General features: G+C 52.1%; 107 protein-coding genes and 1 tRNA gene (2 of these 108 only partly in view). 22 read left to right on the forward strand and 86 right to left on the reverse strand.

The features are described from left to right. The 13 genes from CBW46_RS01590 to CBW46_RS01650 all read right to left on the reverse strand — a co-directional run. Positions 1-61 carry the start of a hypothetical protein gene (locus CBW46_RS01590; protein ID WP_089198275.1) on the reverse strand. The gene continues 242 nt to the left of window position 1, outside the view, so the window shows 61 of its 303 coding nt (coding positions 1-61); the start codon lies at positions 59-61; the stop codon falls past the left edge of the window. 25 nt (positions 62-86) lie between these two features. Continuing rightward, positions 87-551: a hypothetical protein gene (locus CBW46_RS01595; RefSeq protein WP_089198276.1), complete on the reverse strand. Its 465-nt coding sequence runs from the start codon at positions 549-551 to the stop codon at positions 87-89. 265 nt (positions 552-816) lie between these two features. After that, on the reverse strand, positions 817-1425 hold the full coding sequence (locus CBW46_RS01600; RefSeq protein WP_089198277.1) for an ABC transporter ATP-binding protein: 609 nt from the start codon (positions 1423-1425) through the stop codon (positions 817-819). Further along, a complete protein-coding gene (locus CBW46_RS01605; protein ID WP_089198278.1) occupies positions 1415-2332 on the reverse strand; it encodes an ABC transporter ATP-binding protein in 918 nt (305 codons plus the stop codon). The genes CBW46_RS01600 and CBW46_RS01605 overlap by 11 nt, the downstream gene beginning before the upstream one ends. Before the next feature lie 39 nt (positions 2333-2371). Next, positions 2372-3229: an ABC transporter permease gene (locus tag CBW46_RS01610; RefSeq protein WP_243633129.1), complete on the reverse strand. Its 858-nt coding sequence runs from the start codon at positions 3227-3229 to the stop codon at positions 2372-2374. Next, positions 3226-4212 (reverse strand): ABC transporter permease, encoded by a 987-nt coding sequence (locus CBW46_RS01615; RefSeq protein WP_089198279.1) that lies wholly within the window; start codon positions 4210-4212, stop codon positions 3226-3228. Before CBW46_RS01615 ends, CBW46_RS01610 begins: the two co-directional genes overlap by 4 nt. 63 nt (positions 4213-4275) lie before the next feature. Beyond that, a complete protein-coding gene (locus CBW46_RS01620) occupies positions 4276-5874 on the reverse strand; it encodes an ABC transporter substrate-binding protein (protein WP_089198280.1) in 1599 nt (532 codons plus the stop codon). Between the two features lie 188 nt (positions 5875-6062). Further along, positions 6063-7385: a right-handed parallel beta-helix repeat-containing protein gene (locus CBW46_RS01625; protein ID WP_089198281.1), complete on the reverse strand. Its 1323-nt coding sequence runs from the start codon at positions 7383-7385 to the stop codon at positions 6063-6065. A gap of 245 nt (positions 7386-7630) precedes the next feature. Continuing rightward, positions 7631-7918, reverse strand: coding sequence for a stage VI sporulation protein F (locus CBW46_RS01630; protein WP_089198282.1), 288 nt, complete (start codon positions 7916-7918; stop codon positions 7631-7633). Between the two features lie 109 nt (positions 7919-8027). After that, positions 8028-10082 carry an ATP-dependent DNA helicase RecG gene (gene recG, locus CBW46_RS01635; protein ID WP_089198283.1) on the reverse strand — a complete coding sequence of 685 codons (2055 nt, stop codon included), beginning with the start codon at positions 10080-10082 and terminating at the stop codon, positions 8028-8030. Continuing rightward, positions 10072-10935 carry a DegV family protein gene (locus CBW46_RS01640; RefSeq protein WP_089198284.1) on the reverse strand — a complete coding sequence of 288 codons (864 nt, stop codon included), beginning with the start codon at positions 10933-10935 and terminating at the stop codon, positions 10072-10074. The genes recG and CBW46_RS01640 overlap by 11 nt, the downstream gene beginning before the upstream one ends. A gap of 38 nt (positions 10936-10973) precedes the next feature. Continuing rightward, a complete protein-coding gene (locus tag CBW46_RS01645; protein WP_243633130.1) occupies positions 10974-12776 on the reverse strand; it encodes a DAK2 domain-containing protein in 1803 nt (600 codons plus the stop codon). A gap of 84 nt (positions 12777-12860) precedes the next feature. Beyond that, positions 12861-13223 carry an Asp23/Gls24 family envelope stress response protein gene (locus CBW46_RS01650; protein WP_089198285.1) on the reverse strand — a complete coding sequence of 121 codons (363 nt, stop codon included), beginning with the start codon at positions 13221-13223 and terminating at the stop codon, positions 12861-12863. Between the two features lie 245 nt (positions 13224-13468). Between CBW46_RS01650 and rpmB the strand changes: the two genes are divergently transcribed. Further along, positions 13469-13657, forward strand: coding sequence for a 50S ribosomal protein L28 (gene rpmB, locus CBW46_RS01655; RefSeq protein ID WP_089198286.1), 189 nt, complete (start codon positions 13469-13471; stop codon positions 13655-13657). A gap of 113 nt (positions 13658-13770) precedes the next feature. Here the strand turns inward: rpmB and spoVM are convergent, their stop codons facing one another. The 18 genes from spoVM to CBW46_RS01750 form a co-directional block, all read right to left on the reverse strand. Beyond that, positions 13771-13854, reverse strand: a complete 84-nt coding sequence (gene spoVM, locus CBW46_RS01660) for a stage V sporulation protein SpoVM (RefSeq protein ID WP_089198287.1) — start codon at positions 13852-13854, stop codon at positions 13771-13773. A gap of 512 nt (positions 13855-14366) precedes the next feature. Next, complete coding sequence (gene rpe, locus CBW46_RS01670) at positions 14367-15023, reverse strand: ribulose-phosphate 3-epimerase (RefSeq protein WP_089198289.1); 657 nt, start codon at positions 15021-15023, stop codon at positions 14367-14369. A gap of 1 nt (position 15024) precedes the next feature. Then, a complete protein-coding gene (rsgA, locus tag CBW46_RS01675) occupies positions 15025-16005 on the reverse strand; it encodes a ribosome small subunit-dependent GTPase A (RefSeq protein WP_089198290.1) in 981 nt (326 codons plus the stop codon). Beyond that, positions 16005-18221, reverse strand: a complete 2217-nt coding sequence (gene pknB, locus CBW46_RS01680; protein WP_089198291.1) for a Stk1 family PASTA domain-containing Ser/Thr kinase — start codon at positions 18219-18221, stop codon at positions 16005-16007. Before pknB ends, rsgA begins: the two co-directional genes overlap by 1 nt. 6 nt (positions 18222-18227) lie before the next feature. Beyond that, on the reverse strand, positions 18228-19004 hold the full coding sequence (locus CBW46_RS01685) for a Stp1/IreP family PP2C-type Ser/Thr phosphatase (RefSeq protein ID WP_089198643.1): 777 nt from the start codon (positions 19002-19004) through the stop codon (positions 18228-18230). Positions 19005-19012: 8 nt separating this feature from the next. After that, positions 19013-20092 (reverse strand): dual-specificity RNA methyltransferase RlmN, encoded by a 1080-nt coding sequence (gene rlmN / locus CBW46_RS01690; RefSeq protein WP_089198292.1) that lies wholly within the window; start codon positions 20090-20092, stop codon positions 19013-19015. Positions 20093-20186: 94 nt separating this feature from the next. After that, positions 20187-21623, reverse strand: coding sequence for a 16S rRNA (cytosine(967)-C(5))-methyltransferase RsmB (rsmB, locus tag CBW46_RS01695; RefSeq protein ID WP_089198293.1), 1437 nt, complete (start codon positions 21621-21623; stop codon positions 20187-20189). Positions 21624-21656: 33 nt separating this feature from the next. Continuing rightward, complete coding sequence (fmt, locus tag CBW46_RS01700; RefSeq protein WP_165842169.1) at positions 21657-22610, reverse strand: methionyl-tRNA formyltransferase; 954 nt, start codon at positions 22608-22610, stop codon at positions 21657-21659. Beyond that, complete coding sequence (def, locus tag CBW46_RS01705; RefSeq protein WP_089198294.1) at positions 22607-23086, reverse strand: peptide deformylase; 480 nt, start codon at positions 23084-23086, stop codon at positions 22607-22609. The genes fmt and def overlap by 4 nt, the downstream gene beginning before the upstream one ends. 163 nt (positions 23087-23249) lie before the next feature. Next, positions 23250-25835, reverse strand: a complete 2586-nt coding sequence (gene priA, locus CBW46_RS01710) for a primosomal protein N' (protein ID WP_089198295.1) — start codon at positions 25833-25835, stop codon at positions 23250-23252. Beyond that, a complete protein-coding gene (gene coaBC, locus CBW46_RS01715; RefSeq protein ID WP_089198296.1) occupies positions 25835-27046 on the reverse strand; it encodes a bifunctional phosphopantothenoylcysteine decarboxylase/phosphopantothenate--cysteine ligase CoaBC in 1212 nt (403 codons plus the stop codon). The genes priA and coaBC overlap by 1 nt, the downstream gene beginning before the upstream one ends. A 65-nt stretch (positions 27047-27111) precedes the next feature. After that, entirely contained in the window at positions 27112-27357 is a 246-nt protein-coding gene (gene rpoZ, locus CBW46_RS01720) for a DNA-directed RNA polymerase subunit omega (protein ID WP_089198297.1), read from the reverse strand. Between the two features lies 1 nt (position 27358). Next, a complete protein-coding gene (gene gmk / locus CBW46_RS01725) occupies positions 27359-27979 on the reverse strand; it encodes a guanylate kinase (RefSeq protein WP_089198298.1) in 621 nt (206 codons plus the stop codon). Further along, entirely contained in the window at positions 27969-28229 is a 261-nt protein-coding gene (remA, locus tag CBW46_RS01730) for an extracellular matrix/biofilm regulator RemA (RefSeq protein ID WP_009672664.1), read from the reverse strand. The genes gmk and remA overlap by 11 nt, the downstream gene beginning before the upstream one ends. A 97-nt stretch (positions 28230-28326) precedes the next feature. Further along, entirely contained in the window at positions 28327-29208 is an 882-nt protein-coding gene (locus CBW46_RS01735) for a YicC/YloC family endoribonuclease (protein ID WP_089198299.1), read from the reverse strand. Between the two features lie 39 nt (positions 29209-29247). Next, on the reverse strand, positions 29248-31203 hold the full coding sequence (locus CBW46_RS01740; RefSeq protein ID WP_089198645.1) for a bifunctional homocysteine S-methyltransferase/methylenetetrahydrofolate reductase: 1956 nt from the start codon (positions 31201-31203) through the stop codon (positions 29248-29250). Positions 31204-31231: 28 nt separating this feature from the next. Beyond that, on the reverse strand, positions 31232-32074 hold the full coding sequence (gene dapF, locus CBW46_RS01745; protein ID WP_089198300.1) for a diaminopimelate epimerase: 843 nt from the start codon (positions 32072-32074) through the stop codon (positions 31232-31234). A gap of 270 nt (positions 32075-32344) precedes the next feature. Further along, positions 32345-35125, reverse strand: a complete 2781-nt coding sequence (locus tag CBW46_RS01750) for a calcium-translocating P-type ATPase, SERCA-type (RefSeq protein ID WP_089198301.1) — start codon at positions 35123-35125, stop codon at positions 32345-32347. 170 nt (positions 35126-35295) lie between these two features. Between CBW46_RS01750 and CBW46_RS01755 the strand changes: the two genes are divergently transcribed. Then, positions 35296-37107 carry an Rqc2 family fibronectin-binding protein gene (locus tag CBW46_RS01755; protein WP_089198302.1) on the forward strand — a complete coding sequence of 604 codons (1812 nt, stop codon included), beginning with the start codon at positions 35296-35298 and terminating at the stop codon, positions 37105-37107. A gap of 56 nt (positions 37108-37163) precedes the next feature. Next, the gene (locus CBW46_RS01760) at positions 37164-37370 is read left to right on the forward strand and encodes a hypothetical protein (RefSeq protein WP_089198303.1); all 207 of its coding nucleotides are present in this window, start codon (positions 37164-37166) and stop codon (positions 37368-37370) included. Positions 37371-37562: 192 nt separating this feature from the next. Here CBW46_RS01760 and galU read toward each other — a convergent pair whose 3' ends face one another. The 8 genes from galU to CBW46_RS01800 form a co-directional block, all read right to left on the reverse strand. After that, entirely contained in the window at positions 37563-38447 is an 885-nt protein-coding gene (gene galU / locus CBW46_RS01765; RefSeq protein ID WP_089198304.1) for a UTP--glucose-1-phosphate uridylyltransferase GalU, read from the reverse strand. Then, on the reverse strand, positions 38434-39330 hold the full coding sequence (locus CBW46_RS01770) for a PHP domain-containing protein (protein WP_089198305.1): 897 nt from the start codon (positions 39328-39330) through the stop codon (positions 38434-38436). The genes galU and CBW46_RS01770 overlap by 14 nt, the downstream gene beginning before the upstream one ends. 83 nt (positions 39331-39413) lie before the next feature. Further along, positions 39414-40325 carry a selenium metabolism-associated LysR family transcriptional regulator gene (locus tag CBW46_RS01775; protein ID WP_089198306.1) on the reverse strand — a complete coding sequence of 304 codons (912 nt, stop codon included), beginning with the start codon at positions 40323-40325 and terminating at the stop codon, positions 39414-39416. A gap of 99 nt (positions 40326-40424) precedes the next feature. Continuing rightward, a complete protein-coding gene (locus CBW46_RS01780) occupies positions 40425-40847 on the reverse strand; it encodes a hypothetical protein (protein WP_089198646.1) in 423 nt (140 codons plus the stop codon). 267 nt (positions 40848-41114) lie between these two features. Then, the gene (locus tag CBW46_RS01785) at positions 41115-41381 is read right to left on the reverse strand and encodes a YlbG family protein (protein ID WP_089198647.1); all 267 of its coding nucleotides are present in this window, start codon (positions 41379-41381) and stop codon (positions 41115-41117) included. Positions 41382-41448: 67 nt separating this feature from the next. Then, positions 41449-41910, reverse strand: a complete 462-nt coding sequence (locus tag CBW46_RS01790; RefSeq protein WP_089198307.1) for a YlbF/YmcA family competence regulator — start codon at positions 41908-41910, stop codon at positions 41449-41451. A gap of 75 nt (positions 41911-41985) precedes the next feature. Further along, on the reverse strand, positions 41986-44064 hold the full coding sequence (locus CBW46_RS01795; RefSeq protein ID WP_089198308.1) for a helicase-associated domain-containing protein: 2079 nt from the start codon (positions 44062-44064) through the stop codon (positions 41986-41988). After that, positions 44064-45818, reverse strand: a complete 1755-nt coding sequence (locus CBW46_RS01800; RefSeq protein WP_089198309.1) for a DNA repair helicase XPB — start codon at positions 45816-45818, stop codon at positions 44064-44066. The genes CBW46_RS01795 and CBW46_RS01800 overlap by 1 nt, the downstream gene beginning before the upstream one ends. 157 nt (positions 45819-45975) lie before the next feature. Here CBW46_RS01800 and CBW46_RS01805 point away from each other — a divergent pair, with 157 nt between their 5' ends. Beyond that, positions 45976-46497 carry a thermonuclease family protein gene (locus CBW46_RS01805; RefSeq protein WP_089198310.1) on the forward strand — a complete coding sequence of 174 codons (522 nt, stop codon included), beginning with the start codon at positions 45976-45978 and terminating at the stop codon, positions 46495-46497. 35 nt (positions 46498-46532) lie between these two features. On the opposite strand, the gene CBW46_RS01810 is transcribed toward CBW46_RS01805, so the two are convergent. Further along, the gene (locus CBW46_RS01810) at positions 46533-46952 is read right to left on the reverse strand and encodes a CBS domain-containing protein (RefSeq protein ID WP_089198648.1); all 420 of its coding nucleotides are present in this window, start codon (positions 46950-46952) and stop codon (positions 46533-46535) included. 169 nt (positions 46953-47121) lie between these two features. After that, complete coding sequence (locus CBW46_RS01815) at positions 47122-48291, reverse strand: amidohydrolase (RefSeq protein WP_089198311.1); 1170 nt, start codon at positions 48289-48291, stop codon at positions 47122-47124. Positions 48292-48491: 200 nt separating this feature from the next. Between CBW46_RS01815 and CBW46_RS01820 the strand changes: the two genes are divergently transcribed. Continuing rightward, positions 48492-48839, forward strand: a complete 348-nt coding sequence (locus CBW46_RS01820; RefSeq protein WP_089198312.1) for a YugN family protein — start codon at positions 48492-48494, stop codon at positions 48837-48839. Between the two features lie 13 nt (positions 48840-48852). After that, entirely contained in the window at positions 48853-50013 is a 1161-nt protein-coding gene (ftsW, locus tag CBW46_RS01825; RefSeq protein ID WP_089198313.1) for a putative lipid II flippase FtsW, read from the forward strand. Positions 50014-50047: 34 nt separating this feature from the next. On the opposite strand, the gene CBW46_RS01830 is transcribed toward ftsW, so the two are convergent. Both CBW46_RS01830 and CBW46_RS01835 read right to left on the reverse strand, forming a co-directional pair. Then, on the reverse strand, positions 50048-50431 hold the full coding sequence (locus CBW46_RS01830) for an Asp23/Gls24 family envelope stress response protein (protein ID WP_089198314.1): 384 nt from the start codon (positions 50429-50431) through the stop codon (positions 50048-50050). Positions 50432-50532: 101 nt separating this feature from the next. Next, positions 50533-51318, reverse strand: a complete 786-nt coding sequence (locus CBW46_RS01835) for an SDR family oxidoreductase (protein ID WP_089198315.1) — start codon at positions 51316-51318, stop codon at positions 50533-50535. 111 nt (positions 51319-51429) lie between these two features. Between CBW46_RS01835 and cax the strand changes: the two genes are divergently transcribed. Then, positions 51430-52476: a calcium/proton exchanger gene (cax, locus tag CBW46_RS01840; protein ID WP_207802219.1), complete on the forward strand. Its 1047-nt coding sequence runs from the start codon at positions 51430-51432 to the stop codon at positions 52474-52476. A gap of 142 nt (positions 52477-52618) precedes the next feature. Here cax and CBW46_RS01845 read toward each other — a convergent pair whose 3' ends face one another. The 4 genes from CBW46_RS01845 to CBW46_RS01860 form a co-directional block, all read right to left on the reverse strand. Then, positions 52619-52903: an Fpa/YlaN family protein gene (locus CBW46_RS01845; protein ID WP_089198317.1), complete on the reverse strand. Its 285-nt coding sequence runs from the start codon at positions 52901-52903 to the stop codon at positions 52619-52621. A 165-nt stretch (positions 52904-53068) separates the two neighbouring features. After that, positions 53069-53317 (reverse strand): HPr family phosphocarrier protein, encoded by a 249-nt coding sequence (locus tag CBW46_RS01850; RefSeq protein ID WP_089198318.1) that lies wholly within the window; start codon positions 53315-53317, stop codon positions 53069-53071. Between the two features lie 120 nt (positions 53318-53437). Next, on the reverse strand, positions 53438-54553 hold the full coding sequence (locus CBW46_RS01855) for an aminopeptidase (RefSeq protein ID WP_089198319.1): 1116 nt from the start codon (positions 54551-54553) through the stop codon (positions 53438-53440). Between the two features lie 38 nt (positions 54554-54591). Further along, on the reverse strand, positions 54592-55170 hold the full coding sequence (locus tag CBW46_RS01860; RefSeq protein WP_089198320.1) for a TVP38/TMEM64 family protein: 579 nt from the start codon (positions 55168-55170) through the stop codon (positions 54592-54594). A gap of 436 nt (positions 55171-55606) precedes the next feature. Between CBW46_RS01860 and rpsD the strand changes: the two genes are divergently transcribed. Then, complete coding sequence (gene rpsD, locus CBW46_RS01865; RefSeq protein ID WP_089198321.1) at positions 55607-56206, forward strand: 30S ribosomal protein S4; 600 nt, start codon at positions 55607-55609, stop codon at positions 56204-56206. An 89-nt stretch (positions 56207-56295) separates the two neighbouring features. Here the strand turns inward: rpsD and tyrS are convergent, their stop codons facing one another. Then, positions 56296-57555 (reverse strand): tyrosine--tRNA ligase, encoded by a 1260-nt coding sequence (gene tyrS / locus CBW46_RS01870; protein WP_089198322.1) that lies wholly within the window; start codon positions 57553-57555, stop codon positions 56296-56298. A gap of 523 nt (positions 57556-58078) precedes the next feature. Here tyrS and CBW46_RS01875 point away from each other — a divergent pair. Then, positions 58079-61282 carry a transglycosylase domain-containing protein gene (locus tag CBW46_RS01875; RefSeq protein WP_089198323.1) on the forward strand — a complete coding sequence of 1068 codons (3204 nt, stop codon included), beginning with the start codon at positions 58079-58081 and terminating at the stop codon, positions 61280-61282. Positions 61283-61670: 388 nt separating this feature from the next. Here the strand turns inward: CBW46_RS01875 and acsA are convergent, their stop codons facing one another. Next, positions 61671-63398: an acetate--CoA ligase gene (gene acsA / locus CBW46_RS01880; RefSeq protein ID WP_089198324.1), complete on the reverse strand. Its 1728-nt coding sequence runs from the start codon at positions 63396-63398 to the stop codon at positions 61671-61673. Between the two features lie 269 nt (positions 63399-63667). Here acsA and CBW46_RS01885 point away from each other — a divergent pair, with 269 nt between their 5' ends. Together CBW46_RS01885 and CBW46_RS01890 are read left to right on the forward strand one after the other, a co-directional pair. Next, a complete protein-coding gene (locus CBW46_RS01885; protein WP_089198325.1) occupies positions 63668-64303 on the forward strand; it encodes a GNAT family N-acetyltransferase in 636 nt (211 codons plus the stop codon). 40 nt (positions 64304-64343) lie between these two features. Continuing rightward, entirely contained in the window at positions 64344-65522 is a 1179-nt protein-coding gene (locus CBW46_RS01890; protein ID WP_089198326.1) for an acetoin utilization protein AcuC, read from the forward strand. Positions 65523-65560: 38 nt separating this feature from the next. Here the strand turns inward: CBW46_RS01890 and CBW46_RS20960 are convergent, their stop codons facing one another. The 13 genes from CBW46_RS20960 to aroA all read right to left on the reverse strand — a co-directional run bounded on the left by CBW46_RS20960 (position 65561) and on the right by aroA (position 78074). Next, entirely contained in the window at positions 65561-65875 is a 315-nt protein-coding gene (locus tag CBW46_RS20960) for a hypothetical protein (protein WP_133253919.1), read from the reverse strand. 118 nt (positions 65876-65993) lie between these two features. Further along, positions 65994-67376, reverse strand: coding sequence for a glycine--tRNA ligase (locus CBW46_RS01895; protein ID WP_089198327.1), 1383 nt, complete (start codon positions 67374-67376; stop codon positions 65994-65996). A 23-nt stretch (positions 67377-67399) separates the two neighbouring features. Then, a complete protein-coding gene (locus tag CBW46_RS01900; RefSeq protein ID WP_089198328.1) occupies positions 67400-68101 on the reverse strand; it encodes a 5'-methylthioadenosine/adenosylhomocysteine nucleosidase in 702 nt (233 codons plus the stop codon). Between the two features lie 82 nt (positions 68102-68183). Next, positions 68184-69203, reverse strand: coding sequence for a catabolite control protein A (gene ccpA, locus CBW46_RS01905; protein WP_089198329.1), 1020 nt, complete (start codon positions 69201-69203; stop codon positions 68184-68186). Positions 69204-69395: 192 nt separating this feature from the next. Beyond that, positions 69396-69815 (reverse strand): hypothetical protein, encoded by a 420-nt coding sequence (locus tag CBW46_RS01910; protein ID WP_207802232.1) that lies wholly within the window; start codon positions 69813-69815, stop codon positions 69396-69398. Positions 69816-69937: 122 nt separating this feature from the next. Continuing rightward, complete coding sequence (locus tag CBW46_RS01915; protein WP_089198330.1) at positions 69938-70351, reverse strand: VanZ family protein; 414 nt, start codon at positions 70349-70351, stop codon at positions 69938-69940. Positions 70352-70391: 40 nt separating this feature from the next. Next, positions 70392-70925, reverse strand: a complete 534-nt coding sequence (locus CBW46_RS01920; RefSeq protein ID WP_089198331.1) for a type 1 glutamine amidotransferase domain-containing protein — start codon at positions 70923-70925, stop codon at positions 70392-70394. A 29-nt stretch (positions 70926-70954) separates the two neighbouring features. Next, entirely contained in the window at positions 70955-72688 is a 1734-nt protein-coding gene (gene ptsP / locus CBW46_RS01925) for a phosphoenolpyruvate--protein phosphotransferase (protein ID WP_089198332.1), read from the reverse strand. Further along, positions 72681-74573 carry a glucose PTS transporter subunit IIA gene (locus CBW46_RS01930; protein ID WP_089198333.1) on the reverse strand — a complete coding sequence of 631 codons (1893 nt, stop codon included), beginning with the start codon at positions 74571-74573 and terminating at the stop codon, positions 72681-72683. The genes ptsP and CBW46_RS01930 overlap by 8 nt, the downstream gene beginning before the upstream one ends. Positions 74574-74769: 196 nt before the next feature. Next, the gene (gene thiE, locus CBW46_RS01935) at positions 74770-75435 is read right to left on the reverse strand and encodes a thiamine phosphate synthase (protein ID WP_243633131.1); all 666 of its coding nucleotides are present in this window, start codon (positions 75433-75435) and stop codon (positions 74770-74772) included. A gap of 2 nt (positions 75436-75437) precedes the next feature. Further along, the gene (locus tag CBW46_RS01940) at positions 75438-75863 is read right to left on the reverse strand and encodes a CoA-binding protein (protein ID WP_089198334.1); all 426 of its coding nucleotides are present in this window, start codon (positions 75861-75863) and stop codon (positions 75438-75440) included. A 50-nt stretch (positions 75864-75913) separates the two neighbouring features. Beyond that, on the reverse strand, positions 75914-76717 hold the full coding sequence (locus CBW46_RS01945; protein ID WP_089198335.1) for a C39 family peptidase: 804 nt from the start codon (positions 76715-76717) through the stop codon (positions 75914-75916). A gap of 61 nt (positions 76718-76778) precedes the next feature. Further along, positions 76779-78074 (reverse strand): 3-phosphoshikimate 1-carboxyvinyltransferase, encoded by a 1296-nt coding sequence (gene aroA / locus CBW46_RS01950; RefSeq protein ID WP_089198336.1) that lies wholly within the window; start codon positions 78072-78074, stop codon positions 76779-76781. 173 nt (positions 78075-78247) lie between these two features. On the opposite strand from aroA, the gene CBW46_RS01955 reads away from it, so the two are divergent. Continuing rightward, the gene (locus tag CBW46_RS01955) at positions 78248-78541 is read left to right on the forward strand and encodes a rhodanese-like domain-containing protein (protein WP_089198337.1); all 294 of its coding nucleotides are present in this window, start codon (positions 78248-78250) and stop codon (positions 78539-78541) included. Here the strand turns inward: CBW46_RS01955 and CBW46_RS01960 are convergent. Continuing rightward, positions 78538-79032: a shikimate kinase gene (locus CBW46_RS01960; protein WP_207802233.1), complete on the reverse strand. Its 495-nt coding sequence runs from the start codon at positions 79030-79032 to the stop codon at positions 78538-78540. The two genes, CBW46_RS01955 and CBW46_RS01960, sit on opposite strands and share 4 nt — an antisense overlap. A 206-nt stretch (positions 79033-79238) precedes the next feature. On the opposite strand from CBW46_RS01960, the gene CBW46_RS01965 reads away from it, so the two are divergent. Next, a complete protein-coding gene (locus CBW46_RS01965) occupies positions 79239-79589 on the forward strand; it encodes a hypothetical protein (RefSeq protein WP_089198651.1) in 351 nt (116 codons plus the stop codon). On the opposite strand, the gene gndA is transcribed toward CBW46_RS01965, so the two are convergent. The 15 genes from gndA to CBW46_RS02040 all read right to left on the reverse strand — a co-directional run bounded on the left by gndA (position 79570) and on the right by CBW46_RS02040 (position 100337). Beyond that, entirely contained in the window at positions 79570-80982 is a 1413-nt protein-coding gene (gene gndA, locus CBW46_RS01970; protein WP_089198339.1) for an NADP-dependent phosphogluconate dehydrogenase, read from the reverse strand. The genes CBW46_RS01965 and gndA overlap by 20 nt on opposite strands. 91 nt (positions 80983-81073) lie before the next feature. Further along, positions 81074-81841 (reverse strand): SDR family oxidoreductase, encoded by a 768-nt coding sequence (locus CBW46_RS01975; RefSeq protein WP_089198340.1) that lies wholly within the window; start codon positions 81839-81841, stop codon positions 81074-81076. 163 nt (positions 81842-82004) lie between these two features. Continuing rightward, positions 82005-83558, reverse strand: coding sequence for a gluconokinase (gene gntK, locus CBW46_RS01980; protein ID WP_207802220.1), 1554 nt, complete (start codon positions 83556-83558; stop codon positions 82005-82007). After that, complete coding sequence (locus CBW46_RS01985; protein ID WP_089198341.1) at positions 83555-84826, reverse strand: nickel pincer cofactor-dependent isomerase, group 22; 1272 nt, start codon at positions 84824-84826, stop codon at positions 83555-83557. Before CBW46_RS01985 ends, gntK begins: the two co-directional genes overlap by 4 nt. A 44-nt stretch (positions 84827-84870) precedes the next feature. Then, on the reverse strand, positions 84871-85875 hold the full coding sequence (locus CBW46_RS01990) for a LacI family DNA-binding transcriptional regulator (RefSeq protein WP_089198342.1): 1005 nt from the start codon (positions 85873-85875) through the stop codon (positions 84871-84873). A gap of 144 nt (positions 85876-86019) precedes the next feature. Next, on the reverse strand, positions 86020-86616 hold the full coding sequence (locus tag CBW46_RS01995; RefSeq protein WP_089198343.1) for a hypothetical protein: 597 nt from the start codon (positions 86614-86616) through the stop codon (positions 86020-86022). 194 nt (positions 86617-86810) lie between these two features. Beyond that, on the reverse strand, positions 86811-87746 hold the full coding sequence (locus tag CBW46_RS02000; RefSeq protein WP_089198344.1) for a hypothetical protein: 936 nt from the start codon (positions 87744-87746) through the stop codon (positions 86811-86813). A gap of 259 nt (positions 87747-88005) precedes the next feature. Next, complete coding sequence (locus CBW46_RS02005; protein ID WP_089198345.1) at positions 88006-90507, reverse strand: DUF4962 domain-containing protein; 2502 nt, start codon at positions 90505-90507, stop codon at positions 88006-88008. After that, a complete protein-coding gene (locus CBW46_RS02010; protein ID WP_243633132.1) occupies positions 90504-92645 on the reverse strand; it encodes a heparinase II/III domain-containing protein in 2142 nt (713 codons plus the stop codon). The genes CBW46_RS02005 and CBW46_RS02010 overlap by 4 nt, the downstream gene beginning before the upstream one ends. Beyond that, positions 92642-93409, reverse strand: a complete 768-nt coding sequence (locus CBW46_RS02015; protein ID WP_089198346.1) for an SDR family NAD(P)-dependent oxidoreductase — start codon at positions 93407-93409, stop codon at positions 92642-92644. The genes CBW46_RS02010 and CBW46_RS02015 overlap by 4 nt, the downstream gene beginning before the upstream one ends. 311 nt (positions 93410-93720) lie before the next feature. Further along, positions 93721-95280, reverse strand: a complete 1560-nt coding sequence (locus CBW46_RS02020) for an extracellular solute-binding protein (protein ID WP_089198347.1) — start codon at positions 95278-95280, stop codon at positions 93721-93723. A gap of 155 nt (positions 95281-95435) precedes the next feature. Then, entirely contained in the window at positions 95436-96317 is an 882-nt protein-coding gene (locus CBW46_RS02025; RefSeq protein WP_089198348.1) for a carbohydrate ABC transporter permease, read from the reverse strand. 13 nt (positions 96318-96330) lie between these two features. Next, positions 96331-97287, reverse strand: coding sequence for an ABC transporter permease (locus CBW46_RS02030; protein WP_089198349.1), 957 nt, complete (start codon positions 97285-97287; stop codon positions 96331-96333). Between the two features lie 162 nt (positions 97288-97449). Beyond that, complete coding sequence (locus tag CBW46_RS02035) at positions 97450-99300, reverse strand: sensor histidine kinase (RefSeq protein ID WP_089198350.1); 1851 nt, start codon at positions 99298-99300, stop codon at positions 97450-97452. Then, positions 99297-100337, reverse strand: coding sequence for a response regulator (locus tag CBW46_RS02040; RefSeq protein ID WP_089198351.1), 1041 nt, complete (start codon positions 100335-100337; stop codon positions 99297-99299). Before CBW46_RS02040 ends, CBW46_RS02035 begins: the two co-directional genes overlap by 4 nt. A 248-nt stretch (positions 100338-100585) precedes the next feature. Here CBW46_RS02040 and CBW46_RS02045 point away from each other — a divergent pair, with 248 nt between their 5' ends. Next, the gene (locus tag CBW46_RS02045; RefSeq protein WP_089198352.1) at positions 100586-101221 is read left to right on the forward strand and encodes a YktB family protein; all 636 of its coding nucleotides are present in this window, start codon (positions 100586-100588) and stop codon (positions 101219-101221) included. Positions 101222-101308: 87 nt separating this feature from the next. Here the strand turns inward: CBW46_RS02045 and CBW46_RS02050 are convergent, their stop codons facing one another. Next, a complete protein-coding gene (locus CBW46_RS02050; RefSeq protein ID WP_089198353.1) occupies positions 101309-102484 on the reverse strand; it encodes an MFS transporter in 1176 nt (391 codons plus the stop codon). Between the two features lie 257 nt (positions 102485-102741). Between CBW46_RS02050 and CBW46_RS02055 the strand changes: the two genes are divergently transcribed. Continuing rightward, positions 102742-104211 (forward strand): aminotransferase class I/II-fold pyridoxal phosphate-dependent enzyme, encoded by a 1470-nt coding sequence (locus CBW46_RS02055; protein WP_481353853.1) that lies wholly within the window; start codon positions 102742-102744, stop codon positions 104209-104211. A 400-nt stretch (positions 104212-104611) separates the two neighbouring features. Then, positions 104612-105031 (forward strand): DUF1885 family protein, encoded by a 420-nt coding sequence (locus CBW46_RS02060; RefSeq protein WP_089198654.1) that lies wholly within the window; start codon positions 104612-104614, stop codon positions 105029-105031. Positions 105032-105273: 242 nt separating this feature from the next. On the opposite strand, the gene CBW46_RS02065 is transcribed toward CBW46_RS02060, so the two are convergent. Both CBW46_RS02065 and CBW46_RS02070 read right to left on the reverse strand, forming a co-directional pair. Next, entirely contained in the window at positions 105274-105567 is a 294-nt protein-coding gene (locus CBW46_RS02065) for a DUF1292 domain-containing protein (RefSeq protein WP_089198355.1), read from the reverse strand. Positions 105568-105667: 100 nt separating this feature from the next. Beyond that, positions 105668-106282, reverse strand: coding sequence for a stalk domain-containing protein (locus CBW46_RS02070; RefSeq protein ID WP_089198356.1), 615 nt, complete (start codon positions 106280-106282; stop codon positions 105668-105670). A 418-nt stretch (positions 106283-106700) separates the two neighbouring features. On the opposite strand from CBW46_RS02070, the gene CBW46_RS02075 reads away from it, so the two are divergent. Both CBW46_RS02075 and CBW46_RS02080 read left to right on the forward strand, forming a co-directional pair. Then, on the forward strand, positions 106701-107453 hold the full coding sequence (locus tag CBW46_RS02075) for an MBL fold metallo-hydrolase (RefSeq protein ID WP_089198357.1): 753 nt from the start codon (positions 106701-106703) through the stop codon (positions 107451-107453). A 164-nt stretch (positions 107454-107617) separates the two neighbouring features. Then, positions 107618-109246 (forward strand): ATP-binding protein, encoded by a 1629-nt coding sequence (locus CBW46_RS02080; RefSeq protein ID WP_089198358.1) that lies wholly within the window; start codon positions 107618-107620, stop codon positions 109244-109246. 80 nt (positions 109247-109326) lie between these two features. Here CBW46_RS02080 and CBW46_RS02085 read toward each other — a convergent pair whose 3' ends face one another. The 3 genes from CBW46_RS02085 to CBW46_RS02095 form a co-directional block, all read right to left on the reverse strand. Beyond that, positions 109327-109821, reverse strand: coding sequence for a divergent PAP2 family protein (locus CBW46_RS02085; protein WP_089198655.1), 495 nt, complete (start codon positions 109819-109821; stop codon positions 109327-109329). Between the two features lie 60 nt (positions 109822-109881). Further along, the gene (locus CBW46_RS02090) at positions 109882-111405 is read right to left on the reverse strand and encodes a hypothetical protein (protein ID WP_089198359.1); all 1524 of its coding nucleotides are present in this window, start codon (positions 111403-111405) and stop codon (positions 109882-109884) included. 231 nt (positions 111406-111636) lie between these two features. After that, positions 111637-111945 (reverse strand): DUF1811 family protein, encoded by a 309-nt coding sequence (locus tag CBW46_RS02095; protein ID WP_089198360.1) that lies wholly within the window; start codon positions 111943-111945, stop codon positions 111637-111639. Between the two features lie 66 nt (positions 111946-112011). On the opposite strand from CBW46_RS02095, the gene CBW46_RS02100 reads away from it, so the two are divergent. After that, positions 112012-112245, forward strand: coding sequence for a hypothetical protein (locus tag CBW46_RS02100; protein WP_089198361.1), 234 nt, complete (start codon positions 112012-112014; stop codon positions 112243-112245). Between the two features lie 212 nt (positions 112246-112457). On the opposite strand, the gene CBW46_RS02105 is transcribed toward CBW46_RS02100, so the two are convergent. Next, positions 112458-113378, reverse strand: a complete 921-nt coding sequence (locus CBW46_RS02105) for a hypothetical protein (protein WP_243633133.1) — start codon at positions 113376-113378, stop codon at positions 112458-112460. A 167-nt stretch (positions 113379-113545) separates the two neighbouring features. On the opposite strand from CBW46_RS02105, the gene CBW46_RS02110 reads away from it, so the two are divergent. From CBW46_RS02110 to CBW46_RS02115, 3 genes are all read left to right on the forward strand, one after another. Continuing rightward, positions 113546-113618 (forward strand) — tRNA-Val (locus tag CBW46_RS02110). A 499-nt stretch (positions 113619-114117) separates the two neighbouring features. Next, positions 114118-114288 (forward strand): hypothetical protein, encoded by a 171-nt coding sequence (locus CBW46_RS21145; RefSeq protein WP_165842172.1) that lies wholly within the window; start codon positions 114118-114120, stop codon positions 114286-114288. Positions 114289-114554: 266 nt separating this feature from the next. Then, positions 114555-114893 carry a hypothetical protein gene (locus CBW46_RS02115; RefSeq protein WP_089198362.1) on the forward strand — a complete coding sequence of 113 codons (339 nt, stop codon included), beginning with the start codon at positions 114555-114557 and terminating at the stop codon, positions 114891-114893. 105 nt (positions 114894-114998) lie between these two features. Here CBW46_RS02115 and CBW46_RS02120 read toward each other — a convergent pair whose 3' ends face one another. Then, positions 114999-115343: the 3' portion of a YhjD family protein gene (locus CBW46_RS02120; protein WP_089198363.1), read on the reverse strand. 138 nt of this gene lie beyond the right edge of the window; 345 of the gene's 483 nt are visible here — the last part of the coding sequence; its start codon lies off the right edge, out of view; it ends in the stop codon at positions 114999-115001.

Here is a 115343-nt window from a genome sequence, read left to right on the forward strand (position 1 = left end):
GTGCAGTGGCCACGAACAGGGACACCACTTTATTGGTTGTAATATGCTTTTTTTGTTCCAAATCGTCTTCCTCCTATCCGTGCTGCCTACAAGGATGCGGCGTTATCCGCCACCACAGCGTAAAAGACATACGTTTCACGGTCCTCATCAATTTCCGTGGATGTGCGGTACCATTCCTGCCTGTCAACATACAAGTAATTCGCTTGCAAATACAGCATCGCTTCCAGACTGTCGCGGAAGGTGTACGTCTGTACCAAACGATAATCCGCGCCGAAGTCCTTAAATTCACGCAGTTCCATATGCAGGCCCTTCGGCAGCCTGGAATCCGGCTTTTGCCAATGCATGACGCGCTCGTCCTCAGCCGGCTGAACATAAATCACGTAACAGTCATCCTCTACAGCACAGGATGTTTTCTCATACACGGTGCCGTTTTTAACGTAGTAATCACATGCAAACCGCAGCGCCACTTCATCCCGAGCGATGCGGTTGTAATAATACAGCAGCGGATACTCGCCGCTTTCCTTGTACAAGCGATATTCTAAACTTTCCACCGTCAAAGCTCCTCTCCGCCAGTACACGACCGTTATTTCCTTTTTATTGGTATATAAAAGTCGTAATGTAATACGCTGCGAGCTCAAAAAAGGTTTGCAGGCCATAATACCCATTTTTCTAGCTGCATCAAATTGGAACTATGCACCCGTGACGCAATAGCGGCTATCTGCGCTGCAAGCCACAAACCCAGCCACAGCTGTGGCTGGGTCGCACATGAATATATGTGTCTGCCTTGCGTGGACCAAATTACACCTGTCCGGCGGTTTACGGTATGTCCGGAGTGAAACTCAGCACTCTGCTGCATACCCGTTCGAGGAGATAGCGTTCGTGGCTGATCACAAGTACTCCCATGTTCCTCTGCTTTGCGATGTTTAATAGTGCATGCCAAAGCTGCGCTTGTGTGATCGCGTCCAGCATGGTTGTCATTTCATCTGCGATCAGGAAGCGGGTATCGGGGCCTAAAGCTCGGACCACGCAAACCCGCTGAAGCTCCCCGCCCGATAATTCATTCGGCCATCTGTCGAGCCAACTGGCTTCAATGCCGAACGCAGCAAGCAACGCGTGATCCGGCGCATAACCCTCCCTCAAAGTACGCCGCATGGTCCACCGCGGATTCACTGCCTTCTCCGGATGCTGGAGCACGAGTTGGACCGGATGATATCCCTTTGTCGGAAGCGGCATGCCGTCTAACGTGACACGCCCTTCGACTGGCTGCGAGTAACCAGCGAGCAGCCGTCCCAGGGTTGACTTGCCGCAGCCGCTCGGCCCGACGAGTCCAACGACTTCGCCTGCCTCCAATTCGATATCCATGCCCCGAAACAACCATTCACCCTTTCCGTAGTGATACGCTAAGCCGCTCCCTTTAAGACGCATGAATGCACCTCACCAAACCCCCGCGCAGTTCTCTTGCCTCCGGCTTTGCTGTGGAACAATCCGCGGTCGCTGATAGACACCGGGGCGCGAAGGCACAGCCTGTATGCGCCGCACCGTAGCGCGGCTGTGCACCGGGGATCGGGATGAACCCATTTTGTGGTAATGCTTGCCATAGCGCTCTAGTGTAAGGATGCCGAAGCCGGTCACCTTCGTTAGTAAATTCCTCAGACCTGGCGACCTCCACGGTAACGCCCGCATACATAACTGCGACACGGTCGGCAACGGTTAGAGCCGATGCGATGTCGTGCGTGATCAGCATCACGCCACACCCTTGGTCGGCCAGCTCTCGGAATCGTCCCAAGGCTGCCTTGATCACCGCAGGATCTAAGCCCGGAGTCGGCTCATCGGCGATCACCAGCCGTGCACCGCTGATCGAAGCCGTAGAAACGAGCACACGTCGTGCCATCCCCCCGGACAGTTGAAACGGAAAAAACCGTTCCACCGCTTTGGCTAGCCGGTAACGGGCGAAAATCTGCCGTTGAGCAGCTGCTGCGTCACCGCTTTTTACCGCATACCGCACCTGCTGTCCTACCCTCATCAGCGGGTCCAAGTATTGCACGGATTGCGGGACCAGTGCAATTTCACGCCCTCGCAGCTCGGCCTGTCTGGCGGGCGTAAGCTCGACTCCATCGAAGAACATTCTGCCCGAGAACCGCGCATTTGCCGGAAGAATACCGAGTATGGCGTGCGCCAGCACACTTTTTCCTGATCCGCTCGAGCCAAGAACCGCGACAACTTCGCCTGCGTTGACATTAAGCTGCAGCCCGTGAATCACTTGCATCGTGCTGCGTCGAAGTGCGCTGCTGTAGTGCATGAATTCAACCGATAAACCGTCTATCACCAACATCTATAGTTGCCCTCCTGTACCTGGTTGTTAGCAGTTGCGCTATTCGTGTGCACGGCGTGGATCGACGAGCAGCCGGAGATGCTCGCCAAGGCGCCCGAAGCATCTTACCAGCAGCAGTAAACAAAGTCCCGGAAACAGGGCGAGCCACCACATTCCTGTCGACAGATAGCGCATAGACTCGGATAAAATAATACCGATAGCGGGCTCGTGAGGTGACAGCCCCATGCCAACAAAAGTAACGGCAGCCTCATGCAGAATGGCGTGCGGGATAATAAGCATCAGCCCGACAAGCAGCTGTGGCGCGAGATGCGGCAAAATGTGGCGCGTGCCGATCCAAAAACGCGATTTTCCCAATCGGCGGGAGACTTGCACGAATTCGGCTGAACGCAGATGCAGCACTTCAGCTCTAATAAGCCTGGAGAGACTCGGCCAATGAGTCAGCGCGACTCCGACGATAACGCCTTTTGCGCCACCACCAAGCACGAACGCGATTAAAATTAAGGTCACCAGATGGGGAACGCTCAGGAATAAGTCAATGCACCACGTGATGATGCGGTCCGCCAAACTGCCCATGGTCGCTGCGAGTAATCCCAATACGGCGGCGATCATGGCACTTACCGCGCCGGCCAGGATTCCTACCTTCAAGCTCAACACCAGACCCTTGAGCGTTCTCGTCAGCATATCACGGCCCAGCCAATCCGTGCCGAACGGGTGCTGCAGCGATGGCGGAAGATTGCGGAGTGCAAGCTGGGTGGCAAGATTGTCCGGGCTGAGCAGCGCCGCACCTGCCCAGGCAGCAATCAGCGCCAGCCCGGCAGCGCTTGCAGATAACCACATCCGATGCCTGCCGTACAACTGGGCCGTAATAAACGGATGTGGTCGGGGCGTTCGGCTCATAGCGTTCTTCCTTCCCTGATTCTCGGATCGATCAAGCGATACGTCAGCTCAGCCAACAAATTTCCGGTGAAGACAAATAATGTGCTGAACAGCACAATGCCCAGCAGCAGAGGAACATCCCCACGAAGTCCGGCATCTACGGTAGCTTGTCCCAACCCAGGATAAGAAAACACCTGCTCCGCCAAAACGGCGCCGCCGAACAGTTCACTGAAGGATGTGAACTGCAGCGTGATCGCCGGGAGCGCCACATTACGCAGCCCATGCCGCCAGAACAATGTAAACCCCCGCTCGCCCTGCGCCCGGGCAAAGAGCACGTAGTCGCTGTGAAGAACGTCTATCAGCTTTTGCCGGGTGTGCATGGCGATCCCCGAGATCCCCACGATGCTCAAAGTAACAGCGGGCAGTATCATATGATAAATACGATCTAACAATGTGACATCCTCCGCGAGCACACCGGCAGGTACGCCGAGACCGAGAGGAAACCATCCAAGCCACACGGCAAAAACCAACAGCATTATGAGACCAAGCCAGAAAGTCGGCGTGGATGCCAATGTATAGCAATACCATTGAATGAGCTTATCGATCCATGTATCCTTTCTCATGGCAGCCAGCACACCCACACTGAAACCGACGACGCCCGACAAAGTCCACGCGGTGATCATCAGCATGGCGGAGCTCAAAGCCCGCTCCTCAATGACGTCCGCAACAGGGCGGCGAAAAATCATGGAAGTTCCCAGATCAGCGTGCGCGAGTGCGGATATCCAGCTGGCATATTGCTCGACGGCCGGCCGGTCCAGCCCCCAGTATGCGGAAATCGCCTCTCGCTGCTCCTGGCTGAGCCTGATCATGTCAGCGCCTACATACGCTTGAACCGGATCGATCGGAGAAAAGTGGACCAGCGCGAACGAGATCGCGCTCACCGCCAACAACATAAGTGTCAATCTGACACCTTTCTGCCACAGAAAAAGCAGCGTTCGCCGCATCCAATCTCTCCTCCCCCGCTGCGAGCTTGGACCGTACGGACCAGCCTCAGCATGATCCGTCAGTTAATGCCTCCAGCGCCACTCTTCTATATTGTCCGTTACCGGCCAACCGTGGCCGTGCGGATGAATTTTTTGCTTCCCGATATGTAAACCGTCCTTGACCAAGTACAGATGATCCAGGTTGACCAACCAAGCCCATGGAGCATCTCCTTTGGCTGCGACTCCTGTCTGACCGTCCCACTGGGCTTTTTGCCAAAATTCCATAGCATCTTGTTCGTTAGTTGCACGCAGAGCCCTGGTCATGTAGTCGTCCACGATCGGATTGCTGTAAAAGCCCGCGTTATTGTAATCCACGCCGCTCAATTTGCTGCTGTATACGTTATATATCTCCAGGGGATCGTGGCTTCCCCACCCGAACATCACTGCGTTCGCATGCATCTGCTTGTTGATGTCGTCCCAGCTCTTTCCTTCTACGATCACATTAACGCCCAGCGGTTTGATCATGTCCGCTGCGGCAATGGCCAGCGACTGGCGGGTGACGTCACTCGCGGGATAGATCAATTTGAACTCGGCCTTCACCGTCCCCTTTTCCAATATACCGTCTGCATTGTTATCCTTCCAGCCAGCCTCCGCGAGCAGCTTTTTTGCGCCGTCTATATCAGCATCAATGACGATCGCCTCCGGATTAAACCATGGCAATCCATCATTGACAGTGTACGCTGGCGTGCCATAGCCTTCCAATACACCTTGTACCAACGCTTTCCGGTCCAATGCGATATTAATCGCTTGCCGAATCGACAGCTCGGAGGTCACATCATTTCCGACCGGATCCCCGTCCTTTGTTTTGCCGCCGGGCTTCACGTAAGGAAACATAATGCCCCGGTTGTCTACCGTATGTATGGCTTCCAGCCTCATGCCGGACACCGGCTGTTTGCTGAATGCCGCCGGCACTGCAGCAACGTCCACCTTGCCCGCTCGCGCCGCAGCAAAGGCAGCATCTTCGCTGAGAAAGAGAAAGGTCATCTTTTGAAAATAAGGCTTAGTGCCGTAGTAATCGGGATTCGCCTGAACGATCAGCTGCTGCCCCTTATCCCACTGTATAAGCTTGAAAGGGCCGGATCCCACGGGCTTGTTCGCATAGTCCTGGCGATGAGCGTGTTTGGGCACAATTCCCGTTGCCACCAACATTTGAATGAACGTGGATCTTGGCTCTAACAAGGTAAACTTCACCGTGTAGTCATCAGCCGCCTCCACTCGTTCCATGTAACTCAGATCTATGGCTGACCCGCTATTGGCGGCTGTGTCAAAGGTGTATTTGACGTCAGCAGCAGTGAGGGGCTGGTCGTCGGTGAATTTCACATCTTTGCGCAGTGTTACGGTCCACACCAATCCGTCTGAGCTGACGTCATAGCCCGTGGCAAGATCGTTGACGATCTGCAGTGCGCTGTCGCGTTTCAGGAGTGTGCTTTGAAACAGAGGCGATCCATAGCGGCCCCAGCCGGTGGTAGGATCAAAACCTGCTTCAGGTTCCGGGCCCAAAGCGAGCACAAGCTCATTCGTATGAGCGTTGGATGGTTCCTTTGATGTCTGAGAACAGGCGGCTAGCAGTAGGCCGAAAATGATAGCGAATACAAAGGGCACTCGCAAAGAATGCTTCAACATCGCTCACTCCAATCCATTTTTCTTGCAGCTGAAACAACCTTGTAATTAATGACCTATGTAAGCGTTACAAGTAGCACGAAACACAAAAATGGTAACACACTTCTTTTTTAAAGTCACTAGGTTTTGTTCAATAAAAAATCACGATCCCACTTGCGCAGGACGGTGCTCGAAAGACTTACATAGTGTATTCAAAAACCTGTCATTGCGGTGTCCGTGCCGCTATCTTGTAAACCAACCGCATTATCGAACCCCGTATTACCAAACACAACACTGCCTTGGCAGCGGGGGGAGCCGATCCTGACGCCTGAGCCATGACATTGTATCAAAGTGTTGCCCGTCACAATGTTCTGTTTCGCGTAGGACCAGCTGTCCTCGCCGATTGCGTCGACCAGCACGCCCGTATCCACTCGGCGCACATCGTTATGCTTCACTGTATTGGCATCGCCGTTTAGTATGGCAATTCCCCTCAACGTCTGGTTCACCGTGTTCCCCGTCACAGTATTGCCGTACGGCCTATCTTCACCTGCCTTTTCCTCTGCATCCAACAAGATTCCCGCGGAACGTGAGCGAGCGATCACATTAGCCGTCACGGTGGTAAAACTGCAGCGATCCTTCAGCCTGATGCCGTAGGTGCAGCTGGTTTCCGTGTCGCCCAAACCGTCGGCTGAGATCAAATTTCCTTGAATCAGATGATGGGAGCATGCCACAAGTTTTGACGCGACAAGAATAGCCGCTTCCTTGCAGCTTTCCAGCACATTATTTGCCACTATGGTATAGGCGGAGCCGGCCGTTAACAAAATGCCATGTTTATATACATTTTTGAAATGGTTCGTTTGTATCTTATGGCTGCTTCCGCCTTCCACCATCACGCCATACCCTTCGTGAGCCCCGTCAGTGCCTAATATGAAATAAAATAAACAGCCTGTGACGCTGACATGCTTGGACCTTATCAGCTGAATGCCATTGTTAATTTTGTCAAACATACAATTGCTAATCCGCACATACTCAGCTTCTGCCGCGTAAACGCCACACTCCACCACGGGGACGGGTGATGCTGAGCCAGCACCCATGCCTTCGAAGGTAAGGCCCTGTATCGAGTAATGAGTCACATCCGCCCCGCTGATCACCATTCGCAAATTCGCGCTGCCGGCTTTCAACACTGCCGCGTGTATCCCGGCCCCAAGCAGATGGACCTTAGGCCGCATGACGAGACTGGATCGAATCACATATTTTCCGGGCGGTATGTACACGGTCCCTCCGCTTTCGGCAGCCGCATTAATGGCGGACTGAATGAACGGCGTATCATCGTCCGAACGTTTGTTGCCCGCTCCGAAATCTTTGACGTTAAACCAAGCGCTCGTGTCCGTTTGCAGAACAGGTTCAGCCGCCTGAGCCTGAACGGGTAATCCGACGCCCGCCGCTAGCAGCACGCCTGCAGCTCCCATGGACGCCAGCAGCTGTCTCCGGGTGTTTGGTTTACCCGCTTCTGTATTTGGTTCCAGTGGTAACAAAGGTGGTAACCCCCTTAAAAACTAGTAAATTATGTATTATTTAATTTCATAGCCTCAGTATAAATGCAAAAGCGGCACGCAGCAATCCGATCAAGCAAAAAAAGACGCCATAAAGCGGCGTCTGTAAAGAAAAAACAGGACCTGACTGCCTGCCTGTCTCCCCGTATCGTTTTCCATGCCGTGTTGCGCCAGCCTCCAGTGACCGCTGTTAATTCCGAACCATATTGCGAGTACATGAGCAAGCTTTACCGGAACATTCCCCATAGCTTTATTAAATGGAATGTGTTGTTCGGATCGATTTTTTGGGCAATAACGAAATTGACCATATGATCGACCTGACGATCTGTCAAGCGTTCACCCAGCGCTTTGCCAATCATGCCCACAAAACGGCGCACCTTGGCCCGGTCCTGCAAATCGTACTTTGTGACACCCTGCAGTATCATTTTTACTCGCTCTTTGATCTCCGGGTTTTTGATCTTCATCTTAACGCGTTCAACAAAAGCCGGTTCAAATCCGTATTTATGATAGCTCATACCGCCAGCACCCCTTGCCTTGTGTTATGGGAAGTCACTCACACTCAGTTTATGATAGGGGGCTCGGACATGTGTCTGGAAAAGCAGGATGCGACATTATAAAACGGTGTCAGTCCAGCAGCTCATTTTGAAACACGTCCTCTCGCTGCAAATACTCCCGCAGCGGGCTGTACACGGCAGCCGTCCAAAAGTCAGGCCGACGCACGAATTCCGCAGCATCGTCGCGCGCTTGTTCCATGGTGGCGAAGTCGGCCGCCAGGTCTGCCAGCCGAAAGTCCGGCAGCCCGCTTTGCTTCGTTCCGAAGAAGTCACCCGGTCCTCGGAGCTCCAAGTCACGGCGTGCAATCTCGAATCCATCGTTCGTGTCGGTCATCGCCTGCATCCGCTGCTTGCCCACCTCGTTCTTAGGATCGGCGAGGAGTACGCAGTAAGATTGGTGCTCGCCGCGGCCGACTCGTCCGCGCAGCTGATGCAGCTGGGACAGTCCGAAGCGATGAGCGTCGTAGACAACCATTAACGTGGCATTCGGCACGTCCACGCCCACCTCAATGACGGTGGTCGACACCAGCACGTGTGTCTGATTTTCACTGAAGCTGCGCATAGCCGCATCTTTCTCGGCGGCAGCCATGCGCCCATGCAGCAGTCCCACCCTATACTCGGGAAAAGCGAACTGCAGCTGGGCATGCACATCGATAGCGTTCTGCACATCCAGCTTCTCCGATTCATCTATCAGAGGACATATGACATAAGCCTGTCGGCCTGAAGCTACTTCTCGCCTGATGAAACCAATCACCCTGTCAAGCTTGTCATGACTCACGGCGTACGTCTTGATCGGCTTGCGCCCCTTTGGCAGCTCGCTCAAAGTGGAGACGTCCATATCGCCGAATGCGGTAATCGCTAGCGTGCGAGGGATCGGCGTTGCAGTCATAGTCAGCACATCGGGATTCATTCCCTTGCGCCGCAAAATACTGCGCTGATTCACTCCGAACCGATGCTGCTCATCAGTGACGACGAGACCCAATTGCCGGAAATAAACATCCTCCTGTATCAACGCATGCGTGCCAACCACAACGTCGATCATGCCCATTTGCAGCGACGCCAATACATCCCGCCTCTGGCGATCCGTGAGACTGCCGGTCAACAAAGCCACCTCAATGCCGTAGGGCTCAAACAGCTTGCTGAGCGAGCGCTTATGCTGTTCTGCCAAGATCTCCGTCGGTACCATCAAAGCTCCCTGGAAGCCCGCTTTGACGACAGCAAACAACGAAGCGGCAGCCACAACCGTTTTGCCGGCACCGACATCGCCCTGCAGCAGGCGATTCATGCAGAAAGGCTGCTGCAAATCATGCAGGATCTCGGCGAGTACCTGCTTCTGGGAGGTCGTCAGCTTGAACGGCAGCGCGCGCACAAAAGCTCTGACCGCCGGCAGATCCAGCTGATGCGCAACTCCATCAGCGCGATCATGGTTGATCGCACGGTAGGCCTGCATTTTGAGCTGGAACATGAACAGCTCCTCATACACCATACGTTTGCGGGCCTGCAGCCCTTCCGCCAGTGAGCCAGGCTGATGCAGCAGCGTGACTGCCTGCTTACGGGGCATCAAATTGTATTTGTCGAGGAGCTCATGTGGCAGAATTTCAGGAATGAGATGGCCGTACTGGGTGACTGCCTGCTTCATCGTTTGGCGCATCCATTTTTGCGGAAGTGTCCCAGTGACAGAATAAACAGGCTGCAGTGTACCTGTTTGCGAGGTCCCCTTTCCCGGGAATTCGGACTCCGAAACGGTGAGATGCAGCCTTTTTTGATCCCATTTGCCGGTCAGCACAATCTCAGCATCCGCCTGCAGCTGAGGCTTCAAGTAATGACGGTTAAACCAGACGGCGGTGATGAACAGCGAATCAACCATAATTTTGCAGGTCATCCGGGATTTGATACGTCCATACATCTGCACCTGCGGTACTCCGACGATCTTACCTTGAACTGTGATTTTATCACCGTCTTTAACTTCCGTCAGATCCCGCAGTGTGTAATCCTCGTAGCGAAAAGGATAGTAGTCCAGCAGCTCACCGACCGACGAAATGCCCAGTGCCAACAGCTCGTCCGGCTTTTTGCCTTTGATCCCGTGAACCTGTTTCACCGGTATACTGTACAGATCAACCGCCATGCTGCACCGGCACCATAAACACAGCCACAGCTCCAGGTCCCGTATGAGTGCCTATCACTGGGCCGATAGATGTGTATGTCAAATCTTCGACTGTGAAATTCTGCCGGACGTGCTCCGCTAGCTCTTCCGCAATTGGCATGGCTTGAGCATGCGCGACAGCTACATGCATCGCCATATCACCGACATCCTGCTTAAGAAGTTCGATAATGCGAGCCATCGCCTTCTTCTGACCTCTGACCTTGTCCACCGAGCACACGACGCCCTCTTCGGACATGGACAAAATGGGCTTGATATTCAGCAGCGAGCCGACCAGTGCCGCCGCTTTACCGATCCGTCCGCCTTTTTGCAAAAACTCCAAAGTATCGACCAAAAAATACAGCCTCAGCTCACGTCTCATCTTTTCCACTAGAGCGACAATCTCTTCCGCGCTCTTGCCCTGCTGTGCGGCTCTCGCGGCCTCCACAACTAATATGCCATGGCCATAGGACGCAGTCTTCGAGTCCAACACAGTTAAATCCACGCTTTCTTCCAGCATCGATTTCGCTAAAAGTGCCGACTGGTATGTTCCACTCAACCCGCCAGAGAGATGAATCGATATGATAGGAGCGTCCGATTCCCCAGCCAGCCGCTGAAAAATCTCCAGATACTCGACCGGTGACGGCTGTGAAGTCGTCGGCAGTGTTTGCGCGGCAGCCAGCTTCTCAAAGAATTGCGCAGGTTGAAGATCTAATGCATCCCGGTATGTGTCGGTACCGAAATGTACTTTTAGAGGAATCATCTCTATCCCGAGCGACTGCCTCAATTCAACCGGTATATCCGCCGTGCTGTCCGTTACAATGCGTATTCGGCTCAAACCGACTAACCCCCGTTCTTAAAAACCATAATGTTCTTTTATTCTGCAGAAACAATATAATAATACAAAGGTTGGCCACCCTGATGGACTTCCACTTCGGCATCACCGTAATGTTCTTCCATATATTTCACCAACTGTTCTGTTTGCTCATGTTGGGCCTCTTCACCTGCGTACAATGTGACCAGTTCAGCGCCATCCTGGAGCAGGCTGTCCAACAGCTTCGTGCAGGCCGAAATGAAATCCGGGTCCGCCGTAACAATCTTATTATTATGAATGCCTATATAATCTCCTTGCTTGATCTCCATATCATCAATCTGAGTATCTCGCACCGCATAGGTGATCTGTCCGGACTGCACCTGTGTAACCGCCTGCTGCATCAGCTCGACATTGTGCTCGGTCGCCGCATTCGCCTGAAAAGCAATCATCGCGGCAATTCCTTGCGGTAACGTTTTAGTTGGGATCACCACGATTTGCTTGTCATCGACAAGCTCCACTGCCTGCTGAGCGGCCAGTATGATATTCGAATTGTTAGGCAGTACAAACACGGTACGCGCAGAAACCCGATGCACCGCATTCACTATGTCTTCCGTGCTGGGATTCATGGTTTGGCCGCCGTGCAGCACCTCGTCCACACCAAGACTGCTTAAAATCGACGCAAATCCCGCGCCTGCCGAAACCGCAACGAAACCGTACTGTTTCAACGCTTCGGCCTTTTGATCGACAGACACTTCATCTGTGTCATCCACAGGGACTGCTCCGTCATCACTCATGAAGGCAGCCTTATGAATCTCTTCGGCCTCTTCCATGAGAAGATGGGTGTGTTGGTCACGCATGTTTTCTATTTTAATTCGGCTCAACTCGCCATAGTTCATCGCCAGGTTCATCACGCTTCCCGGATACTCGGCATGAATGTGAACTTTGACTAAATCGTCATCCGCAACCACTAACAGGGAATTCCCCAATGCTGACAGCTGCTCACGGAATTCCTGCTCATGAAACGGTTTGTTCTGGGCGTTTCGCCCGTTCAGAGAAACAATAAATTCGGTGCAGTAACCAAATTCAATATCTTCCGTTGACAGCATGGCTTGGGCACGTTTTGGCTGATCGGCCTTAGCCAACCTATTAGCATGCGGCGCGGCATTTGGGATATAAGGGTCGCCCAATGCTTCTCTTGCCCCTGCTGTCGCGACTAGGCGATTACCAGCATGTGCATCCGAGTCCTGCTCCAGCGCACGCAAAAAGCCTTCATATATAAACAACAGCCCTTGCCCTCCCGCGTCGACTACTCCGACCTGTTTGAGAACCGCCAGCAGCTCCGGGGTATTGGACAAGGCAGTGTTACCCTTTTTACATATCTCTCTCATCAATTCCACTATGGCTGTAGTACGGCCAGCCTGATGCACTCCATGTTTCGCTGCTTCCCGGGCAACGGTCAGAATCGTGCCCTCCACAGGCTTCACCACTGCCTTATAGGCCATGTCGACACCATTTTGCAGAGCTGCGGCGAACTGCCGCGCATCGATGGACTCTGCATCGGCTACCGCTTTGGAAAAACCGCGAAACAACTGGGACAGAATGACGCCTGAATTGCCGCGTGCGCCCATCAACAAGCCTTTAGCTAACGCTTCCGCTGATTTGCCAACATACTGCGAGGGACGGCGCCGAAGCTCTTCTACTCCAGAAGTCAAAGTCAGGTTCATGTTGGTGCCTGTGTCACCATCGGGAACAGGAAATACGTTCAGCGCATTGACTTGGTCCACGTTCTCTCTCAAATGCTGCGCTCCCTTTTCCACCATGCGAATAAAATCATTTCCGTTAATACGATCTAGGCGCTTACTCAAAATAAACCATTCCCCTTCCTTCCGTAGAACGAGCCAAGCCGGTCCTCTGCACTGCAGCGGCCGATTAATTCCAATCGCAGGCTTTTACTCAGCCACACGTACACCCTGAACATAGATGTTCACGGCTTCGACCTGCAGCCCCACGACCTCGTTTAAAACGTATTTCACCTTTGTCTGCACATTATGTGCGACAACGGATATTTTGGTGCCATAGCTGACAACGATGTATAGATCAATGACCAGCGCGCCCTGAGCATCCCGATGAATCTCGACCCCCCGGCGCAAGTTGTCACGCCGCAGCAGTTCGGCAATGCCGTCCTTCAGCTGATTGCGCGAAGCCATGCCAACCAGTCCATAACAATCTAACGCAGCCGAGCCTGCCAACAAAGCAATCACTTCATCGGTGACAAATATTTTGCCATATTCCGTAGCCAGTTCAATAGCCATTTTTCTATTGCTCCTTTGATGTAGATTAGAATGGACTAATATTCATTTTACTATATTGGCGGAAAGAAATAAATAATCAGGATGTAAAGGGGCGAAAAACCATCTCATTCCCGTTGACGGCATTCAGACCACTGTGCTATGATATTTGAGTGTGTTTTTGAATAGGCTTTGCTTTCGGAGAGATCGCCTACGACGACCGTAACATAGCAATCAGGTTATCGAGGCTGTTAAGGAGGTGTAACACAATGTCCCGCAAATGTTTTATTACCGGTAAAGGACCAGGTACTGGCCACCACGTATCACACGCTAATAACAAGAACAAACGCTCTTGGGGAGTTAACGTTCAAAAGGTTCGTATTCTTGTGAATGGCAAACCGAAGCGCGTTTATGTAAGCACGAAGGCTTTGAAATCCGGAAAAGTTACCCGTGTTTAATCAATATCCGCCGATAGACAAAAAGCACCTGGCTCAGGTGCTTTTTTTAGTTTGTGCGGCCTTTGGGAGCATACACGTCGCACCACCTGCCGCTTGAAGTGTTCATCTTGTTATTACCCGTTTTTGCTGAATGTGTTAAGCACGGCTTTGACAAATCCGCCTAACAACTTCGGTAATTTGATCGTGTAAAATTTCATTTGTGCTCCTCCTTCGGTTTGCGTGAAATCTCTTGGAACTCTGCTTCTTGGACTGACCGGATGCCCGCGCACCACCCAAGCTTCTGTTCATCAATACTTCATTATATTCTTGTGCCCGCAAAACGTGCCTATCCCATTCGAATCAAGTCCTAAAAACAAAAAAAGGCTACAAAAGCCGGAACTTTTGTAACCATGTTATGCGTGTGCCTGCTGTTGTATGACTCTTTCAGACTGAATCGGTTGGCTTATGTCAAATGTCTGCAGGTAACAAACCTGTACGAATCGCGACAATAACTGCATAAATCAACGCAAACATAAAATAAAGAACCATCGTTGTGACAACAAATGCAATTCTCATGCCACGGGTTTCGTGTCGTTTGAAAAAATGCACGCCAAAGTAGAGCGCTCCGATAGAAAATACATATTTGAATAAGTCCTGTATTTGTGAGAATAACACCAGCAGCACGGCACACATAACACTATACCCTAACACAGTTAGGAATCTCATGCCCTTATTCCCCGCCGCGTAATCGGCGAATAGCTTCTGCACGATCGGGTTGATTGAACACTGCACTTCCGGCGACCAGTACGTTTGCTCCAGCTGCGGTAACGTGGCGTACGGTGTCTGCGTTAATGCCTCCATCCACCTCTACATCTATATGCGTTAACCCCCGCTCATCCAGCATTCGGCGTAATTTGGCGATCTTCGGCAGCATATCGCTGATAAATTGCTGGCCCCCGAAGCCCGGATTCACAGTCATAATCAGCACAACATCCAGATGATCGTTCAATACATGCTCGATACTGGACAATGGTGTCGCAGGATTCAGCACAACACCCGCTTTCACGCCCTGTTCCTTAATGAAGTGAAGCGTCCTGTGCAGATGCCGGCACGCTTCCACATGCACTGATATAATATCCGCTCCAGCCTTAGCGAAGTCAGCAATATATATGTCCGGGTTTTCAATCATTAGGTGGACGTCTAAGGGCAGTTTGGTGTGCGGTCGTATCGCCTCTACGACCAGCGGTCCGATGGTGATGTTAGGCACGAAGTGACCGTCCATCACATCGACATGGATCCAATCGGCACCGCCGAGTTCGACATCGGCGATTTCTGCACCGAGTTGCGAGAAGTCGGCCGACAGTATGGATGGTGCAATTCTGAGCATCTTAGTACCTCCTTTTTCTCTCTTTGATCTCCACTAAGAAATGCAAATAATGGTTGTAACGGGAAGCCGCAATCTTGCCTGATTCCGTGGCCTCTATCACTTTACAGCCCGGCTCATGCTGATGCAGGCAGCCGCGAAATTTGCAAGCTGCGGCAAAAGGCTGAAATTCCCTGAAGCACGCGCTTAACTCCTCCGGCTCTTCGATCTGTGCGAAATCGAGTTGACTGAACCCCGGGGTATCCGCGACAAAACTGCCGTTCTGCAGCCGGATGAGTTCCACATGGCGGGTCGTATGCTTTCCTCTGCCCAGCTTCATGCTGATTTGGTTCGTCTCCAGCTGCAAGCCCGGCACCATGGCATTCAACAAAGATGATTTGCCCACACCGGATTGGCCTGCGAATACGCTGATATGCCCGGCCAGCCGCTCCAGTACGGCGTCAATGCCGATGCCGAGCTTCGCACTGGTGAGCACCACCGGATAACCTATTGATTCGTACTGCTGTACGACACTGTTTATACCCGCTTTGTCTCCGGCTGTGTCGCTGTCGGCGCTGGCTTCAGCTTGCTCTGGTCCCACTGTTTGCTGTTCATGCGTTGTCTTATCGTCCTGAGCAGCTCCATCGAGATCCCGCTTAGTCAAACAAATAAGCACATCCAAGCCTGCGCTTTCAGCGTGAACGAGAAATTTATCCAAAAGCTGTAGATTTAACGCAGGTTCCTGCACAGCGAACACGAGCACAACCAGCTGTACGTTCGCGATTGGCGGCCGGATCAGCTCCGAACTCCGGGGTAATATTGCATCGACGGTGCCTTCTCCGTTTTCAGTCAGCTCATACATCACCCGGTCACCGACCAACGGTGATTCTCCGCGTTTTTTAAAAATGCCTCTCGCCCGGCATTGTACGAGTTGCCTGTTGACGTCTCCGTCGGGCAGCACATAGTAATACCCGCTAAGCGCCTTTGTGATCAGACCCACTGGCATTAATTTGTGCCTCCTGTGCTGGGGTTCTCCGGCTGCCCGTTTGACGGAGCGGGCGATCCGTTCGGAGCCGCCGGTGCGCCGGTGCCCGGAGCGGAGCCGCCGCCCGTTTGATTGGCTGCACCGGCATCAGGGTTACCGTTCGGCGCGCCAGACGTTTGGGTGCTTGCCGGGTCGGTCTCGGATTGCGGGGTAGCCGGTGCATTTGGCGCAGGTGTGCCGCCGACAGAAGCCGGCACCGGATTAAATGGCTTGCCATCTTTGTGAGCTGTGTAATCGTCGTAAGTCACGGTGATCATGTCGGCTACCACATTAGCCTGCTTAATTTGTATCACCGCGCTCTTATTGGGCGACACGACCAGCTTGACATCAACCGTGGTAGGCTTGGTGACCTTTAAAGTTTTATAATCATACGAATCATACGCGGCATCGCTTAATATGATCTTAGCGGCGGTTTCTTTCCCATCCTCTGCCGGTTTGACTGTGACGGGCACTGTCATCTCACCTGCTTCCGGCGGCAGTCCTGATGAAATAATGAGCTTTATCGACTCACCCCGTGCCACCTCGTCGTTATATTGATACGGGAATTGTTTGATCACCTTGCCTTTTGGCTGCTTGTAGCTCGTCTCGGTGGTGATGCCGTCCGGTGCCAGTTTGAGATCGTTCATCGCGATACGTGACCTGGCTGCAGCTTCGGTTAAGCCCACTAAATCAGGCATTTTGAGTGTTTCTCTGCCGTTGCTGACGCCCAGCTTGACCGTGACCGTCGACGGATCGATCTCTTCATTCAAAGCAGGCTCCTGGGAAATCACAGTATCCTTGGGCTCATCGACAAAATCATAATCCGGGATAATCCTGTCCTCAGGGATGCCAAGCGCTGCAAGAGCCGCTTTCGCTTCAGCAAACTTCGTGCCAACAACAGGCGGCATCTGCTTCTTTTCAACGCCGCTGCTGACAACGAGCGTTTCCTCGCCGTTAATGGTCATCTTCATATTCGGATGCCCCTGGCTGATTACCACGTCCTTGGGCACGTCTTTAGAGGGCTGTCGTTCGATCTTGGCACGGAGACCTGCCGCCGCGAGCAGTTGCTCGGCTTCCGCTACCGGTTTATACTGTACCATAGGCACATCAACTTCATGTACTACGAATTTCGCTTTGACCACACCCACCATGTACCACATTACACCGAGTATCAGCAACAAAACAACGATCCACGCGACCGGCTTCGTCCAGCGCTTCTGCTTGGTTGGTAAGTTATCGGCATGCGCCATTGGCTCATCATCTTCATCATCAATCACGGGAGCGCCGTACTGGTCCGGCCTTATTGCCGGTATAATCAAGGTTTTTTCCTCGTCCAGCTCATCGTCGTCCAGGAAATCGATCTTGGCTTCGTTTCGCCGGTGGGGCAGCAAACAGCTATCCAGGTCGTTCAGCATCTGCTTAGCTGAGCGGTAGCGTTCGGAGGGATTTTTGCGCATCGCCTTCAAAATGATATTTTCAACGCTTTGTGGAATCATCGGGTTGACCTTGCGGGGCTCTTCGACTTCCTCCTGCAAATGCTTCAAAGCTACGCTGATGGGGCTTTCACCTAAAAACGGCAGCCTGCCGGTCAGCATTTGATACATCACAATGCCTAGGGAATATAAATCCGATTGCTCTCCTGTTGCAGTGCCTTTGGCATGCTCCGGTGAAAAATAATGAACGGAACCGACGACAGAGCCGGTTTGCGTAATAGTGGACGAAGTGATGGCCCGGGCGATGCCGAAATCTGTTACTTTCGCCCTGCCGTTTCTACCAATCAATATGTTATGAGGCTTAATATCGCGATGAATGATTTGGTTGTGATGGGCATGATCCAGCGCGTCGCAAATTTGGCTGGCAAAATGCACGGCTTCCTCCACCGGAAGCGGTGCCTTTTCTTTGATCAGATCATTTAACGTTGTGCCTTCTATATACTCCATCACAATGTAGTGTATGTCTTCTTCCTGTCCTACATCATAGATGCTGACTACGTTCGAGTGGGATAACGATGCCGCGGCCTGGGCTTCCCGCCTGAACCGCTGTATGAACTCCTCATCGTGCACGTACTGCTGACGCAATACTTTTACGGCAACGTGGCGGTGTAATAAAATATCAAGAGATTTATAGACAATAGCCATGCCGCCGCCGCCTACGCGCTCAAGGATTTCATAACGTCCTCCCAACTGCTTACCTATCATTCATCATCACCTCTTTTCACGATCTGATTGATCGGCCTCACCCACAGCAGCAGCATTGCTGACCAACACTACAGTGACATTGTCATCGCCCCCGGCTTCCAAGGCGGCCTCCACCAGAGCCCCTGCCTTATGCTCAAGCCCGCCGTCAGCAGCAGCGATGCGGTGCAATTCTTCACGGCTGACGAGACCACTCAGCCCGTCGCTGCACAAAAGCAGCATGTCCCCCGGATTCCACGCGACGTCCTGTATGTCAATCTCGATGGCAGCTTCCGTGCCGAGTGCCCGAGTCAAAACGTTGCGCCTCGGATGATGTCCTGCCTCTTCACGGGTGATCTGGCCGCTTTTCACCAGCTCATTCACGAGTGAATGATCCTCCGTCAACTGCTCGATTCCTTCTTCGTTCAAGCGATAAGCACGGCTGTCGCCAATGTGGCCGATGACAACTGATTGTTCATCGGCCAACACGGCGACCACGGTCGTGCCCATGCCACGATAGCTTTCTCTTTCAGCGGCAAACGAGAAAATCTTCTCGTTAGCGTGCTCCACAGCCATTTTTAATCGGCGTTTGCGTTCCTCCATGGAAGCACCCGCCGGAATCGGCTGAAGCTCCGATTGAATAATGTCCGCCGCCATTTGGCTCGCAACATCGCCAGCCTGGTGGCCTCCCATTCCATCGGCTACGATGGCCAGCAGGAAACCGTTCAAATCCTCCTGCACCACCGCCCGATCCTCATTCACCATACGGATTCTTCCGACATCCGTATGACTGGCCGTTTTTATCATGGTTTTCTTCACCTCGCACCCGACTCCATATGCTTCGCACGCAGTTGTCCGCAAGCCGCGGCGATATCGCTGCCCTGCTCCCTGCGTATAGTCGCATTCACTTGATTCTGTTCCAAAATGCGCTGAAACGTGAAAATATCATCCCGCGACGTACGGACATAGTTACGTTCCGACACATAGTTCACCGGGATTAAATTGACGTGTGCCATCGGAAACGATTTCAGCACCTGAGCCAGCTCCTCCGCATGCTCCGGCTGGTCGTTCACGCCGCCCATCAGCGCATACTCAAACGTAATACGCCGGCCAGTCTTGGCTACGTAATACTGGCACGCCTCAATCAAATCGGCGAAGGGAAACCGTCGGTTGACCGGCATCAGCTTCGAACGCAGTTTATCGTTTGGGGCATGGATGGAAATCGCCAAATTAATCTGTGTCTGCTCCTCGGCAAAGCGGTATATATTGGGCACGATCCCGCTCGTCGACACCGTGATATGACGCTGGCCGATATTAAGCCCCTTGGGATGAATCATCACCTTAAGGAACGTCATCATCGCCTCATAGTTTTCAAATGGCTCACCGATTCCCATGATAACAATGCTGCTCACACGTTCCCCGGTCGCATCTAAGAGCTGCTGGGCTTTCACGACCTGCGCGATGATCTCGCCTGGCGTAAGATTGCGTTTCAGCCCGGTTAGTGTCGACGCACAGAACGTGCAGCCGACGCGGCAGCCCACCTGAGTTGTGACGCAAACGCTGTTGCCGTAGTTGTGCTTCATAATAACGGTTTCGATGGCATTTTTGTCGGACAGCTCAAACAAGAACTTCACAGTTCCGTCTTTTGACTCATATTTGGCTACCTCGGTTAGAGTGACGAAATCGAACTCCTGTGCGAGTTTGTCTCGCAGCGTTTTCGGTAGATTGGTCATCTCGTCGAAGCCGGTCACCCGCTTGACATAGAGCCATTCGAAGATTTGTCCGGCACGGAAGCCCGGCTCTCCGTTCGCGGCAATCCACTCCTGCCATTCCTCCAATGTATAATCATAGGCGTACGGCTGCGCTTGTACCGCTGTTTTTTCTGTAATCTCCATACATTATCACAACCTGTTTTATTCTTTTGGTGCGTGGGTAAACAGCTTGCATTTATCACTGCACATGCATTTGATTTTACCATATCCATATCATTTACGCTCGCTTCCTCAGCTTAGCGATGAAAAACCCGTCGGACTGATGCTCATACGGGTAGATCTGCCGGGAATGCTCGCGGTCCCATTCAAACTCCGGGTGGCGTTCCAAGAACTCCAGCACCATCCCTTCGTTCTCACTGTATTCAATTGTGCAGGTGCTATACACAAGAACACCTCCCGGACGGACTAGGGAGTGAACTGTGCGCAACAGCTCTCGCTGGATCGCGCAGATATCGTCCAGATCCCGCTCACGCTTGGTCCACTTCATGTCCGGCTTACGACGGATCACGCCGAGCCCGGAACATGGAGCGTCCAATAAAATGCGGTCGAAGCTGGCCGGTGGAAAACGATTGTGCAGTTCACGCGCATCCATGACAACCGTCCGCACCGATTCCAGCTGCAGCCGGTCCGCCTGCTCACGCACAAGCTTTTCTTTGTGCTCGTAAATGTCACAAGCCCAGAGCTCGCCGCGATCCCCCATTTTTTCAGCCATGTGAGTCGTTTTGCCGCCCGGCGCTGCACAGCAGTCGAGCACCTTCTCTCCCGGCTGCGGATCTACGGTTTCCGCCACCAGCATCGAGCTTTCATCCTGGATCGAGATCATGCCGTTCTCATACCAGGTGGTCAACGCCATGTTGCCGGCGCCTTTGACAATGATACCGGCCGGCGCGAGATCGGAAGGCTCCACCTCCAACCCGGCGTCTGCCAGCACATTTATCAGCTGTTGGCGGCTGTATTTCATTGTGTTCACCCGGACACTCACACGGGGCGGGACATTATTCGCTTCACATATCCGTTCCGTCTGCTCTTCTCCCAACTGGCGTATCCAACGCTGCACGATCCATTCCGGATGAGAATGTGTGAGTGCAATCCGCGTGACCGCAGGCAAATTGGCAGGAATGGTCAGTGTATCTTTTTGCCGGATTACGTTCCGCAGTACACCATTCACCATTCCGGAGATGCCGCGATGTCCCTTTCTCTTGGCGATGTTAACCGCCTCGTTCACAACGGCGTGATCAGGAACCCGGTCCAAATAGTATATCTGATAGAAACTCAAACGCAGCAGACTGCGCACCCAAGGCTCCAGCTTGGCAAGTCCCTTCGAAACAAAACGTGCCAAAAAGTGATCGATCGTGTTCATCCGTTGAATCGTACCGTACACGATTTCTGTAGCTAGACCTGCGTCAAGCTTCTCTAAATTGTACTTTTGTAAAGTCTGGTTGAGCAGCAGGTTGCTGTACGATCGGTCCTGCTCTGTGCGGACAAGCACCTCCAGCGCAGCGTCTCTTGCAGTGCCTCTCTGTTTGCCGTCGCTAGCCTGTCCCTTGCCGCGCCTGACCGCGCCGGCTTCAGCCTTGCGGCTGCCGCCTGTATTACTGCTGCGTCCGTCTGAACCGCCAGCCGTTCTCCTGCCGCCTTCGAAGCTTTCGCTCAAATGCTGTGCCTCCTACCTGTAATGTTTGCAAATTTAGCCGAGCACGGTGCCGACGGTCAACTGGCCCCCGCGCACCAGCTCTGCCGCTGCCATCGCCTTCTTACCGGCCGGCTGCAGACTGGTGATCTTGAGAAGGCCGCTGCCGGTCATCACCTCAATACCTTGCTCTCCCGTGGCGACTACCGTGCCAGCTTCAGGGAGATCTTCTCCTATTGCCGCTTTCATATCGCCGTTTCGCGGCTTCTCACAAGCCCAGACCTTCAACACTTCGCCGTTCCACAGTGTGTAAGCTCCTGGCCGCGGATTCAACCCGCGCACTTGATTCCATATGACCTCAGCCGGCCGATCCCAATGAATGCGCTCCTGTTCGCGGCTTATATTAGGTGAATACACGGCTTGGGAATCATCCTGCGGCACCGCTGTAACGCGCCCCGCCAACAGTTCCGGCAGTGTCCCTCTCAATAGCTCTGCTCCCGCCACACTCAGCTTCTCAAACATGGAGCCGGTGGTGTCCGTATCCTCAATCGGAACCTCCACCCGGCTGATCATATCCCCCGTGTCCAGCCCCTCGGCCATGTACATAATCGTGACGCCCGTCACCTTGTCTCCATTCATAACAGCGTGATGGATCGGCGCTCCGCCACGATATTTCGGCAGCAGCGACGCATGGATATTGATGCAGCCCAGCTTGGGCAGCTCCAGTACCGACTTCGGCAAAATTTGACCATATGCTGTGGTAACGATTAGATCCGGCTGCAAAGCCGCCAGTTCAGCCACCCACTCCGGGCGGCGCAGCCTCTCTGGCTGCAGCACTGGAATTCCGTGCTTCTCCGCCTCTATTTTAACCGGCGTGGGGGTCATTATCCGCTTACGGCCGACAGGCCGGTCAGGCTGTGTGACCACTGCCACTACCTGCACACCGCTATCCAACAAAACCCGCAAAGAAGGCACGGCGAAATCCGGCGTGCCCATAAACACCACTCTCATGCTTCACCACCCTGCGGTTCCAGCCGATATACGTTTTCCGCGAGATCGGTGTATAGAACCCCATTCAGATGATCCACTTCGTGCAAAATGCAGCGCGCCAGCAAATCCGTCCCTTCGATAACGATCTCGTTGCCGTCCCGGTCCAGTCCTTTGACTTTCACACGTTGAGCCCGTTTCACGTCACCGTTCAAGCCCGGGATGCTTAAGCAGCCCTCAGGGCCGAGCTGCTCGCCCTCCTGTTCGATAACCTCAGGGTTGATCAGCTCGATTAAGCCATGCTCATCACCCACGTCCATCACAATGACCCGCTTCAATATACCGATCTGCGGCGCCGCAAGCCCTACACCCTCGGCGTCATACATCGTATCCGCCATATCGTTAAGCAGCTTGTGGAGATTGGCATTGATTTTCGTAACAGGCTTGCTCACCTCGCGTAGCACGGGATCAGGATCTTTCACTATGATTCTAATTGCCATGATCTGCAACAACCTTTCTGATGAGGGAAATGACTAGAAATGAAACGGTACTACGATAAAACCTTTATGACAAAGCACAATGTTCACTTATTTTTCCAATCAACTATATGCAAGTGACCGGTTGTCAAATCTAAGATAAGACCCATTATATGTTAAACGACAATTACATCAGCATCTGTGGGTCAACATCCACGCTGATGGTTAACTTGTGCTGCCGCTCCACATCCTGTAACAATGTCAAAGCCTGCTGCACCAAACCCGAGATTGCAGTGTCTCCACGATATTTTATCATGCATTGAAACCGATATCTATCCTTGATTCGTGCAATGGGCGACGCTACCGGGCCGAGAATCTCTATTGGAATTGTTGGGACCTCGGCAGCGAGTTCCTTCAACCGCGCGGCCAATGCTTCCGCGGTGCGCATGAGTAAAGGGAGCTGCTCATGCGACAACGTAAGCAAGATGAGCCGGTAGAACGGAGGGTACTCATGGAGCTGGCGTAATGTCATTTCTTTCTCCATGAAACCATGATAATCGTGCTTGCTCGCCGTTAGGATGCTATAGTGTTCCGGAGCGTACGTCTGAACATAAACTTCGCCCGGCAGATCATGACGGCCAGCGCGTCCCGCCACCTGTGTGAGCAGCTGGAATGTTCGCTCCGCTGCACGAAAATCCGGCAAATTAAGTACGGTATCCGCAGCAATAGCACCAACAAGTGTCACGTGAGGAAAATCCAAACCTTTAGCCACCATCTGCGTTCCCAGCAGCACATCGGCCTGACGGTTGCGGAACATGGTAAGCCACTTTTCATGGGCACCTTTCTCTCTCGTCGTATCCACATCCATTCGGATCACGCGGATGCCTGGAAACAGTTTGTTGAGCTCCTCCTCTACGCGTTGTGTACCCGTGCCAAAATGGCGAATGTGCTCGCTGCTGCAGCTCGGACAGGTGGTGAGCTGGCGTTCAGCGTATCCGCAATAATGGCAGCGAATTGCGTGCGAGCTCTGGTGATAAGTCAGTGAAATGTCGCAGTGCGGGCACTCCGCGACGTAACCGCACGTGCGGCACATGACGAAGGTGGAATAACCGCGCCGGTTTAACAGCAAAACCGTCTGTTCTTTCTTGTGTAACCGTTCTTCTATCGCTTTATACAAGGGACGGCTGAACATGGAACGGTTGCCGGTGCGCAGCTCCTCACGCATATCAACAATGTGCACCGGAGGCAGAGGCCGCCCTTCGACACGGGTCGGCATGGACAGCAGTTCGAATGGCACATTCAAGGAATCTATGCTGCTTCGCACTGCAGTGTCGGGAAGTCTTGCCGCGGCAGCTGTCTGTATATGATTCATGTCGAATAATTGTTGAGTTGAGGCTTTGCCGCGCAATGTTCTCTTCATGCTCTCAAGGGACGGTGTCGCCGACCCTAACACGACAACCGACTGATGCTGGCCTGCACGCGCGATGGCCACATCACGGGCATGATACTTGGGGCTCTCTTCTTGCTTATAAGAGGATTCATGCTCTTCATCAATGATAATCAGTCCAATGCGGGTAAAAGGGGCAAAAATCGCGGAACGTGCACCTATCACAACACTCACTTGCTTCAGCATGATTTTACGCCACTCATCATAACGTTCGCCGTGGGACAGACGGCTATGCAGGACCGCCACCTGGTCTCCGAAGCGGCCTTTGAACCGTTCAACCATTTGTGGTGTCAGCGAAATTTCCGGTACCAGCACAATAGCCTCTCTGCCCTCATCCAAGCAAGTCTGAATGGATTGCAGGTACACTTCCGTTTTGCCACTGCCCGTCACTCCATGAAGTAAAAACACCTGCCTCGTGTTCCCCGTAACGGCTTGCTCGATACGTGCGAACACCGCCTGCTGCGCAGGCATGAGCGGAAGCGGCTCGGTTCTGCGAAAAGTGCGCTCTGCGTAGGGGTCCCGGAACACCTCGACTTCCGCGATGGAGAGCCAACCTTTTTCCGCCAAGCTTTTCACAGTAGTCGCGCTTACTCCCACTTCATGCAGCAGCTCGGATAGCTTGATTGGTACAGGATGCTGCGCGAGATACGAGAGAACCTGCTTTTGCTTAGCGGCGCGCGCTGGCAGCTGCTCCGCCCATTCCCACAGCATGTCCGGCTGTTCAGGGGGAATGACTGTGAGCACCTTTTTGGCTGACATGCGGTCTTTGATCATTTGCACCTCATGAAGCATACCCTCGACTATCAATTGCTTGACAGCCCCGCCGGCTGCCGCAAATTTGTGCAGCAGAGCGCCGATCTCCACCGTACCTTTGCCACGCACATATTCAATGATTTCCAGCTGTTCCGGGAGCAGCATTTTATGCTGTCCATCGGCCTGCATTTCTATCTCCACACCCTCTGCGCCACCATCCGCGACCTTCACATGCCGCTCATACTTGGCCTTCAACGCTCCTGGAATCATCGCTTGGAGAGCTGTCACCTCGTGGCAAACGTACGTTTGACTGATCCAGTGGGCTAGTTCTACCAAATCGGGGGTTAGAGGGGGGTACAAATCCATCACCTCGGTAAGCGGCTTTACCTTCGACGGATCGTAGTCTACCTGTGTGTCAAGTTCGACAACAAAGCCCTGCAGCTTCCTTGGCCCAAACGGCACACCCACCCGGCTGCCTACCGCTACCCAATCGCGCATAGGCTCAGGCACAAAATAATCAAAGGCGTGGTTGGTCTGCTTAGCAGGCACATCTACAATGACTTTCGCGTACATCAATTCGTCCCTTCTTTTGTCTGTATCCGTTCCGCAATCAGCGTCAGCAGCTGCCGTGCCACGCCATGTTTGCTCATGAGAGGGAGTGCCTCGACCAGTCCCTGCCGATCGTAAAAGCGGACGAGATTCGTATCCGTTCCGAACCCCGCACCCTCTAGTGTCACATCATTGGCTACGAGAAGATCACAGTTTTTGCGCTGAAGCTTATCCATTGCATGCTCATCTATTCGTTCTGTCTCGGCAGCGAAGCCTACCACGTACTGCGTCGTCTTCATCCTGCCCACCGTCTGAAGAATATCGGGATTTTTGACTAACCGGACATTGATTTCCTCATCGTTTTTCTTGATTTTCCGTACTGCTGTTTCAACCGGGCGGTAATCAGCGACGGCAGCCGCTTTAATTACAATGTCGGAGTCCGCCAAGCGCTCTATGACCGCATTCAGCATCTCCTGAGCGGATTGTACCCGTACGAGCTCGACGCCGCCAGGCGCAGGCACCGAAGTTTTGGCGGCGACCAATGTTACCTGTGCACCCATGCTCCTGGCGGTCTCAGCGATAGCGAAGCCCATCTTACCGGACGAATCGTTGGTCAGATATCGCACAGGATCTATCCGTTCCACCGTGCCCCCGGCGGTGATAAGTACCTTTTTTCCGGCTAGTAATCTTTGATCTCGAAAAAAATGCCGAATTGCCTCCACAATTTGTTCGGGCTCTTCCATTCTGCCTTTACCTACATAGCCGCAGGCCAGCTGCCCTGTACCGGGCTCCGCAAAAAGCACACCTCTCTCGGCCAGCACTTGCATGTTGGCTTGTACTGCGGGATGTGCGTACATATGAACATTCATTGCTGGCGCAACAAGCACCGGAGCAGTTGTCGCCAGCAAAGTGGTGCTTAGCATGTCGTCGGCCAAGCCATGTGCTATCTTTGCGATGATGTTCGCCGTTGCCGGCGCTACCACGACAAGATCCGCGCGATCCGCTAGATCAATGTGCGATACCACGGACGCGTCCTTCTCGTCGAATGTATCGACGATCACATCATGGCGGGAAAGGGTTTGGAGTGTCAGAGGTGCAATGAATCGCGTTGCAGATTCCGTCATGATGACATGCACTTGGGCTCCGGCCTGCACCAACTTACTGCACAGCGCAGCTGCCTTATAGGCGGCAATGCCGCCGCTGATCCCAAGAACCACCGTTTTATTCTCAAGCATTCACGTGTCGCCCCCATTCGCCTAAGAAAAAAATAACAACCCCGAGGGTTGTTGTTTTTGTTCGCTTACTTTTCCTTTTCCTTTTCCTGTGGCTCGTCGTTTTCTTTGGCATCCTTGTTCAGCTTCTCATAAGAGATGTGATCCTCAAAGATTTCTTCCAGAGCCAATCCCACATGTTTAGCCGACTGCTTATTGCGAACCTCTGTTTTTGCTCCGTCACGCAGTGATCTGGCGCGCTTGGATGCCGCTACGACCAAAGAGTACTTGCTGTCCACTTTATCTAAAAGCTTGTCAATAGAAGGGTATAACATTCTATTTCACCTCTGCCATCCAGTGTTTTATTTTGCTGACCACTCTTTCCTTGCGGCAATGCTCAGCTACGATGATTGATTGGATACGTGAACAAGCCAATTCCACTCGATCGTTCACAATTGCATAGTCATAATACTCAATCAGGCTGATTTCATCTGCCGCGACCGTCATACGGCTGCGAATGGCCTCTTGAGAATCGGTGCCCCGTCCCACGATACGGCTTTTCAGTTCATCCATCGACGGCGGAAGCAGAAATATGAAAACAGCTTCAGGAAACGTTTGTTTCACCTTCATAGCACCCTGGACCTCAATTTCCAGAATGACGTCTTTTCCCGCGTTCAAAGTGTCCTCGACAAATTTGCGCGGTGTGCCGTAAAAATTACCGACATATTCAGCCCATTCCAACATTTCGTTCTGCTGAATCAATCGTTGAAACTGATCACGGCTCCTGAAGAAGTAGTTGACGCCTTCCTGCTCACCCTCACGCGGGGCACGTGTAGTGGCGGAAACAGAATAGACCAGATCCGGCGCGTACCGTCGCAGCGCCTTGCATACCGTCCCTTTGCCGACGCCCGAAGGCCCCGACAGCACGATCAGAATCCCTCTTTCTTTATTCGTCATGATCATCGTCCTTGTTGGAGAGTCGATGCGCCACCGTTTCGGGCTGCACCGCAGACAAGATCACATGATCGCTGTCTGTAATAATGACGGCCCGAGTCCGGCGTCCGTAGGTCGCGTCTATCAGCATGTGGCGATCACGTGCTTCTTGAATGATTCTTTTGATCGGCGCCGATTCCGGACTTACGATAGAAATAATCCGATTTGCGGATACGATGTTGCCGAAACCGATATTGATAAGTTTGATTGCCACCTGGTTTCCTCCTACAAGCTTCGCTTCAGCCGATGCCGGCTATGAGCATTAAACTTAAGCTTAGCTTTGCTTTAACAAAACTGCTCGTAAAGATCAACTATTCTATATTTTGTATCTGCTCTCGCATCTTTTCCAATTCGGCCTTCATTTCCACGACCAGCGCAGTAAGCGCCGCATGGTTCGCCTTGGCCCCGATCGTATTGACTTCCCGGTTCATCTCCTGAACAAGAAAATCGAGCTTCCTGCCTACGGGTTCAGAAGATGTTAGGAGCTGCCGACATTGCTCAAAATGACTGTGCAGGCGTGTAATCTCTTCATCCACGTTCGCCCGGTCAGCAAACAATGCAACCTCCATGGCAAGCCGAGATTCATCGACCACCGGCTGCTGAAGTAATTCTTCAATGCGAGCATGCAGCTTCGCCGCGCATTCCTCTACCACTTGCGGCGCCAGCTGCGCAACCCTTTGAACCAAGTCTTCGACAGCGTCGATCCTCTGAAGCGTATCTCTGTGCAAGTGGGCGCCCTCTGCTTCACGCATATGCAGAAGTTGTCTCACCGCGTCTTCGGCGCAGCTGGCTAGTTCGTGCCGGAACTGATCCTCGCACACGTCTACGGTGTCGTGAATAATGAGCATATCGGGGATGCGCAGATAATCACTTGTACTCAAGGTATTCTCACACGAGAACCTATCCTGAAGCTGCTGCGCCGCAGAACGATAGGCCTCAGCCAGGGGCCAGTTCAGTTCGAACTTGCGTCCCGCTTCAGCGGTGCGCTCGATCGTGACATGCAGTTCGGCACGGCCTCGTTTGATGTTTTGTTGCACCGTCTTTTTCAGTACGTCCTCATATTTATGAAACTCGCGGGGTATCCTGACAACGATCTCGCAATATCTATGATTGACCGATTTCAGGTCCATTTGCAAGCTATAATCAGCAAACGCACGATTTGCTTGTCCGAACCCAGTCATACTCCGAATCATGGCGTATTCACATCCATTAACTTATTTTAATTCATTTTGCTAATGGGTACAAGTGGAAATCATCCGCCCGGACTTCTCCCACACATATTGCGTCAGCTGTGCTGTCATTTCGAAGGACAGGAACGGGGTCATCAGATAGATACCGTTAAAATATTTCATGGCCGTTTCCAACAGCTCCTTGGCGATCTGTACGCCCATCGCACGCCCTTCCTCGCCTTTCAGGTCCCCCATCCGCCGGCGCACATGCTCAGACAGCTGGATGCCTGGCACCTCGTTGTGCAAGTAGGACGCGTTCCCGCCGCTTGCCAACGGCATGATCCCGATGAAAATAGGAATGCTGAGATGCTTGGTCGCTTCGTATATTTTTTCGATCAGCGCGGAGTCATAGACCGGTTGAGTCATGATGTAGTCTGCGCCGGCTTCAATCTTCCGCTCCAAGCGCTGTACCGCTTTATCCAAATATTTGACGTTCGGATTAAATGCCGCACCGACGATAAAATTGGCCTTCTTTCGCAGCGTCTTCCCGGAAAAAGCGATACCTTCATTCAGCTGTTTAATCATTCGAATAATTTCGAACGAAGTCAAGTCGTAAACAGAGCTTGAACCAGGCAGATCGCCAAAGCGGGCCGGATCACCGGTCACCGCCAGCACATGGTTGATGCCCAGCGCATGCAGCCCCATCATATGGGATTGGGTACCGATCATGTTGCGGTCACGGCAGGCAATATGAATCAGAGGCCTCAGCCCCGTCCGCTCCTTAACCAGATATCCCAGTGCGAGATTGCTCATGCGTGTTACCGCCAGAGAATTGTCCGCCATAGTGAGAGCATCCACATGCGCTTGCTTCAGTGCAGCCGCGCCCTTCATAAACCGATCTATGTCCAAGTCACGCGGCGGATCCAGCTCGACTATGACCGTGTGCCGCTGTTTCACCAAATCGATGATGTTCGGCTGATCCGTCACATTCTCTGCAGCGCCAGCTCCGGGCTTTGGCGCCGGAAGAGCATCCGTCAGTCGGACTGTATAGGCAGCATGACCGGTACGAGGCTGCACGAGGTCAGTCGTTTGGGCGGCCGGACCCGACTTAGCTGTCTGTGGCAGACGATCCAGCCGCCCACCATCAGGCACATACCCGGCGAGCGCCTTGGCCATGGCCGCGACGTGCTCAGGAGTCGTTCCGCAGCACCCGCCTATGATGCGCGCCCCCAGATCGGCGAACTTCACCGCGGTTTCAGCGAAATATTGAGGAGTTGCAGCATAGGTATAACGCCCGTCAACATAGTCCGGTATCCCCGCGTTGGGAAAGACGGAATAAGGCGGCAGACCGGTCACGCCCGCCACTTTTTCCAAAGAGCGCAGCAATCCGTTCGGTCCGCTTCGGCAGTTAAAGCCAACCACGTCCGCTCCATGATGTTGGAGCTGGAGGAACGCCTCATGCAGCGTAAACCCGTCATGGGTGACACCGGTGCCTTCCGTAGCGAATTGGCAGATAACCGGCAGCGGGCTGAGCTTGCGGATCATTTGCAACGCCAGCAGCATCTCCTCGAGATCGTAAAACGACTCCAGGAGCAGACCGTCGATCTGTGTGTCGAGCAATATCTCAATCTGCTGGCGGAAATCGTCCTTAATCTCCGCGGTGCGGAAATTCTTTCTTCTGCCCGCCCGAATTGAACCGACTGCGCCAATCACATAGGCATCGTTGCCGACCGCTTTTCGCGCCAATTCAACGCCCGCCCTATTAATCGCCTCAACATCATGCTCAAGTCCGTATTTGGACAATTTTTCCCTATTTGCCGAGAATGTATTCGTTTCAATTAAGCGTGCGCCGGCTTCATAATACCTACGGTGAACATCGATGATCACATCCGGCTGCAGCAGATTTAATTCCTCATAAGATATACCAACCGGGAAACCCATCTGGTATAGATAAGTCCCCATCGCTCCGTCGCCTACAATAATATTGTGGCGCAGCGCTTCTCTCAATGCAAGCTCCATCATCTTACGTCCCGCCTCTCCCTGGCATTCACACGGCTACGATTCCGGAAAATACTTCAACCGCCGGTCCCGTCATGTATAAGTGATTGTCGGTTTCATCCCATTCGATGAACAAATCGCCGCCCTTTAGCGAAACTACAGCCGCCCGGTCCGTTAACCCGTTCAGCACCGAAGAGACCAGCGTCGCACATGCACCCGTGCCGCATGCAAGCGTGGGGCCTGCGCCCCGTTCCCATACACGCATTTCAATTGCTCCAGGCGATTTCACAGAGGCGAACTCCACATTCACGCGGCGCGGAAACAGCGGGTGCACCTCGAGCTTAGGCCCCCACCGGCCCAAATCAAAAGACGCGGCATCTTCCACATAAATGACACAATGCGGATTCCCCATCGAGACGGCTGTAAACCGGAACTCCCGGCCATCCACTTCAATCGGATGGTTCAGCACGGGCTCCTGATCGACCGTTGTCGGTATGAGCCTTCCTTGCAGTATCGGTTCCCCCATGTCCACCCTGACCGCGGTGACACCCCCTTCAGCTACCGTGAGTTGCACCTGTTGGGATCCCGCACCTATCGTTTCGATGGTAATTTCGGTCCGCGCCGGGTCAACCATACCGTGCTCGTAAATATATTTGGCCGCGCAGCGAATGGCATTGCCGCACTGCTCGGACTCCGTTCCGTCGGAATTAATGATTCGCATTTTATAATCAGCGTTCGTGGAAGGTAGTATATACACCAGGCCGTCTGCGCCGATTCCAAAGAAACGGCTGCATAACCGACTGGCGAGCTCACCGGCATTGGCAGGCAGCTCGTGTTCCTCAGAAACCACGATAAAATCATTGCCCAAGCCGTGCATCTTTGTGAAATTCATTGGCTTTCTCCCCGTTCTAACTACAATTCCATGATTTTGTTTAGCCACTATCATAACGCAAAACAAAGTGTGTGCATAGTTTTTTACACAAAATTTTCAACCGCACGCCAACACAAGACAAAAGCCGGCCCTTGGGACATTTCGCCCATCAGCCAGCTTTAAGGTTCACATCATAAAGTCTACCTGGATGCATGCCTCTTGCGAGAAACGCAGCAGCTTCTCCGAATAGAATTATTTTGCCGACAAAATTCAAATACCTTGGGGCACAGTTTACTGTGCCGCAGGCCGCGCGCCTCCGTAACGAGACGGGGTGCGCTTGGCAGGCCGGCTTAACACGCTGCCAATGCCCATCAGGAATGTCGGTATAGCTGCAAACACAATCACAATGATCCAATCCATCCAGCCCAGCGGCACCGTCTTAAAGATCGGCTGCAGCTGTTCAACATACAACACAGCCAACATCAACAGAAGCGAGGACACAACCGCAAGCACCAGGTAACCGTTCTGCAAAGGATTCCGGTGAAAAATGGAACGGGAGCTGCGACAGTCGAACACGTGAATGAGCTGCGCCATAACCAAAGTTGCAAAGGCGACAGTTTGCGCGTGAACCAATGTGGCTGCATCGTCCCGAGCGCCAAGCTGCAGCACGATCCAAAACGCGGCGAGGGTACACAGCCCGATGAGAATCCCCCGGCTGATGATTTTCCATCCCAACCGGCGGGCAAAAATGTTCTCTCGGGCACCACGCGGCTTCTGCTGCATCAGATCCTTCTCGGCCGGATCGATGCCAAGCGCCATGGCGGGCAGTCCGTCTGTGACCAGATTCACCCACAGGATTTGGATGGGCACGAGGGGCAGCGGTAGACCGGCCATCATTGCCAGGAACATCGTCATAATTTCGCCGACATTACTTGCGAGCAAATAACGGATAAATTTGCGGATGTTCTCGTAAATCCCACGGCCTTCCTCAATGGCGGCAACAATAGTAGCGAAGTTGTCGTCGCTCAGCACTAACGCGGAAGCTTCCTTGGAGACATCCGTGCCGCTGATGCCCATAGCGATGCCTATATCCGCAGCCTTGATCGCCGGGGCGTCATTCACACCGTCGCCAGTCATCGCCACGACGTGGCCCTTGCGCTGAAGCGACTTGACGATCCTCAGCTTGTGCTCGGGTGACACGCGAGCGTATACGTACACATCGTCCACGCGTTCATCGAGTTCATCGTCGTTCAGCTGACTCAGCTGCTGCCCGTTCAATGCCAATCCGTTCTGCGGTAAAATACCGAGCTGCTTCGCAATAGCTTCTGCAGTGACCTGGTGGTCACCGGTGATCATCACCGTCTTGATGCCGGCCTTGCGGCATTTGGAGATTGCCTCACGCACCTCCCTGCGCGGCGGATCGATCATACCGGTCAGTCCGATGTAGATCAGCCCGGTCTCTGCCTCTTCTTCCGTGGAGCATTTGTCGGCCGGCTTTAGCTCACGGTACGCGAAGCCGAGCACCCGCAACGCATTTTTCGCCATACCTTCGTTGGCAGAGAGCACCTTTTGTTTCATCGTTGAAGTCAGTGGAATAATTTTATCGTCCCATAAAATGTAGCTGCACTGCTGCAGCAGCACGTCCGGTGCGCCTTTGGTCAACACCATCCGGCTGCCCTGATGCTCAACGAGAACAGACATTCTCTTTCGGTCGGAATCAAAAGGAAATTCTCCGATACGTGTAAACGTTCCCGCCACTGACTGATTAGTCAGACCCGCCTTTGCCGCAAGTACCACTAGTGCGCCTTCCGTAGGGTCTCCTTTGATGTTCCATACGATGTCAGGTTCTGCCTGCGCTTGTTTCTTGCGCTTGACTTCCACTGGTGCCTCAAACAGCACCGCGTTATTGCACAGTACGGACACCTGCAGCAGACGTTGAAGCATCAGGTTTTTTCGCGAGTCCGTTCGGCTGCCCCGGCTCAAGATTTCGCCCTCCGGTTCATAGCCCTCGCCTGTCACTTCCAGCACTTCGCCACCTAGCCATAAGTGGGTCACCGTCATTTTATTCTGTGTCAGAGTGCCTGTTTTATCGGAGCAGATAACCGTAGCGCAACCGAGCGTTTCAACCGACGGAAGCTTGCGTACGATCGCCTTGCGTTGAATCATTCGCTGTACACCCAAAGCTAAAGCGATAGTTACAATGGCCGGCAGTCCCTCGGGAATTGCTGCTACAGCCAAGCTTACGCCAGCTAAAAACATGCCGTAAGGCTCCTGTCCATGGATAATTCCGGCTACCACCACGACGACCGTTAGCGCGAGTGCCACGATGATGAGCAGCTTCCCCAGCTGCTCCAAGCGATGCTGAAGAGGCGTCTCCATAGATTCCGTGTTTTGGATGAGGTCGGCGATTTTGCCCATTTCCGTATCCATACCAGTGCGTACGACCACGCCTTTGGCGGTACCTCGCGTGACCATCGTTCCCATAAAGCCCAGATTCCGCTGATCTCCGAGCGGAACTTCATCGGCGCGAAGCGCGTCCGTATGTTTATCGACCGGCACAGACTCTCCAGTCAATGCGGACTCTTCCACATAAAGACTGTTGGCTTCAATAAAACGCACATCGGCGGGAATGCGGTCCCCGCTCTCCAATAGTACCACATCCCCCACTACCATTGAGCGCGCAGGAATCTGCTCAAGCTTTCCGTCCCTGATCACCTTTGCATTCGGCGCAGACAGCTCCTTCAACGCACGCAGCGAGCGCTCTGCTCGAAACTCCTGAATGAATCCCAAAATACCGTTCATAATGATGATGGCTATGATCGTGATGGCATCCAAATACTCCCCCAGCAGGCCGGAAATAAGCGTAGCTCCCATCAGCACCAGCACCATAAAATCCTTAAACTGGTTAAAGAACAAGGCGATCGGTGATATTTTGGTTCCTTCGGAAAGCTCGTTTAGCCCATGCTCGGCCAAGCGCTTCTCGGCTTCCTCGGACGACAGCCCTTTTGACGGGTGGATTTGCTGTGACTGCAAGAGATCCGCCGTCGTCATCTGATACCATTTCTGACTCATGCTCATTCCCTCCCAAAGACCTCTGAACTACTGGACAAACAACCTCTAGAGTAAATGTATTCAGACAAGCCGCAAAATAGCACAAAGGGCGTTTGGTGAGCCGGCACTTAAGTTTTTATCGAAAGTATGGCATGATAGAGGTTAGTTAATTGAATTGGAGTGTTGCGAACATGGCATTAGACGGCCTCGTCGTCCACAGTCTTGTCCGGGAATTACAGACATGTGTGGGCGGCCGAATCAGTAAAGTACACATGCCGACAGGCAACGATATCGTGCTGCAGCTTCGAGCACAAGGCCGCAACGTGAAACTTATTCTGTCGGCTAATCCCACATATCCGAGGGTCCATTTCACTGAACAGACCTTCACGAATCCGATGGAGGCCCCTATGTTCTGCATGCTTCTGCGGAAGCATTGCGAAGGCGGCGTGATCGAAAGCATATCCCAGCCGGGCTTAGAGCGGATAATACGCTTTCAGGTGCGCCAGCGGGACGAGCTTGGCGACATAAGCAGCAAAGTGATTATCGTCGAAATCATGGGCAGGCACAGCAACATCATATTGCTCGACCCTGCGACGCATACCATCATCGACGGCATCCATCATGTGACGCCCGCCATCAGCAGCTACCGGATCGTGATGCCCGGTAGCGCCTACACGCCGCCGCCCGAGCAGCATAAGGCACATCCGTTTGAGACGGACAAGCAACGGTTTGTCGCGCTGCTGACAGCCCCGCAGGCCGACGCTCCGCATGACCACGCGGACAGCGCCATGAAAAAAGCCGATTCGCCAACGGCTGAGCCGCCGTGGGATCGGCGTCTTGTGGCGAGCTTTAGTGGATTGAGCCCACTCGTGGCCCGGGAGCTGGTGTATCGGGCTGAGCCCGCGCTAAGCGACAGCAGCACGCCGCACTTGAGCGCCGAACTAATCTGGGACCCGTTTGACGCACTCATGCATCATCTGCAGCATGATGGCGGCGAGCCGCAAATTTGCGTGCAGCCGTCAGGAGGTAAACAATCGTTTTCAATCCTGGAGCTGACTCATCTGCACGGTGAAAGCACGCGCTATGAGTCGGTCAGCGAATGTCTCGAAGCGTTCTATGGCGACAAGGCGGAGCGCGACACCGTTAAGCAGCGGGTCTCCGACCTTCTCCGGTTTCTCCAAAATGAACGCAGCAAGAACACCAAAAAACTGGAGAAGCTGCATGCTACTATGGAGGAAGCAAAGGACGCCGATAAATTCCGGATCTCAGGCGAGCTGTTGACGGCATCTATGCACCAAATCCAAAAGGGCGACAAACAAGTTGAAGTGATCAATTACTACGATGAGGAACAGCGTCCGGTACGGATTGGGCTGGATCCATTGCTGACACCTTCGGAAAACGCACAGCGGTATTTTAAAAAATATACAAAAAGTAAGAACAGCCTAATAGCTGTAAGGGAGCAAATCGATCACACGCATAATGAAATCGCGTATCTGGACAGCTTACTTCAGCAGCTCGGTACCGCGTCGCTCAGCGATGTGGAGGAGATACGTGACGAGTTGGTGGAACAGGGATATATACGCGACCGCAACAAAAAGGCACGGAAAAAGAAGGTCAACCAGCGGCCCCTGCTATCCTGCTTCACATCCAGTGAAGGGGTTCCCATCTATGTCGGCAAAAACAATACGCAAAACGAATATTTGACCAACCGTTTAGCCCAATCCGGTGATACGTGGCTGCACACGAAGGATATCCCGGGATCCCACGTCGTGATCCGCAGCGCGCAATTCGGCGATGCGACATTGCATGAAGCAGCCAGGCTTGCCGCTTTCTTTTCACAAGCCAAATCGTCAAGCCAGGTGCCGGTGGACTATACTTTGATCAAACACGTTCGCAAACCAACCGGCGCGAAGCCGGGCTTCGTTATCTATGATCATCAACGGACACTGTTCGTGACCCCCGACGCGGAAGGCGTAAAACAGATGCCCGTCACAATTAAGTGAATAAGCATGCTAGCGAAAAACCTATTACAGCGCAACGCGAGGTGTTCAACTTACCCATGACCAACAACATGGATGTGCTAATTGATTTGTTCGACAAATACACGGATCAGGAAATAGCTGAGCTGTCTGATTTCTCCTATGAGGGGCGGACGATGACTCGTGAGGAAACCCTCGTCATCGTATCCGCGATCCGGGCTTCCCGCATCGCCAGAGGATACATTAACGGGGGGCGCACCCGCGTTGGACAGAGCCCGGATGCCTAGCAGTGCAGGCGAAGTTGGATTCATGTCTCTAGTGAGCGACACACATGCTGAGTCGGATGCGCTCTCACATACCCAACATAAAAAAGCATGCGCAGAGTTACTGGGTCAGTCCTGGTCAGTCCCAACTCGTGCGACATGCTTTTTTTCGATGAGTTATTTGTGATGATGGCACAAGTGCATATGGAGCCACTCTTAATTAGCGGCTTTCTCCCAACCCTCCGTTAGCTGCTGCAAGTATGCTGTCAAATCCGCCCGCAGATCCTCACGCTGGAGTGCCATTTCAATGGTAGCCTCAATGTATCCCAGCTTGTCCCCCACATCATACCGTCTGCCTGTGATAGGATAAGCCGCCATTTGCTGGGTCGAGTTTAAAATGCGAAGCGCGTCGGTGAGCTGAATCTCTCCGCCCCGGCCGGGTTGGCAGCTGTCTAAGATGGGGAATATCTCAGGTGTAATAATATATCTGCCGATAACAGCCATGTTTGAAGGCGCGAGCGCGCGATCCGGCTTTTCCACCAAATCCGCGATTAACTGATATGGACCTGCTGCCGGAGCAGGTGAAATGATACCGTATTTGTGCACGTCCTCCCATGCTACCTCTTGGACCGCGATAACGGATTTCTGAGTTTGCTCGTAGACACTCATCATTTGTTTCAACAAAGGAGGATCAGATTGGATGATATCATCCCCCAGCAGCACAGCGAACGGCTCATTCCCGATAAACTTGCGAGCACACAACACAGCGTGCCCCAGGCCTAGCGGCTGCTTTTGCCGAATGTAATGGACATCAGCCAGATTGGATACCGTCTGGAGTATCTGCAGCAGCTCGCGGTTCCCTTTCTCTTGGAGCATTATTTCCAGCTCTATGGATTTATCGAAGTGATCTTCGATCGCCCGCTTGTTGCGCCCGGTGACGATTATGATGTCCTCGATTCCAGCCGCAATCGCTTCCTCCACAATATATTGAATTGCGGGCTTGTCCACAATGGGCAGCATCTCCTTGGGCTGTGCCTTGGTAGCCGGAAGAAAACGGGTCCCAAGGCCTGCTGCAGGAATAATCGCTTTACGTATTTTCATGCTGCTCTGCCTCCCGCCCACGGACCGGCGACGGACCGCCGGAGTCGTGACGCCCGGCTGCTTCCGACAACAGGTGCACTACATCGATCTGCGCCCGACGGGAGCCGATCGGCGCGTGGAATACAACACCGCCCCGCTCCCCGTGAAAATCAGAGCCTGCCGTGATTATTAATCCCAAACCTTCCGCAATCGTCCGGTAATGGTCTTCCTGCTCCGGAGAATGATCGGAATGGTAGGCCTCCAATCCGGCCAACCCTTGCTCGGCAAGCTGCGGTATGAGCTCATCCTGATCGTACAACCCTGGATGTGCAAGCACCGGGGCGCCGCCTGCCTCCATGATCCACTTCACTGCGGTCGCGGGCTCGATTCTGGGCGGATTTAAATACGCCGCGCCTCCTTTGCCCAGATAACGCTCGAATGCCTCGGCCAAAGAGCCAACGTAGCCTTTGCGCATCATTGCGTCAGCGATATGCGGCCTCCCGATCGTTTCGTCCGCTGTCTTGGACAGCGAAGCCAGCACATCGTCCATAGTTATTTTTACGCCCAGCTCATTCAACCGTTCGAGCATCATTTCATTGCGGCGGGCACGAACGGCTCTTAGCTCGGCCAACCGCTCCAAAAACTGTTCATCCGTATGGTCTATAAAATATCCAAGCACATGAATGTCCTCACCACCGGACACCGTGCTAATCTCAACGCCGGGCACGACAGTGATCCCTAACGAGCGGCCTGCACGCAGCGCTTCTTCAATACCGGCCACCGTATCATGGTCAGTCACCGCCACGCCTGCCAACCCCAGCTCTGCGGCGAGCCGCACATTTTCCGCCGGCGGCTGCGTACCATCCGATGCAGATGTATGCGTATGTAAATCCACGTACTGCATTACAAATCCCCCTCATAGCTGCAATGGTGATGCTTATCATAAGTTTTCACGATTTAACCCGTCTGCAAACGCGTGCGATCAAATCATAACCATTGACTCAGATCCCTTTCACGCAGAAAGGTCATAAATGTCACGGCCGATATCGGCAGAAGCGTGGATTTCAAATAAATCGCGTAAAAGCTTCGAGAAAACCGAATGTCTGCTATTCGCTTGACAGCCAGCACGCCAAGTGCGGCTTCGTGCTTCAACGAAGACTGCGACAGAATAGAGATGCCGAGCCCCGCTTCCACCGCAGATTTCACCGCCCCGGTGCTGCCCAGTTCCATGACAATTTTCATCGCCCCGGGGTCGAATCCGGACTTGGCCATCTCTTCCTCCATTACGCGCCTGGTGCCTGAGCCTTGCTCCCGCAGCACAAACTGATATTCCAATACCTCTTCCATTGTTATCTCGGTTTTCTGTGCTAGTGGATGGTCACGCGGCACGATGAGCATCAGCTCGTCATTCATTACCGCTTCCGTGTGGACATCCGGATGATGCACCTCGGCTTCAACCAATCCGAAATTCAGCTGATGATTCAGCACTTCGTCCAACAGCTGTTTGGTGTTGATCACCTTCATGCTCACCGAGATGTTCGGATACTCCTTGCCGAACGGCCCTAGCAATCGCGGAAGTATATACTCCCCGACGGTCATGCTGGCCCCCAGATGGAGCCGGCCTTCCAGCATATGCGTGAATTTGGACATACTGACATCCGTTTCCTTCATCAAATCGATGCTGCGCTTGGCGTAAGGCAGCAGCGTTCTGCCCGCCTCCGACAGTTCAATCTTTTTCGTGGACCGGTGGAACAGTTTCGTGCCAAAGTAGTCCTCGAGCGACTGCACCTGCATGGTAACCGCCGGCTGCGTCATATGCAGCGCCTGAGCCGCGTGAGAAAAACTGCCCTTCTCCGCCACGGTGTAAAAAATATGCAGCTGATGAAAATTAAGTGCCATTGTCCGCGTACCTCCAACGATCCTTGGTACCTGTATTATAACAAAATTAAAAAAAGCATGCCGGGAAAATACGGAATGCTTGTTACATGCTGTGCAGCTTCAACGGCGTTTACGCCCGTTTTTCAGAAGCGTCATTCTTCGTGAATGCCTTAGCCAAAGATCACTCAGTTCGATCGTTTCCGACATCCACCCCAGAAAGGTTACCATGACCATGCGCTGCAGCCGCGGAGCAGCACAGTTTGCGCCCGCGTCCCAATCCGTGAATTCAGCTACCAACACGAGATCATCTTCAACAACATACACATCGTGCTCGTTCTTATAGTATGGTTGAATCCGCCCGGACCTCAAACAATTCCAGAAACATTTACGTATGTCGGTAAAGCCGGTCTTAGCACTCTCCACACGGCTTACCCAACGGTGCCGCGCGTGATTTGTAATGATAATCTCCGCAATGTGCCTGTCCCCGAGAGTCACATATTTCGCTTGTTCACAGCTGCTTCCGCCTGCTGTTCTATCCCTCATAAGCGCATGATCCTTACCTGGTTCCATAAGAATGGTTCTTTCCTCCTAGTTTTGCTGCTCTCATTTTACTAAATGCAAAATAGGATGCCAAATAAAAAAATCTTTAGGTTTGCGAGATTTTTAGCGATGTGAAGAGCGGATAAACTCGAACCGGCAGAAGCGTATATTCAAACAAAAAGACCTGGCCGGGGCCAGGTCTTTGCTCTATCACATGTACGTTATCCGGAGAGACAGGCGCGTTCCCTGCGGCTTGCGTTCCCGCCGTGGTCACATAGGGTAAAATTGCGTTTTATCAGGCATATTGCTGTTATATTCCGTTGGAAGTTCGTTGCGGTAAGAACGTTCCACTTTTTTTACGAACGGCAGCTTTTGCAGCTGTTTGATCGTGTCTTCCAATTTTGCAGCATGCACATACATAGCGGCGTAGTGCAGTTTCTTGGATATAAAATGAACGCTGCCATACCGGTCCAATTGTTTGGTGGCGGCCTTCAGATCGCTAATCCAAACGATCAAGCCGCTTCGATCTGTAAATATCATGTCCATACCTTCTCTCCATTTTTGATTCAACGGGGGATCCGACGGCAGTCCTCGCCAGAGTCGCTTAGCCACAGTCGCCACTGCAGCTCCCGCCTGTGGAGCAGCTCCCGGATGAGCAGCCGCCGCCGCTCGCCAGCGGGTCGTTGCTCGGCACTTTTATCGTCTCGGATACGCTGTGAGCGATCAATTGTGAAACATTATAAAGCAGATCATCGAGCCGCTGCTCTGCTTTCTTGTATTGCCGAACGGACTCCACCGCATCCAACTTATCTTGGATGTTCTGCACCTGCTCCAGCGCGGCATGATAATCCGGATGGAAATGTCCGAAACGTTGGCATTCCTCAAATAGTTCCTTCTTCTTCTGCAGAAGCTTGACAAGCGCAGCCGCTTCAGGGTCGTTATCCTTGCGCTGCTTCCAATATAGGTAATCCGCAGTTTCCGCGGAGAGCTTAATCATATCTCCCAAATCGTACGCCCGCATGAGAATTGCAGACATGTCTAACGTTTGAGCCTCTGTTATTGCCACGATAGCACCTGCCTTGCACATATTCTTGTTTGTCAGACAAGTCTATCATACCACAGATTGGATTGCTTTGTTGTATCAATTATTCTCGTTGATGCCAGGCAGAATGATCTTCATCTCCTGCCAATCGTTCGGGAACAGGCACACTTCCTCAAGCTGTGATCGCTCGAGGCCTGTCACACTCCAAGTACCGCGTGTGTCCTGCAGTTTTCTTGGTGCAATCACCTGGTCCCTGCCAGAGTGACGAACTTGCAATGCAGCTTGCCATTCCAACGCCTTCTCCACTATTTCTCTGCGGGTAGAGTCATGATACCTCCGGTAATCCTTCAGCCAGCTCTGAGGCAGCTGATGCAGTCCAGGGTATAAATCGCGGATCTCAGGGACTTTGGTCTCCATGTCCAGGTGAACTAATGCATGCCGGGAGAAAATGAATCCCGGTGCTGCAGTAAACAGCCGATCACCACCCGCTACCGCAGGCCCCGCTGTACCACTCGGCGGTAGAGCCATTGGAAACAGTGGTTTGCCGCCGCCGTCCTGCCTGCTGGTATCCAAGCTGAAGCCGCCGCTTTCCTGCCTACTGGTATTCACGCTCAAGCCGCCGCCGCTGTCCAATAGTGTCATTTTACCTGGCATCCAGCCGGCTTTCTCGAGCTGCGCGGCTAACAGCTTCAGCTGCTCCGCGCGGATGATCCAGGCGCGTGGTCCGAGCCTTTCAATCAAGCACGACTCAACGTCAGGCAGCTTCCCTATTGCTTCCGCCACGTCATCGTCCTGACAGCGAAGCAGCAATACTTGGGCAAGCTGAACCTTACCAAACGGCTTCGCCCACTGTTCGAGTGTATGACGTACATTTTCAGGGATTCCGTACATAGCGTGCCGTTCGAGAAAAAGCAGCGTGTCTTCGAGCCGACGCCCGTGCTCCAGCCCGCACTGTATGCTCTCCTTAGTCAGCTTGTATACAGACACTTGATCGCACTTCAGCTTCTGTGCGATGACGGCCAGTTCCCACCGGACAGCGTGACTCACAGCTGGCGGCAAAAGTACTTCGAAATCAGGCTGCACGTAGAACCGGCTGTCTCCCGCCGGCTCTTCTACCGCCCACACTGGATGAGAACACCAACGATACAGCGCAGCTCCGGCCGTTGTGTCGTCCCTGCCTTGCTCAATGAAACCGAATGCAAGGAGTGGAGCCATCCATTCCTGTTCTATGCGTACACCCAGTGCTGTTTCTGATAGATCGCCAAACGCTGAAAGCATCCCCTGTGCCCGCAGCCAGTTCAGCACGCTCATCACAGTAAACCAACGGTCCGGAGGCTGCCGTTCAAGCAGGATAGCCGCATGCTGCAGCCAAGCCGGCCCCGGCCAGACCGCTGTCCTCCATATGGCGTACAATCGCCTGCTCTGTTCATGCTCGCTAAGAGCAAGCCAGCTATGCAGCCCGGGTGCACTCAAGCAAAGCATATCTTCATGTTGCTCCACCAGCCGCAGTTTGTGCAAAAACTCCATCATCACTGCGAGTTGAACGGGATACACTTCCGGATGCGCATATTTGAGATTGAGTCCGCTGAAGGATTCCGCCGTCAAATCTGTTATCTGCTCCCATTTTACCAGCTGTTTTTTATGCAGCGTACCATTCTTTGTCAGGCGCAGCTCTTGCTGGCCGATAAAAACCAGTGTATCAAATATAAGAGAAGCGAGGCTGCTGAAACGGCTGTCAACCGGCTCAACGCCCGCGCAATCCGCAGGCAGGCAATCGCTCAGTTCCGCTTGAAAGAGAATCTCCTGCCATAACACGAGAGCATCTTCGGCGAGTGCGTATACATGTTCGCCCCAGCTTTTGCGGAACATATAGATCAAACCTTTTCGGAGCAGTAGTAAAAAACCTACCTTGGCTTCCGCGCCGGACATAACGCTTGAGGTAAGCTTCTCCAGTCTGATCCAATCAAAAGGTTCGGTGCCGATAGAGCCGACCACAATGTGCAGCACCGATTTTTCCGTTGGCGTCATTTGTTCATAGATGCCGGCCATAATCGTTCTGTCCGACCAAATAGACAGCAGTGTGCGGCCCCTATCCAACCATGCTGCGTATGCAGGCTGCGCCTCGATTGTCCTACGGAGCTCCTGCGGCATTTTGCCGAAATAAAATGTATGGTTCATTAGGATACAACCTCCTCCGGTTTGATCTTTGCGGCCTTATGTTCGGCGCCCACAGCCGCAGCATCTGACCTTGCCATGTCAGAGCTGTCAGGTACCCACTCCTCGCTTGAATATTTATAGCCCTGTTCAATCAGAAACAGCTGGCGGTTAAGAGCGTAATCCTGCTCCCGCGTGTCGCTGGACACTAAAGTATAGAAAAACGCCTCATTCGAATTTGTTTTTGGGCGCAGAATACGGCCGAGCCGCTGCGCTTCCTCCTGCCGTGAGCCAAAGCTTCCGGAAATCTGGATCGCCACGGCCGCGTCAGGCAAATCCACTGCGAAGTTAGCAACCTTTGACACCACAATCGTCTTCAGCTCTCGTCTGCGGAATCGGCCGTACACCTCCTCCCGCTCCTGATAGGGCATCTCACCATAGATAAAGGGGGCTTGAATTACTTCGGCGACTTCCTTCAGCTGGTCGAGATACTGTCCGATCACGATCACCTGCTCTCCGCGATGTCTGGCAAGCAGTTCACGTGTCAATTCGAGCTTCGCCGAATTCAAGCTCGCAATGCGCATTCGCTGCCGTGGCTCCGCGTTCATGTAAGCGTGCCGTTCCTGTGCCGGCAGCGCCACTCTGATTTCCATGCAGCTGACGGATGCGATCCATCCTTGTGCCTCCAGCTCCTTCCACGGCATCTCATAGCGCTTCGGCCCAACCAGCGAGAATACGTCTTCCTCCCGTCCGTCCTCGCGTATCAGTGTCGCTGTCAGTCCCAGCCGCCTTGTCGCTTGGATATCGGCGGTCACGCGAAATACCGGCGCAGGCAGCAGATGCACCTCGTCGTACACGATCAACCCCCAATCACGCTTGTTAAACAGATCCATATGGGTGAACAATTCATCTTTTGTCCTGCGGTACGTTAGTATCTGATAGGTAGCGACAGTGATCGGACGAACATCTTTTTTTGCCCCGGTGTACTCGCCCACCATATCTTCCGCCACTTCGGTTTTGTCCAAAATTTCTCGCTTCCACTGGTTAACCGACGTCGTGTTGCTGGTCAAGATCAACGTGGCGCAATTCAATTTGCCCATCACCGCAATCCCGATCACTGTCTTGCCCGCCCCGCAGGGAAGCACGAGCACCCCGCTGCCGCCAAGCGTACTGCCATCGCGATAAAATGCATCCACTGCTGCTATTTGATAAGCCCTAAGCTCGAACGGCTGCCCCGTACCGGCCCGCGGCTTCAGGCGAATCTGCAGCTCCTCTCCTCTCGAATAACCGGCCAAATCCTCCACCGGATAGCCGAGCTTTATCAGCTCCTGCTTCAACAGACCGCGATAGGGAGCTGAGAATCGCAGGGTGTATTCATCGACCTGACTCAAACCGTACGAGCGAAGCGTTTTATACGCGCACATCTCTTTGATCGCCGCAGCATCATCGGATGTTAACAGCAGATCTGCGCCTGTGCTCTCCATTCGCAATAGGCCGTACCTTTGCATGAAACGACGGATGTCTTGTTTAATGTTGGCTGGAACACCGAACTTGGCCTGCTCCTCCAAGAATCCGGTGATCTCCTCTGCAGTCAGTCCAGCAGCTGCCGCATTCCATAGGGACAAGGCCGACATACGGTATGTGTGCAGATGCTGCGGCCTCTTCAACAAGTCGGCAAAACGGGACAAGCCGGCCCGTACCGCTTCGAAATCAGGATGATCAGCCTCAAGCAATATGGTCAAATCGCTCTGTACTACCAGCGGGCGTGTTAAAACCATGTGCGATATATTCCCTCCCAGCCTGCTTTCCATACCATGTAGTATGAGGGCAATGAAATCAAATTAAACCCAGCGGCCTTTACAAGCTGCCTGGCAGGTTCTACAATGAGGAACGGCTGCATCCCAGCGGAACGCTACTTAGAGGTGATTTGTAAAAGTGAAACAACATACTACGGCTTTGGCAGCCGCGATTCTTATCCTGCTTAGCATTTGGACTGCCGGCTGCACCAATTCTTCCTCCGCTACTGACCAGAGAGAAAAAGTAAAGGTCGAGCGCGTTGTCGATGGAGACACATTCGATGTGGTGCTCGATGGAAAGAAGCAAAAGGTACGCCTCATCGGCATCGACACTCCGGAGACCAAAAAGCCGAACACTCCGGTCATGTATTACGGTAAAGAGGCTGCGGATTACTCGAAAAAACGGTTGGAGAACAAGTACGTGGCATTGGAATGGGATGTGGAACGGAAGGACCAATACGATCGGCTGTTAGCTTATGTATGGATCGATGATGAATTGTATAATAGCACTTTGCTGAGAGAGGGTTATGCCAGATTAGCCACTTTTCCGCCGAATGTGAAATACGTAGATGATTTTAAGCAGGACCAGGCTGAAGCGCGCAAGCAGGGCAAAGGATTGTGGAAAAACTACGATGCCGCTTTTGACACAAAGAAAAAATAGTACGTCCTCCTGACCCGCAGGAGAACGATGTTCCGTTAATGCGTCCTTACTATATCCGGATGTTCCTCCGAGATCTCGCCGAGAGCACTCCCCGCCTCATCTTCAAATCTGGAACGGACAGCTAAGTCTCCGATGGAGACGACGCCTACGAATTGCCCGTTTTCCACTACCGGCAGCCGGCGGATTTGATGGCGCGCCATCAGCTTGGCCGCCTCCTCCACGGGGGTTTCAGGTGAAACTGTGGTGAGCTCCACGTTACTCATCACTTCCCTAATCGCAGCCGAACCTTCTCTCTTGTCTGCGTATCCGCGAAGTACCAGATCACGGTCAGTAATTACGCCAATCAATTTTCTGCCATCGAGCACAGGAATAAAGCCAGTGTCATGGTCTTTCATCTTCACAGCAGCTTCGTACACGTTGTCCTTCAAAGTGACGGTAGCACATTCCTTTGTCATGATGTCCCTCACGCTGGGCGTTGCCAAGGACCGATCCCCTCCTACACAGTTAAGCTGGCAAACAGTGCCCCACCGCAATCGAGCGGGCAGCGCTCGCGCACGTGTATAGACTTTCCCAAAAAAACAGTGCCAATGCGTAACCTCCAGCAGCTATCGGTCAGATCACCCACTATGCCCCAGCCAGTTGGCAGTCCCACACCATACTGATGAATAACCGTGCGGCGTCACGCATGGCTGATTCATCGATATCAAATCTCGGATGATGATGCGGATAAATAATGCCCTCCGCCGCATTGCCTGCACCGACAAACATAAAACATCCTTTGCAGTGCTGCAGATAATAGGCAAAATCCTCGCCCGCCATAATCAAAGGTGACTCCTGCACGTCAATCACCTTGCCGCCCGCTCTAAAAAAACGTTCCACCTCGCCCTTATCGTTCACGACCGGCGGGTAGCCGAGCTTGTAGTCGAACCGGACGTCGGCACCGAACATTGAGCCGGTATGCCCGATGATTTGCGCCATCCTGTGTTGTATTCTGCTGCGCAGCTCCGGGTCGTACGTTCTCACGGTACCTTTTAATTCGGCTTGCTCAGCGATCACGTTGAAGCCCGTGCCGCTATGAAATGAACCAACCGACACAACACACGGCTGGGTCGGATCCACGCTGCGGCTAACAATGGTTTGCAGATTGACCACGAGCTGCGAAGCAACTATAATGCTGTCCACGGTCTCATGCGGCAGGCCTCCATGCCCTCCTCTGCCCTGCACCGTAATATCAAACTCATCCGCCGCAGCCATCATTGGACCGGCCCTGCAGTAAGCGGAGCCTACAGGGAATGGCGCCCACAAATGAATTCCGTACACATAGTCAACTCCGTCGAATGCACCCGCCGCAATCATGGTATTTGCGCCGCCGGGGCTGACCTCTTCCGCATGTTGAAACAAGAACACTACATCGCCATGCAGCAAATCGCGGTGAAGCGACATGGCTCTCGCGACACCGAGCAGCACAGTAGTGTGCGCATCGTGGCCGCACGCATGCATCACGCCTGCAGTGAGCGACGAATACTCGCATTGCTTTTCATCCTGGATGGGCAGCGCATCCATATCCGCCCGCAGCGCCACTGTGGGGCCGCTGCCTCTGCCCCGCAGCCTCCCGATCAGACCGTGGCATCCCGGTACGGTACTTACCTCCAGCCCCCAGTCCTGCAAGTGACGGGCGACAAAGGCCGCTGTCTCCCGTTCAGCATAGGACAGTTCAGGATGCTGATGGAGATAGCGGCGCCACCTCACCATATCCGGATACAGGTGATCAATTGCCTGCAATAACGTTTCCATAGCCCGTTTCCCCCGTTCTTAGCTATATCGTTTATCATATCAGAGAAGTCACGGTCTTTCACCAAAATGTGCCACATGCATTTCAAACTTTATTCATAGGGCACCTCTGCATTGCCGCATTAAGCTTGCACAACTCTAGGAAACATACTATCATGATGAAAGGAGAAACATGGATTTTGACTTTTAGGAGGGCTTTCATAGTGATTATCGAAAACAGCGGCGTCAAAGGACTAAAAAGCGATCTCGCTCACTTGGACGAGGTAACGACGAGCCTCGGATTCGTGCGTTGGCAGTGGGAATACACGCGTGCAACCTATGATTTAAAAATCGAAGACGAAGCCGCGGGCGGCGACTATTTTTTACGTGTGAACACCCGGGCGGAATCCGGTAAGCTCGAGTCCCCATATGCTATTCTTTACATAGAAGACGTTTATATCGGCAAAGCAACATTCCCGCACGGCTTGGACTATCAATCGCCCATTCCAGATGCGATCATGAATGTCGCGAAAAAAAAACTGGCCGAATTAAAAACGCAATTGTCTCAATAACGCGAGGTGAGACATGACTCCCCAAAAACGAGGTACACCTGATTTTCTACTGCTCTTTTTAACTTTTCTATTAGTTAGCTTCGGCTTAGCCATGGTATTCAGTGCAAGTATGTCGTATTACTACGATGTGAAAACGGCTACTATGCTCAACGATCCATCCTCCTTGGCGATACGTCAAGCGGCTTGGATTGCTGTGGGTACGGTAGCCATGTTTTTTTTCATGAACATCGACTACCGCAAGATCAAGAAATGGATTGGTCCCGCGTTTGTTATCGTGGTGATTATACTATTGTTGGTACCGGTCGTAGGCAAAGAGGTGAATGGAGCGACAAGCTGGATTGAAATGGGCCCCTTGGGAAACATTCAACCGTCTGAGTTTGCGAAGCTCGCAGTAATTCTTTATCTAGCGGCACTAATCAGCAAAAAAGAAGACAAGATGTTGAATTTTAAGAGAGGACTCTTGCCAGGCCTCGCAATTGTGGTGTTCATTTCCGGGTTGATTATGCTGCAGCCCGACCTGGGATCAACGGCTATCCTGGTTCTGTCTTCGCTCATTGTAATCATCGTGGGCGGCGCCAACCTGAAGCACATTTTCTATTTGGGTACCGCCGGGGCCGCACTGGCATCGGTTGTCATAGCTGCAGCTATGTTGAAACCGGAGAGAAGTTATCGCATCGCCCGTCTCACCGCCTTCTTAGATCCTTCGGCCGATCCGTCCGACACAGGCTATCAATTGATGCAGTCGTTGTATGCGTTCGGGCATGGCGGCATCACGGGAGCGGGATTCGGACAAGGTATCCAGAAGCTGCACTATTTGCCGGAAGCACACACCGACTTTATCTTTTCCATCATTGGAGAAGAGCTCGGCTTTATCGGTGCCGCAATATTTGCGCTGGTGTATTTAGCTTTTCTGTGGCGCGGCGTATTGGTAGCCCTACGATGCAAAGAAATGTTCGGCACTTTAGTGAGCATCGGCATTATCGGAATGATTGGCGTGCAAGCATTGATCAACCTGGGCGGCGTCACCAGCAGCATTCCATTGACTGGGGTCACATTGCCATTAATCAGCTACGGCGGTTCCTCTATGCTTATCACCCTTGCGAGTCTTGGCATTTTGCTAAGCATCTCAAGAGAGTACAACAAACCGGAAAAAGAAAAAAACAAGAGAGCATAGCCGGCTCTCTTGTTTTTATGTAATCATCATTATGCTATTTTACCCGATGCGCGTCATCCACGATTACCTCATCTTCGCGGAATGCGACGCCTTCCACTTTTACATTGACTTCAATCACAGTCAATCCCGTCATGTTTTCCACGGCCTCACGCACATTTTGCTGAAGATCCAAGCACACGTCTTGAATTTTGCTGCCAAAGTTGACGATAACGCGCAAATCAATAGCCGCTTCCAACTGCCCTACTTCGACAGACACGCCTTTTTGTACATTTTTGCCGCTCAAGCGTTTGGCTAACCCTTCGGAAATGCCTCCTGACATACCGGCTATCCCAGGAGTTTCCAGCGCAGCTAAGCCTGCGATTGTCGAGACCACATCATCTGAAATGCGAATTAGACCAGTTTGAATTTCTTCGGACATACGGATCACTCCTTAGGGGGTTATAAAATATATTGTAATGACTTACCAGATGGAAAGCAACATCCGGACAGCTGCAGGCATGAGTAATCCGGCCTCCCAAATTACATCGCTTTTACAGCACCGCCGTCCACGTAAAATACAGATCCGGTCATGTAACTGTTGCGCGGGGAGAGCAAATATGCGGAAATGGACGCGAGCTCCTGCGGCTGCCCGTAACGACCCAAAGGAATGTCCTTTGTCATAGCTTTCTGGACTTCTTCCAGCGAGATTTGTTCACGCTCAGCCCTTACATTATCCAGCTCGACGAGTCTGTCCGTTTCGATGCGTCCGGGGCAAACCGTGTTTAACAATATATTATCCTCGGCAAACTCGCTGGCCAGCGTCTTCATCAAGCCCAAGACGCCAGTGCGAAACGTGTTGGACAGCACCAGACCGGGAATTGGAACTTTTACTGACGTGGAGGCGATAGTCACAATCCGTCCACCCTGCTCATTAAACAGCGGATGAAAACCTCGGATCAGGCGAACCACACTCATCATGTTACCTAAAAACGCCTTCTCCCATGCTTCATCATCAAAAGAAAGAAAACTGCCGCTTGGCGGACCGCCGCTATTGCATACCAGTGCATCGATCGTGCCGAAGCGTTCTTCAGCATACGATGTCAAACGTTGGATATCCTGTGCGCTGCCCAACTCGACTCCTAACGCCTCGACCTTGACGTTAAACTGCGCACGCAGCTCCTTAGCAACCGCCTGAATAGCATCATCGCGTCTGCTGCAAATCAGCAGATTCGCCCCCTCCGCGGCCAGCTGCTCCGCAACCGCTCTTCCCAAGCCCTTGCTTGATGCGGTAACCACCGCGGTTTTGCCCGACAGATACAAATCCATTGTACTAATCTCCCCTTTATGAAAATGTGCGCTGCTTACGCCAGCAATGATAACGGGTACAAATGTAGGCTTGCTCAGTTAGGTATACTTTACCACAAGAGGTGATCCATTGTGAAACGGCATGCATTCAAGATTGGGTTGATCGGCAGTTTTACACTAAGTGCTTTCGCTCATTACTCAGGCCTGCTCTCACCCATTGTTCAATTTGCGATCTCCTGTGTTGCAATCGTGTTTGTGGCAGGCTTCCTTGGCAAAGCAACCGAGAGCGTGGCGCATTATGCCGGCGAACGGCTCGGGGGATTTTTAAACGCAACCTTCGGCAACGCAGCGGAGCTCATCATCGCTATTTTTCTGGTCAAGGACGGACTATTCGATATTGTCAAGGCGAGTATCACCGGCTCCATCATCGGCAACCTGCTGTTGGTGCTGGGACTCAGCGTGCTGTTGGGAGGATTAAGATTCAAAGAACAGCATTTTAATGTCAAGCTAGCCAGTCATAACGGGTCGCTCATGCTGCTTGCAGTGATCACGCTCTTCATACCGGCGGCTTTCGTGGGCAGCTTAACGGACGGCGAGACTTTCAACCTCAGCCTTTTCGTGGCAGTGATTCTAATCGTCGCCTATCTGCTGTGGTTGTTGTTCTCTATGGTTACACACAAAAAGGAATTGAGTGACCCAATCGTCGAGCACGGGGAGCCCGCTTGGTCGAAACGGTTGTCCATTGTGTTTCTGATACTGGCTACGTCAATGGTCGCGGTCCAAAGCGAATGGCTGGTCAGCACCCTTGAGGTTTTTTCACATCAATTCGGACTTTCTGAGTTGTTCGTCGGAGCCTTTCTTATTGCAATTGTCGGTAACGCAGCGGAGCACAGCGCAGCAATTCTACTAGCGCGTAGAAACAAGATGGGGGCAGCCATCGAGATCGCCGTTGGCAGCTCGCTTCAAATCGCGCTGTTCGTGGCGCCTGTGCTGGTTATCATCTCCTTGTTTTTCGGACATCCGATGAACATTGTGTTCACTACCTTCGAGCTGGTTGCGATAGGTGTCGCGGTGATCATAGCGAAGTCGATCTCACAGGATGGGACAACACATTGGTATGAGGGTGTGCTGCTGCTGGTGGTATACGGCATCCTCGGGATCGCGTTCTATATGGTGTAGCTTTCACCAATGCACGCGGCCGGGTGCCAGATGTCATCCATGCCTGGCTCGCAAACATGAAAAGGCCACGTCCTACCTAAGTTCGTAGATAACGGGGCCTTTTTGGGTATTCAGTAGGTTGTGCAAAGTATCCGGCAGTCAGCTATTTGCTGCTCAATGCCTCATACAGCTCTGCTAAATTACGTTCCAATTTTATCAGGATCATCTTCCCTGCAGCTTCACTGATCAACTCCGCCCGGATTGCAAAATCGATTTCTCTGGAGAGTCCGTACATTTGCGTATCTAATACCTCTTCATACAGAGGGCATTGGCGTGTAGTCAAATTTTTCATCTGCACTTCGATGAGTTTTTCAATTTTATCCGCATCTTCCTGAAGAAGATGAATAGCTTTCTGCGATAAGCTCAGTAACAAATCGGATGATGACATCAAACTTCCTCCCCTGTGCCCTGCGAGTTTCATAGCTTTATATTAGTCGAAATTGACTGAATACACAAGTGAGGCGACTGGGTGAATTACTGTTCACCGTGCGGCCTTGCATATTGGCGCACAAAAAAAGCATTTCCATCAGTCGATAGAAATGCCTTGTTGCTTCTAGTCCTGGATACTGTTGATTTGCAAATTGTGCTTTGCGAACACTTCGGACATGGCTTTTTTGGCTTCATCCGCGTCCGGACCGTGCACATGCAGGTCATAATTACCGCTCGTCAAGAGGGTGGTGAACAAGCCTAGGATACTCTTTACATCGATATACTTGTTGTCGTACTGTAACACGATAGAAGATCGAAATTTGTTTGCGGTTTGGGAAATTTCTACGATAGCTGCGTTGTTGGCACTTGACATTTGGAATCCCTCCATGCGAAAAAAATACTTATATTCTGGGATGAATCGCTTTCTTTTTCTGATTTTACCTTGGAAAACAATAACACGCAACAACTATTTGCGCCGCACGCGAAGTGACAGTTACTTGAGACGCTCCGGATTCAGTCCGTCGAGCTCCGGTGTGACGAATCTCCCGTCCTTGCGGATCAGCACATCATCGAAATATATTTCCCCTCCGCCAAATTCCGGCCGCTGGATGAGCACCAGATCCCAATGCACAGCCGAACGGTTGCCGTTGTCTGCCTGCTCGTATGCTTGCCCCGGGGTAAAATGTAAGCTTCCCGCGATCTTCTCATCAAATAATGTGTCTTTCATCGGAGTTAAAATGTGCGGGTTGAATCCCAGGCTGAATTCGCCGATATAGCGTGCACCTTCATCGGTGTCGAGCACGTCGTTCAACCGTTCCGTATCGTTGCTGCTTGCCTCCACAATTTTGCCTTGCTCGAACCGGAAGGTGACGTTCTCAAACGTAAAGCCGCTGTTAACCGACGGTGTGTTATAAGCGATGGTCCCCTCGACGGAACGGCGAATTGGAGCGCTGTATACCTCGCCGTCCGGGATATTTCTGCGGCCGCTGCACTTAACCGCACCTATCCCTTTGATGGAGAAACGCAGATCGGTGCCCGGCGCTACGATGCGCACACGGTCGGTCCGTTCCATCAGCTGATGCAGCGGCTCCATCGCAGCCGCCATTTTAGCATAATCAAGATTACACACGTCGAAATAGAAATCTTCGAATTTAGATGTGTTCATTCCAGCCAGCTGCGCCATGGAAGCATTCGGATAACGCATGACTACCCAACGTGTGTTTTTCACCCGCTGCTCCAAGTGGACAGGCTTACGATAGTGTAAATCATACAGCTTCATCTGGGACTCAGGTACATCGGACAGCTCGCTCACATTCGAGCCTGCACGCACAGCGACGTAACAATTCATATCCTGCATGCGCCGCAGGTCCATCGCGGCCCAGTGTTGAATCTGCTCTTTTGTGGCGGACTGCAGCAGTGCATTTTGTACCGCCGGATCGAGCAGTTCTACATACGGCTGCCCCCCGCGGGCATACACCTCTTCAATCAGGCAGACAACGAATTCCCGTTCAGAGCCGATCATATCGATCAGCACCTTTTCGCCAGGCTGTACGTCCAGCGAATAGCCGACAATGTTTTTGGCAAGTGTTTTCAATCGAGGATCCCGCATATTTCTTCTCCTTTTTTCTTAGTTCATATGATACGCTTTCAGCGCGTTTGCAGCCATTTCTTCTTCGCCGCCCGGCCAATCAAAAAAAGAATAACGAAGATCGCTCCGAGCAGCATCAGCCTGCCTTTATTGTGCTGAAAGTACAGCAAATCATGACCTACCAGCGACTCTAAAAAGATCATCGGCAAATTGCCGGCAATCGTACCTAAAACGAAGTGCCTTGGTTTTACTTTCATCAACGCGGCGCCGTAGTTTATCACAAAGGAAGGGATCATCGGAATGAAGCGTGAGAGGGTCATGTAAAAAAAGCCATGCCGCTTCAATTTGCTACTGAATGCATTGAGATAACTGTATTTTGCCAATTTTCTATGTAACCAACCGCCGCCGTAATGCCGGGCAATCCAAAACGCGGTGACAGCTCCCAGAACGGTCATAACGTAGTTCACTATGAAGCCAAGCCAGAAGCCGAATATCAGGACATTCGCGCCTGCCACCACGAGGAACGGCAATACCGGCACCAGCGTCTGGATATATACCAGCAGCGCGCCCGCCGCATGTCCCCAAAGTCCCCATGTTTCAAACATTTCGGACAAATGATGGACATTCCAATTATCCAAGTCACGCTCCCCCTCTGTTCATTGTATCACTTTCCTTTATGACTTTCACCGATCCAGGCGTTATAGAGAGAAGATGCGAGCGTACATACGTCAGCCGCTCTGACACAAACTTCGCTCAGTATGCCTCGAATGCGATATTAGTATAACTAGCAGTTTAACAATTGGCTCTAAAAAGCTTCCTTTTCTCTTGACATAGTCAGGGTAATTCTTATAAAATTAGAAGTCGAGAATGAACACAACCCAACAGGGTGTGTTGATTGGTGGAAGTATGCGTCACCCTCATAGATTTTGTTGCTGGAAGGACAGCGGCTGAAATTCCTGACTGATGCCGGGCATGCACTAATACTACGGCTTCAAACAAAATCAAGCGTATGCTTCACCCGAGAGAATGACAACCAAAAATTAAATCCATTGTGGAAAAAGGAGCTCATTATACATGGCACGCTACACAGGTCCTAAATTTAAATTGAGCCGTCGTCTGGGTATCTCCCTCAGCGGCACAGGAAAAGAATTGAAACGTCCTTTCCCTCCAGGTCAGCACGGCCCTGGACAACGTAAGAAGCTGAGCGGCTACGGCATCCAGCTGCAAGAAAAACAAAAGCTGCGTCATATGTACGGGGTAAACGAAAAGCAATTCCGTAATTTGTTCGACAAAGCTACGAAACAACAAGGTATCGCGGGCGAAAACTTCATGATTTTGTTGGAGAGCCGTTTGGACAACCTTGTTTACCGCATGGGTTTTGCTCACTCCCGCGCGGGCGCTCGTCAATTAGTCGCTCACGGCCACGTAACTGTGAACGGCAAAAAGGTTGACATCGCTTCTTATCTTGTAAACCCTGGCGATGTAATCGGCCTGCGTGAAAGAAGCCGTGATCTGGCCACTGTTAAAGAAGCTTTGGCTAATCGTAACTACCTGCCGGCTTACCTCGAGTTCAACGATGCTGCCGTGGAAGGTAAGTACACTCGTCTTCCAGAACGTGCAGAGCTTCCGCCAGAAATCGATGAGAAGCAAATCGTCGAGTTCTACAGCCGTTAATCGCAATAGCAAAAAGCCTTGGTTGCTTATATCGCAGCCAAGGCTTTTTTTGTGCACCATATATTCGGTTAAGTTCCACCGGCTAGCCTTTAGTCAAATTTAGCCAGATAGTAGTTGCGTTTTCCCCGCCGAACAACGATATATTTCCCTTCCAATCCGTCAGCAGCCCGCACCGTGCTGTCTAAGTCGGTGACCTTCGTACCGTTCAACGATACCGCGCCGCTCTCAATGTCCTGTCTCGCTTGACGTTTGGATGGAGCCGCTTTAACTGCAATCAGCAGGTCGATCAGCCCGATCTCTTGTCCTCCCGTGAGTTCTGTGGACGGCACGTCTTGGAACGCCTGCTCGATCTCCCGCCCTGTCAGTGTGTCTACATTGCCGCTGAACAGCACTTCAGAGATTTTGATGGCGCTAAGTGCCGCCTCCTCCCCATGCACGAGCTCTGTGACTTCGCGGGCTAGGACGCGCTGGGCTTCCCGCTTCTCCGGAGATTGCTGAACCTGTGCCTCCAATTCCTCAATTCGCTCCGGCGTCAGGAACGTAAAATACTTCAAAAATTTCACGACATCTTTATCATCTGTGTTGATCCAGAACTGATAAAACTGGTAAGGAGTGGTTTTGTCCGCATTCAGCCAAATGGTGCCGCCCTCGGTTTTTCCGAATTTGGTGCCATCGCTCTTGGTCACAAGCGGCATCGTCAAGCCAAATGCTTGTCGGCCGGTGGTTTTGCCTATCAACTCAAGCCCCGCGGTGATATTACCCCACTGATCGCTTCCGCCTACTTGCAGAGAGCAGTTGATATCGTTGTTCAGTCTGTAAAAGTCGTATGCCTGTAGAATCATGTAGCTGAACTCGGTAAATGAGATGCCTTTGCTGAGACGCGAATCCACACTATCCTTGGCCAGCATGTAGTTGACCGAAAAATTCTTGCCGATATCACGCAGGAACGTGATAACATTCAGTTCCCCGAGCCAATCATAGTTATTAGCCATGCGGGCCGGATTCCCTTCCGCCTCGAAATCTAAAAAGCGGGACAATTGAGAGCGGAGCTTTTCAGTCCATTCCGCCACCACTTCCTTTGAATTTAACGTCCGTTCGGACGCTTTACCGCTCGGATCACCGATCATGCCAGTGCCGCCGCCGACTAATGCGACCGGTATATGACCTGCCATTTGAAACCGTTTGAGACACAGAATCGGCAGTAGATGGCCGATATGCAAGCTGTCAGCTGTTGGATCAAAGCCCGAATACAGCACCACGGGCTCCTCGCTCAGCTTTTTAGCCAAGCCGTCCTCATCGGTCAGCTGGTGTATTAACCCTCTGTACTGTAACTCCTGCAAAATATCCATGATTACTCGCCCTTTCTATTGTTGAAAATAACAAAAAAGCCTTCTCATCCACAAGGGACGAGAAGGCTGCTGCTCGCGGTACCACCCTAATTAAAGCATTTTGACGGTAACAGCGCTATGACTGCATACCCTAATTTGCTTTCACTTAATTCACGATAACGGCTAGCACCGGCAGGAAGCTACTGGCTTACGACACCGTATGACAAATTACGGTTTCAAGCGTTCCCTTCCCCTGCTCCGGACAAGTAATTCGATCCAAGGGCAAGTACCGGTTTGCACCATCCACCGGCTCTCTGCAAGCTAGGCACCCTGTTCTACTGCGGCCCACGGGCTGATAAGCAGTCTGCGCGGCCAAGTCCATCAAAGCATTTGTGTGATATGTGATTACAAGATTTATAACACAGCATGTATGAGTTGTCAAACCTGATAGGCCACTAGCGCGATTGTACTAGTGCCCAGTAGTTACCAGCTATGATATAATATTTGAGTAAGTTTGCCAAAAATCGGGAGGATTTTCATTCGTATGGAGACGGAGTCGACTAGAGGTAAGGTGTTGAGAATGCTGGCCATAATTATTAGATATACGTTGGTTACGCTAAAATGGGTGGTCATAGCCGGGATTGTGCTAGGCTGCTTGGCGGGCGGCGCAGCATTCGGTTACGTGTCGGCGCTTGTCAGAGAGGATCCGGTACGGCCCAAGGAAACGATGACGGCGCAAGTGCAGCAAAATGCTATGACCGGGTTCGTATACTTCAACGATGAGTCCGTGCTCGGACAGCTGCGCGCAGAAGAAGACCGCCGAATGGCGAAGCTTGAAGATATTCCTCAGCAGGTGCTGGATGCCGTGTTTGCCATTGAGGACAACCGCTTTTACGAGCATCACGGCGTGGATGTGAAAGGGCTGGCACGAGCCGTATACCAGAAGCTGATGCGACAGGAAATTCAAACCGGAGGCAGCACGATTACGCAGCAGCTGGCGCGCCGTGTATTTTTAACGCTTGACAAGCAGGACAGCCGTAAAGCGAAAGAAATTTTTCTCTCTATGCGCATGGAACGCCTTATGTCCAAAGATGAAATTTTGTTGGCTTACCTGAATAAAATCCCCTATGGTAACGGTTCGGCCGGCTATAACCTGTATGGGATTAAAGCCGCTGCCAAAGGCATTTTTGATATTTCCGACCTCAACCAGCTGAACATCGCGCAATCCGCCTACTTGGCCGGCCTCCCCCAACAGCCGAGCAATTATTCTACGTTCGACAGCAAGGGACACTTTGACGGAGCGGCATTCAAGCGTGCTGTAGAACGGCAGCAGCTGGTGCTGCGAAGAATGCTGGAGGAAGGCAAAATTGATCAACAGCAGTACCAGGAAGCGCTGAACTTCGACCTGCGAGGCTCACTTGCCAAGCCTGTCGAAAAAGCGTATTCCGTGTATCCTTACCTCATGATCGAGGTGGAAAAAGAGGCGGCAAAAGCACTGCTAGCAGCAGAGAATCCCACATTGACCCCGGAATCGAATCCTGAGGCTTACAGCGCAGCGCTAAAGAGCGCTCAGCGGCATCTCAGCCGCGGCGGATACCACGTACATACGACGATAGATAAAGACATATATAAATTGATGCGGGACATCGCGAAAAATCCGGGCAACTTCAGCCCTGATGATCCGGTGAAAGGCATGGAACAAGCAGGAGCTGTCATGATCGACAACAAAACGGGCGCCATCCTTGGCTTGATGGAGGGGCGGGACTTTTTCAAAGAGCAGTTAAATCATGCTACTCAAGCCTATCGGCAGCCGGGTTCGACTATGAAAGTGATCGCGGCTTATCTGCCGGCGATAGAAAAAGGCGCGATTCAGCCCGCATCTATTATTGATGATGTGCCAGTGATTTTGAAAAACGGCGCAAACGGCTATCACATTCCGGAAAACTGGAACAACAAATTTCATGGCTTGGTGACGGCACGCAAAGCTTTGAACCAGTCTTACAATATTCCGGCTATCAAGCTGTTTTTGGACGTTGTTGGCATCGAGCAGGCGTGGGATTTGGCGAAAAAACTCGGAATCAGTTCGATCACGCCAGATGATTATTATGCGCAGACCGGCGTCATCGGCGGACTGAAATACGGCACATCGGTGAAGGAGCTAACCAATGCTTACGCTGCAATCGGCAACAAAGGAGCCTTTAATCGAGCACATATGATTAGCAGAATCACCGACTCGAACGGCAAAACCATTTATGCCCATGAGCCTAAACCCGCCCAAGTATTCTCTGAAGAGACGGCATATATCATGACAGATATGATGAGAACAGTCGTCACCGCGGGCACAGCTGTGGATTTGATGGGCAAATTTAAGCACTACGGCAAAATTCCTACCGTGGGAAAAACCGGATCAACGCAAGATGACGCAGACGCCTGGTATATGGGCTACACTCCGGACATCACGTTGGGCGTCTGGGCAGGGTATGATTCACCCGTCCATAAGCTGAGTAAAACGACAGGCGGTACCAATCGCGCCAAAAACATATGGGCCTTAGTCATGGACGGTGCGATCGACAAAAAACCGAATTACTTTAAAACTACGGAGTTCGCGCGGCCGGAAAATATCGTGGAAATGACGGTATCCGGCTATTCCGGCAAGCTGCCAAGCGAGGCGACAACGAAATCAGGACGTCTCAACACAGATATTTTCAACAAGAAGTATATTCCCACGGAGGAGTACGATGTGTTCACCAGGCTGTCGCTCATCCGTTATAACAACATCAACTATATTGCACAGCCGTCGACTCCAGCGGAGTTTGTGACTACCAAAACCGTGATCAAACGGGAAAAATCTATCAACGATCTGCTTAATGAACTGTCAAGTATTATGAACAAGGTTCCGGAGGACCGCCGCCGCTCCATCGAGAGCTACCGGCCTCTGGATTACGATGATGACGCTCCGTCTGCGGTAGACCCTCGGGTAGATGACGAGAAGGCGCCTGACGCGCCCACGACCGTGGTGGCCACCCATTCAGGGGACACAAGCGTTATCACGTTTCAGGCGAGCTCAAGCCCGGACACGGTGGGATATCGACTGTACCGCTCGATCAACCGAGGCGAGTTTGCACGTGTGAACGGGAATGTGGTGCATGCAGGCGCAGCAACGAGGTTCACGGATAAAACGTCCCGAAAAGGCGTAATCGGCTATTATGTAACAGCTGTTGACGTGGCGGGAAAAGAATCTGAGCCGAGCAAAGCCTCGTTTACTGACGGCACACGACTGGATCTGATTTCGTCGCACGACAGCGGCGCTGACAACATTCGCGCGGACGAACAATTCAGCAGGGATGACGCAGCAGACGGCGGCGAAAGCACTGCACTACCGGGCGCAAATGGCAGTACCAATCTCATGGACGAAGATACTGCTGGGCATAACAGCGGCGGCGGAGACGATAAGGAAGATCTATCCTCCTCCCCGGTCGAGGCCACGGCACCTTCCAATGTTCAATTGAAGCGCAGCGGAGCCGGGCTCATCGTGAGCTGGAAGTCTAATCCGACGAGGGAAAAAGTGGACAAGTATGTGATCTACTTCAGCGAAAGGGAAAAAGGAAGCTACAAAAAGCTCGGCACTGTGAGCAGCGGCACCGAGTTCCGATACTATGCAGCGAACTATGCAGGCTACTATAAAGTAGCGGCAGTAAATCAGCAAGGCGAATCCGAAGCATCGGCACCAATCCGGAATAAAAAGTGAGCAGAGACATTGCAGCATCAAAAAACACCCTGCCAACACGCAAGTTTCTCGGAATGAGAAATCGTGTGCCCATGCAGGGTGTTTTTTAGGCGTTTATTGCGGGGAATGGTACTGTGATGCTGCATGGACCGCGCAGGATTATGTGTGGCGAAGCACTCCCCCAGGTGTACAGATGTTTGGGCTCATAGAGCGGCTCATTAACCGCTGTTTATGGTCAAGTTGCCGGCACACATTACGATGACTCGGTGCGCTATCGACGCGGACAACGCCAAGATCGCCAAGATCGTGCGTGATCATAGCTTTTGGCACTTGCATTGGTGCAGGAACTGTGAAGTTCCCCGAGTGAGCTACAGTTGTCCCTGTCAGGAAATTATGGATATCTAACGTATTACTCCTCAATCGTCGACAAATCGCCGGTCGGCAAATTCAATTCCCATGCTTTTAGGACTCGACGCATAATTTTGCCGCTGCGCGTTTTAGGCAGCTTATCCTTGAACTCGATCTCACGTGGTGCGGCATGCGCTGACAGGCCTTCCTTAACGAACTTGGCAATGTCAGCCTTGAGCTCATCCGATGGCTGATAGCCTTCACGCAGCGCGATAAAAGCTTTAATGATTTCTCCGCGTGTCGGATCCGGCTTGCCGATAACACCCGCTTCAGCGACGGCAGGATGCTCAACAAGCTTGCTCTCCACTTCGAAAGGACCCACCCTTTCCCCAGCCGTGTTAATCACGTCATCAATTCTGCCTTGGAACCAAAAATATCCATCCTCATCGACATACGCTGAGTCTCCTGAAATGTACCAACCGGGTATGCGGAAATACTCATCATATTTAGCAGAATTGTTCCAGATTTGCCGCATCATCGATGGCCATGGTGTTTTGATGGCGAGATTGCCCATACGGTATGGCGGAAGAACATTGCCCGAGTCATCCATAATGGCAGCTTCGATGCCTGGCAGCGGCTTCCCCATGGAGCCCGGACGGATAGTCATCGCAGGATAATTGCAAATCAAATGTGCGCCTGTTTCCGTCATCCACCAAGTGTCATGGATACGCTGGTTGTATACTTTTAGCCCCCAACGGATGACTTCGGGATTGAGCGGCTCCCCCACACTCAATACATGTCTCAACGATGACAGATTGAATTGCTTCACCGATTCATCGCCGGCCCCCATCAACATTCTAAATGCTGTCGGAGCGCTGTACCATACGGTTACGCCATATTTTTCCAATGTTCGATACCAGTCCTGTGGACTGAATCGTCCGCCGCGAATGACGTTGGTGGCGCCGTTCAGCCACGGAGCGAAAATGCCGTAGGACGTTCCGGTCACCCACCCCGGATCTGCCGTACACCAATACACATCCTGCTCTTGCAAGTCAAGCACGACACGGCCGGAGTAATAATGCTGCAGCATTGCATTGTGCACATGGTACACGCCTTTGGGTTTACCGGTTGACCCTGAAGTATAATGAATCAACAGGCCATCCTCCCGGTCCACCCACTCGATGTCCAACTGGTCTGAAGCTGCAGACATTTCCTTGTGGTAATCAACCTGTCCTTCTGCAAGCTCGATGTCTTTGCCGACGAGAATAACATGCTTTAGATCAGGCAGGTCATTCACCGGAACACGGGACACCAATGCTGGAGTTGTGATAATGGCAGTCGCGCCGCTGTCCTGCAGCCGGTCTCTCACCGCCGTTTCCATGAATGCTTCGAACAACGGCCCAACCACTGCTCCGATTTTGATCGTGCCTAATAAGGCAAAATACAGCTCCGGTGTTCTGGGCATGAAAATAAATACGCGCTGACCCTTAGTGATGCCGAGCTTACGCAGCACGTTACCAAACCGGTTCGACTGTAATTTCATCTCCTGAAACGTATATTTTTCGTCACGCTTATCATCGCTATAATACAATGCGATTTTGTCTTGCCTGGAGGAATCTGCATGCCGGTCGATGGCTTCATAAGCCATGTTAACTTTGCCGGTGGTTGACCAGGAAAACTGTTGTTCTACTTTTTCCCAGCTGAAGCTTGCACGCTCCTGTGCATAATTTTTCATATTAGAGGATGATGCATGAACGGCTTCGATGGTTTCAACATTCGCGTGATCCATGTGAGTTCCCTCCTGTTTTCAACATTGTCTGACCTGTTCTTAATGAAACGCTTACATAATCATGTTAGGGAAAAAAATTGAAATTGGTTCATCGCAATTATATCATATCCGAATTTATCCGACTATTTCTTTTCTTGCCTCCCGTTTTTTGATATAGTAGCAACCAACAACGCCCTAACATCTGTCACAAAGACAAGCATTGTGTAAGCCGGCGCATAGAATTAAGTAAAGAACAATCGATCCGCTTCTCTGAAGGGAGACGCCAACTTATGGAGCACCGAAAACGGTATCATTCCCAACTCGTCCCCTATGGTCAATCGCAGCAAATAATGGTGGAAGGTCCCGTTGCGCCCGAGCAGCTCGCAAATTACCGGATGCATCGGGATTTGGATGCGTTCAGACGGCCCGGCGATCAGTTTGAGGCCCTAGTAGAGATTGCAGGTCTTCCCGAAGGGCGTGTGATTGTAGCACGGCTGGACGGCGAAATCATTGGTTATGTTACGTTTCATTATGCCGATGAGCTGGAACGTTGGTCCGAGGCAGGAATGGATGATTTGATTGAACTCGGGGCCATCGAGGTAGCTGACGACTTTCGCTCGATCGGCCTTGGCAAACGGATGCTTAGGCTCGCGTTCTTGGACGATCAGATGGAGAATGTGATCACATTCACAACCGAGTACTACTGGCATTGGGACTTGGAAAAAAGCGGCCTCAATGTCTGGGAGTACCGTAAAATGATGGAGAATCTCATGAACAGCGTCGATATGGTCTGGTTCGCAACCGACGATCCCGAGATATGCTCACACCCGGCGAACTGCTTGATGGTTCGGATTGGTAAGCAGGTTCCGCTCTCGTCGATCGAGCAGTTCGATCGAGTCCGCTTTCGGCAGCGCTTTATGTATTGAACGGCTGCACCAAACAAGAATCGTTGGGGGCTGACATCCCATGGAGACACACCCTATCTTTATATATGGCGAACATGAAACCGATTACCGTTTTAACAGCAAGCATCCGTTTAACCAGCAGCGGCTGGTAATGACCGTAGACCTGCTGCGAAAGCTGGGTGCGCTGCCGGAGCACTGCGTGGTCCCTCCTGCTGCCGCGGCTGAAGAATTGCTGCTATCCGTGCATAGCGCGGAATACGTGCATGCGGTCAAAACGCTTAGCGGTGCCACGCCCCACCCTGTGTGGCCCGAACTGGCAGCCCGATACGGACTGGACACGGAAGACACTCCCTACTTTGCAGGCATGCACAGCGTTACATGCAGAATTGCCGGTGGCTCCGCCCATGCGGTCGACGCTGTGTTGAGCGGTCGATCGCCCCATGCGCTGCATTTGGCTGGCGGATTGCATCATGCGATGCCAAACCTAGGTGCCGGCTTCTGTGTGTACAACGACGCCGCGGTAGCTATACAGCACGCCAAGCGCCGATACGGCGCCCGAGTGCTGTACGTGGACACGGACGTGCATCACGGGGACGGCGTGCAGTGGAGTTTCTACACGGACCCGGACGTATGCACGCTCTCGATCCACGAAACCGGGAAATATCTGTTTCCCGGGACGGGGGCCGTGAATGAGCGCGGCGAAGGAACCGCCTTCGGCACCTCGATCAACATTCCCGTCGAGCCATATACGGAGGACGCGTCGTGGCTGGAATGCTTCGAGGAGGTGCTGGTTCGGGTCGCGGCGGCCTTTCAGCCCGACTTGATTGTGTCGCAGCATGGGTGCGATGCCCATGCCTTTGACCCGCTGTCCCATGTGCACTGCAGCATGGACATATACCTCGCTATGCCGCGGCTGATCCACCAAACCGCCCACCACTGCTGTGGCGGGCGGTGGGTGGCGCTGGGCGGCGGCGGCTACGATACATGGCGCGTCGTACCCCGCGCCTGGAGCCTGCTGTGGCTCGAAATGAGCGACCATCCTCTGGTCGCACAGCTGGAGCCACAGCAGGCTTTGGGGCTGCCGCCAGCATGGCTGGCGCAGTGGCAGCCCCACAGCCCGGTCGAGCTGCCAATGACGTGGCTCGACCCGCCTGGCACGCTTGCGCCTATGCCGCGCCGCGAAGAAATCACGCTCAAAAATCGGCATACCAAGGAGCTTGCGCTCCTTTACCTGCCTTGATTTCACGGCAAACAAAGAACCCGCGAGGACGCAACTGCTTACGCGTCCCCACGGGTTCTTTGCTTCACTAATGCATCCGGCACGGCCAGGCTGCCTACTCTCACCCGTGCCCGCCATGCTCGTTCGAGTCGCAGTCTGCCGTCTTCACCAGCGCGGCAGTCACTCTCACCCACGTCCCCCGCAGGCACGCTCGCATGGAGGCCTTCGTCTTCGCCAGCGCGGCAGCCACTCTCACCTGCGGCCCCGATCGTTCGAGCCGCAGCCTTCCGTCTTCGCCAGCGCTTCTCACCTACGTCCCCGCAGGCACGTTCGCATCGAGGCCTGCGTCTTCGCCAGCGCGGCAGCCACCTCACCTACGTCCCCCCAAGCTCGTTTGAGCCGCAGCCTTCCGCTTTGCCAGCCGCGGCAGCCACTGTCGCCGTGTTTGCCCTGGCTTCGCAGGGCGGCCAGACACCTGCACGCCTGCACAAACTAAAATTGAATCCTCGCCTCAATAAATTGCTTCAGCTCTGCAATCGGCATCCGTGTTTGTTCCATCGTGTCACGGTCACGTACAGTGACCTGGCCGTCCTGCTCGGACTCGAAGTCGTAGGTGATGCAGAACGGCGTGCCGATCTCATCGTGGCGGCGGTACCGCTTGCCGATGGAGCCCGCATCGTCATAGTCGACTACGAAATCCGCCGACAAATCAGCGAAAACCTTCTGTGCGCCGTCAGCAAGCTTCTTCGACAGCGGGAAAATGGCCGCCTTAACCGGTGCCAGCGCCGGATGGAAGTGCAGCACTGTACGGCTGTCGTTCCCTTCGAGCTGCTGCTCCTCGTAAGCATCGATCAGGAAGGCCAGCGTGACCCGATCCGCACCCAGGGACGGCTCGATACAATAAGGAACATAGCGTTCATTGGTCTCTTGATCTATATAATTAAAATCTTCACCCGAGTGCTGCATGTGCTGCTTCAAATCGTAATCGGTCCGATCGGCGATGCCCCACAATTCCCCCCAGCCGAAGGGGAACTTAAACTCAATGTCTGTGGTCGCATTGCTGTAATGGGACAGCTCATCCTCGGAATGGTCACGCAAACGAATACTTGATTCCGTCAGTCCGAGCGACAGCAGCCATTGATAGCAGAAGCTTCTCCAATACTCAAACCACTGCATATCCTCGCCTGGCTTACAGAAAAATTCAAGCTCCATCTGCTCGAACTCGCGCGTACGGAACGTGAAATTGCCCGGCGTGATTTCATTACGGAAGCTTTTACCGATTTGTCCGATACCGAACGGCAGTTTTTTGCGCATTGTGCGCTGTACATTCTTGAAGTTGACGAATATCCCCTGCGCGGTCTCCGGACGCATATACACCACGTTCGCGCTGGATTCTGTTACGCCTTGGAATGTTTTGAACATAAGGTTGAACTGACGGATGTCCGTGTAATCGAATGCGCCGCAATCCGGACAAACAATGTGATGCTCGCGGATCAAATCCATCATTTGATCGAACGTTAAACCGTCCACCACCATTTCAATCCCTTTTTCATTTAAGGCGTTTTCAATGATCTTATCGGCACGATGGCGGGATTTGCATTGTTTGCAGTCGATCATCGGATCGTTAAAGTTGCCTACATGGCCGGAGGCGACCCATGCCTGCGGATTCATCAGAATGGCAGCATCCAATCCGACGTTGTACGGTGATTGCTGAATAAACTTTTTCCACCATGCCCGCTTGATATTGTTTTTCAATTCCACACCTAATGGACCGTAATCCCAAGTGTTGGCCAAACCGCCGTATATCTCAGAGCCCGGAAAAATAAATCCGCGATGCTTGGCTAGTGCTACTACTTGATCCATGGTCACTGTCATAAGTAAACTACTCTCCTTCTCTATTACAGCTGCTTTAGCATATGATCGACGATGCGGTAAGAATTCTCCGACGCTTGCATGGTGAATTCCGCAAAATTTACGTCTGCTGAGCCATCCGCTTTATCCGACATCGAACGTATAATAACATGGGGAATGCCGTTCATTGAGCACACTTGAGCTACCGCAGCGCCCTCCATCTCCGTGCAGGCACCCTGCATTTCGTTGTGCAACGACGCAACCGTGTCGCGATTTGCTATAAATTGATCACCGGACAGCACCCTGCCAACTTTGACACGCCCCGGGAACAGTTCCCCACTCACCTGCGCAGCCAGTCTGGTCAATTGCCCATCCGATGGAAATATGGAAGTATCGGCAAACGGAATTGTTCCCCTGGGAAAACCGAGCGCTGTGACATCCATGTCATGCTGCATACATTCGGAGGAAACGACAATGTCCCCGACGTCGAGAACCGGGTCCACCGCCCCAGCTACACCGGTGAAAATAATCGCTTCGACTCCATATGTATCTATCAACACTTGGGTCGTCACCGCTGCATTCACTTTCCCGACACCCGATTTGCAGAGTACTATTTGTTTGCCGTGCAACAGCCCATCCAGGAAGGTCACTTGCGCTTTTTGCGTCTCCTCAACCTGCTCCATATGTTCCAAAAACTGCTCAATTTCTTCTTTCATTGCGCCGATAACGCCAATTTTTCCGTACGACAAGCGGGCAGCCTCCCCATCGATTCGTTAGGTGTTACTTTGTTGGTTTGTTGTGTTTGTGTCCCTCACAAAAGAAAGAGGCTCATTAACGATGAGCCACCGAATTTCTATGAACGACCTCATGCGGCAAAATTACCTGCATCTGCTCGGACGCTTCCTTAGTTTCTTTGTTCATCAGCTTGGTCAGCAATCTCATGGAGACCGCACCAATGTCGTACATTGGAATTGCTACGGTAGTCAACTGAGGACGAACCATAGAGGCCATGCGAATGTTGTCAACGCTTATGACCGAAATGTCATCAGGCACCTTCAATCCGCTGTCCTGCAGCGTGTGGATTGCGCCAATCGCCATCTCGTCCGTAGCCGCGAAAATTGCTGTCGGCCGTTCGCTAAGCTCCAAGAAATGCTTCGTTACCTCTAGCCCGGATTCATACCGGTAATTGCCGACGCGTACATACTCTTCTCGAACAGGGATATTTGCCGCTTCAAGCGCCTTCCTATAGCCCTGATAGCGAGCATAACCGTTTGCAGGATCCTGCAGCGTACCGGAGATCATCGCAATCTTGCGGTGTCCCTGCTCGATCAGGGTGGTTACCGCGTCAAACGCCGCCTTTTCATGGTCGATATCGACCGAAGCAATCGCATTGTTCTCATCTCTGGTCGCGCAGAGTACGATCGGAACGGAAGACGTTTTGAACGCTTGAATGTGCTCGTCCGTCACAGCCCCGCCCATAAACAACAGACCGTCGACCTGCTTCTCCAGCAGCGTGTTGATAACTCGGATTTCTTTTTCCTTCTTCTTGTCGGCGTTACATAGTATAATATTGTAATGGTACATATTGGCTATATCTTCGATCCCTCTCGCCACTTCGGAGAAGTTTGAATTGGATATGTCGGGAATAACTACACCAACAGTGGTTGTTTTCTTGCTGGCCAGACCTCTGGCAACGGCGTTCGGGCGGTAGCCCAAACGTTCTATAGCCTCAAAAACCTTCTTGCGGGTTTGCGGCTTCACGTTAGGATTATTGTTGACAACACGCGAAACGGTTGCCATAGAAACGCCTGCTTCTCTGGCTACATCATAAATAGTTACAGTCAAGATCATTCGCTCCAATATTTTCAATTGTTAATTGCTGCGTTCCGATTGTTATTAAACCTAATCATACGACAAAATACGCTTTTGCGCAATAAATGCGGCATCGTGCTTGATCTATAGTATCAAAAACAAGCAAAAAAAGCCAACTGCCACCGCAGCAGGCTTATTAGTCATTGAACGGTTACATGATAAGACGCCGGGTTATGCTAAGTCGTTCACCGACGGTGAATGTTTGGCTATTTGCGCGAGACGTTTACGAATCTCTTGGGTCCAAGGCTCGTCTTCCAACGATTGAGCCAGCAAAAGCAGATCCAGAAGCTCATTAATCCGTTCTTCTACAATGGTTTCGACCGGATCGGAAGCTCGTTTTTTCTCTGTGACCTTCACCATCAAGTGTGCGATTTCGCTAATGTCTTCGAACTGCAGCAGCTGCTTGTCCGGCACAGTGCCCAACTGCCCGATGACGCCGGTAAGTTCGGGCTTCACTTCTGCAAACACCTCACTGCGCTGACATACCGCACAAGAGAAAATGGGGACATTCTCAATTTGCACTTTGTTTTGGTAGATGACAGTCCTTAGCCGTATATTCATGGCGCTGCCACATTTGCATTGCTTATGCAACCCATACCACTCCTTCATTGCTGCAACAGGACCTCCGGTCATTTTGCTGTGCTTAACTCAAACTCGCTTTCTCACATGTAGAGTAATTCTACCTGGCAGACCAATCTCCTGCTGAGCTGAGTCTAGTAATATTTAGCACCAGTCCATCTGTCATAATTGCGGCGCACGGCTGGTACGGTTAAAAAAAGCATGGCCAATGCGGCTCCAATCGCGTCATTGCGTATATCAATTATATCCGGGGAGCGGCCTGGGACAAAGGACTGATGATATTCATCCGTGAGGCCGTAAATCACGCACAGCACCACCACCAGTGCCTTTCTTCGCCAGGTGAGCCTTCGTCCGCCCAACCCCCACGCGTAGGTCAGAGCCAAAATGAAGTACGACACGAAATGTCCCCAGTCAAATCCCTGCATTAGAGGGACTAACTGCTGCAGCTCATGCAGCCAGCCTCCCAGATCGTCCCCGGTTTGTGCAGACAAGCAGTAAATAACCGTCATCCACACTAAGGCAGGAAGCCACCTTACAGCATTTCTCATCTCACCAAACTCCTAATCCGAGCACAATCGCTGCTCCAGCTTATTTCTGAGTGAAGTCTGCGAGAACTCTCACGAACTCTCTAGTAAAAGCGGGCAGATCCGGTGGTCTTCGTCCCGACACGATATTTCTGTCCACCACCACTTCCTGGTCCACCCAGATGGCGCCGGCGTTTTCCAAATCGTCTTTGATGCCCGGCGTAGAGGTCATCGTATAGCCAGCGCAAATTTTAGCGGAGGCAAGTACCCACCCCGCATGACATATATGGGCGATCGGCTTCGCCGCCGAGTGAAATTCTCTTGTTAATTGTAATACTTGAGCGTAGCGGCGCAGCTTATCTGGCGCCCAACCGCCCGGCACATAGAGGCCAATGTAATCCTCAGATTTCACGTCATCGAAAGAATATTCACTGATCAGCGGAACACCGTATTTGCCGTGGTATACCGTGTTCGCTTTCGGCCCCGCAATATGGACCTCAGCCCCTGTTTCGCGCAATCGAAGCACGGGATACCACATTTCCAAATCTTCAAATTCCTCGTCCACCAAAGCCAACACCTTGTAACCTTTCAATTCCATGGTCATTCCTCCATCCTCTTTTCCACCCTTCAGGTAGCCAGTACATCCGGGTGCAAATATTTATTCAGCACTTCCACCACAGCCTTACCGCTGCTGCATTGGTCCAATTCCCGCCATATGGCAGAGCACTCCTTCAAACTGCTTTGCAGCAGACTGTTTTTCACCCGCAGTATCGACTGTACGGACATGCTCAAATCGGTGATCCCCAGTGCCAGCCAAATAGGCAGCGCCCGGATGTCACCCGCCATTTCTCCGCACACACTCACCTGCAGGTTAGCCGTTTTCGCCGCTTCCACCGTTCGTTTCAGCATTCTGAGCACGGCCGGATGAAAAGGATCATACAGATGCGCAACTGTCTCATTCATCCGGTCCACAGCCAAGATATATTGTACCAGATCATTCGTGCCGATGCTGAAAAAATCAACCTTTGGTGCGAGCAGCTCGGCAATAATGACCGCAGCGGGCACCTCAATCATAATACCGACCTCAATGTTGTGCGCGAACGGAATCGACTCGCCGCGCAGTTCCTGCTTTACGGATTCCAATATGGTGTTCGCTTTGTCGAGCTCTTCTATGGATGAGATCATGGGATACAAAATTTTGATACGGCCATAGTGGCTTGCCCGGAGGATCGCTCTCAGCTGTGTTTTGAACAGGTCGGTATGGTCTAACGAAATGCGTATCGCTCGGTACCCCAAGGACGGATTTTCCTCTTCCGGCAGCTCGAAGTAGTCGAGACTCTTATCGCCCCCGATGTCCAACGTCCGGATCACGACAGGCTTCCCGCCCATCTGTTCGGCCGCCTGCCGGTACACGGTGAACTGTTCTTCCTCCTGGGGCAGGCTGTCCCGGTCCATGTAGAGAAACTCCGTCCGAAACAGACCAACGCCAGACGCGCCGTTGCGCAGAGCAAGTTCCAAATCTTTCACGGTGCTGATGTTCGCCGCCAGCTGAAATGCCGCTCCGTCCTTGGTTTGCGCCGGAACCTCGGCCAACGCTTGCAGCTGCTCGTGCTGCTTATGCCAAAGAGATTTTCGGATCGTGTAGCGCTCAATCAGCTCTTCCGACGGATTGACATAAACAACTCCCTCGTCACCGTCAATGATAAGAAAGTCACCGTTTTGGATCGGCGTGCTCAGTTTGCCTTCCAGTCCGAGCACATATGGAACGCCCATTGCGCGAGCCATAATGGCGACATGCGAGGTTTTACCTCCCAGCATAGTCACCAAGCCCAACGCTTGATTCGGGTCAAGATGTACCATCTGGGACGGAATGAGTTCTTTTGCCACCACAATATAAGGATGGTCCCTAGGAGGAAGCGTATCTTCGAGCACTCCCAGCAGATGCTTTAGCAACCGGTTACCCACATCCTTAATATCCAGCGCCCGCTCCTTCATATATTGATCGTCTAGCAAATCAAACATATTGACGAATTTGTCGATCGCTTCCTTGACCGCTACCTCCGCCGCCTTGTATTGGCGCTGCATGATCCCCTGAACCTCGCTCATAAAAATCGGATCCTCCAGAATAGCAAGGTGGGCATCAAAAATCGAAGTTTGTTCCTCACCCAGCACAGTGACGAACTCCTGTTTGATATGCTCTATTTCATTCTTCGAAGAACGAATGCCATCGTACAGCCTTTCAAATTCATAGGCTAAGTCGGTGACATCGATCAGCTTGTCGGGAAAGTCCCATTCCCAGGTTGGAATGACAAAAGCGTTCCCCATTGCAATACCGGACGAAGCTCCAATCCCCTCAACCAAAAGAATTCCCTCCCCTTGTGTCCTCGCTCTTCAGTTCAACGGACATCACTGATGCCTGTCCTTTCTTCACCGCTTTATACGGTGCGAAGCTCCAAGACTTCACTTTCTCGACATTGGTGATAATCATAGGCGTCGCCAGAGATTTGCAGCCTTTTGCCACCTTTTGCAGATTGAATCGAACAAGCAGTTGTCCTGACTCCACGGTATCGCCTTCCTTAATGAATGCTGTGAACCATTTGCCCTGCAGCGGAGCTGTGTCTATGCCGATATGAAGCAGCACATCCACGCCTTCCTTTGTTTGAATGCCAACGGCATGCAGGGTCGGGTATAAAATAATGATCTTACCGGCCACCGGCGAAACCAGCTCACCCCGTTCCGGCATAAAAGCAACACCGTTGCCGACCAGCTTATTGGCAAATATTTGATCTGGCACTTCCTCCAGCGGTATCATTCTACCCTGCATTGGAGCATTAAACAGCACTTGATGGCTTTCTTTGCCCAGCAGCTTCTTGATTTCTTCCCGAATCAGCTCAGAGTATGTGCCGAACACCACCTGCACATTGCCTCCGCCGAGCCGAATGACTCCTACAGCCCCCAAATGCTTCAGAGCGGAAATGTCGAGCAGCCGGTCGTTGACTAAAGTCAACCTGAGTCTAGTGATGCAAGCCTCTATGCTTTTAATGTTTTCCCTGCCTCCCAATGCCTGAAGAACAAGCGGTGAGCGGTAAGGTATATCGCCGGCCCACTCTTCGAGGTGAGAGCCTTCTTCGCGTCCAGGTGTCGGGATTCGAAATCGCCGTATAGCCCAGCGGAACAAAAAATAGTATACAAGTCCATATGCCAGCCCTAGCGGCAGCAGCAGCAGCCCGTTGCGCGAGAGATGCAAATTAATTAAAAAGTCGATCGCTCCAGCCGAATACGAAAAACCGTGATGAATATCGAGCGCAGAAGCGATCCACATCGCAAAGCCGGATAAAATGGCATGAACGATAAATAAATAAGGCGCAACGAATAAAAAAGCGAATTCGATAGGTTCAGTTACTCCTGTTAAAAACGAGGCGAGTGCCGCCGTCATAAAAGTAGCCCGAATTTTGGGCTTCAGATCTTCCCGGGCTTCCTGGATGATCGCCAGCGCGATGGCAGGCAGAGCAAACATCATAATAGGGTACAACCCCGCCATGTAGACGCCTGCCGTAGGGTCACCGGAAAAATATCGCGGCAAATCCCCGAAGATCATTTCACCTCCGGGTTTTTCATAAGCACCCAATTGATACCAGAAAAAATTGTTGAATACATGGTGTAATCCCGAAGGCACTAACAAACGATGGATCACGCCATATAAAAATGTCCCAAACCCGCCTAAACTAAGTATGGCATCGGAGAGCGTTTCCATGAAGGCTTCCATGTATGGGCCGATTTCGATTGTGATGATGCTTAGAAAAAAAATCGACAGTCCCATAAGAAACGGAACCATCCGGGGGCCGCCAAAAAGCTGGATGTATTCGGGCAGACGAATATTTTTGCAGCGATGATATAATACTGCGGCCAGCAATCCGATTAATATGCCTCCCGGTACACCGAGATGGAATACATCGCCCAAGTAATGCTTGGTCACTTGTATGAATATGAGATGACCGATCAGTGCCGACATGCCGGCAATTCCCGCGCTTTCCGTCAAACCGAGGGCGACCCCGACGGCGAATATCATCGGTAAGTACGTAAAAATTGTATTGCCGCAAAATAATAAAATTTCACCGAACCGGGACATGTTTACTTCGTCCCACGGCAACGTCCCCAAACGCAGCAGAATAGCTGCAACCGGGATGGTCATGGTCGGCAGCATCAGCGACCGGCCTAACTGCTGCAAATTACCCATCCAGTTCAAAACCTTCGCACCCTCCTTTCTAGTTCGATGGTAAGGCCAACCGGCTGCTTTTGTCAAACAACAGAAACCTCCCGGTTCCGTTCAATCACGACGCTTCATCCGCAAAAGAAAACGGGCCGGATGGCCCGTATAGAATGTCGGCAATGGTCGGATGCACGGAGCGTCAAGCTTCGCATACATGCCACGTGGATTGGCTTCACGTGTCGGTGCTGCGATTATACAGAGCGATGCGGACGTTCTCCGCTAACGTGTAACCCGCGTTCCGTGGATCATGCTGCTGCGTGATGGCAGACACGACCGCAACACCATGAGCCCCTGCCGCAATTACCTGCGATGCATTGTTGTGATTGATTCCACCAATACCAACCAGAGGGACATCCCATCGTGCGGCGATATCCCGGATCAGACCGGTACCGATAGCTTCTCCCGCGTCAGGCTTCGTGGAGGTGGAGAAAATGGGCCCAACGCCCAGATAATCCGCACCGTTCTCCATCGCCCACTCCGCCTCCTCCATGGTTCCGGCGGAAATGCCAATGATCTTGTCATCGCCCAGCAGCCTGCGTGCGGCCAGCCCGGGCAGATCATCCTGCCCGACATGTACGCCGTCGGCATCCAATAGCAGCGCAACATCGATACGATCGTTGACTATGAACGGAACTGAGAATTCGCGGCATAAATCACGAAGCTGCTTCCCCTGTTCCATCACCTGCTTTAACTGCGCGTGCTTTTCCCGAAGCTGAAGCATGGTAACACCACCGGCTAGTGCTTCCTGCGCCATCTGGAGCGCGGTACGGTGCCCGGCTGCCTCAACTCCCATCACCAGGTATACCGGAAGAGCTGAAGTTACCCTTTCACGCGACAAGGTTATTTCCCTCCCGGCAGCAGGATGGAGTCTTCCACCTTGATGCAGCGGTCCATGATGACTTCCAGCCCTCCGGCCTTCGCCACGTCCGCCGCCTCTTCGCTGTAGATTCCTTGCTGCAGCCAGAATACCTTTGCTTTAATTTTGACCGCTTCTTCAGCTACCGGCAAAACATACTCGCTGCGCCGAAACACATTCACAATGTCAACAGGTTCAGGTATATCAGACAACGAAGCATAGCAAGCTTCACCTAAAATTTGCTCCGCGTTTGGATTAACCGGAATGATCCGGTAGCCTTTCTTCTGCATCGCCTCAGATACCATGTAAGATATACGATCAGGCTTGTCCGATAAGCCCACCACAGCTACATTGCGGGAAGAGTGCAAGATCTCCTTAATCCGGTCCCTTGATGGGTTTTCAAATGCCATGACGGCTCAGTCCTTTCTCTATTCGCTGTTTCTATTCCTCTATCATTATTTTATTTGGTATAAGACAGTGCTTGTCGTCCCATAGCTTCCCAGGTTTGAAGAAACTGTGCTTTGTCGATCTTGACCTGTGCTTTTCCGCTGAGGGGATCGTTGACATATACGTTCTGCTCATCAAAACCGACAAGCAGTACGGCATGCTCCATAAATGTTGTTTTGATCGGACCGATCGGCGTGTCCCATACCGTCCATTTGTTCGGCACCTTGTAATCAATGGTTGTCCACACAACGGACGGAATGCCCTCACGCAGCTGCTGCTCCAGCTTATGGAAAGGCTCGTTGGTTAGATCTATCGCAGTGGGAATATATTTATGCTGCAGCTCGAACAGCGCTGTGTGGTATATGCCAAAGCCTTTAGCAGCCCCGGTGATTTCACCGACAAAACCTGTGTTGGGATTACCCCAAAAGACTATTTCACCATTCTTGCCCATTCTCAGCGGGGTTGTATCCCGCTTCATCTCTGGAAGCAGCTTCATTTTGTCCTTCTGCACTCCGTAAAATTGCAGCAGCATCGTCAAGCTGGTCAGCTCACAGCCCGACGGCAGCTCCGGTAGCTGACGAACAACAGGTGCTTCCAGCATCGCAGACTTCGCCGGTGCAGGCGCGGCCGCTGTGGCCGCGCTGGGCTGCTCCACGACTGCCGTCTCGGCGCGAGCGACAGGAGCAGCTTCACGAAACCAAGCTTGCCCGGTTATCTTGCCATATAGCAGAACGGCGAGCACACCGCTGGCGAACAGGAGGCCGGCAATTAGAAAAAAACCAAGGGTGACTTGGATTCCTTTCCATAGCACCATCATCTTAACTCAACCCACTTCATATTATTGTCATCTTGTTGTTCGCATGCGGCTTGTGACAAGATTATTGTTCGACTAATTCGATATGCGCTCCTAAGGACAATAAATGCTCGAAATAGTGCGGATAAGATTTGGCCACATGATGGGCATCGTTGATGATAAGCCCCTGCTCCGAACGCAATCCGACCACAGTTAATGCCATGATGACCCGGTGATCGTAGTGTGCGTTAATCTCGACACCGCCTGGCACTCCTTGCGGGCGGCCGTGCACAATAATCTCGCTTTGCCGTTCCTCTACGTCAGCTCCCGCTTTGCGCAGTTCGTTGAGGTAGTCGGTGATGCGGTCGCATTCTTTGTAGCGTAAGTTTTCCACATTGTAAAAGCGTGAGGTTCCTTCAGCGAACACAGCTGCCGCCACCATTGCGAGCACGGCATCTGTAAAATGGTCTCCGTCGAACTCCCCGCCCAGCAGCTGTTGATTGCCGAGAACCCGTACGAGCCCGCTCTCATGAGTGAGATTTACACCCATGCTGCGCAGCACGTCGACCACCGCTTTTTCCCCCTGCTTGCTATTCTCCTCGAGCCGAAGCACCGTCACGTCGGAGTTGGTCACAGCGGCGGCGGCCAGAATAGCGGCCGAACCCGGATAATCTCCCTGTACTACGTACTTTTGCGACTGATAACTTTGCCGGCCTGGCACGTTGTAATGCATCAGGTCATCTGATGCCTCAATTTTGATCCCGGCCTGCTGCAGCACTTCCAGCGTCTGGCCGACGATCACCTTGGATTTCAGATCGTGCAGCACTTCGATCTCACTGTCCTCTTCAAGCAGCGGTGTCAAAAACAACAGGGAGCTCAGGAATTGGGAACTCACGCTGCCCGATACCGTCAGCTTGCCCCCACGGGGGCGGCCGCCGCGAATTGTAATAGGCAGCTTACCCTGATTATGTTCGACCTCTACACCCATCTGCTGCAGTGTCGCAATTAAATCGTCGTGCGGACGTTTGCCCAGTGAATCGGGGTAAGTGTTCACAAACGTTACTTCAGGACACAAAGCTGCGGTAGACATCAAAAAACGCAGCACTGCTCCTGCATTGCCAACGTTCAATTCTTTCACCGGCTTAGGATGCCTGCCGAACCCCTGAATGGTCATTTTCTCGTCGTCTTCCTCGACAACCGCACCCAGATCGCGAATACACCGGCGCATCGCATCACTATCCTCACTATGGGCGGGATAATAGATCGTGCTGGTGCCTTCAGCCAGCGCCCCGATCAGCAAATAGCGCGTGGTGTAATTTTTGGAGGACAGGGCTTGAATCGTACCTTTTAATTGATTTGTCGGCTTCACAATGGCTTTCATGTATATGTAGCTCCCCTTTTCCGAAAAAAAAGTCCGTATTAATAACCTGTTTGCTTATAGGTACAGCCAGTTTACCATATGTTTCATAACGTTGAAAACGGGAAGTTTGACCCTCGCCGGCATTGTCTATATCATGAGTGGAGATGGATCATTACTTTGTTAGGAGGCACAAGATGCAAACGATTACCCCCCAGCAGCTCAAAAACCGGTTAAATAACAATGAGCCGCTGCATATCATCGACGTAAGGGAACCTGAAGAAATCGCAACCGGCATGATTGCCGGAGCCGTGTCGATACCGCTCGGGCAAATCCCTGAGCGCATCGACGAGATTCCGCGGGACAAAGAGACGATTCTCGTATGCCGAGGCGGAAACCGCAGTAAAAGAGCTTATGACTTTTTGACCGCTCAGGGCTTCACAAATCTCACCAATATGACCGGCGGTATGATGGAGTGGGAGGCGCTTTAAAGCGCCTGCTCCACTCGGTCAACGATTTCCTTCACAGTTAGACCGGTTGTGTCAATCGTAAGATCTGCGAAATCATACGCGTGCTTGCGACGCTGCATAAGTGCCTTCACCTTTTCCTCCACATTCCCCTGTACCAGTGGCCGGTTTTCATCGAGACTTACGCGCGAGATAATCGTTTCCAGCGAGGCTGTTAAAGCAATAACAAAGCCGCGTGTTTTCATACATATCCTATCTCTCTCAGCTAGCACGGCGCCGCCGCCTGTTGATATCACCTGTCCGTTGTCCGCCAATGTGCGCTCGATCATCTCGCTCTCCAACGCCCGGAATGCAGCTTCTCCTTGCAGCTTAAATATCTCGCTGATCGTCGTGCATTGCTCCGCCTCTATTTGCTGATCGGTATCTACGAACCGCCAGCCCAACCGCTCCGACAGCGCCCTGCCAACCGTTGATTTCCCGCTTCCCGCGAACCCTATCAGTACCACGTTTTGCATTGCCAACGTACTATACACCTCGCATGCGCATAAAAATATGAACCCTATAATCATAGCACAGGCAGCAAATGAAGAATAGAAACTAACATAGGGACATAAGATTGAACTGTGGATGTATGTGTGAATTTTATCATCCGATGCAGTGGCGATGACAATAAGGCTTTCCAGGCCTCCCCAACCATTATGGAAGCGAGATGATCTTGTCCATGCAATCTTCGTTGCAAAAATCAGCACCTGCTCACCTGAATTGTGCGCAGCGCAAATGGGATCAGCTCGGTGATCCTGCCCATGTCCTGTGCAGAGAAGATGTAGTGTGGATCTTAGAATTTATCAAAAAAAAGGTGGCTGAGGAGGACCCCCAACTCATGGAGCTCTCCCAGCCACGCTTATTGCAAAATTTTCGTCATTTCGCAGAGATTGCATTAATGCTGATCAACCAAAGATCCCGCTTCGATTCGGAAGCCGACCTTCTGAAAGCTTGGATCGCAGAAGCCACTCACGGCCTGACACCGTCTGACCGCCGTGACTCAGCGAAGCTTAGTTCTCCATCCAATTAAAGTGGAAGGAGCCTTCCTTGTCCACACGTTGGAAGGTGTGCGCACCAAAGTAATCTCTTTGCGCTTGCAGCAGATTCGCAGGCAAACGCTCAGTACGGTAGCTGTCATAGTAAGCCAATGCCGACGCAAAAGCAGGCACCGGAATACCGCGTGATACAGCGGTGGCCACAACGGATCTCCAAGCGTCCTGATAGTTTTCAACTACGCCTTGGAAGTATTCGTCAAGCAGCAGGTTTTTCAAATCGGCGTTACGGTCGTACGCATCCTTGATGTTTTGCAGGAAGCGCGCACGGATGATGCAGCCGCCGCGGAAAATCATAGCGATGCTGCCGTAATCCAGGTTCCAGTCGTATTCTTCCGACGCTGCACGCATTTGTGCAAAGCCTTGAGCGTAGGAGCAAATTTTACTTGCATACAGTGCTTTGCGGACCGCTTCGATGAATTCTTTGCGATCGCCTGTGTAAGCCGGTGCCTTCGGTCCGTTCAATACCTTGCTTGCTGCTACACGCTCTTGCTTCATAGCGGACAAGAAACGAGAGAACACGGATTCCGTGATGATTGACAATGGAACTCCAAGATCCAAGGCGCTTTGGCTAGTCCATTTTCCTGTACCTTTTTGGCCTGCGGAATCGAGAATTACATCGACCATTGGTTTGCCGGTTTCAGGATCCTTTTTGGTAAAGATGTCTGTAGTGATCTCGATTAAGTAGCTGTCGAGCTCGCCTTTGTTCCAATCCGCGAAGATTTCATGAAGCTCTTCGGTACTCACGTCGAGCACGTCCTTCAGCAAATGGTACGCTTCGCAGATCAGCTGCATGTCGCCGTACTCGATGCCGTTGTGGACCATTTTTACGTAGTGGCCTGCGCCGTCCGGTCCGATGTATGTGCAGCAAGGGTCTCCGTTGACCTTCGCCGAGATTGCTGTAAGAATCGGCTCAACCAGCTCGTACGCGTCTCTTTGACCGCCGGGCATGATGGAAGGCCCCTTAAGCGCTCCTTCTTCACCGCCGGATACACCGGTTCCGATAAAGTTGAAACCAAGCTCGGAAAGCTCTTTGTTTCTACGCTGTGTATCAGGGAAATAAGCATTACCGCCATCGATAATGATGTCACCTTTATCCAAATGCGGGGTCAACGCATTGATTGTTGCGTCCGTGCCTGCGCCCGCCTGTACCATGATCAATATTTTACGCGGCTTTTCCAGAGAAGCGACAAACTCCTCGATGCTGTATGTACCTACGAGCTGTTTGCCTTTTGCTTCTTCCAGCAACGCGTCGGTTTTTTCACGGGAACGGTTATACACCGATACGGTGAATCCTCTGCTTTCAATGTTCAGTGCCAGGTTTTTACCCATCACAGCGAGTCCGATGACTCCCACTTGTTGCTTAGACATTTCTTTATCTTCCTCTCCTTCTTTTTTCCTACCCAGAACCTATTATACGATTTTAAAACGATTTTGAAAAATAATGTTTTTCAAACCCCTATTAAATCGTCATCGCTCCGAACCCGCCGTCAACAGTCAACAGGGATCCGGTCACAAAGCTGGAGGCCTTCTCCGAGGCAAGGAATACCGCCGCGCCCTGCAACTCTTCCGCGTCGCCGAACCGGTTCATCGGCGTGTGCCGCATGATCGATTCCACCCGATCGGGAGACAAAATTTTACGGTTCTGTTCCGCAGGGAAAAAGCCCGGGATAATCGCGTTGACACGCACGCGGGCGGGTGCAAATTCACGTGCCAGGAACTTGGTGACGTTGTTCACCGCCGCCTTTGATGCAGAATAAGTAAACACGCGGGACAGCGGTATTTCAGAGGATGCGGATGATATATTGATAATGCTTCCTCCTTCACCTTTATCCACCATATGTTTACCAAAAACTTGGCAGGCTAACACAACACTTTTCAGGTTCACTTCCATAATAGAATCCCATTCGTCCATTTGCAAATCGAAGAATGGGGTCGGGCTGTTTTTGCCGGGACAATTCATCAGCACATCTACACGGCCGGTCCATGCCAGCACATCGGCGAGAACCTGCTGCAAATCCTCGACCTTCGTTGCATCTGCGGAGAATACCTCGGCGCTGCCGCCCGCCTCTTCGATCTTTTTTTTCACTTCAATCGATTTCTCGGCATTGCGCCCCACTACTGCGACATTTGCGCCATGCCCGCCGAGTGCGATTGCCATCGCTCCGCCCAGCGTGCTGTTCCCCCCGATAATAACAGCTGTTTTCCCAGTTAGATCGAATAAGTTCATGTGAAGCGCCTCCTACATAAAAAAGTTGTCTGGAAATGCCTGCGTGCGTTAGAGTACCTGCGAACTGTGGATATAATTCAGTGATATGCTGCGTGCTCATACTTCTTTAGCATCGGCAGCTTCTTCGTGGTCATGATCGATTGTGACTGCCTCCAAGCGAAAATCATTGCGTGTGCTGCAGCTGATAAGCGGCGATTGCGTCAAATTCATCTTTCAACTGATGATACACACGTGTGTAAATCGATGCTAACCGCTGATACCTGCGGTGATTCTCCTCGTTCATCTGATGACTATTCTGAATTTGCATCCATGCATGCACAGCGCTAAAGTCCTTAATCTCGCCCAAGGCCAGTAACCCAAGCTGAGCGGCGCCAAGACCCGAGCTCTCTATGGAGTTAGGTACCACTACCGGGCTCCCCGTCACATCGGACATCATCTGCAGCCAAAACGGAGAGCGGGCAAACCCTCCGGAAGCTCGAATTTCCTTCGTCGGCCCGGACAGCTCCTCCAGTGCGGACAGCACTGATTGAATGCGGTACATCACGCCTTCCAGCACAGCGCGGATCATGTGCTTCTTCTCATGATACAGAGACAAGCCGAAAAATACGCCGCGCGCGTTGGCGTTCCAGTAAGGAGCACGTTCACCGGCCAGCAGCGGGAGGAAAATTAGCCCGTCGGACCCTGCCGCCACTTCCTCCGCCAAGGAAGTAAGATAATCGTATGGGTCCATGCCTCTGCTGCGCCCCTCCTGCGCTTCGGCTGTGGCCAGCTGGTCACGCACCCAGCGGAACATGATGCCACCATTGTTGATGGCCCCACCGACAACCCAGACATCTTCTTTTAATGCGTAGCAGAACAGTCTGCCTTTCGGGTCGGTGATCGGCTCGCGCACTACGCCGCGTACCGCACCGCTCGTGCCGATTGTCACGGCATATACACCCTGCTCGAATGCTCCGACTCCCAGGTTTGCCAGGACGCCGTCAGAAGCGCCTATGACGAACGGTGTGTCCGCATCCAATCCCATGGCGTCGGCATATTCCTTCTTCAGGCCGGCGACATGGTGAACGGTGGACACGGGCTCGGACAGCTGCTCGCGCCGCACACCGCACGCCTCCAATGCCTGCGTGTCCCACTCCAAATTGCGCAGATTGAACAATCCCGTAGCACTTGCAATGGAGTAATCAATCAAGAATTTGCCGAACAGCTTGGCAAATACATACTCCTTGATCCCAATGAACTTATGCGCTTGCCGAAAAATACCGGGCTCGTGCTCCTTCAGCCACATCAGCTTGAGCAGCGGCGACATCGGGTGTATCGGCGTGCCCGTGTTGCGGTATATCTGGTGGCCGTCCAGCTCCTCCTTCAATTCACGCACGTAAGCAGAGCTGCGGTTGTCCGCCCATGTGATGCATGGGGTCAACAGCTGAAGATTGCTGTCAACGGCAATCAAACTATGCATCGCGGAGCTAAACGATACGCACAAAATTTGGCTGGGCAGTATTCTGGCTTTCGCCAGAACGCTCCTTACCGCATCGAGCACTGCCTGAAAAATTTCATCCGGGTCCTGCTCGGCCATGTCGGGCCGGGGAGTATACAGCGGGTATTCCACCGAGTGCGAGGCCAGCACCCGGCCGTCCCGATCGATCACAAGTGTCTTCGTGCTAGTTGTGCCTAGATCGGCCGCTATGATGTAAGGCTTCTGCTGTGACAGGCTCATTTCACCAGATTCCCCTCGCTGTCAAATTGAAAATCATAAGGCTCACTCAAGATTTCGATATCCGGATGACGCTTTGCTTCCTCCAGTAAATTAACTGAAATTTCAATTTCACCTAAATGAAGTGTATCTTGGATTCTGACGAGCTTACATTTGGTGTAATCCAGGATATTGCAGGTTTTCACGCCTGCTTTGATCGCGTAAAAGTCGTTGTCCAACGTGCTCGCGATTTTGGTTGGTGCGCACACCGTCGAAGTCAATCCATTAACAACAGTCGCATGCAAATCCATCTGGTCGACCAGCCGTTGAGTGGTGAAGTCCGCGGTTCCTACCCCGTTGGCGTTGCCCTTCGTCTCAGGCGTGAGATCAAGCACAACCATCTTGGATACCTCGGGTCCGCCATGAGCGTACGGCGTGGGATAGCGGCCTGTCACGTTAGGATCCATCCCGTCACCGCTGATGTTCTTGCCAATATAGTCGATCACAAGCACGTCAATTTGCTCCAACAATATTTTCGGCAGCCGGGCTTTCGCTTCCACCAGCAATTGTTCCTCTCGGGCTTCGATCTGCTCGGCAGGCAGCACCTCGATTCTGCAGGTTTGGTCATACGCGTTCTCCACCAGGGCGACCCCGAACACAATCGGCAGCTTCTCGATCATAATCTTCGCCATAGCCGGCACATTCTCCGCCATGTATTTGAAGCCCAGCTGGTGGCACGCTTCAGCGCCCTTCTGCTTGCCGAGCCCGATGGCGATCATTTTCATAATACCGCTTTCAATCCGTCCCCGGAATGCCGTATGCGGTTTAACCCGGTTGATGACAACGATTGCATCCGCCGTAGAAGCGATCTGATCGACATACACCGGCAAGCCGTTTGACAGCTCATCAATCTTCACCACTTCCATCGAAGAACGTATAGGTGCGCCCATCGCTTCTTCCGTCACGCCCAAATGCTCCAGCACTTCCTTTTGCCCCTCGGCAGTAGCACCGCCATGGCTGCCCATGCAAGGCACGATGAACGGGTGTGCGCCGGCTTGTTTGATGGCATCGATCGTCACCTTAGTGAAAAGATCTATATTGGCGACTCCACGGCTTCCGACCGCGACAGCGACCTGCTGCCCCGCTTGGATCCGATCGATCGCGCCCGGCTTGCGCAGCTCCTCCTGAAGCACGCCGGTGAGATTATCGATCTTGGTTCCATCGAACTTCTGCCGGATTTTAACCATTTGCGGAATGGGAATGTCCTTAAGCACTTTTCTAAGAATACTCATGATAATTGCGCCTCCTTTTTAGCGGGTGAAGACAGATATTTGGGTTAACGTATGATGGGTTGCACGGAATCGCGAATAACCAGCTCTGTGTGAAATAAAACCTTGCTTTTTTCAACCTGCTTCGTTTCTATGAAAGAGAGCAGTTGCGCCGCTCCCTCTCTGCTGATTTCTTCGATAGGCCTGCGCACGGTGGTCAGCGCCGGAGTCATAAACGCAGAGAAAACATGATCATCGAAACCGGCCACCGAAATATCTCCCGGTACGGAGAGCCTCCGTTCTGTAATCGCTTTAATCGCCCCTAGCGCCATATCATCATTACAGCAAAACACAGCCGTAGGCCGGTGATCCAGCTGCAGCAGACGGGTCATCGCTGCGTGTCCGCTCTCCAGATCGTAGTTGCCCTGCACCCTGTACTCCTCCCGCTGTGGAATATCGTGGCGTATCATTGCTTCCACGTAGCCGTCCAGCCTGGCTTGGGTCGATTTAAAGTTCTGCTTACCCTCAATGATTGCGATGTCTCGGTGGCCCTGAGCAATAAGATGTTCGACGATGCGGCAGGCACCCCGCTGATCGTCCGGTATGTAATTCATGACCTGTACATTCTCAACTTCCCTGTTTAATACGACAAGCGGTATTTCCAGTCCCGCCGCGTATTCAATAAATTCTTGGTCTGCTGAGCTTTGGCTCATCACTATGATGCCGTCATAGCTTTTGCGGTTCACCTTATGATAGCTTCTGTAGTCATCAATGCCGCGCACGATAAGATTGTACTCGTCTTTGATCACATGATTGACGCCTTTGAGAGATTCGTACAGAAAGCCGGCCGAGGTGCCGGTATGCAGCGTTGAAAAAAACAGCCCTAAATTGTAAGATCGATCCAATACTAGACTTTTTGCGTTGTAATTAGGGGTATAATTGAGATGCATCGCAAGCTGCCGTATTCGCTCTTTGGTCTCCTGATTGATTAACGGACTGTCGTTCAAAGCACGGGACACAGTGGTATGAGATACATTGGCCAGCTTGGCGATATCTTTGATCGTAACGCTCACTGCTACCACCTCGGACTCATCATAACACAGTGCTGCACACGTTAACAATGTGTATATCTTGCGTTGCGTTGCACTTATTTTGCGTTCGCTCTTAACCAAAAAAGAGCCTGTGCACGGCGGCACAGACTCTTGGTTTAATTAGCGTTACATCTCCAGCTGAAGCATCTCATACCTCAGTTCCGCCAATCGCTCCTTGCTTTGTTTGACGGCCTCCGCGTCATCCTGCTGAAGAGACTCGTGCAACATGGCCAGCTCGTAGTCAATCTCCAACCGCAGCACCGGAATCCGCTCGTCGGGCCGCTTTGATCGGAATGCCTGAATCATTTCCTCAACGGTAATGACATGTTCTTTCTGAAACAGCACTTTATGTTCAACACCCGAGATTTCTACCATGCGGATGATTTCTCCGAACATAATGTTCTCGATTAGTATTTGTCGATCCTTGAATCGCTTGACTACCGCATGCCCCCGGGTGTCACCGATCATTTTCTCCATCAACTCAGCGAGTTTCTCGTCTTTGAAGGAGTAGTTCCCTACAATTTTGTACCTTTCACCCAGCCGTTGGAATCTCAGCTTCACCAGCTTTCTGCCGGTGCGGATTGACACGATAAATTGTTGATCACTCTCGTTCCAGTATAACGAATATCCTTCTTGGATGAGTGCTTTAATGAAGTTGCGGATTAGCCGACGGTCAAATCGTAACTCAAGGTTGCAATATTCCACTTCATGACTCTTACTCACGGCAATCCCTCCCATAAAAAGGTACAATGTACAGATTTTAATAGAATTTTCAGACAATTCGCCACTTGCTTCTATCTTATTATGAATCATATGATTTAGCAACTTGGTTTAGTGACTATTTCTTTAACATTTTTACACAGCAGAAAAGCCCAGGGCAAGCTGCCGCTGAGTTCTTCTGCCCGAGCATGCATTCATTACTTCGATATCTGCTCCAGAAGCCTCTGTTCTTTTTCATGCTCCAGCTTTTGGGTTAAGTCGGTCCTGGCCGGTTGGTTGATCGTGTAACCGTCACTGCCGTCCTCCATTTTCTCGAGGACCAACGTGGCGCTAATGTAATGAGTCGTTGTCGCGGTCTTTCCATAGTTCGTCATCATAAACAAATACCGATAGGAATTTTCATCCAGTCTATCAACGGTAATCGGTTTGGACAGCATCGTAATATCGTCGTCCATCACATAATCTTTGTTCTCGTACGACTGGTTCATCGTGTCGTTGATGTAATTCCGAATGGCTTCGAGCCTGTGCGTGTTCACCTCATCCGTGATCACATAACGCTCTCCGCTTACGATTCTGCTTTGCGTAGGCAGCTGCTTTATACGCCGCTGAAGTTCCTCACTGCTGACATATAATTCACCCGTAAGCTGCTCTTTTGACTGTTTCAGCCCGCTCGTATCGATCCCCATCCGCCGGATATCGGACAACCGGTAATACACCAGTGACTTGTCCTTCGCGTCTTTCGCATAAGTTAACAGCACAGGATAGTCGGCGCCAAGGTAATTGACCATCGTGGAGTACGGGTTGTGAAACATGAATTCGTCGGTCGATAAATCCTGCTGTTCCACAGGCTGCTCCGGATTGATCCGGCTGTTTATGTAGATGGTTCTATTGTGGTCCTTGAATATGATATTAGCTCCGAGCAGATTGCCGAGCTCCTTCACAGGTAAATAACTTGAATCTTGATAGATCAGAGTCGGATTCGCCATCTGCACCGGAGTGCCGTTAAGCACGATATTAAAATCCGGGCGCAAATAAGCATCGACCCGCTGCAGCACATCTTGCGAATAAACGCCGGCAGTAAACGTGCCGCCCAGCACGGCTGCCATAACAAGGACGCGTTTCCATTGGTTCATTCGATCTCCAAACCTTTCTTATGTAACTTCAGCGACTGGCCTTGCACATGTTTTTTCAATAGTTCCGTCGGCCTATATATATCTATAACCATTAGTGCTTTATATTCGCCGTTAAATGACAAAATCCTCCACCGGGTAAAGGAATAATCACCATAAATGATCAAAACCCCACTGCCTGCATCCCAAGGGAATGTGACAAATGGGGTCCTGCTATGTTAGGCCGTGGATGGAGTCGAACGGCAGCAGTCACTAATGACGATCAATAAGCCTTCGGCACTTCTACTTTGTTGGTTACTCCGTTTTCTGTAAAATACAAGTGGACTCCATGGTCTTGGTCATCCATGAAATAGGAGACATACTTAGGTTCGTCCTTGCGAATGGGAACGAGCAGTGTCACGATACGGTGGCTGCGCGCCGGTCGGGCGGATGCCGTCAGATGCCACTGCCGTTCGAAGCCTTCGATTTCGGAGGGCTCCACATCTGTAAATTCATTGTGTTGAGATATATCCAAATCGCCGGAAGCACTATACACGAAGCGGCCGTCCATGTCCGCCTTCCGCCCTTGCACCTTGAAAGACTGACCATCGATTTTCATCTCATAAAGCGTGTGGAACAACCAATCGATGCGCCCGGGCTGTGACAGGTCGACATGGTCTACAACCACAATATAAGATTTTCCGAAAAAGTAGAGCTCCCGCACGCAGCGTTCCAAGTAAGGCACGTTTTCTTTATAAGCAGCGGTCGCGTTGCAGCGAGAGTAGCTGTAATTGTCGTGATTCTCTACGGCCTCGACGGTGCCGGAAGCCGCCATATTAAGCACCTTGTTCGTCCCGGCGTATTGGCCTGCTCCATCTATAAGCAAGCTGTTCGTAGCTCGGGTTTGTTTGCGCCAATTCATATGCATCGTGCTGCCAAAGGCTATGTAATAGCCGCTTTCAATGGCCAACGGTTCACCGAATGCGTGCAGCAGAAACCCGTTCTGGTCACCGTGGCTGTGGCTGATCGAACCGTACGGACTGCTCTTGGTCAAAAGCATAATGTGCCTTTCCGGATCATGCATATCTGCATGAAAGGCGACCCAGCCAATGTCCCGGAACCATTTCACCGGGTCGACCTCAGTAGGCTGCTGCGCTTCAACCGTTGGATAATCATGGAGATACATCATTTCATCGAATCGGAAGTCCCACCAGCCATAGTTGTAAAACTTCATTTCGGAATCCGTGTCGGTCGCCTTGGTCTGTTCAAAATACCATTGATACAAGCCGTTGCCGGTTATGCCCGCGAATTGCCGGATATTGAACCCCGTTTTCAAGCTGACCGGATCTCCCAATGAGGACTGATCGCCAAAGCTGGCGCGAATCGTGTCCGGGCTAAAGCAGTACAACGGAAAATCCCCGGTTTTTTGAAAAAACGGACGGCGGTAGAAATCGATATCGGTGTACTTTCTCAGCAGATTCAGCGCCTCGGTGACAAACGCCATGCCGGTCGTCCAGTACATAGGGCCCTCCGCCCATCCCCCGTCCGCGCCGCCCCAAGGAGTGTACAAGCATGAGTAGTATTCGAGGGTGTAGTTCAACCAAGAGTTCGCCTTATCCTCCTCGCCGAGCATCGCGATACAGCAGGGTACCAGCACGGAGGAGAGAGACCGGACCGCATGGCTGTCAAACGGCACATGGTGGATTTTAGAGCGTTCCATCACATGGAAAGCAACCTGCTCGGTGCGCTGCAGCAGGCGCTCGCGTACCAGCTCCCTTTCTGTCTCAGTGAGCGCATGATACAACCAATCGTACCCCCACGCCAATGCTCCGGCGATCCGAAACGCAGCTTCATCGTTGTAATCGCGGCTGGTTGTCCCTTGGGGATCCCATGCCGTTACATGCATAAGCCAAGTTTTCGCGTTCTCGATCAGTGCCCGATCTTCCAACACCACCCCGGCAATACTCAGATGGCGAATAGCATACAGCGCCTCTTGGCAATCCATATACATTTGGCGCCAGAGCTTCGCGACGCGCTTGTTGTTCGGATAGGGCAGCGGCTCGGCGATGAGAGCTCTCTCCGTCCAAGGGATAACGGAGCGATCCAAGAAAGCGTCCCAGCCGACGGACGCGGGGTTGTCACGCACTTTACGGCGAAACTCAGGCAGTTCGCTCGCCTGCAGCCACAAACGCGGATGCGCCTTCGAGGCGTGAGCGTAGCGGGAGTCTCTGCCCGCCAAAGGCGTTTCCGGCAGCCCCGGCGGCACCGTAAAGCGCCGGGTGACGCTCCACTCAGTGCGACCGAGACATGTGGATGTGTCCGCCAACAGCGCATTGTCCGGTGCACTGGCGGATCCGGCGGCGGCGCCGGAAACCAGCGCACTATCCAGTTCACCTGCGGCGCCGGTTGCATCGCCGGTTGCCGACTTATGGTCGAGTCGGCCTGCAGACCCAACAGACACCGACTGATCGTCGAATTGGCCGACGGCGCCGGCTGTGTCACCGGACGGCGGCCTACTATCGAGCAGCGCGTAACGCCAATAATATTCTCCGGGTGCCAGTGCACGTACGGGGGTGTACAAGTTGTACGGAACCGGCTGCACCGTTACGGTGAGTTCCATATCAAAATCAGGTGACGTGGAGTACTGCAAAACATAGCTGTCACCGTCGAGCTGCGCTGGAATCCAAGTAAATCTGGGCGGATTTTCTATCAGCACAGTATGTTCGTCGGGCGCATATTGTACGGTTAATACGCCGCTTTGCGGTTGATACAACGGTTTGCTCATCGCTGCTCCCTCCATGTCACACGCAGCCCTTCTGCAGGATCAAGCTGACATACCGCTTCCGTGTGTGACGTTCCAATAATTAACTTCGGTTTGGCTGCAGTTCCCTCTGAGACCCCCTGCCAGCTCACGCCCGCAGCTTCGCCGAGCTTGTAAATGTGAATGAACCGGCCGTTGCGGCCGTGCGTACGGTGAAGCACTGCCTGCAGAGCCTGGCTAGGGTCGTTCGATGTGCCAGGGGTCTGCACTTTGTACAAAGCATCCCCGGTAAAGATGAGTGCGGATTGATGGAGTACGCCTTCGACCGCGGTATCCAACATGTACCGGCACGTGAAGACCGCGGGAGCGCCAGCAGACGCCATCGCATGCTGAGAATCAGACGAGGGGCTGCTGGCGACTGCTGCAGCTATGCCGTGTTCCAACTCGTAACGCCCTAGCAGTTTCAACATGCTATATCCATCCTCTTTGAAGCCGAGCGAAGTATCACCACAGCCGTTGCACCGTGCATTCACAGCTTCAGGTGGGGTTAAACTGTGCATCCACCAATCTATAGTCTGCTCGTCCGAAAGCTGGACTTCAAACCAGTCGAGCATCCACTCGTCGGTCAGCAGCAGATGCCGCTCCAGCAGTCCCCCTTCGTATGCCTGGTCCGACTGCAGCCAGACATACGCGGTGTGGTCGGAAGCAGCAAACCGTCGGCAGCGTCCTTCATGTTCCGTCTGCGATCGGCCGCCGACGCTCACGGTGTTGTGGCTGGCCGTATGAGCAAACCACTGTTTGCGCAGCGGTGATCCGTAAGGCACCATGCCCATATCGGGCATGATTGCACCGCCAGGGTGATACAAGCTGACGTGCAGCTTATCGTAATGGCCGTGCGAGCCTCCATGCGGTCCAAAATCTGCGAGGAAGGACAACCCGCTGCCTGCCGTTCTGCCGACAACAAAGCCCGAATCCGCCAGCAGCAGTGAGCTTCTCGCGGGCATTCGCTCATCCAGTCTATTGTCTCCCGTACCGTAGACAAGCGCCTCCAACGAGTTGCGCAGCCGCTGTCCTTGTTCCATCTGCCGGTGGGCTTCCCCAAGGATCGGCGCGTACTCGGCCTTGCCGTATTTGGTCAGACCAATCTCCATGATCTCGGCGATTTCTCTTGCAAACGGCAGCCGTTCCAGCGGGCCGTCGTGCAACGCCGGCAGTACACCTTGATCGTCGGCCAGCCCGACGAGTACATCGAACATCCCCTCAAGCGATTGGCCCTGTTCGCCTGCAGCGTGATATAAGTCGATACCGAAGCGTTCGGCCATCTCTGCCGAAATCAAATACGCTCTGAGGACGAACACATGATAATACGTACTGCCCTCGTACTCCAACTGATCAGGGTGTACGCCGATCGACAGATGGTGCCGCCAGCCTCCTTCGTCCTCAATCAGTTCGACAAGCCGGTCTTTCTGACCTCTCACGGCATAAACACAGCAAAGGGCAGCATTCAACCAAGCCGTATAATTACTGGTGGGGTTGTTTCTTTCATGTATCAATATGTGGCGGTACTGCGTCATGCTGGCTTCCAGCATCACCAGGAACGTGTCGATGGCCTGCTGCTCACCGTGATTGACGCTTACGCCCTCGTCCTGCAGCAGCACGTAGGCGCGCAGCAGAGTAGTGGCCCATATAGCCTCCGTCAGCGCCTGATGGAAGGCCCGGCCCTTGAGCATCCAAGGCTGCGCGTCCGGATGCACGGGATATTGCGGGAACTGCGCCGCATAGCTTACGAGGATCTGCTTCGCAAGATCCGCGTACGCCGGCTCCTTTGTTCCCGCATAAATTGCTGCCGCCTGGAGCGCATACCGTGCCATGGACTGGTGCTTAAACACCAGCCAGGCGCCACGGTATGCGTCTCCCTCGATGCGGCAGCCGTGCGGGCATGCGAACGCGTGTGCATCGCGTTCGGCAGGGTCGAACAAGAGCTCCGCATGGTGCGTGGGGCATACATATTGATGCCACCAGCCGCCCGGCTCTTGCGGGATAATCAAGCTGCCGCCGGCATGCAGCTCATCGAGCTCCTGCTTCAACGACTGCAGCGCAGCGGCCGCCCAGGCAGTCGATGTAAGCTTCTCCGCGATAGTCATCGGCTTCATCGCATTCATCGCATGAACATCCCGCCGTTAATTTCTATCGTCTCACCGGTCAAGTAAGAAGCGAGATCGGAAACAAGGTACAACACGGCGCCGGCTACGTCTCCCGGTGTGCCTTCCCGCTTCAGCGGGATACCACCCACCGCGGCCTTGCGCGCATCATCCGTCGTGAAAGTGGCATGAAAGGCTGTTTGCCCGATGAAGCCTGGTGACACAAGATTAACGGTGATGCCGTCACCGGCCACTTCTTTGGCCAATCCTTTGGAATAACTGCTAACCGCAGCCTTGCTTGCCGCGTAAATGCTGGCACCGGGACCTCCACCATTATGCGCGGCCACCGAAGACATGTTCACTATACGGCCGGCGCCCTTGGCTTTCATGCCCGGCAATACCCGCTTGCATACGAACACCGTGCTTTTAAAGTTGACATCCATAACTTGCTCATAGAGTTCTTCAGTCATTTCCACATTCGGGCAGCGCTTGATCATATGCCCGGCGTTATTCACAAGTATATCGATGGTGCCGCCAAATGTACTCTCTACTCCTCCGACCAGCCGGTCAATCTGCGCCACGTCCGTTACGTCAGCCTGAAACAGCTCGGCATGGCCTCCGGCGGCCCGGATCGAGGCGACCGTTTCTTCCCCTTGCCATTTATTATTCATGTAGCTCACAGCGACCTTAGCACCGTTGGCAGCCAACAGCATAGCGATGGCCCGTCCAATCCCCGTGTTCGAGCCGGTGACTAGAGCGATTTTTCCTTGCAGTTGCGTATTCATACCATATTCCTCCTAATTGTGTAAGTCAGGTGCTGCACGGATATGTTGCTTTCCACGGTCTTTCCGTATCTGGTATGATTGCGAGTGGCCTCCATAGCTCGTCATCGACATCGGTTCAGCCAACCTACGCACGCGCGTCACACGCTCCCAAGCGTGACACTGGCGCACGTACCTAATTTTTCGATATTCGATATGCTGTGTATGCGTTAAGTCTACGTTCTGACCAGGGATTTCCGGTATAATCACACCCACTCCCCACGATCGCTCGCAGGGAGGTGGTGTCAGGTGTCGGTGTCAGCAGCGCCTGCGGACTACTTCCATTTTTGTGCGTCCGGACCTCTGAGCTTAATGCCGTCTTTCTTCTGGAACCGCTCATTTGCTTCTTTCAGCACTTCATTGCCGCCCTTGGCTTCCCACTCTTCTATGACTTTAGGCCAATCGGAAATGGGTTCCTTACCGTAGACCATTTTCACCATGTGAGTTATCAAAATAGGCGGAGGAGTGTCTGACAGCGGCGATACGTCCGGATTTCTCTGCATTGACTCCAACCTCGGGTCGAACTCGATGCCACCGCGGCCTTCTTTGGAAAGTACAGTATCGAACACCTTCAACAAATTTTGCCCGTCCGGCGTGGCGCTGAGGATTTGCTTGCGGTACGCATCGTCCTTCACCATGTGCAGGAATCCGCTCAAATACCGCTGCTCGGCTACTTCTTTTTCAGTTTTCGGCTCGATCGGCAGCGTCAGGTCGAACCATTTGTCCGCTTCTTCGCTCACCTGCCATTCAAAGAACTTCAGAATACCAGCCACCTTTTCCGGCGGGAGTTTGGCATTTATGAAGTAAGCACGCCCTGCGGAGGAGTAGAGATAGCCGCCACCTTTGCCATCAGGACCAGTCGGGGATGGAATAATCTTGATTTTTGCATCGGGCACGTTCTGCTTCAACTGGGTCTCCCATTGAATTAATTCCTGTGCATTCATTTCCCACATGCCGGCTTTACCTGAAAGAATAATGTTTTTGAAATTCGTTGGGTTCATTGTCGCAAATTCTTTGTTGATCAAGCCCTCGTCAAACATGGTCTTGTATGTCTGCAACGCTTTTTGCATATTTTCAGTGTCAAAGAACTTCGGCTGCACCTGGCCATCGACGAGCTCGAACTGGCTCAGATACGGATACACGTCATAAGCCCCGAAGAAAATATCCGCATATTTGAAATCCTGACGGCCCATGAACGGATGCTCCAAGCCGATCTTTTTGAAGGCACGCAGCATTTCCAGATATTCCTCCACGGTTTTCGGATCCTGTGTGATACCGGCTTTTTTCATCAAGTCTTCGCGTACCCAAGTCGCCCTCCGCGATGGATTGGAAATAAACTCCGGAATGGCATAAATCTTACCGTTCTGCGATACTTCGTCCCACGATTCCTGAGGGATCACCTTGAGCAAATTCGGTGCATGTTGTTTGATCAAATCATTGAGTTCCAAGAACACCCCGGCTTGCACCGAACCGGCCAGTTCTTTTCCGTTGGTGCCGGCACCGGCCTGAACTACGTCAGCTATGTCACCTGTTGCGAACATCTGGATCATTTTCTGTTCATAATCTTTATGCGGCACAAGTTTGATGTCCAGGTCGGTGTTGGTCTTTTGTTCGAGCTCTTTGACCCATTTGTCGTCGTTGATGTTTGCATGCTTTTCCACATAGTCGAAGTTGAGCGTGCGCAGTGAAATACTGAACTTCGTCGGCCCCTGCTGGCCTGCTGCCCCGCCGTCCGCAGACCCGTCTGCGGCGGTGCCGCCATCGCCCCCAGAGCTGCAGCCTGCGGCACTTAACGCGAGCGAGCCTGCGAGTGACCAAATCATCCATTTTTTCATAGTACCCCTCATTCCTTGATTCATTTTGTATGATAAGACGAAAGCACCTGTTAAAGCGCTTTCAGTTTCTCACCAAATTGTAGATTCGCCGGTGGTCCGCAGCCAATGGGATAATTTTGTGTCCGCCTATAGTTTTTTTAGAAACGGAGCACCTGTTATGCCTTCACCGAGCCGATCATCATGCCTTTCACGAAATACTTCTGCAGAAATGGATAAACCAGCAGTATGGGTATAGTCGCGACGAACACGGTAGCCATCTTGATTCCTTCCGGCGACATGCTCAGCGTTTCCGAGAATAGCGCGGCATTCGGGTCCATGTTGGTCGTGTCGGTATCAATCATCTGCCGCAGCTTGATCTGCAGCGGATACAAGCTGCGCTCGTTCAGATAATACAAAGCGTTCGTGTAAGAATTCCAATGGTATACCGCATAATAAATACCCATGGTCGCCATGGCGGGTTTCGACAGCGGCACAACAATCCGCCAAAGAATACCCATTTCCCCGCATCCATCAATGCGTGAGGAGTCGATCAGCTCACTCGGGATGTTCATAAAAAACGATCGCATAATGAAGAAATTGAAGGCGGCAATCGCGTTGGGAATCATAACTGCCCACAGCGTGTTCATCATGCCAAGCGATTTGATCAAGATGAACACTGGAATCAGGGGTGCACTAAAGATCATGGTGAACAGCACCATCAAAATAATGTACTTGCGGCCGACATACTCAGGCCGGGACAGCGGATACGCTAACGATGATGTCATCACGAGGTTGATGGCCGTGCCGCATACCGTAATGATCACGCTAATCAAGAATGCGCGCCAAATCGTCGGATCTTGAAACACATACTGATAATTGATCCAGGTAAATTCCACGGGCCACAAGGACACCCAGCCGTTGGTGATTGCTTTGGCACTGCTTAAGGACTGGGCGAAAATGTTCAGGTACGGCAGGAACATCGCGAGCGCCAATGCCGACAGCACGATGACATTAAAAACATTGAATACCCGCATGCCGGATGTGATTCTATGATTCATGTTCATCCCTCCCCTAGAATAAGCTTTCGCCCGTTGCTTTTTTGCTCAGTTTATTGGCAACGAACAGCATCGTCAGACCTACCAGAGATTTGAACAGCCCGACAGCCGTAGTGTAGCTGTATTCCTGCTGCAAGAGCCCTGCGCGGTAAATATACGTGTCGAGAATTTCACCGTTCTCATAGGTAAGCGGGTTAAGAAACACCCATACTCGCTCAAAGCCGTAATCGAGAAATTCGCCAATTTTCAGCAGGAATAGGATCGTGATCGTCGGCAGGATTGTTGGAATAGTGACTGCAAGTGTTTGCTGCCAACGGTTTGCGCCGTCGATTTCGGCGGCTTCATACAAGTCCGGGTTGACTCCGGCCAAGGCGGCGAGATAGATGATTGTGCCCCACCCGACCTCCTTCCAGATGCCCGATGTGACAAACACCGAGCGAATCATGGAGTTTTCCGCGAGGAAATAAATGGGCTCGAAGCCGAGCCATTTGATGAACTGATTCACTACCCCAGTGGACGGAGATAAGATACCTACCGCGATACCGCCGATGATCACCCATGACAAAAAGTGGGGCATATAAATGACCGTCTGTACAATGCGCTTTAAAGCGATCAGCCTCAGCTCGTTCAGCATCAGTGCGATAATAATAGGTGCCGGAAACGCGAGCAGGATGTCCAGACCGCCGAGAATGAAGGTGTTTTTCAAAATTCGGAGGAAGTCCGCGTGCTGAAACATCCGCTCAAAGTGCTTCAACCCAACCCATGGACTGCCGAACACCCCTTTGAAAATGTTGTAATCCTTGAACGCGATGAATGAGGCTCCGAGAGGGATGTACTTAAAAACCAGATAGTAGACAATCCCCGGTATGGTAAGCAAATAGAGCACCTTATATTTCCACATATAGTGCCACAGGCTGGTCCTGCTGCTGCGGTAGCTAATGGTATCCGCCGCTTGAAGTTTAGCCCTCGCCATAGCCGTCACCTAGTTCCCGCTTGGTTTGCATGATCATCTGCCACATTCAGAATTCCCCCTCTGTTGTGAGAAAGCGTTTACTTTTGCCTTCTTCAATATAGCGGGAACCTGCTAGGCCTAACAATGGGATGTTTTTTGACGTACTTGTGTTTTCTTTAGGTGCTAGATGTTCAGCTTGCTCGGCTTATCCGGCATGGACAGCGTGATCCGGCTTCCCCTGCCCCACTCGCTCTCTATGCTCAGGCCATATTGTTCTCCGAAAACCATCTGGATCCGCCGGTGCACATTCATCAAACCGATACCGCCACGCCTGTCGAAACCGGGGCGTACTTCTTCCTCCGCCAGTCGGTTAAGCTGCAATTGTTCTCGCAGCAGTTCAAGACGGCTGGGGCTTATGCCCACTCCGTTATCTTCCACAATGACTTGGAATAGACCGTTATCCTTGCGCGCGTCAACACAAATAGTGTGATGAGGCTCTATCCCGTTCGGAAACGCATGTTGAAAGCAGTTCTCAATGATGGGCTGCAGCGTGAGACGGACCATCTTCTCCAACAGCAGCATCGGAGCGATGATGACGTCAATTTCAAACTCCCTGTCAATGCGGTGCTGTAGAATGATCATATAATTGCGCACATGATTCAATTCGTTGGCTACCCTGATCTCCTCCAGATTCGTCTGGATCGAGTAGCGCAGCATAAAGGCCAAAGCCTCCACCATCTCCGTAATTTCGTGTGAATCTTGAACAATCGCGTAACAGTTGATCGTTTCAAGCGTGTTATATAAAAAATGCGGATTAATCTGCAGCTGCAGTGTCTGAAACTCGGCGCGGTGCCGTTCCAGCTCCGCTTCTTGGATTTTCATTGCTCCTTTTTGCTGCTCGAGCTCTGCGGCGTACACTCTAACGATCATTTCCGACAGCCGCGTGACCATCAAATTGTAACTATGGATCAGGCCGCCAATTTCGTCCGTGCGCCCGATTTCCTCAATCCGCTGCCAGTTCCCTTTTTCCGTCTCCCGCATGCTATCCTTCAGCACGTGGATAGGCGCGAGCACGGATCTTCCGAATCGGAAGGCGAGCCACATCGCGAGCACTAACGTAGCGAGACCGACAAGCAATGTCGTGGTGCGAATGATCGAGACCGGCTTACGCAGCTCGTCGACCGGCATTGAAACGACAAGCTGCCAGTTGGAATATTCTGATTTACGGGCAACAAACATGCGGTTTTCCCCTTGATAATGAGCGCTAAACGCCTTATCCCCGCTGTCCCTCAGTGCAGAATCGATGTTCCGTATAAGCTCGTCGTCAGGCTGAAACCCGGGCGGATGGTAAATTCGGCTGCCTGTATCATCTATGATGAAAAAATAGCCGTCCTTGCCGATGTTCAAGCGATCCCATATTTTTGCCAGCTCTTGAAGCTTAAATTCTATGGCAACGATGCCTTTGTAGCTGCCGTATGATGCGCCGCGGACCTTCCTGACCATAGTTATAACCGTGCCCTGGTCCTCTGGCCGAAGGCTCATGTCAAAGAACACGATTCGACCGTCATTGGGAACCATCGTCATCAAATAGTCATATTTTTCCGGCAGCAAGTCGGTATTAAGAAAATTGAAATTCTGGTTGTCATAGACCACTGACTTGCCGTTCTGTCCGACCACATAAATTGCGTTCAACTGTCGGTACAGCGGCACGATAGATTCAATGGAGTTGGAGGCGAACTTTTTGATTTGATTGGAAAAATAGTAGTATTCATACGGATCATCCGGACCAATCTCAAACAACGATCGTACATCCTGATTCGAGGAAAATGAATTGCTGAGCAGCTCGTAAGTTTGCAGATAGATATCCGTTTGGTAGGAGGCGCTTTCAATCATCTGATCCATATATTGCTCCACCTGATGATCCAAGGCTCGTGAGGACTGAATATACGCCACTGTGCCAACCGATGCGAGCGATAAAACGATAACTATCGAAAAATGAAAGTACATTTGCCCTGCCAGCGTGCGTTTTCTCATCTGTCAATCCCCAGCTTATTTCTATATTCGGACGGCAGACACCCGGCGTATTTTTTGAACGTTTTCGTGAAATGCGGATGATCTGCGTACCCAACCTCGCCGGAAATATCGGTGATCCTGTAGTGCGGCTGGGCGAGCAGCTTTTTGGCTTTCTCCATCCGCCTGCGAGTCCGGTACTGCACGAACGTTTCCCGCGTGGACTGCTTAAACAATTGGCTGAAATAAGACGCGTTCAGTCCAATCCGCTCCGCCACATCTTCGAGAGACACTTCCTCGGCCAAGTGGGCTTCGATGTAAAGCTTGGCCTCCTCTACCGGGTCTTTCAGCTTTCCTCGGCGTTTCATACGTAGCTCATCAAAGAACAATACCAGCCTGGCTTGAAACTGAGACCAAGCCGAGTCCTCGTCGTCGGCCGCATGCAGCGGTGCTCTTTCCGTGAACAAGAATATGTCTCGCGAATGCAGTCTTTTGAACAGCAATACCGTGAACTCATCCAGAAGATCGATCAATTGATGTAGCCGCAGCCGGTGGGAACTGATCTCCACGCGTGCCTGCTGCACAACTTTCACTAAGGTCTCATGATTAAGCGACCAAATGGCTGCCTCCGCCTCGCCGACCCACTCCTCGAGACGGTGCACGGAAACGAACGCCGGAGACGTGTGCTTCGAGTGCAAATATACGAGTTTCTCCAATGCTGCCTCCACCGTCTTCTTGCTGATGGGCTTCAACAAGTATTCCTTGACGCCATACGACAAACATCTTTGGGCATATTCAAAATCATTGTAGCCTGAGACCACAACGATCTGGATATCGGGATCCAGCTCCGCTGTATGACGGCACAGCTCCAATCCATCCATTTTCGGCATGCGGATGTCGGTGAACAAAAAGTCCGGACAGGATTCGCGGATCTGATTAAGCGCGTCTATGCCGTTTTCGGCCAGGCGCAAGCTGGCTATCGGCTGCCCTGATTGCTGAATCAACTTCTGTAAGCCCTTTCGAATCATCGGTTCATCGTCGGCAATCATGATTCTGTACACAGGGAACACTCCTTCGGAGAGTAGTGCAAGTCTAATGTTCAGTATACACAAAATGGTTGGAGCGTTAATAAAAAGTTACTCCCCGAGCAATTCTACTTTCGAAGGCGCGATTATCAAGAGCTGCTCGGCAGGTTGGCCGGAACTCGCAGAGCCGGGATTCGACATATATCCTCACAATTCCCCTTCGACGGCGGCTTATGGTATATTAGGTTGAAGCAATTATTTTACTCAACATGGAGCGAACAAAGATGACATTTCCGGGCTTTACTCAATCCGATTTCGAGGTTTTTTCCATTCCGGGGCTGGAGGCGCGCATGGAAGGTATTCAGAGCCGCATTCAGCCGAAGTTCAAGCTGCTTGGCGATGAGCTGACCGATGAGGCCGCTCTGCTGGCCGGCAGCGAGATGTTTTTGCATATCGCGAAGCATGCGCGGCGCAAGGTAAATCCACCGGTCGACACATGGATGGCGCTGGCCCACAACAAACGCGGATACAAGCAGTATCCTCATTTCCAGGTCGGGCTGTTCGATGACCGGGTGTTTATCTGGCTGGCGCTGATCTATGAGCTGCCTAACAAACAGAACATCGCGCAGCGTTATCTTAGCAATTTGGACAAGCTGCGGGCGCAGATTCCACAGAACTATGTGCTGTCCTTTGACCACATGAAAAAAGATGCGGTTGCATTCCAGGAATTGAGTGATGATGAATTGGCACAGGCACTGCAGCGGTTCCGGGACATTAAAAAGGCCGAGCTGCTGATCGGCTTGAATCTTGCTTCCACCGATCCCGTGGTGGCCGATGGAGAAGCATTTACACGCCTCGCTAAGCACACCCTGCACACATTGATGCCCCTTTATCAGCTGGCACGGGATACCTCTCTGTAAAAAGCTGCACTGCCGCCTCCCAACTTCCATACAACGCACGAAAGAAAGCCGCCGTTACTCCCAAAAGGGAGCACGGCGGCTTCGGGTTTAAACTTGTGGTGCAATCGACTGCGGATCACGATCTGCTGTTATAAACCGGTACAGCAGATACAGCGCGGCGAGCGACAGGATCGCTCCTGAGTAGAATGGCAGCTGTTGGCTGTACTGATATATCCCTGCACCAAGCAGCGGTCCCGTTATACGGCCCAGGCTGTCCATTGAGGAACTGAGTCCTGACGCGACGCCTTGTCCTGCATGTGTTTTTTGGGTAATCAATGAGGTGACGCACGGGCGGATCAAAGCGTTGCCTGCCGCGAACACGGACAAGTAGACCGACGCGGTAAACAGGCTGGACGACAGCAGGAGCAGAACAAAGCCGATCGCCGATAATACTAATCCGATACCGATCACACGGGGTTCCTGCCCCTTTTTGATCAACCGCCTAACCACTCCGCCTTGAATCAATGCGCCTACCACTCCGCTCACTGCGAACATGATGCCTAATTCCAGCGAGGTGGCTCCTATCTTGTCCCGCTCAAACAGCAGCAGTGTCGCCTCCAGCCCCGCCAATGCGAAGGACACGAAGAAAGACAGAACGTACAAATACTTCACGGATCCAACGAATGCAGTCCACCGGGACGGCTTCTTGTCCTGTAGTTTGCGGCGTTTCTCTTCCGTTAACGATTCAGGGAGCATCACCATGGCAAACACAAAAGTAGCCAACGCCAAAACCGACGCGGTATAGAAAGGAATCTGATAACCCCACTGGCTAAGTATACCGCCGACTGCCGGGCCGAAGATAAAGCCTAGCCCGATGGACATACCGACCAGTCCCATGCCTTTGGTTCGATTGTCTTCCGTCGTTATGTCGGCTACGTATGCGACCGCACAGGCCGTCGCTGCTCCGGAGAACAGTCCGCCGAGAATGCGCGAGGCATACATGAGCAGTAGATTATCGCCCGCTACGCCGAACAGGAAAAAGCTGATACTGAAGCCTAGTGTGCCGAGCATAATCAGCGGTCTTCTGCCGACACGGTCCGATATACTTCCCCAGACAGGCGACATGACAAAAGATGCCAATGAATACACGGACAGCAGCATGCCCAGATGAAAACCGCTTGCCCCATTGCCTGTGATCGCATCGGGCAGCACCGGAATAATGATGCCGAAGCCGATAAATATCGTCATCAGCAGTACCATAATGATGGCCAGCTGTTTTTTCATAACTGATGTGTAACCCCCCGACAAATTAGTATTCTTATCGTATCATACCTTTTTTTCACAAAGAAATAAAACAAGTCAACATTAACAAAATCGACAAACGTGCGGCCGTGTTAACAGTCGTTCATAATCCAGGGCAAAATAACAAATACTGAGTAAAGACTGCACAAACTATGAAACACACTTGCAACCGTGTCGGATTATAGTTTAGTATAAGTAAGATTTGGCGTTATCATTTCATCAGGAAGGTAGGGATGGCAGTGGATCATCAGCGCACGCCCCTATTCTCGGCTCTAAAAGAACACGCCGAGCGTAATCCGGTACAGTTTCATATTCCAGGACACAAAAAAGGAGTCGGCATGGACCCCGAGTTCCGCCGGTTTATCGGCGATAACGCACTGTCCATCGACCTTATTAATATAGCACCTCTCGATGACCTCCACCAGCCAACCGGCGTGATCGAAGAGGCCCAGCGCATGGCGGCCGATGCCTTTGGCGCCGATTATACATTCTTCTCCGTGCAGGGTACGAGCGGAGCGATTATGACGATGATTCTCAGCGTGTGCTCGGAAGGCGACAAAATTATCGTGCCCCGCAACGTCCATAAATCCGTTATGTCGGCCATCATTTTCGCAGGTGCTAAGCCGGTATTTGTCTCTCCCGTGCGGGATGAAAATCTCGGCATAGAGCACGGCGTGACAACCCGTTCGATACGGCGGGCATTGGAAAAGCATCCCGATGCAAAAGCGGTGCTAGTCATCAACCCTACATATTATGGGGTGTGTGCAAATCTTAAAGAAATCGTCGATCTTGTGCACAGCTACGACATGCCCGTTCTGGTGGATGAAGCGCACGGCGTGTTGATCCACTTTAGCGATAAATTGCCGATTTCAGCTATGGACGCCGGCGCGGATATGGCAGCAACCAGCGTACACAAGCTCGGAGGGTCGCTCACACAGAGCTCGGTGCTGAACGTCAAGGCAGGTCGTGTCAACCCGGCCCGTGTCAAAACGATGATGAGTATGTTAACTACAACGTCCACTTCATATATTCTGCTCGCCTCGCTGGATACGGCCCGCCGGCATCTCGCCCTGAATGGAGCCGAGATGGCCGAGCATGCTATCGAGTTAGCGCAGTATGCCCGCCGCACAATCAATGAAATACCGGGCTTGAGCTGCTTCGGTGAAGACATTCTCGGCACAGAGGCAACTTACGATTATGACCCCACCAAGGTGAACATCCACGTCCGTCACTTGGGCATAACCGGCTATGACGCGGAAAATTGGCTGCGCGAGCGCTACAATATCGAAGTCGAACTGAGCGATATGTACAACATTTTATGCCTGATCACGCCGGGTGACACACGCGAAGACATAGATACGCTTCTCACTGCGCTGAGAGAGCTGTCACGCGAGAACTATAGCCTTCGCCCAGCTACGGAGCTGGTCATTAAGATCCCGAAAATTCCGCAGCTCACGCTATCTCCAAGGGATGCGTTCTACGGGGATACCGAAACCATTCCGTTCAAGGCGTCGGCTGACCGTATCATCGCAGAGTTCATCTACGTGTATCCACCCGGGATTCCGATCCTGCTGCCCGGGGAGGTCATATCACAGGATTTAATCGATTATATCACGGAGCACGTGGATGTGGGCCTCCCGGTGAAGGGGCCGGAAGACCGCAGCATCCAAAACGTAAAAGTGATCGTGGAAACAAACGCCATATTCTAACGCAGCATCTTCTGGGAGCAGGCCGATATTTGTAGGCTTGTTCCCTTTTTTGTTGGCTGCCGGTCTACTGTGACCTTTCTAGAGTGGTCCTTAGAGCGGCCGCTGAGAGCTGTCATGAGCGTGGTCACTTGGAGCACTGCTTAGAGCAGTGACTTAGAGCAGTCACTTAGAGCAGTCACTTAGAGCAGTCACTTAGAGCAGTCACTCAGAGCAGTGACTTAGAGCAGTCACTTAGAGCAGTAACTTAGAGCAGTCACTTAGAGCAGTCACTTACGCGCTTGCGCGGCCGCAACTGTCACTGCCGCGCCGTATTGTCAAACGCGCTTGCTAAATGCTATGATGTGGATGGAGTTAGGATATGAAAACCTTTCCAGTCTATTCACAGGCAGGTGTGGCGATGATGGCTCAGAGCGCTTATATCAATTTTGTCGATGGCTCCACGGTACCTTCCCTGACTCTTGATGACTTACGAAACCAGCTTCTCCACTACAAAGAACAATTGAATTTGACAGGCAAACAGTTGGGCTGGGACTACGAGGATTCCGGATTTCCGTATTCAATTGAGACGAAACCAGAAGCTGAAGGCAAATGGTTCTATCTTAAGGGCAATAATTCGTTGTACAAATACATCGTCATGGGCTTAGGCAGCACCCAGGATGGTGATAAGACACGGCACTATGTGCAGGTGGTGCTGCCCGACGATTGCACGCATGGGGACAAGGCGAAAGGTAACGAGTTTTGCAAGTACCTGGCTAAGCTCTGGAAGGCCGAGCTGCACTTGTTTAACGGCCGCGTGATGTACTTCAACCCTCGTAAGTGACATCTAAGCACACATAACCGTTCAAGCCGTTAACAGCGGCCTGAGCGGTATGTGTGTGCCGGCCTGACCGACTGCATCACGGCAACATGAATACGCGTTCATGATCGGGCCACTGAACGTGAAGTGACATATGCGGTGTGCACGCCGGCCGCACCTTGATAGCTCTTCCATCCGGGTAATTCCATCCCGCTGAAGCACAAAAAACCCCTCTTGTCGCGACAAGAAGGGCTTCTGCTGCGCTCTTATTGTGTTTCCTGTTCTTCGATAATCTGGTTGTAAATCTGGACAACACGTTCCCATTCTTCCTCATCTTCGATGCTTGCGAGATATGCTTCCTCATTTTCTTCTTCGATTCTGAAAATCACACCGTCCGCCTCGGGATCGTTGCGGTCCAGTAAAACCGCGTAAGGCTGATCGCTGGCTTCGAAGGTGTATACCATCACCATTTCGTGTTCTACGCCGTCTTTATCGGTCACGATGAAAACATCATCGTCATGATCATGATCGCAGGATTCGTCATGAATGTGATCGCTCATGGGAAGACCTCGTTTCTTCTAGAATTTTAGTTGCCCATGCGTATCGTATCACTTTCATGCCGACAAATCAAACCATTGCCATATGCGCCGATATCTCCCATTATTCCGACACGATCACTTTCTCAGCGACGACCGTGTAGTCTGAACCTTCATCCAACTGAATGGCAAACTTGACCACATAATCCCCTTTTTCCTTGAACGCCACGGTGAAAGGCCATGAATACCAGAAGCTTTCCTTCTCTCCGCCGGCCGCTTTCACGTGTGGATCTACTGCCTGCGATCCACTAGGCGATTCAATGGAAATCCGGAACGAGTGGTACGGAGTCTTCAATGTATCCACCTGTGCGAACACAGCGAAATCAATTTGCTTGCCGTGCGGCACACGGCCAAACGGCATCTTGATGGAATCTGTGCTGACATGCTCTGATACGAGCAAATTCACATTAGGCGTGTAAACCGATACCGTTTGGGTGGAATTATTCCAACGCACCAACGCATGCAGCGATTCCGACAACTGGCGCACGGGGAAGACGGCATTACCTTCTATTAAAAAAGGGGGCGCTTCTTCTTCCTGAAACCGCTGTTCCTTCCCATTGATAAGCATCTTCACCTTATCGAAGCCCTGATAGTCCCCCCATATTGAACTGGCCAATGCTCCTGTCGTGCCAAACAACGACATAGACAGCACAAGCGTTAACAAGCGCGGTGCTTTCATTATAACGTAACCTCCATCGTGAGTTGTTCTTGTACTCTATCACTTTATACTCCCCGCTCGCGTAAGAGTTGCGGCGATGATCTGAAAAAAATGACTATATTTTGTTCGGCTGGCAACTATATATGGTGTAAAAACAAACGTATTTATAATAACACTACAACATATGCCAACCTTTGCATGAAACAGAATGAAGGGTATCAAGCGGCAGCCGCGGGTGTTTAGGTAAAGCGCCGGAGTGATCATATGTTCGCCTGCATCAAAACAAGGTCCTGAGAATTATTTCACAAACTCTGGTTGTGATATAGCGGAAACCGGTTAATTTTACCTAATTGTATGTATACCATCTTGTATTTGCTTGCTAAACCATGATAGATTTAAAAAGATGCAAGTGCTGTGGAACTAGAGCGGAGGATCGTGGATGAGCCTGCAAATCCAAATGATCGGCACCGGGAGTGCCTTTGCCAAAAAGTTTTATAACAACAACGCGTTGGTAAAATGCAATGGCTTTCAGTTGTTAATCGATTGTGGTGTGACAGCACCCCGCGCGCTTCATGAGCTCGGTGTTCCGATCACCGGGATTGACGGCATATTGATCACTCACATCCATGCGGACCATGTGGGCGGGATCGAAGAGTTCGCGTTTCGATTAAAGTATAAATACGGCATGACTATCAAGTTGTTCGTGCCAGCCGCACTCGTGAATCCGCTATGGGATCATTCCTTACGCGGGGGCCTGGAAAATAAAGCGGAAGGCTTAGAACAATTAGCGGATTATTTTGATGTAGTTGCGCTCGAGGAAGCGGTTGTACATGAAATTCATCCTGGACTTACGGTTGAATTAGTTCGTTCGCAGCATATTGCCGGGAAAGCGAGCTATTCCCTACTATTAAACAATTTGCTCTTTTACAGCTCGGATGCGAGATTCAACTACGCACAGCTGGTGGAATTGAGTACCAGCGGACGGTGCAAGTACATATTGCATGATTGTCAGTTGGCTGAGCCGGCCGCCGTCCACGCGACCTTGAATGAGCTGTTAACCTTGCCTGAGGCGGTGCAAGAAATGATTATGCTCATGCATTATGACGATGAGATGGAGCAATTTATTGGAAAAAGCGGAAAGATGAGTTTCATGCAACAACATAAAACCTACAGTTTCACCGAAGCAACCTGACCTCCTGTAGGCCGGGTTTTTTGCGCTGGTCGCGCTCCGCGCCGGCGGGAAAGCGGTGTTTTAATGACACCTTGCTCTCTGCTGCCCGGCCGCAGGGTTTACCCGCGCACCACATGTGGTACTAACCTTTCATTTTTTACATTTGAAGCAGGGAGTTTGAAAGCATGAGCTATAATTGGATCCTCTTAGCGTATGTATCTGTCATATGTACCTCATCCATTCTGTTTGATCAAACTACGCATCCACTGGTGCTCGTGATCATCGCCGCTGTTTACATGCTTGTCCACTTTGCGGAAAAACGTATATTTTTGCCTACAGTGTTCGAAATGGGCCTGCTGGTCGCCTTCCATTGGCTCAGCCAGATGGATTGGTGTTTACCGCTCTACTTGGCTCAGATGGGCAAGCATTTTTACAAAATCCGTAATTTGAACTCGGCCTCGGCGGTTAGCGTGCTGTACACACTGACTTATGCGTTGGTCTCGTTTTCTTATATGCCTTATTCGCCGTACGGCATCGTCGCGGTGCTATTTAGCTCGGTCAGCTGCCTCATCTTTGCGGTGTTATTTTACCGCTACATCCATACCATTGAAAACCACGCCCGACAATTGAAAAATGAAAAAAAACATCTCAGTACCCACGACAATCTCACCGGCCTCTACAACTATGAAGAGTGCCACCGCCAATTAACACAGCTGGTTGAAGCGCAGGCAGCAATCGTGTTGGTGCTGATCGACTGCAAAGATCTGAAATCTCTTAACACGACTAACGGCTTTCACGGTGTCAACCGTATATTGCAGCAAGCCGCTCAGCTGTTAAGGATTATGTTCCCCGAAGCGCTCATAATCAGCAGATATGGCGGCGATGAATTCGCTATTGTGTTGGAAGCCAACCGTCCACAGAAAGTTATGAATACGATTTCACAGCAGCTGGCGTACGAATTTCCCAAGCTCACAGGCATTGAAATCAACTACGGCATGGCGTTCTATCCCAATGATGGCCTGTCCAAGGATGACTTAATATTTAACGCCGAACAGAGCCTGTACGATATGAAGAGAGAATCTTGGCTGAAGCGGGAAGAACATATGCTGCGCTCGGAGAAGCTCCGTGTGGTCGGTGAACTGGCTTCCGGCATGGCACACGAAATTCGTAACCCGCTTACCACCATCAAGGGTTTTCTGCAGCTCTCCAGAGCGGATAATTTCAACGTCCGGCCCTGGTATGATCTGATCATGGACGAGATTACGCGTATGAGCATGCTCACAGCTGAATTTTTGCAGTTTTCGAAGCCCCACGCGATGCAGTTCAAAGTCCACTCCATTCAAAATTGCATACAGCGGGTAATCTCACTGCTCGATTCAGAGGCATCACGTTTGGGGCACAGCATCCGGTTCGACGATCATCCGGAGCCCGTGTACATACTGATGGACCAAGATAAAATCCTCCAGCTATTGCTGAACTTAATCAAAAACGCGCTGGAAGCCATGCCGGACCAAGGACTGGTCCACATACGTTTATTATCCAAGAACAACCAGGCGACGTTTGAGATCGCCGACACAGGTAAAGGTATACCTGAAACGGAGCTCGATAAAATTTTTGTTCCTTTCTACACTACTAAGGATTCCGGCACCGGCCTCGGATTATCAATCTGCCATAAAATCGTGCAGGACCATCAAGGCACGATGGAAGTAGAAAGCGTGTTAGACAAAGGCACGAAATTCATCATCACAATCCCCACCGCCTCGCCCGATCACTCACCTGCCGCAGTTGTATCAAACGGTATGCATGTGTGTTAATGTTCAGTTGTTCCTACACAGCCAAACCCACCCTTAATGCCACCGCATAATACCATGGCGCCCGGAGTGGGTTTTTCGTTTTAACACAACCATCCGCGCAGCCGTTGTTTCGGGCTTGGTTTTTCCATCGCATAGCTCAACGCGCCAGTGCAGATGCCCAGCAGCGCCCCACCCGCCACTTCACTCGGAAGATGCCCCAAGCTCTCCTCCAACCTCCGTCTGATTCGTTCCTTATGAACGATTGAAGGATTTTGCTGCACCAACATATCAAACGCATCCTCCAGCGCATTCACTCCGGTAGCAATCTGTCCGGCATGCCGGCGAATCCCCATAGCGTCATACATAACAATCAGGCAAAGTACACCGGCCAAGGCGAAGGAGAGGCTGTCAATACCTTTTTTTAAACCTATGTACGTGGTGAGCGAATTAACCGCCGCGGAATGGGAGCTTGGCATCCCGCCCGTTTTGAAAAACAAATTCCAATCCCATTGTCCCGTCCTGAGCTGCGTGATGGGAATTTTGGAAAATTGAGCTAATCCGATTGTCGCTGCCGCTGTGAGCAAAGCTCGGTTCACTGTTATCACCTCACTTATAGAATCCTTAATCACAGTTGATTCTATGCGCATGCAGCTGAGCTAATTGGCCTCCATGAACAGACTGCTCCCCTCCTCATCCCACCGGGAGCGAACCCCCAACAGCTGTGGCAGATCGTCGATGCACACGAGCGCCTCACGGCCCCGGATCATCATCGGCTTCAGAAGCTTGACGCGTGTGCCGCCCACGAACGCATGAGTTTGATCCATCATCAGCTCTACATGACGGCCATTAAATTTCACCTTTGTCTCTGGGCCGTACAGCCCTGCCAGCGGATCGTGCGGCTGGCGCTCGTTTTTTGCCGCCCTGTCAAACACCTGCAAGGGAATATACACGCTGCCGTCCCCGGCCTCGTAGCGCGGAGCTGACTGCATTTGTTTACCGTTGAAAAATAAGTGCACCAGCGGCCATTTGTCCATACCCTCAGCTTGCAGCGCAGCGTCAATGCCGTGGTCGCGCAAAGGCGGTGAAGCCGCAGATAATTGACGACTGTGAGTGTCATAAACGAGCCAGTTGCTGTACATCGGTGTATAGATGAATTGTTTACTTTCAGCATCCAGCGCCCAGATTCGTACGTTCAGTTTGAATGACTGCATCTGCCGCACAATATGGCTGAGCTCAAGCGCCGCATGTACCGCAGACATGCCATGTCCGCGCACTTGAGTGGTCCAGCTCACAGGCAACCCGCCACGGTCTGCAAACGCCGTGATACGTACCGCATAATCTATAGTTTGGCGATGAGCCGTGGCTGCGGAAGAAAACATCAGGTCATATTCAGAGCTTGCGGTATCTACCGCCTGCCATGCCTCTAGTACGGGCGCTCGTATTGGCTCCACATGCTTGAGTCCCGCCGCCTTTTCCCAATATCGTCTTAACTCCGGCAGCGACTGTGGCGATGGTATGTATTCATTCTCATGACGCGGCAGCCCGGCGGCACCCTCCGTTTGATCGACATGCAGCATTCCGCCCGCTCCGAACAACATGACGTAATCCTCCGCCATAATTTCGCCTGGATCCCATTTATGTATATAAGGCAGCTGACTGCCAAACCAGCGCACAGGAACTCCGCTGAGCTGCCGAAGCTTCGCCCAAGCCGAAAGCTCTGTGACCAGTTCGGGCGTGAAGCCTTCTTTTTGCTTAAGCCAATAGTATGTGAAGTGATGCCCGTACTCATGGACAAGCGTTCGCTCAACCGGCAGCGTATCCACTTCAAACAACCTTATGGTTTTCGTGGCCTCGTCATAATGCCCTGCGCGCAAGCCGCTTTCGCCGGTACTCTTTTGAGGGAACAGCACTACCCGCTCCAGCTGTCCGAACTCTTCGCCATGCTCGCATCCTAGCAATATTTCATACAATTGTTGTAGCTTTTGCTGATCCCATAGTGAGCTGTAACTCAGAAAACGTATCCCCTCCGGACTGATGAACTCGGCCGCGGCAGGCTCTTTCTCGACAGTCAGTACGTAGGATAACCGCGTGTGCTCTCCGCCGCCTGTTACAGCCGCATGCACGGCGTTGGGCGTTAGTGAGCATATAATCAGCAGAGCCGCCAATAGTATTTGCTTCAATAAGAGGTCACCCCCGGCGTCGGATTGGATGCGCGATGACACGGGCAGTGTGGGATGTGCACCCATTTTTGCCGTTGCAGCATGCGATGCGTGGAATGTAGACGCGTCACCATACACATATTACCTGTTATTTGGATATATTAAACAAGGCTGGCGTGGGGAACTCGCCTGGGGTGAGTAGACCCTGTGCTTATTTCATTTTATGGGGGTTTGGGTTATTTCATGATCTTATCAGCCACCGTGTGAAACCGGCGTTAGCATTGAAATTAGGAAGCTCGCTTCCGCCTCGGCGCCAACCGTCCCCCAGCCCATTATCCCATTGAGATACTTCAGCTGAAATAGGGTGCCCGGCTGTCCCTCGACCGCGTAGATTCCGGGTGGAAAGTCGGCGGGGTTAAGCGTGTAGGCTTTGGCCGTGTAATATTTGCGCTCAAACAGCTCCTTCTGGCTTTGGAATTCGGCCCTTGCGGCCGCCTCCAGATTCTCCAGCATTTCGGATTCCAATTCATCGCGCGACATCTGACTGTAGAGTTTTTTCATTGCATCCTCCCGGAGATTTTCCTTTTTTAAACCAATTTAACTTCAATACTAGAAAGGGGACGCCCCATGACCACGGAAATTTTGTTTCATGACCAAAAGATCCCTGTACGTTTCATTTCAAGCGACCAAAAAGCGATCCCACTGCTCATTCAATCGCTTGAGCGAAACCGGACGCAGCCTGCACGCGTGGAGGTAACGAAGGGGCGCGAAGCACAAATCAACCTCATCGAGCTCGTCGGCAATTGTGCGTTGCTGTACACATCAGCTGCAAAAGAATGTATCCGTCTGCCGCTGTACTAAAGCACGGCGTCTATGTGAAAAGTGACGATTCAGCAGCACAACGGGTAACGCCGCGAGTATTTGCAATTAAGACGGCAGCGCCATAGAAACATTAAGGTCGCGAGCTTCGGCTTGGACACACTGTTCCGGCCCCTATCAGGCTCCTGGCCGCTCCTCCACTTGGCCAGCAGGCTCGCGTGCGGCATCTGTGCCCAGTTGCTGTCCGCGCTGAACTACCGTAGGCGCCCCGAAAAGCCTGCGGCAATGTACCGTTTATCCTTGTCCGCCAGCCAAACCCAGCACTTAAACAGCTGGTTTTCCTGCTTCACACGATCATGCAGATCCTTTAATCCTAACACCGCGGGCTCTATTCCGTGTTGGCCGAACGCACGAAACAGAAATTTGATCCGTGCCTGTTCGCTGTTCAGCGAATACAGCTGTTCCAGCAGCTGCTCGTTTTCATCACTCAGACGAATCATATCCGACCACATTACCAGGCGGCCATCAGGTCTGAGCAGCGATGACAGCAGCCGGTTGTAGTCCTCGACCAAGCTGTTTCTCAAGTACGACAGTGTGTCCACGATCTGACGGATATCGGCTTCCGCGTACTGCGGCGCGTAGCCGGCAAACTGGCTGAGAGCATGAATATAGAACAGCTGCGTGTGTACCGAGCATGACACCACCAGATCGAAGCTTTGCTTAAGATGGGGGAGCGCTTCATGCCGCCGTGCCTCGAAGGCACAATCCTTTATATAGCAAGCAATGTCGGCGGCGGATGTGTGGTTTAGCAGCATGTCCTCCCATGTTTCGTAGAAGTTCAGTTGATCAAGACAGGTGTAGTCCACATTTGTGAGTGTCTTCACATTGGCGGTTGCACCCAAGCCGCTTTGCTCAAGCACTTCTTCGATGCTGTTCGCTTCCGTGTCCAACACTGTAAGCTGCGCAAAGCCGCGCGCCAGCTGCGGCAAATTCACGCCTCCGTGGTTGCCCGCGCCGAGCACCGCCGCCCTGTCTAGCACGCTCGATGCCTCCATCGCATGTTCGAGCAGCTGCCGCGTGTGATAGCGGTGCGTCCCCCACTCTTTTTCGCCCCAATCCAGCTCTGCGCTCTCCGCCTGCTGCATTGATTGAATTGGTCTATCAAAATCTCGCATTTTGTAACCCCTCTTCCAAATTTTCCGTAATATTTTGCTAGTATTATAACACAAGCGGCCTGCCGTTGACGCAGCTCTACAGGGCGGTTTTGGGATGGTCGATAATTTCTATCCGGGGGTTGACAACGGCCGGGGTGGTTGTTATTATATTAATTATTCTGATACATGACTTGTTAGCTCAGCTGGGAGAGCACCATCTTGACAGGGTGGGGGTCAGTGGTTCGAGCCCACTACAGGTCATACAGTGAAAGTCCTTACACAGTAAGGGCTTTTTTTCTTGTTTAGGGGATAAAATGGTCTTGCATCAAACCGTCAATCCGGCTGACAAGTGAAAAAATTCATCAAAAATACCCGGGGAACTTCCAGATCTAGAGGCTCCTTTTTGTATTGAGTTGATGTATTGTTTATGCCATGATTGTTATCGTCACGTTTACATAGGTTGGCTGCGGAAGTGTTGAATAAGAAAAAATCCCTGCCTGGGTTCGGGCAAGGCGTGACTTTAGTGCGGTGAGAACTCGCACGGAACCTTCCTGTTGTCTTATGGCTCCCCTAAATAAATGCGGTATGTCGCGTAGCGACAGTCCTGCCCACAATTCTTCTTCGCCTAGTGCACTCTTGGGATATTATATGAATGCAGATCTGCCCTATAGCACCCGTGCCCTGCGCTGATAAATCCCGCCGCTCAAGGTTAAGCTAGTTGCAATACGTGTGATATCTGTGAACCGGAGGAGGCAGCCCAGTGTTAGAGAAGGAAATCGAAGAGCAAACCGCGTTTGAAACCGCAGGCATCCCGACGCCGCCGGACCAGCAGCACATCGCCGCTACGGATCCGGTGAGCGGAATCGTAGAAGGCATTATAGACAACATCACCGCTGAATTTGACGATACACCGGAGCCTAAGCACCGCTAACAGCTCTGTGGGTTTGATCGCGATGCCACAATCAATAGACTGCCGGCTCGTGCCCGTCGTCTAGATGTACGCCCGGACTTAGTTGACGATGTGGCACTGCCGATATAACTAGCGGCAACCGCGCCGGTCGAGGATACACCAGAGCGTGGAGGCGACCATTGCCAACCGCCTGATTGTGTCCTTTCTGTGCGTGCTGCATATTCGGCTGGCGACTGGTACACCTTATGGATACATAATGCGAAAAAAATTATCGGAGGTGCGCTCGCGTGATCGGAATGAAAGTCAGGTATGAAATCACCGCTGTGAATTTGAAGATCAGCAATGTCAATCCGCGCGAAGCCCAGGAGGGGTATGTCCTTCTTACCGCGTCGGATGATAACGATAATGAACTGGTGTTTGCGCTTTCCCATCAGCAGGCGGAATATCTGGAGGGTGAGCTGCATGAGACAAACCGCCGTTGGCGAATGACCGCAGCTCAACAAGCGAATAAGCCTGCGAATCAGGCTGCGCACGGGCCGGTGGAAGATCCTTTCACGCCCACGGATGCTGGGTTCGCGCAGGCCGACGGCCCGTTTGCACGCAATGATGATACGTACGCTCACTGATGAACGTTATACTGAAAATCGCACGGAATCGGCGCCGGCGAACCCCGTATGCGGGCATCCGCGTACCGCACGCGCGGAGCGCGCGTCCGGCAGCGCACCAGCAGCTCATTTTTGCATCTCCCCTACGATCGCTTGAATGTGCTGACCCAGCTTAACACTGATCGTGGCCCTAGCCACATCGCGAATGACAGAGAATTTATCTTCGTATCCACGGCAGATGTAGCGAAAATGCAAGTCGCTGTCTTCCCGGTCATCCTCGAACACCTTGATCTGACGCTCGCGCAGCTCCCTCCTTAGCCGCGCCAACTCCGCGTGCAGCCTGTTCATGAGAATTTGGGTGGCGGCGAGGTACAGCTTACGCAGCGTGTTCGTGGACAGCTGCAGCTCTTTGCCGTTTTTCTCGACCATAGTGAGCATGATCGGCAGCAGCACAGAGTCCCGTATCATTTC

This window comes from Paenibacillus xerothermodurans (assembly GCF_002220865.2).
In the GTDB taxonomy this organism is placed as follows: domain Bacteria; phylum Bacillota; class Bacilli; order Paenibacillales; family NBRC-103111; genus Paenibacillus_S; species Paenibacillus_S xerothermodurans.

Coding starts and splice junctions, on each gene's coding strand:
- CBW46_RS01600 (WP_089198277.1), bottom strand. CDS start 1,425: ATGCGTCTTAAAGGGAGCGGCTTAGCGTATCACTACGGAAAGGGTGAA.
- CBW46_RS01605 (WP_089198278.1), bottom strand. CDS start 2,332: ATGTTGGTGATAGACGGTTTATCGGTTGAATTCATGCACTACAGCAGC.
- CBW46_RS01610 (WP_243633129.1), bottom strand. CDS start 3,229: ATGAGCCGAACGCCCCGACCACATCCGTTTATTACGGCCCAGTTGTAC.
- CBW46_RS01615 (WP_089198279.1), bottom strand. CDS start 4,212: ATGCGGCGAACGCTGCTTTTTCTGTGGCAGAAAGGTGTCAGATTGACA.
- CBW46_RS01620 (WP_089198280.1), bottom strand. CDS start 5,874: ATGTTGAAGCATTCTTTGCGAGTGCCCTTTGTATTCGCTATCATTTTC.
- CBW46_RS01630 (WP_089198282.1), bottom strand. CDS start 7,918: ATGAGCTATCATAAATACGGATTTGAACCGGCTTTTGTTGAACGCGTT.
- recG (WP_089198283.1), bottom strand. CDS start 10,082: ATGGCGGTTGATCTGTACAGTATACCGGTGAAACAGGTTCACGGGATC.
- CBW46_RS01650 (WP_089198285.1), bottom strand. CDS start 13,223: ATGGCTATTGAACTGGCTACGGAATATGGCAAAATATTTGTCACCGAT.
- rpmB (WP_089198286.1), top strand. CDS start 13,469: ATGTCCCGCAAATGTTTTATTACCGGTAAAGGACCAGGTACTGGCCAC.
- spoVM (WP_089198287.1), bottom strand. CDS start 13,854: ATGAAATTTTACACGATCAAATTACCGAAGTTGTTAGGCGGATTTGTC.
- rpe (WP_089198289.1), bottom strand. CDS start 15,023: ATGCTCAGAATTGCACCATCCATACTGTCGGCCGACTTCTCGCAACTC.
- rsgA (WP_089198290.1), bottom strand. CDS start 16,005: ATGCCAGTGGGTCTGATCACAAAGGCGCTTAGCGGGTATTACTATGTG.
- pknB (WP_089198291.1), bottom strand. CDS start 18,221: ATGATAGGTAAGCAGTTGGGAGGACGTTATGAAATCCTTGAGCGCGTA.
- CBW46_RS01685 (WP_089198643.1), bottom strand. CDS start 19,004: ATGATAAAAACGGCCAGTCATACGGATGTCGGAAGAATCCGTATGGTG.
- rlmN (WP_089198292.1), bottom strand. CDS start 20,092: ATGGAGATTACAGAAAAAACAGCGGTACAAGCGCAGCCGTACGCCTAT.
- fmt (WP_165842169.1), bottom strand. CDS start 22,610: ATGAGAGTGGTGTTTATGGGCACGCCGGATTTCGCCGTGCCTTCTTTG.
- def (WP_089198294.1), bottom strand. CDS start 23,086: ATGGCAATTAGAATCATAGTGAAAGATCCTGATCCCGTGCTACGCGAG.
- priA (WP_089198295.1), bottom strand. CDS start 25,835: ATGTACGCGAAAGTCATTGTAGATGTGCCTGCTAAGCAGACCAACCAC.
- coaBC (WP_089198296.1), bottom strand. CDS start 27,046: ATGCTTGAGAATAAAACGGTGGTTCTTGGGATCAGCGGCGGCATTGCC.
- rpoZ (WP_089198297.1), bottom strand. CDS start 27,357: ATGTTATACCCTTCTATTGACAAGCTTTTAGATAAAGTGGACAGCAAG.
- gmk (WP_089198298.1), bottom strand. CDS start 27,979: ATGACGAATAAAGAAAGAGGGATTCTGATCGTGCTGTCGGGGCCTTCG.
- CBW46_RS01735 (WP_089198299.1), bottom strand. CDS start 29,208: ATGATTCGGAGTATGACTGGGTTCGGACAAGCAAATCGTGCGTTTGCT.
- CBW46_RS01740 (WP_089198645.1), bottom strand. CDS start 31,203: ATGGAGCTTGCATTGAGAGAAGCGCTGCGCCACAATATTATTGTAGGC.
- dapF (WP_089198300.1), bottom strand. CDS start 32,074: ATGAATTTCACAAAGATGCACGGCTTGGGCAATGATTTTATCGTGGTT.
- CBW46_RS01750 (WP_089198301.1), bottom strand. CDS start 35,125: ATGAGTCAGAAATGGTATCAGATGACGACGGCGGATCTCTTGCAGTCA.
- CBW46_RS01755 (WP_089198302.1), top strand. CDS start 35,296: ATGGCATTAGACGGCCTCGTCGTCCACAGTCTTGTCCGGGAATTACAG.
- CBW46_RS01760 (WP_089198303.1), top strand. CDS start 37,164: ATGACCAACAACATGGATGTGCTAATTGATTTGTTCGACAAATACACG.
- galU (WP_089198304.1), bottom strand. CDS start 38,447: ATGAAAATACGTAAAGCGATTATTCCTGCAGCAGGCCTTGGGACCCGT.
- CBW46_RS01770 (WP_089198305.1), bottom strand. CDS start 39,330: ATGCAGTACGTGGATTTACATACGCATACATCTGCATCGGATGGTACG.
- CBW46_RS01775 (WP_089198306.1), bottom strand. CDS start 40,325: ATGGCACTTAATTTTCATCAGCTGCATATTTTTTACACCGTGGCGGAG.
- CBW46_RS01780 (WP_089198646.1), bottom strand. CDS start 40,847: ATGAGGGATAGAACAGCAGGCGGAAGCAGCTGTGAACAAGCGAAATAT.
- CBW46_RS01795 (WP_089198308.1), bottom strand. CDS start 44,064: ATGAACCATACATTTTATTTCGGCAAAATGCCGCAGGAGCTCCGTAGG.
- CBW46_RS01800 (WP_089198309.1), bottom strand. CDS start 45,818: ATGGTTTTAACACGCCCGCTGGTAGTACAGAGCGATTTGACCATATTG.
- CBW46_RS01810 (WP_089198648.1), bottom strand. CDS start 46,952: ATGACAAAGGAATGTGCTACCGTCACTTTGAAGGACAACGTGTACGAA.
- CBW46_RS01815 (WP_089198311.1), bottom strand. CDS start 48,291: ATGGAAACGTTATTGCAGGCAATTGATCACCTGTATCCGGATATGGTG.
- ftsW (WP_089198313.1), top strand. CDS start 48,853: ATGACTCCCCAAAAACGAGGTACACCTGATTTTCTACTGCTCTTTTTA.
- CBW46_RS01830 (WP_089198314.1), bottom strand. CDS start 50,431: ATGTCCGAAGAAATTCAAACTGGTCTAATTCGCATTTCAGATGATGTG.
- CBW46_RS01835 (WP_089198315.1), bottom strand. CDS start 51,318: ATGGATTTGTATCTGTCGGGCAAAACCGCGGTGGTTACCGCATCAAGC.
- CBW46_RS01845 (WP_089198317.1), bottom strand. CDS start 52,903: ATGTCATCATCCGATTTGTTACTGAGCTTATCGCAGAAAGCTATTCAT.
- CBW46_RS01850 (WP_089198318.1), bottom strand. CDS start 53,317: ATGTCAAGTGCCAACAACGCAGCTATCGTAGAAATTTCCCAAACCGCA.
- CBW46_RS01855 (WP_089198319.1), bottom strand. CDS start 54,553: ATGCGGGATCCTCGATTGAAAACACTTGCCAAAAACATTGTCGGCTAT.
- rpsD (WP_089198321.1), top strand. CDS start 55,607: ATGGCACGCTACACAGGTCCTAAATTTAAATTGAGCCGTCGTCTGGGT.
- tyrS (WP_089198322.1), bottom strand. CDS start 57,555: ATGGATATTTTGCAGGAGTTACAGTACAGAGGGTTAATACACCAGCTG.
- CBW46_RS01875 (WP_089198323.1), top strand. CDS start 58,079: ATGGAGACGGAGTCGACTAGAGGTAAGGTGTTGAGAATGCTGGCCATA.
- acsA (WP_089198324.1), bottom strand. CDS start 63,398: ATGGATCACGCGAATGTTGAAACCATCGAAGCCGTTCATGCATCATCC.
- CBW46_RS01885 (WP_089198325.1), top strand. CDS start 63,668: ATGGAGCACCGAAAACGGTATCATTCCCAACTCGTCCCCTATGGTCAA.
- CBW46_RS01890 (WP_089198326.1), top strand. CDS start 64,344: ATGGAGACACACCCTATCTTTATATATGGCGAACATGAAACCGATTAC.
- CBW46_RS01895 (WP_089198327.1), bottom strand. CDS start 67,376: ATGACAGTGACCATGGATCAAGTAGTAGCACTAGCCAAGCATCGCGGA.
- ccpA (WP_089198329.1), bottom strand. CDS start 69,203: ATGATCTTGACTGTAACTATTTATGATGTAGCCAGAGAAGCAGGCGTT.
- CBW46_RS01915 (WP_089198330.1), bottom strand. CDS start 70,351: ATGAGAAATGCTGTAAGGTGGCTTCCTGCCTTAGTGTGGATGACGGTT.
- CBW46_RS01920 (WP_089198331.1), bottom strand. CDS start 70,925: ATGGAATTGAAAGGTTACAAGGTGTTGGCTTTGGTGGACGAGGAATTT.
- CBW46_RS01940 (WP_089198334.1), bottom strand. CDS start 75,863: ATGGCATTTGAAAACCCATCAAGGGACCGGATTAAGGAGATCTTGCAC.
- CBW46_RS01945 (WP_089198335.1), bottom strand. CDS start 76,717: ATGATGGTGCTATGGAAAGGAATCCAAGTCACCCTTGGTTTTTTTCTA.
- aroA (WP_089198336.1), bottom strand. CDS start 78,074: ATGAAAGCCATTGTGAAGCCGACAAATCAATTAAAAGGTACGATTCAA.
- CBW46_RS01955 (WP_089198337.1), top strand. CDS start 78,248: ATGCAAACGATTACCCCCCAGCAGCTCAAAAACCGGTTAAATAACAAT.
- CBW46_RS01960 (WP_207802233.1), bottom strand. CDS start 79,032: ATGCAAAACGTGGTACTGATAGGGTTCGCGGGAAGCGGGAAATCAACG.
- CBW46_RS01965 (WP_089198651.1), top strand. CDS start 79,239: ATGCAATCTTCGTTGCAAAAATCAGCACCTGCTCACCTGAATTGTGCG.
- gndA (WP_089198339.1), bottom strand. CDS start 80,982: ATGTCTAAGCAACAAGTGGGAGTCATCGGACTCGCTGTGATGGGTAAA.
- CBW46_RS01975 (WP_089198340.1), bottom strand. CDS start 81,841: ATGAACTTATTCGATCTAACTGGGAAAACAGCTGTTATTATCGGGGGG.
- gntK (WP_207802220.1), bottom strand. CDS start 83,558: ATGAGCCTGTCACAGCAGAAGCCTTACATCATAGCGGCCGATCTAGGC.
- CBW46_RS01985 (WP_089198341.1), bottom strand. CDS start 84,826: ATGAGTATTCTTAGAAAAGTGCTTAAGGACATTCCCATTCCGCAAATG.
- CBW46_RS02000 (WP_089198344.1), bottom strand. CDS start 87,746: ATGAACCAATGGAAACGCGTCCTTGTTATGGCAGCCGTGCTGGGCGGC.
- CBW46_RS02005 (WP_089198345.1), bottom strand. CDS start 90,507: ATGAGCAAACCGTTGTATCAACCGCAAAGCGGCGTATTAACCGTACAA.
- CBW46_RS02010 (WP_243633132.1), bottom strand. CDS start 92,645: ATGAATGCGATGAAGCCGATGACTATCGCGGAGAAGCTTACATCGACT.
- CBW46_RS02015 (WP_089198346.1), bottom strand. CDS start 93,409: ATGAATACGCAACTGCAAGGAAAAATCGCTCTAGTCACCGGCTCGAAC.
- CBW46_RS02020 (WP_089198347.1), bottom strand. CDS start 95,280: ATGAAAAAATGGATGATTTGGTCACTCGCAGGCTCGCTCGCGTTAAGT.
- CBW46_RS02025 (WP_089198348.1), bottom strand. CDS start 96,317: ATGAATCATAGAATCACATCCGGCATGCGGGTATTCAATGTTTTTAAT.
- CBW46_RS02030 (WP_089198349.1), bottom strand. CDS start 97,287: ATGGCGAGGGCTAAACTTCAAGCGGCGGATACCATTAGCTACCGCAGC.
- CBW46_RS02035 (WP_089198350.1), bottom strand. CDS start 99,300: ATGAGAAAACGCACGCTGGCAGGGCAAATGTACTTTCATTTTTCGATA.
- CBW46_RS02045 (WP_089198352.1), top strand. CDS start 100,586: ATGACATTTCCGGGCTTTACTCAATCCGATTTCGAGGTTTTTTCCATT.
- CBW46_RS02050 (WP_089198353.1), bottom strand. CDS start 102,484: ATGAAAAAACAGCTGGCCATCATTATGGTACTGCTGATGACGATATTT.
- CBW46_RS02060 (WP_089198654.1), top strand. CDS start 104,612: ATGGCTCAGAGCGCTTATATCAATTTTGTCGATGGCTCCACGGTACCT.
- CBW46_RS02065 (WP_089198355.1), bottom strand. CDS start 105,567: ATGAGCGATCACATTCATGACGAATCCTGCGATCATGATCATGACGAT.
- CBW46_RS02070 (WP_089198356.1), bottom strand. CDS start 106,282: ATGAAAGCACCGCGCTTGTTAACGCTTGTGCTGTCTATGTCGTTGTTT.
- CBW46_RS02075 (WP_089198357.1), top strand. CDS start 106,701: ATGAGCCTGCAAATCCAAATGATCGGCACCGGGAGTGCCTTTGCCAAA.
- CBW46_RS02080 (WP_089198358.1), top strand. CDS start 107,618: ATGAGCTATAATTGGATCCTCTTAGCGTATGTATCTGTCATATGTACC.
- CBW46_RS02095 (WP_089198360.1), bottom strand. CDS start 111,945: ATGAAAAAACTCTACAGTCAGATGTCGCGCGATGAATTGGAATCCGAA.
- CBW46_RS02100 (WP_089198361.1), top strand. CDS start 112,012: ATGACCACGGAAATTTTGTTTCATGACCAAAAGATCCCTGTACGTTTC.
- CBW46_RS02105 (WP_243633133.1), bottom strand. CDS start 113,378: ATGCGAGATTTTGATAGACCAATTCAATCAATGCAGCAGGCGGAGAGC.